This window comes from Brasilonema angustatum (assembly GCF_059505445.1).
Window position 1 is genome coordinate 1 of sequence record NZ_JCACKO010000137.1, and the last position, 115343, is coordinate 115343.

The following is a 115343-nucleotide window of genomic DNA, read 5'->3' on the forward strand; positions in this document are numbered from 1 at the left end:
TCTATCCATGATTCTTTTATTCAGAATACCCGGAAAGTGACAGAAGAGGGATAATAGTACCTTGAAGGAAGTTCTGGCAGTGTTGAAAAATGCGCCGTCAGCCTACACCTTATCTGTACTCAGATAGGTGTAGGTAGTTCACTAGATTTGTTGGGTAGAGTCCCTGAGAGGGGGACTTTGTAACCGAAAAATTTTTTAAAGATTTACTTTATAAATTGCCTCCAAGTAGTGTTTGAATTGGTAAACCAAACCCTAAATAATTCCGAATGACTAAAAACAAAGCAAGTAATCCGATAAAAAATACGGTGGTTTGAATATCTTGAGCAAAACAAGTAAGTTTTTCCCGCCAAAGTCCATAAAGATTGACTATGTACAAAGGCAAATCGCTGAGTGCAATGACGATAATTGCCCCCAGTTCGCCAAAACTGTAATATGCCAGAGGTACACCTAGAGTAATTATTCCAAATCGAGCAAAATTACTCTGAGCTGAATATAAGGGCTTGCTAATTGCCAATAGAGCAGGACTTATAGTATAAAACAGTAGAGAAAACCAGATGCCACTGCACAAGATTGGCATCATCCAAGTAGCTGCAGCATACCTTTTATCATATAGTACGGTAATAATTAAATCACCAACAGTAACCAAGCTTGCTAATCCAATCGCACACCCTATTAGTATCACCCACCGTTGACGGATAATTTTTGCTTGCAAACTTGACCTTGGTAAGTCAGCTTGTTGGGAAATTGCAGGAAAAATGACTTTATAGCTAAGTTGTTTAATAACTTCTCGGGGTATGCTTGCTAGGGTATAAGCTACTGTATAAACCCCTAGCATTTCAAGTGACAGGATTTTACCCAAAACCAGGCGATCAGATTGTTCAGCTGCAAACATTAGCCCTGATGCAATGAACATCCACTTGCCAAAGGATAGAATTTCTTTAACAGCTTCTGGTTCCCATGCAAAGCGATTGGAGTATTTTGGTATTAACCAATAGCTGCTAACTAGTTTGTATATTGCTCCTATCACCATCCCAACAGCTAAAGACCAAACAGTTGGATAGCGCCAAACCAAGATACATAAGGTAGACAAAAAACTTGCTTGCAATAATAGGTCATACACAGCAAGTTTTCCTAATTCCATCCGGCGATGAAGAGTATGTTGGCTAGTACAGCTAAATCCATCAAAAATTGAGAATGATAGGCTGATAGGAATGAGCCACAATAAGCGTGGCTCATTGTAGAAATTTGCCATTGGAAAGGTGACAAGTAAACAAACAATCCAAATGACAACACCACGAATAACTTGTATAGTCCAAGCAGTATTTAGAAAAGCCGGTTCATCACCTCGTTTACTATTAATTATATTTTGAGCAATACCAACGTCTGAGAATAACTCAAGACCAACTCTTAGGGTGGTGACTAAAGCCATCAAACCAAAAAATTCTGGTTTAAGCAAGCGAGTTAGAATCAAATTATTCCCAAACCGTAGGATTTGAATCCCTCCAAAACCAATAATTGTCCAGATTGCACCACGGATAGCAAGCTTTTTTAGAGATGTCATAATTTATGAAAAAATTTAGGTATTATTTGTAGTTCTTATAGAGCGAGTGATGCACTTTCTGATAATACAGTTACAGTAAGGCTATTTTAACTTCATACACGAATAACTCCCTTCTTCTTTACAAGCTTGACCTTTTGGCTCAAGTGGATGGATGGTTTTTCTACCAATTCCCACATAAGGGCGGCAAAGCCAACACTAGCAATAATTCCTAGTAATAAGCAAAATGCTTGGCTAAAAGCGCTATTGTGAAGCAGCTTAATACCAATAAAAAATGCTGCTCCGTAAATAGCACTATGGGTGAGATACAGACTGTAAGAAATATGACCTAGAAATTGTAGCCCTCGCCACTTTAACCAAACTTGCATGCGATTGGCTCGTGCGACTTCGAGTATCAGTACGGCGACAATCACACACCCGATGGTAAATTGTGTTGATTTTACCACTCCAGCAGTCAACAATAGTGCTGAATAAGAGTAAAAGAAGATAGGCTTCAACTTATCACGCCATGACCAGTAAGCAAACACCCCTAGCAAAAATCCGTACCATAACGGCAAAAAGAAAAAAGGTCTGTTATTATCTCCAAGCAGACCTATAGGAAAAAGAGCGGCAAGGACAGCAGCAGGAACAAATACAACTGCTCGACTGTAACGTAAATTCCACGAAGAATTAAGCCACTGTGCTAATCCTAAGAGCGCACAAAAGATTACATAGAACTGTACTTCTATACACAATGTCCAGTAAACTTCGTTGATATGTGGAAGTCGAAAAATATCTTGTAAATAGAATAGATGTGTCAGCAATCTCGGGAAAGATAAAGGCTCCTTTCCTGGCGCAAACGCCTCACCTTTGACATGGGAAGATAGGAATGCAAAACCTAGAGCAACGACAATTGAGACGTAATAGGGTGGAGTAAGTCGGGCAAAACGACGCAGATTGAAACGCCCAAAGTAGGCTAAGTCGATCTTTGCCTCACGTAGCGAGTGCGCAATCACAAAACCACTGAGGACAAAGAAGATGGCTACACCTAAGCCACCCCACTCAAAAACGACAACTACAAGCCAGTGGGGCAAGGAGCTGGTTAATAAGGCAATACGCTGATCTAAAGGAGCATGGAATAAAACTACCCATAAAGCTGCAATACCGCGTAGCGCATCAAGGAAATAGAAATGCTCTTTGGGCTTAGGTAGTGAAGTTGTTGAAGTTGTTGATGAGACTTTGGGGTTCATTGTCTACACAAGCATTGGGAAATATTTTTTGGATGATATTAGCGCTACGCTTTTTAAGGAGGGTTACTAGATTCGTAACCAGAGGTTGTGACGATCTGATATTCGTTCAGGAAAACTTGCTTTTGTTGATCATCAGGACGAATAGGTTCTAGTTTTCCTTCCAAGGCGCTAGTCATTAAGTGATGCAGGCGTGCGACTTCATGGTGTATATTAAAGTCTTTTTCTATTTTTGTTCGACCTGCTGTACCAAATGCTGCTCGAAGTTTTTCATCATTCAGTAACTTTTCGACACGCTGTGTCAAGGAAACAGTGTCTCCTGGTGGAACAAGATACCCATTCACACCATCTTCTACCAACTCACTGACGCCTGCAATCTGGGTGGCTACCACAGGTACACCAGCAGCCATTGCTTCCATTAGTACAACTGGTATCCCTTCAGCAAAGCTGGACATAACGAAAATATCGGTTTGCTGAAAGTAATTGCGTACTTCAGCTTGGGATTTATAGCCAACGAAATTGACATTCTGATTTAATCCCAACTGAGTTGTCAAAAGTTCTAAATTTTGACGGTCTGGACCATCACCTACGACTGTTAATATGATGTCTGGATGCGACCGCCTTAAGGTGACCAAGCTTTCTAGTAAAATAGGCAAACCTTTCGCTGCAGCCAGTCGTCCGACAAAAAGTAAGCGTTTTCCTGAGTCGTTGTGAGAAACAACATTGAATAAAGCTAGATCAACACCACAATGAATGATATGCATTCGATTCCACTTATCGATGGGTGCAAATATCATTGCTTGACTGCGAGCGTAGTGACTGATACAACAAACAAACAACGATCGCTTGATTTTCTCATCGAGTCGCCATTGATGTGGACGGAAGAAAATGTAGGGACCGTGTAAGGTGAAGCTATACGTAAAACCGCCCATTTCGGCGGCGATCATGGCAACAGTGCCGCTAGCTTCTGCAATGTGGTTGTGTAGATGTACGATTTGCCTTTCTTTGATTTGTTTGGCAAGGATGCCTGCTTCCAAAAAGTAGAAGAGTTGATAGAGCGCACCTCGCAATCCAGGTTGGCTGGTTGAGAATGCGAGCTTGATTGCTTGCAAGTATTTTTTTGGGGAAGCAAAAAGTAAACTGAGGTGCGCTAACACTAAGTTGATGAAATTGGGAGGAAGAATGTAGAAAGTGCGATCGCGCTCTAGCTTCTGTTCTTCTCCCACTATATGTTCATCCCCTGTTCGGCGAACAGAGAATGTCTGGACGTCCACCCCCATTTCTCGCAGGGTTGTGACTTCTCGCTGAATGAAAGTATCTGTTGCTCTGGGATACTCACCAGTTAGGTAAGCTATACGCATGGAATTCAGCTTCCTAAAGGTTGCAACGAGGGTGTCGGCTGCGATACCTGTAACAATTCGGTATTGCTCAAACTGCGGTCAAGTGCAGTGTCGAGTGAATACCTGGGGTTCCAGTTCAAAACTTTTTTGGCACGGGCATTACTGTAGCTAAATAACTTAAACCGAGCATCCAGTATGATTGGGTTGAATATACCAGGTAGTTTTGCTTGCCCATTCAGCACTTTTTTGTTGTAGAACCAGAAGATCCAGGCGATCGCCCGCATCAGTGTCCAATTGATCCGAATCATCCGGGGCAAAGAGTATTTGCGTTTCGCCAGTTGTTTGACATAAGCTCTTTGAGTGGGCAAGTCGTCATCAATGATATTCAAAGTTTGACCGATAGCCTCTTCACGTTCCACTGCGCTGACAATCGCTTCAGCACAATTCTCGACATATGTCAATGGCATCGTTGCATAAGCGCCGATTCGCAACCACAAATTGCCACTTAATTTTCCTCCAAGCAGGGTACTCCAGAGGTTATCTCGTCCATAAACCAATCCTGGACGAACAATTGTCACCTGTGCCTTGTGTTCTTGCTCAAATTCGCGGACAAGTTCTTCTTGAAGAAGCTTGGTTTGGGCGTATTCATCCCGCTCAAGAGGGTCGCACTCTACAAGTGTATCTTCAGTGATTGTTGTGCCAGAGGTTGTGCGAAGATAATCGTACACCGAGAAAGTGCTAATATCAACCAACCGCAGCACATTATCTGAAATCATCGCATTGAGCAAGTTTTCGGTGGCAATGACTGTGCCAGCAAATCGTGTATAAAAGTCGCCTTCTTTAGCGGCTGCCAAATGGATGACTGCGTCTACACCTTGGACTGCGTCAACAATACCATTGGGGGAGCGCAAATCGATACGTATCAGCTCCACATTTGGGTGATTGTGCCATGCTAGGCGCTTTTCATCACTAGATGGTCGCACAACTGCACGTACTTTATGTCCTTGTCGCAGTGCTTGGGCAACAACATATTGTCCGAGAAAACCGGACGCACCTGTTATCAATAATTTCATACGTGATTCACCTCCAATAGTAGGGCATTAATTAAGTGATGTGTACGCTCCATATCTTCAAAACTGATTGGTGGTTCTTTACCTTCGATGACTGCTTCATAGGTTTTGTCTAAAAGTCGATGGATACCCTCATACACTGTTTTTTGCATAATTTTGTTGCGAAAGTTCGTGAATGATGCTCCAATGAAATCATATCCATTCACAAAATGATTAATCAGCGGAGAGAGCAGTTCTCCAGAACGGGGTATGACACAACGCAAATGCGGCTGAAACAAATCAGTTTCTGCATAACCTTTTGAACCTCGCACTGTAACGGCAAAAGACTTGGGTAGTGTGTGACAACTGAATCGAATTCGAGCGTGTGCTGAGCCTCCGATGACGATCGCATCAAGGTCATCATAACGGAATAAGTCTCCACCACCATGATTACTCCATACAGCACTAACCCGCTCAAAATCTGGTATGAAGCGCACCACCATTGAGCACAAGTGTGTCAGAAAATCATGAATAACCCCTGCGGGCATTTTATGAATGGGATTAGGCAGGTTTTCGTCTGCAAATACTCCACCATCCCGAACTGGAAGTGCTATCCGAACTTCAACTTCCTGGACTTCACCAAGAGTCCCATCTGCAACTAATTTCTCAATCGCCAGGATTGGTTCGTTAAAGCAGTAGTTTTGGTTTTCAATCACCCAACGATTGTGAGACTGTGCAAAAGTCCAAAGTTCTTTAAATTCATCGTAAGTCGGTGTAATAGGCTTCTCACAGAACACGTATACACCAGCTTCTAAGCAGTCTTTGGCAATCCGTTTGTGTGTGTGAGGCGGAGTCAGAATATGTACAATGTCAGGCTTGATCTCATCAAGCATCTGGCGGTAATCGGTATAAGTTGAGTCTGCACCGAACCGTTGCGCTGCATATTTAGCAGAAACTTTTGAAAGGTCGCAAACACTGGCTAGATGTGCGCGTTCAGATTTGGAAAGAAAACTCAGATGTTCTTTGGAGATTGCCCCTGTGCCAATGACGGCTGCTTTAATTTTTGTGACCATTGATACTCTATTTACTCAAAAATCAAGTGTTTTATCAGCTATTATTTCCATGATTCAAGTGAAAAATTGCGCGTAACTATAGATACCAATATACGGCAAAAGAGAGATTGTTTTAACTGGGTGAAGGGGCGCTTTTGTATTCCACCAAAGTGCGCTGTCGTTTCAACAATCTATTGATGTGAAATTGGATTTGACCCAGTAATTTAGGGTATTTTTCTAACACACCACAAAACAGGGCGTAGAAAATAGCATCTTTTTTGTCAAAACCTTTAAACCGTGCCAGTCGATACACTCTGTAACCTAACAAAGTATAAGCTATTAACAGCAATAGTATGCTTAATCCCCGAGTTGGCAAGAAACTAGCAAGGGTCAACACAGGCAAAAGCAAACCCCACAACCAACTCCTTAAACTTTCTCTCACCCAATGGCGTTCGGGACTGCGACCGTGTAGCCAAGCCCCCTCCGCATAAGCATGACCATTGCGAATCTCTCGTTTCCACCACTGACGAAAACGGGTAATTTGGGCATCATGTGATGTCATTTCTGCATCGATACGTAAAATTTTGCCACCAGCCTGACGCAGTCGCACACACAGTTCTGGTTCTTCTCCTGCAATTAATGTTGGATTGAACCCTCCTACCTTTTTGAATGCGATTGCTCTCATCATGGAATCACCACCACAAGCTTTCGCTTCACCTATTGGGGTGTTCCACTCAATGTCGCACAGGCGGTTATAAATAGAGTTAGTAGGAAATTCTTCTCGACGTCGCCCACACACCACGACAACATCAGCTCTGGCAACTAATTCATCCACAGCACGTTCCAACCATCCCTCTACAACCCGACAGTCTCCATCCACAAACTGGACGAATTCTAACTCTGGTTGTATTTGTAATAAATATTCAAATCCTGTATTTCGGGCACGGGCTGCAGTGAATGGAATAGATAAATCGAGTTCGATAACATGGACACCAAGGGAGCGAGCCAGTGCTACACTTCCATCTGTGGAGCCAGAATCAACGTAGACTACTGTTGTTATTTTTCCTATCACTGATAGTAAACACGCTTGAAGACGATTTCCTTCGTTGCGTCCGATGACAACAACTCCAATAGATTGCAAAGCAATACCTCCTGTAATTATTATCTAGCTTGAAAATGGGTGTAGGGGAGCCACTGCCCTAGTGGGAACGGCCACGCCTTACGGTGAGTCCAGCGCTCTTGGTAGGGTCTCCCTCCGCAGGCGACTGGCGAACCCGGAGGGCTATCGGGGAGAACCTCCGGTTCCGCTGCGCTTTAGACCTCTGGGCGTGCGCTTTGCGCATACGCAGTCGCCGTGAGAGCGGGAGACCCTCCAAAGAGCGCTGTCTCACCGTGTGCGGGTTAAGCGCGTTGAGGAGCCACTGCGTTGCGGGGGTTCCCCCCGTTGTAGCAAGTGGCGTGCATGTGGCGTGAGCCAGTACTGTTTCATGGCAAGGTTTGTGAAATTTTCTCGTGATTGACTGACTTGAAAATAAGGAGTTAGGGAGTGAGGAAGTCAGACAGCACGGTGCAGGAGGATCTCCCGCTCTCGGGCGTGACTGTTTTCGGGTTGGGTGAGTGAGAAATACTTTTATGTCTTCTGGTGAGGCAGTGCTCAGCTAGGGTTTCAGTGACACTCACGCAACTGCCGCTCTATGGCTGACGCCATAGGGTGTACGCAGTTCATGATGGCTGTTTAGACGCGTTTAAGTAACATGCAAATAACTTTTCTTGTTTTGAATATTAATTGGTTGAATTATCTTTCGTTGGCTCATAGTAAAAGCAACTGTTATAAACAAAGTCCAATACACGTTTTCTCCACGTAACAAAATACTTTCTGTCACGTTATTAATGCTCAGGAAAGTGAGATAAGCTAATGGCCAAAGATATTCTAGATTTTTAGTTGCATAACCTTGTTTTAATGCCCGAACAAAGGCTGTAAAATAAATAATTAAAAAAAGTGAAAAACCAATCAACCCAAGGTCAAGTGCTATATCAAGAAAACCATTGTGGCCATGAGGTGCAACCCAACCAGTACCTAGTGCTTGACCTGCTTCGATGGCATATGGACTTTTCGGTGCCCAAAATGCACCACGCCCGTAACCCAACAATGGTCTTTCCATTAATCTACCTAGTGCATAAGTCCATATGGGTGTCCTTCCAGTAAAAGTTGCGTCTCTTCCTAAACCAGTTAAGAGTTCTACCCAATAAGTTAAAAGTGGTACGATAATACATCCTAAAAGAAGAATTCCAATGTTTGTGAAAATTACGCTTATTTTTCCATGCCAACGAAAGTTTTTATAAAACATTATTATAAAAATAAGTACAAAAGAGAGAACAAGAGAAGTTTTGGAAGTTGAAAGCAGCATCAATACCAGCGAAAGACCAAAGCCAAACCATTTGTAGAAAAAAGAATTTTCTTTCGGCAAAGTAAAAAATGTTATTGAGGATAAAACCATCATGCTTCCAAAGTTATTTTTGTGCCCATATACTCCTTTCCATGCTCCTGGATGAGCTTCCATTGCATCACTTGCTTGATGTATACCAACGGAAGGTAACACAAGGGCAGCTATTATACTTAAAAAACATCCTATCAATAAAGCATTGGCGATGACTTGTACCTGCTCTTTTTGATTAAATCGTGTAGCAAAGTATAAGCTAAACGAGGTCATCATCAAGATATCTCTACTGTTAAATAATGTGAAGTCTGGAAATTCTGACCAGAGAAATGATAGCAGAGCTATGACACTTAATATACAAAGTAATATGTTTTTTCTGCATAGAATTATTGTCTTTTTCCAGAAGACAGCAACGAGAAGGGTTGACATTCCCCAAACAAAGAATCTAATGAATGTGACAACTGCACTTGGCAGTACAAGACCTAGAGAATCTACACCAAATACGCTGGAGAAGAAAGATAAACCTAAAATAATAAAAGCTTTCTCAGCAATTCTTAGATATTTTTTCACAATTGTATATTGCTATACGTAGAATTGGCTTAATTTATTTAATACTAAATACACGTGATCATAAAATATGTCGGCTACTTAAACATTTAAAAAGTGAATCCTGAATATTTCTGAATTAGGTCACTTCGCTGCTGATAAACAGTTTCTTCATCAAAAAACTGACCAGATAGTGCAGCGGCTCGAATCAACTTACTTAATCTTGATCGGTCTGAATTCAGTTCAATAACTAAGTCAGCCAGTTTTTGCCAGTCGTTCATTGGCACAAATGCACCACCTCCATATCGAGACACGAGATCTTGGGAATAGGAGCTATCATAACCGACAATAGGACAACCGGAGACTATTGACTCAATCAGGCACCGAGGTGATTCTGGTGTTTTATGGCAGAAAAGAAAGATGTGATTTTCTCTCATCGTCTGCAAAATTTTGGTTTGGTCATTAACAAACCCAACTAAATTAACATGCTCACCAATCCCTAACTCTTGAGTTAACAACTTCATCTTCAAAAGAAGTGGCCCATCTCCAAACCAAGTGGCTTTGACATTAACACCAGCTTGACAAATCCGATGTATGATATGTAGCCAATCGAATGGTCCTTTCATGTCAGCTGCTCGTCCGACATAGCAAATCAGTAAAGGTTCATTAGACTTTAATGACTCGATTTTGAGGTTTATGCTTGATTCGTCAATTTGATCAGACTTTTTTGTATGAACATCGTAAATGCAATGGGGCTGTTTGCAAAAAGGTGAATATGCTTGATAGCAATCTTGCCCTTGAAAAAGTCCTAGGCTGCTTTGACGAATCAAGTATTGTTGATAGCGTTTCATCAATGGTAGGTGCAAAAATTCTTTAATCCGGCTTTTGAGAGGCAAACTTTGCAACGTTCGACTGATGACCTCATACTCAACGCGATCTAACCACGCAGTATAAGGTCGTCCTAGCTTTATAGCTTCCAAAGCAGCAATTCCTCCCCAATCTCCAATAGGTCGAGCTATTACGAAACAAAGATACTGGTTTTCATGTATTTTTTCTTGTAATAATCGACGTGTTTTTGCATATACCTTTGTAAAGTCTCGCAATTTATATGCGTAGGGCAGTGGTACAAATTCCAGTTGATCCGCGCATGGCAAATCTGTGAGTGGTTGCCATACTGTTCCAGCAGTGGAAGACTCTTTTGTTACAGCTATGTGTTCTGGTAAGGAAGGACCAGCGATCACAACTCGCTCAAAATTTTCTGCCCAGCGAACCAAACCTGCGCAGGTTTGGTCATCCAACCCCAATTGACCATCTATTTCCCGAAGCGGAACTGAGTTTACTAGCAAAAGACTATTTTGTTGAATTTTATTCATAACGTTCATAGCCTCAACGTTTTGTATAATAACCCAAGTTGCTAGCTATCAAAAAGCATTTTTATTTAAGTACAAATTTTGATGTTTGAGTATTTAGGAGTACTTAAAAATAGCTTTTTTGTAAATTCAGATGCCGTTTCTGGACACTAATTAGCAACTTAACGTTAATATCTCAACTAAGAATAACTTGCATTAACTTAGTCCCTTTCCGTACGAACCCACACGCTTTGAGGCTTGACTAAAAACTTGAAATAAACTGGAATTTTCCAGAGAATATAAAAAGGAACAGTTAAAAGTTCGCGCAGAGGAAGGTCTTGTCGAGCGAACTTAGTCCAAGCTGTCAAGATTGCAACTAGGAAACAAAGTCCAGCTGTGGCAACAATAACTGCTGGCATGAATGATGTTCCTAAAACCCCAAAAACCAAAGAAAGTGCCATGAGCACTAACCAAATAACAACAAGCAGGGATAAAGGCGGTACACATAAATCCAAAATACTCACCAACAAGTCGAACCTTTTTTGAAACACTGCTTGTTTAAGCAAGATGGGGACATAGGTTTGTATGATTTGTAAATGACCATGATCCCAACGAGTTCTCTGACTTTTAGCAGCCTGCGACTGCTGTGGTAAATATCCAGTGACTTTTGCTTCTGGGCAAAACACTGGTCTGTGTCCAGCTAAAGTCAAGTCCAAGCCTAGTTTTAAATCTTCAAGAAGGTGAGAGTTGGCTAAATTAACTGAACGAATCACTGTCCAAGGGAAAGCCATACCTGTGCCAAGCAACGGGCAGGACTGTCCCAAGCGTGCTAATCCACGGGGACGAACTAAATTCCTGACGATGTTAGAAAATTGTGAAACAAAGTCTTTTGATGACTGTGAGTTTTTCGGTCTACTCATCAAGTAGGTGGCTTGGACAGGTGCCCTCAAGGCGATCGCACGCTGACTCAACAGTGAAATTGCATCTGGTTCGACTGTACAGTCAGCATCAACAATCACAACCACATCAGGAGGAGCCGACTCCATAAACTGTAAGCCGTAATCTAAGGCGTATCCCTTGCCTTTTCGCTCAAGATCGTAACGCTCAATAACTGTAGCACCTTTGGCACGAGCAATCTCTGCTGTGGTGTCACTACAATTGTCAGCAACAACAACCAAACTATCTTGTCTGTTTAACGCTGGGAGCAGTTTTTCGATTGTTGAGCCGATAACAATTTCTTCATTGTGGGCAGGAACCAAGACAGTAACTTTCAGATCTTGGTCATTGTCTTTATTAATATAAAAAGTGATTGGCAATAGAGCCGCAGTACATTCAATCAGAAAAAATAGGCAGACAATAAACAGACCACTAGCGCTTACTAACAGAACAACATCAGTAAACGAAGCCATGAATTGGCTCATTGACATGGCATTGTTACCTCAAAGATGTGAATTGCCAACTTTTGAAGAATGGATGATTCTTGCAGGTATCCCAACTGCTGTTGCTCCTGCTGGAACATCGCTCAGAACCACAGCGTTAGCACCGATACTTGCGTTATCTCCAATACTGACGTTACCAAAGATTTTCGCACCAGCACCGACATTGACACGTTTACCCAATTTCGGTGCATCAAGCGGGCGATCTAGGTAACGATTGCCTAAAGTAACCCCTTGGCGAATAATAGACTCATCGCCAATCGAGCAGTCTCCGTGAATGACTATTGCTCCTTGATGTTCAACAATCACGCGACGACCAAGTTCCACAGAGTAGGGTAGTTCTATTCCGTAATGATTCCGAACCTTGCGAAATAGCATTCGATAGAGAATGCTCAAAGGCGCTCGCAAAAGTAGTGGTTTAATCTTCATCCGCCAAACTCCAAAACGGTGAACAGCCACTGCTCGAAATCCGGGCTTAGTCCAATCACGTCCGTGGGCAATCCAGTCTTCCTTAATCAGTTCCCAAAGACCTAAAGTAGATTCTGCTTGGTCTGTATTGACCATGAAGTTTATTTGTACACCCATTGTTCATTCCCCGTTCCAGTTTCTACAACATCCTTCCCTCCTCGAACGTTAGAATAGTAGTAGTTGCCAGGTTCGTGCTTCACGTTTACAGCATTGGCAATCATTCCCAAAATTCTGGCTTCAGAACGTCCCAGCAAAGATTTTGCTGCTGTGGCGCTTGCTGAATCCACAACACCTGGTCGAGCAACCAGCAAAACTCCATCGGCCATTTTTCCTAAAACTGCTGCATCAGCAGTGCCAACCAAAGGAGGAGTATCAAATACGATGACATCGTAGCGATCGCAGAACGTTTCAATCAAAGTTGCCATACGCTCAGAGTCAATCAACCCAAGGGGATTAGGAGGTTGCACTCCAGCTGTAAGGATTGATAACTCTTTTGTGACTGTTTGCACAGTTTGCGGAAGTTGATCTTGACCAACAATAACGTTGCTTAAACCAACTGAGTTTATGATCCCCCAGAGGTGATGTTGCGATGGCTTACGCATGTCTGCATCCACTAGGAGAACTCGCCGTCCCGCCTGAGCCAGTACTGCAGCTAAATTGGCAGAAACTTCTGATTTTCCTTCCCCAGGTACAGAACTTGTTACTACAATTGTGCGAACTTTTCTATGGCTAATGAACTTGAGATTTGCCTGTAGCATTTGATAAGCTTCATGAACCACTGAGCGAGGAGAGGTTGCCACAATAATTCGAGCAGAAGCTTTTTCTGACATCAAGTTAACAGGAGCGGATGTCTTATTCGATTCAAACTTAGGAATTAATCCCAGCAAAGTATAACCAAAAAATGTCTCTGCCTCCTTAACCGTTTTCAAGGTTCTATCTATCAAGTCTACAAAGAATGCAACTGCTACACCCAGTAATAACCCGACAAATACACTGCCTCCTGCTAAAAGGAATGTTATTTTAGAGACAGATGGTTTTTTGGGAACCTGAGCCGGTTGAATTTCTTTAGCATTGCCAACAGTTTGCTTTTCTGCTACTTCGATTTCCTGTAGTCTGCTGACAAGATTTTCGTAGTTCTTTTGGGCGATAGACAACCTTCGCTCTAAATCTCCTTGCTTTTTCTCTAAATTTGGTAGGGCAGAAAGTCTCTGCTTATAAGTTCCTCGAATATTAGACAATGCTTTTATTTTGCTTTCCAGACCCTGGCGTTGCGCTTGTATGAGTGCATATTGACTCGTCAGATTTTCCTTTATTTGCCCTATCTGCAACTTACCAGGAACAACTTTTTGTTGATTTCCTAAAACTTGCTTAACTCCAGATGGTCCTAAAACCTGTTCAACTCGCTGTTGTAATAAAGCATTTAAAGTTATTTCTTTATTTTTTAGCTCAGTGATCGCTGGATGATCACTGGTGTAGCGTGCTTCGTCATTTGCTAGCTTAGTTTGTACCTTTTGTAACTCACTTAAAACTTCTTGTACACCAGGTATCTGACTTATCGAAGTAATTTCTACAGCCTGAGAGCCTGCCAAATTCAGCTGAGTGCGGATTTTCTGTTCCTGAGCACTCGTATCTGCAAGCGCCGCTCGAGATTGGTTGATTTGCTCATCTATACTAGCCTCATTCTGAACAGCGGCGCTTGCCTCTTCTGAAAGCTCGATAATCTTATACCGAGTTTTAAACTCACGTAATGCCTCTGCTGCCTGGTTTAATTCTACTCGAGTCTGTGGCAGTTGCTTTTTGATAAATTCACCTGCAGCAACGACTTGAGTTCGATTAAACTGAATGTTCTTTGCTACGTATGATTTCATCACCTGATTGACCACTGATGCTGTCAATTCAGGATTTCCTGAGGTGTAGGAAACCTTCAGTATATCTGTACCTACAATTGGTTCAACCTTGACTTGAAGCGACTCCGGACCCAGGGCGTTTCCTTTTTTATCTTTTAAACCTAAAGTATCAATAACCTCTTTTAAAATTGGCTCTGATTTCAAAATTACAGCTTGTGTTTCTAGAGGATTACCCTCCCGCATTAGGGATTCAAGATCTCCTATCTTTTCTCCCACCTTTGTCAGCGACGAGGTTCGGTCTGATTTAAAAAGAAGCATCCCACTAGCCTGATATTCAGGTTTTTGTAGGAATATAAGAAATGATGAGAATCCTATCGAAGCTAAAAGGACTCCTACCACAATTGGCCAACGGCGTTTCAGAACCAGCCAGTATTTTTGAATCTCTACTTCTTCTTGATAGCCTCTAGTCTCCATAGAAGTTCCCTAATCACAGTTCAGTACGAAGTTGGAGCTAATAATGAAATTTGATTATATAAACACATTAGCTTCATAGTATAGGCTATCTTTGCAGCTGATCAAATATTATTTTTATGGCTTTCTCATACAAACACAAAATTTATCGTTTGTGTACTTCAATATTAGCCATCGTTCCATAAATTATTTGATGATTGCTATCTATTTTGACATGCTATTGTTAAGCTGGCATTATAATCACCCAAACTATAACTTTATTTTTCAGTGTTTTCAAGCATTTTTAGAGTTCTTTTTTTAAAGATACTGTAAAGTTTGCTGTTTAACTCATCAAGTGGGAAAAGTCAGAAAGGTATGTTTTGTGAGGCAATACTTTCACAAGCAACATTCAAATTAATTACTATAAATCTTTAAGTATTAACCACGATTGCGAATAGTATATTCTAGACAATTACTCAAACATTCAAATTTTGCGTAGAACCCTGATATCTATAGGTGTCAACACTCTTTAGGCATATCCTGCTAAATGTACCAACATTCCATGAGATTTGATCAGACTAAAAACCGCCACCAAGCTGATACTTTGGTGGCGGTAGTTTCAGAATATACTTAGTAAGCACCTGCCTTACTAAAAACAACCTTGACAGTTTTCAGCAAAATTTGCAAATCCAACAATACAGACCAATTCTCTATGTAAGAGAGATCTAATTTTACCCCATCTTCAAAATTATCGATATCGGAGCGACCAGATACCTGCCATAATCCTGTAATACCAGGTAAAACTTCTTGTCGGATAAAATGCTTTGTTTTGAATTTTTCTACATCTCTCATAGGCAGAGGACGCGGACCAACTAGACTCATCTCTCCAAGGAAAACATTAAACAGCTGGGGCAGTTCGTCTAAACTGTAACGGCGTAGAAATTTGCCTATCCGTGTGATCCGAGGATCGTCTTTCATTTTAAAAAGAACCCCATCCTTGATTTCATTCTTTGCTTCTAGCTTTGCTTGCAACTTTTCTGCATTGGCAACCATTGTGCGGAATTTCCAAATCTTGAAACTCTTACTATGCAAACCAACTCGATTTTGCTGAAAGAACACCGGTCCTGAAGAATCTAACTTAATCAGTGTAGCTATCACCACATAGACAGGAGATAGCAAAAGTAAAAGTATCGTTGAACAACAAAGATCAAAACTCCGCTTTACCCAAAAATCACTACCTGCAATGATAGGTGCAGGAATCGTCATGCAAGGAACTTCACCAATCATCCAAAATATGGATTTGGGGTGACGAACTTGACCCTCTGTTGGCAGTATTCGTAGGGTAATGCCGGCTGTTTGGAAACGCCAGCAAACATAGAGACGATTTTTAATGGCGTTCCAAGAAACAAAAGCCTCTTCTATGCCTTGTGTGCGTAGATATTCAAAGGTTGTTTCTCGGTTCATCAGATGCAAACAGCTCGAATCAGCAATTCTGTGTATGGTGTAGCAATTCTCTTTCTCTATTAGCCGAATATGGCTGTCTTTGTCTTCCGGGTCTGTAATCAGAAAAACGGTATGGCGAATTGCTCCTCTACTACGAAGTAATTTAGTAGCTACATCACAGATAAAGCGACCAGTACAGACGAAAACAACTGACAACAACCAAAAAAGTAGAAAAGTTGAGCGCGAGATGTAACTCTCTGGTTCGTAGAGAAAGGCAATCATCAACAGTAAAAGATCTGACAGTGTGACTGCTTTGATCAAACCAAGATAGTTACGACGATTCATACCTGATTTGTATAGTCCTCTAGTGGCAATCACCCCTATTTCAACTGCCAAAATCAGTAGTAGAAAAGAGACTTTTTGTGTCCAAGGCGAATCTAATGGAGTGCCATAAATGACTGCTAACTTCCATGCTAAAGTCAAAGAAATGACATCTAGAATACTAAGTGTTCCAACACGTAGAAACTTACTGGTTAATCCTTTCTGTATCCTGGTGCCATTTGCCGACCTTAAATCTGGCTTTAACTCTGTAACTGATAAAGATTTATATGCTGCCACGATAGTTACGACCCCTGTAGTTGCACTTTACAAAATAGATTTCCTGGCTAGGTGGAACCTTTTCAACTGTTAGATTGAGCACAGTAATTTTTGAGCTTATCAAGTAACCAGAATTCGGAGTACTATCAATTCTTGATACTTGAGAATCTTAAAAAAGTGTTATATGTACAAAGCATCAGTTTAATACTGCGATGAGGTTCGAGAGCGCTTTCTGAAGATTTTCATCAACTGTTGCTGTAGGACTCGATAAAAAAACAACGGATTGCCAAGTACATAACGTTTCCACAAACGTTTTGGTTGTGTAACTAATCTTGTTAACCACTCTAGACCACTACTAGTCATCCAAAGCGGACCTCTGGAGACAGTACCAGTATAAAAATCAAGACATGCCCCAAGAGGTAGAAAAACTTTTGTCTCTATTTTCTCTGAATTACTCAAAATCCAACGCTCTTGTAACGGCATTCCAAAGCCAATATACAAGATATCTGGCTTGAATTGATTGATTTGTTGGATAACAAATTCATTTTCCTCACCAGACTTGTCAAAATAACCGTGATGTCCGTTCACTCTTAAATTCGGTGCAATCACTTTAAGCTTAGCGATCGCTTGATCTACGGTTCCTGGCTCACCAGCAAGTAGGAACAAGGAAACATTTTCGCGCTCGCAAGCTCTGGCAAAATCTTCTATATAATCTGGACAGGTCATGCGATGAGATGAATCAACACAGCCACCACAGAGTTTTGCTCCTAAGAGAACACCAAATCCATCGCAGAAAACTAAATCGGATCTGTTGAGAAACTCTTTATACCAGGGCAATTCATAGGCAAAATTCATTGCCCTGGTATTAACATGACCTATGATTGTTTTCTTTTTAAGTTTTGCTGCTTGGACAGCATACTCGATGAGTTCATTAACTTTAATTTTATGAAACCTAGTTCCGAGTACGGAAATCTCATCAAATTTTTGCATTTTAGATAGTTCCTTTTATATTGTTAAAGTAATGTTCACCCACACTTATAGCTCGAATCCGTAAGTGCGCGTAAATTCAGATTGACATTCAAAGATCTCAAATGCCTGATCAAGTTGGGTCAGTTCAAAAATGAGTTTGATTGTGGGCGAAACACAGCAAAGACTCAAGCGCCGACCTAAGCTTTGAGCCTTCTTCAGAGCAGCCATCAAAGCCATCAATCCAGCACTGTCTAAAGATTTTACTTGCCCTAAATCTACTAACAAGGCGGAACAATGACCTTGTTCGATTACTGTTGTTAGCAGCTGCTCAAAATCCAATGCTTTTGTGGCATTTAGACAACCTAGAGGTCGAATCACTACAACTTGTGGATTAGCAAGCATCTGTTCCATAATTTGAGTTGAATAGGCAATAGGTTTGCAACACTTCAGCCTTACTCGGAAGACCTCCGCAGATCGCTGGGATACCTGAATGGGGTGGCGCAGGCATAGATCGGCAGTCGCCGTGAGAGCGGGAGATCCTGCTGCATAGCGCTGGTCTCACCATGCAACGCTTTCAGAAAAATTCCACAAGTCATCTTCAACCACATTTTTCCATCCACCATAAAAGTTGTTGGTCAACGTTTCGGGGCTTTATCAAACGCTCTTGCGATCGCATTCAATGCCAATTTGGATTTGAAGTTTAAGTCGAGTGGCAAAGGACGTACTGGTGCACGATCTGAACGGGAACCAAACATTGAAAGCCAAGAGTATCTATCGCTCAATCCCCAAGTTAAGACGGCAATCACTGCTCGCTCATCTAGCACTACCGAAAGATAGTCTTCGTATTTAGCAGCGACAATGCGATCGCGCACAACGGTATCCGAAGGTAATTTCTGGTCTGTTACGTCTAGTTCGCTAATGATAATCTTCAGACCAAGACTCGCCACGTTAGACAGAAAATGTCGTAGTTCTTTGGGATTCAAGGAAGCCTGACCTAACAAGTGAGATTGAATACCCAGAGCATGAATCGGTGTTCCTCTAGATTTCAGACGTTCTAGAAGTTTCAGAACAGCAGTTCTTTTGGCTTCATATTCAGAACCATTATGCTCCAGTCCATTCTCGTTGTAGACCAACATGGCTTTGGGATCAGCTCGCGCCGCAACTCGATAGGCAAGCTCTATGTAATCTGGACCTAGAAACTTGAGCCACGGAGTTTGTCGTAAGCCTGATTTTAGTCCATCATCTGGTTTAATAGCCTCATTCACCACATCCCAAGAGTGTATTTTACCAGCGTAGTGTTTTGTTACAGTTGTAATATGTTCCACCAAAAATTTTTCTGCATTTTGGCGGTTAACGACTTCTTTGAACCAGTCAGGTAGTTGCTCATGCCAGACTAAAGCATGTCCTCGAAAAAGCATATTATGAGCGCGGGCAAATCCAGCTATCCAATCTGCTTTACTAAAGTCAAACACGTCTGGACGAGGTCGCACAAATTGCCACTTGAGCTCGTTCTCTGGTGTCAGGACGCCACACTCCCGAACAATGCTAGCCTGTAAATTTTTGTCTGAGGCAAGAACATCTCGCCCACAGGCTACCCCATAAATTAATCCTTTGGCTACAGCACGCTTGTTTAAGGAAGCAAGTCCCGCTACTTTAAAATTTCTTTTTGGGTTGTCTAATGCATCACTCAAGTACATTGGATTACTATTTTTTACCGCAGCCAGACCAGTAGCCCCTGCTAAACTTGATAAACCAATGTACAAAAAACGACGCCTACTTTGTGACGAGTTTTTGAACATATAGATAAATGCAACCAAAACCAGAAATATCTCAATGTTGAACTCAAATTGCTAGTTAGTAACTAACAGACAACTATGTCCTATGTCACCATAACCTCTTCCAAAATCCGTTTCAAGGAGGATATGGTTAATAGGATATATCAGTCTTAGTAGACAATAACCTAGCAGATCTTGCGCTCTGAATGTCTGAATATTTTGCAATTTAATTCGCAATTTATTTTTTTAACTTTTCAGATGGCTTAACTGTCACTTTCAAAGTTGTTGTTCTACAAGAGCTAAAACTTATTTTTTGGACTATCTTCTTAGGAGATAATCATATCACTGGATAATGGTTTTGACGATATACTCCTAAAAAAAAATATAAAATTTTGTTGTGTTTATGCTTATCCTACAACATCTATCAGCATCTGTCCCTTTTTTGCAAAGTACTAATCTTAGTTATTCATCATACAGTACTGTATATTTATTACGCAATCAACTGGCTTGATTTTGAAGTTGAATAATATGATTTTTTTTTAGATTATTGCTATTTTACAGTACTGCTTTCAAAATCAAGATAGTGGGAAAAGTAAGATAAGTAGGTAACGTTTTGACTCAATCAAACTGTAAATTATTTTTTGACAAAAATAATCTTCTCTGATTTTTCGCTAAAGAATTTCGAGTCAGCAGTCATTAATACCAATAACCATCAAGGTACAAATGTTTTATATTATACTCATTTGTATTTTAGATAAGTAAAGATTCAGACCTAAGCACATGCGTAACTTTGTAGCAATGCACGATGAGTTGAAGCACAAGTCATACAAAGTTCCTAGTTTGATCTGATCGGCCTCCCTTTTATTTGTGAATGGGATTATATGATCTCTACTTTTTTAAGTTCAACGTCATTGAAACTTAGTATTATCGGCATGAAGAAGGGGTTTTTCCATCGTCGTTGATAAATAGTCCCAAGGGGTTTGAAAAGTATGTATAACTTTAACTAACAAGCTGACAAAAGTGCATATAAGCCAATAACAGCGTGGAGTATGGCTTTTTACTGATATTCATCTGTCAACTATATATACATCTTTTAGTCAGTTGATTCGCTAGTCTCTATTTATAGTTATAATACTGTTATCATACTTAAAATACTTCTAATTGTATTTCTCCTCATATTTATCTGCTAAATTTCCTGGTGTCAATTGTTTGGAGAATCGAAAAGATTCTATGGGCAAGTAATAATTAACTTGTAGAGAGTATCTGTAAGCACATATTTCCAGGAACAGAAATACAGCTGTAGCTTTTTGGGGTTACCTATTTTTACAACAATACTTGAGAAACTTATCAACGCCAATAAACAGATACGCTTCAATAAGTATAAACTTGACAAACAGAATACACAGAAGATACAACAGAAAATGTGAACTAAAATTTGATTCAAGTTTGACACCAATAATAATTTATTTTTCTTTGTTTATTATAATAATTGAATTAAGTCAAGCGTGCGCTTTAGTATAAATGACTGCTGAGATGTTCAGTCTACTACACCTTCATATTCTCAAATGAACCGTTACACATATCAAGTCGGTGGTAGTCTAACCATTAATGCTCCTAGCTATGTAGAACGACAGGCTGATAAGCAACTATATGAAGCCCTCAAAGAAGGTGAATTTTGCTATGTTCTCAACTCTCGGCAAATGGGCAAGTCCTCGCTTCTAGTCAGAACTCGGCATCGCCTACAACAAGATGGGTTTAGATGCACGACTGTGGATATGACCAACATTGGTTGTGAAAATATTACCCCAGAGCAGTGGTATAAGGGAGTCGTTGCTGAGTTATGGTTAGGTTTCAAGCTGTTAGGGAAATTTAACTTAAAAGCTTGGTGGCGAGAGCAAGAAGATCTCTCTGTACTCCAAAGACTTAGCTGGTTTATTTCTGAAGTCTTACTAGTTCAATTTCCGAAAGAAAAACTGTTTATCTTTATTGATGAAGTTGATAGTATCAAGAGCCTTGATTTTTCTGTTGATGACTTTTTTGCCTTTATTCGGTTTTGCTATAATCGCAGAGCAATCGACCCAGAATACAATCGCATCACATTTGTCATTTTTGGGGTTACAACACCATCAGATTTAATTCAAGATCCAAAGCGGACTCCGTTTAATATTGGTAGAGCCATAGAACTGAATGGCTTTACGATCGGTGAAGTGGAGCCACTGGTAAAAGGGTTAGCAGTTGAACAAGGTAATGCTCAGGCAATTCTCAGAGAAATCTTATCTTGGACAGGAGGGCAACCCTTTGTTACGCAAAAAATGTGTCAGATGCTACAAAGTTCGAGTCAAGATTCAGTGAGTGAGAAACTGATCATCCCCCCTGGGACAGAGGCATTTTGGGTAGAAAGTATTGTGAAATCACATGTCATCCACAAGTGGGAATCCCAGGATGAGCCAGAACATTTGCGGACAATAAGCAATCGCCTGCTTGCTAATGAGCAAATTGCAGGGCGTAACTTGGGAATATATCAACAAATTCTGGCTGGGGAAGACATACCAACCAATGATAGTCGAGAACAGATTGAACTTCTTTTGTCAGGTTTAGTGATCAATGATCAGGGATATCTGAGGGTGAAAAACCCAATCTATAAAATAGTCTTTAATTCAGAATGGGTTGCTCTACAAATGGAAAATTTGCGCCCTTACGCGCAACGCTTTAAAGCTTGGATGACTTCAAATCAAAAAGATGAGTCCCAGCTTCTGGTGGGGATAGAATTGCAACAAGCATTAGCTTGGTCAAAAAATAAAAGGCTCAGTGACTTAGATTATCGCTTTCTGGGTGCTAGTCAGGAACTGGCAAAGCGACAAGTTGAAACCGATTTAGCTGTAGAAAAACAGGCACGACAAATTGAACGAGAAAAAGCTCAATTTGCCGTACTTGCTGCCCAACAAGCGAATCGAATATTGGCAAACGCACGTAAAGCCGCAAAACAAAAAGCCCAAAAGCTACGTCTGAGTAGATACTGGCTCGGATGCATCGCTGGGGGAGTCGCCAGTTTTGTTATTCTTGTACGTTTTACTGGGCTACTACAGGGTATGGAGTGGTCAATGCTAGATTGGTTTTTTCAGGCGCGTCCTCCAGCAGCAGTTGACCCCCGTATTACTATAATTACAATTGATGAGCCAGATATTAAGCAAATAGGTCAATTTCCTGTGTCGGATCAGGTGATAGCTCAAGCAATCCGGACAATAAGAAGCTATAAACCTAGAGCGATCGGGCTGGATTTGTATCGAGATTTGCCGATAGAACCTGGTCATCAGGAATTAGTAGAAGTTTATAAAACAACTGAGAATCTCATTGGTATTGAAAAGGCAGTGGGTAGTCAGGTGGCTCCACCACCAACTTTAGCTCAATTAGGTCAGGTTGGTCTTGCTGATCAGGTTCTAGATGCAGATGGCAAGTTGCGTCGAGCCTTGCTTTCAGTTCAACTGGAAAACTCTTCATTACACCTTAATCTTGGTTTGCAGCTAGCACTTCGCTATCTAGAAGCTGAAGGTATCACCCCTCAACCTCAAACCAACCATCGCGATCAAATTCGGCTTGGCAAAACAGTGCTTGTTCCCTTTCAACCCAATGACGGTGGCTATGTCCAGGCTGATGCTGGAGGCTATCAAGTTTTGCTCAACTTTCATGGTACTGAGCAACAGTTTCAGACCTTCTCGCTCATAGATTTATTAGCAAATAAGATACCACAACACAAGATACGCGATCGCGTTATTCTCATTGGCTCCACTGCCCAGAGCGTCAAAGACATGTTTCAAACACCCTATAGCAGTCATAACTTTGGCTCTCCAAAACAAATGGCAGGAGTAACGATTCATGCCAATATTACTAGCATGATTTTAAGTGCTGCGCTCTCAGGGCGACCCCTGCTAAAAGTTAGGTCTAAACCAGTGGAGTGGCTTTGGATTTTGCTTTGGTGTGAGGTGGGAACTGTGTTAGCTTGGCAAATAAAGTCACCGAAATCTATAGTTACTGCCGTTGCTATTGCGGAGGGAGGACTCATAGGAATTGCCTACGTTGCCTTTTTACAAGGTTGCTGGATTCCTGTTGTTCCCCCGATGATTGGACTTGCCCTTGCTGCTGTGACTCTGCCGATTGTCACTCATAGACAATCAGAAAAAGCTCAACTTTATCAAACTGTAGAGTTGTTAGTTGCTATTTCGCGGGAGGAACCTGCGGTTGGGCAGATTGCCCTTGAATATCTTAAGCAAGCAGAAAGTTCCGATAATCAGGCGTTAATTGAGCAAATACTTCGCCAAGAGTTTTAGTAAAGTGTACCACTTTAACTATTTAAACGCAAGTCTAGTTGTACAATTTCTCCACAGATAACCATAGAAAAACACTGGTGATTTTTACCGACTGCTAGAGGTTGTTTTTGCTTTGACTGTGTAAATGTAACAAATATACTATCAGTGTTTCTGGGTATAAATTCTCTGCCAGAAAATTTACCTGTTCGATCTTGAAACATCAACACAAATTGATGTGCTGGTGTTTTAGCTATACTGACAAATCCCGTTGGATGCTCCTGGAATGTTGACCCATGATTTTGATTTAAGATTAAAGGTTGAATTGGATCGTTTTGTTTAGAACATATAAGTGTACTGCGGGAACCTGCACCAGAGGTATCTTTTGGCTTACCTTGTCTTGGTGGTATAAAATTCTGCTGGGATATCAGCCGTTTTGGTAAAGTGGGGCTTCTCGCTTCTAATTTTTGCTGAGCGTGAGCAGATAAGCTTAGGGTTAGCAAGAATTCTACAAATAACCAGATTGTTAATATTTGACCAAAATAAATGAGTTTCATTAAGTAAATACCGTTTGAGGGATATTTCGTAAGTAAATACACCAAATCGTATAGAATATTGCATTTTAAATCAATAATAACCACAGCCTGAGAGTTTGATCTAGCTGCGGATACATACCTAATGATGACTTTAACAAAAATAACTTTTTTAAAAAAAACCTTAACAGAAATTTTATTTAATTTATATATATATAATATTTGAATAAAGTATAAGAGATAAGTATTTTTAATTAGCTTCGATAATGGGACTTTGTAAAAACTAGGCTCAAAATAGCCTCAAACATAGATTGGGTAGGGGTTTTACATCGATTAGTCACTGTTTGTTGATTTAACTGAAGTTGAGACGTTTTTACCTGCTCGACATATTCTCCTTGCCCAGCAAGGGTTTCAAATACTTTTTCTGCCCAAAATTTCTAAAGTCCCAATAAGACATAGTTTTTGAGCATACAAACAAAGCCTGCCAAAGCAGGCAGGCTTTGTTTGTTGAATTGAGGGTAATATACTTAAACAGCGCTATGCACCGACGTTTACCGCAATGAATGCGATTGCGTATCTTTTTGGTGAGACACTACCCTATCGCCTAGCGTGTGCATAAGTACATAGCCCACACTTAGTGTTAGCGCAGCGTGTTCGCAGAGTTATTTAGCTGCTTTCCTGCTGCACCATTTCTGTTGTCAGCTTTTCCTTATCTTTACGGCGTTTTCTCGCGTAAAGCTGAATCGTCGCCGCCATCACAATAATCATGGCGACAATACCCCAAGCTGTGATATCTGTAGGTAGATTGTTTTTGAACACAGCTAGCAATACAATCACCACTAGCATAACTGTAGGTGCTTCATTTAACGCCCTCAACTGCTGACTATTCCATTTGCACGTGTCTTGGGCTAACTGCTTCATCAAACGCTTGCAGTAATGATGATAGCCAAGTAAAAGGACAACAAATCCCAGTTTTACGTGTAACCATCCTTCTTTGAGAACATCTGGTTCCGTAGTTAATAAACCAATCGCCATTGCGACTGTAACCAGCATCCCTGGAGTTGTGATGATATTGTACAGACGCTTTTCCATTATCTGATACTGATTTTTCAGTATTGTGCGCGCTGGTTCCGGTTCTTGGTTGGCTTCAACATGGTAGATGAAAAGACGCACGAGGTAGAACAAACCAGCAAACCAAACAACTATACCCACAATGTGAAAAGCCTTAAACCAGGAATAAGCCATAAATTTTTTTCTCCATCAATGGATTTTAGGCACACGTAAATAATGTAAAGGTGCTATAGAAATCCTATCTAATTTATGAAACGGAACTCTGGTTATTTAACGAATTGCAAAACAGATGAGTACAAAATACTTACTCTAAAATTTTTGAAATCTTAAGAAGAGATAAAAGTGATGTCACTTTTGAATTCTAATTGCTATCATTATTGATCCTTTACACGAACAAAAGGCAAAAGGTCTTCAAGAATTGTTTCGTGATAATGTTCTTGAGGATAATGACCAACATTATTAAGTTTAATCAAACTCCCTTTTTCCAGGGAATCCACAAAATCTTGAGCTATATTTATAGGTAGCCAAGGATCTATCATTCCCCAGAGGATTAAAATTTCTTGGTGCAATTCTTTAAAGCCCAATTCTATTTCTGTCATTGCTGAGCGTAACTCCAAATTACGGATAGTTGCTAAGAGACTTCTTCCAGGAGCAGAACTTTTCAAAAAGGGTTTACGATAAACATTTAAATGTTCTTCTGTAATGACGTAACGACAGCCACCTTCCAGAGTCCGGTCAACTAGCAGCGGATCTTGAGTAATCATGTCACCTACAAAAGGTAATCCCATTTGTTGAATTTTCCAGGGTAACTTCGCCTGACTGGAAATTGGTGTATTAAGTATGGTTATATTGGCAATTTGTTCTGGATGACGTAAGGCATATTGTAAACCAACAGAACCTAAAAAGCCTTGCACAACTAAAGAAAAACGTTCAAGTTCTATGGATTTTATGAATCCTTCTAAAGCTGTCACAAAAGCATCCGGTGTGTAAGCAAAATCTCTTTTGTCTGGTTTGGAAGAAAAACCAAAGCCAATCCAATCAGGCGCTATTGCTCTTGTTCCTTGCTTTGCCAAAGCTGGCATAATATTGCGCCAACTGTAACTTTGTGATGGTAAACCATGTAGCAGTAAGACAGGAAGTAACTCAGTTCTACCAGTAGATTCTGCTTCCCGATAAAACCATTCTAAGGAGCCGACTTGAATTTTTTTTTCTGTTATTGGCATTTTAATTCATGAATGAAAAGTTTAAAACAAAGGTGTTAAGAAGAAAAAGAAGTTTGTTATTGGTATTGAGAATTATTATGTAATAAGCTGTGATGCAAATCAACTGGCACTTTCGGAGCTTGAGGATTGTCCTTTATGATTACAAACGACTCATGACTGTCTTAACGAAAAGAAGTGTAATTATGATTAGTTAGGAATAATCATCTCACGAATTGCGTAAGCTGTCGCTGGTGCAAGTAAAACCCCATTGCGATAATGCCCAGTAGCAAGCAAGATGTTACTATATCCAGGCAATTTACCAATCACAGGTGCTGGACGTCCTTCAGGACGGGGACGTAACCCTGACCAAGTACGGATAGTTGTCGCGGTTGCTAAGTCTGGGCAAAAGGCGATCGCCTGTTGTCTAACCAACTCCAACAGTTCTTTATCAGCTATCATTTCATCTTTGTTGCTCGCAAATTCAACCGTTGCACCTATCCAGTAATCCCCACCACCTATGGGGACAATATGGACATCATGACCTGTAATCACCGGTTGAAACTCAGGGTTTCCAAGAGAACGTCCTAAGCGAAGACACAAAGCTTGCCCTAGCACAGGGCGAATATCAACCATTTGCTCTAATTGCGCACTCAACAAAGAAGAACCCAACCCAGCTGCCACAACAAACCAATCAGCAGTCATTTTTCCTTGTGTCGTCTGAAGTTGGTTGCAATATTTTTCGGAACCTGTTTCTTGAGAAGGAGACAACGGCTGCGGTTCGATAGCCAAAACCTGAACACCAAATTTGAAATCAACACCGTTATGCTTTGCAGCATCAACCAAAGCTAAGGTGAGGGAAGTGGGATCAACTTGGCGATCGCACCCAGAGTAAACAGCGCCCACCATTCCTTCGTGATTAACCTGAGGACAAACTTGCTTGAGTTTCTCAGTCTCCCAAATTTCTAGGGGAAAACCTTGAGATTGGCGAATTTCTTGCAACTTTTCCCATCGTGAGATCTCCGCATCTTCTTTTTCTAAAGAAGACATAGAAGGTTCAGGTAGCAGCATGAGGATTCCCTGACGGTTGAAGTGAATTTTACGATTTGTAAGCGCTTCTAGTTCAGGAATCAGAGTTTCATAACCCAGGATACTTGTTCGTCGCATCTGCCAAGCCTTCCCCTTGGTTTTTTGGCTGATGATACCCATCAAAACACCCAATGCTGCTCCTGTAGAAGCAAGTGCGGGTGGTTGTTGGTCAACAACTGTGATTTTTAGCCCGTTGACTTTACTCAGTTCGTAGGCAATTGCTGCCCCAACCACGCCGCAACCGATGATAACAACATGATTCATTGTTAATGCAACTGAACAGACAGAAGATGGGGGAGTGTGGGGGTACAACAGCAGCGAGGAAGGGAAGGAGGAAAAGAAGTAAGGAAGGCAAAAGTTAATGCTCAAGAACTATTTTCCCTCACTCCCACACTCCCAAATTCCTTTTTTCCTCACTCTGTAACTCCCTCACTCCCCATCTTCCTCTTCACCCTATCACGCTTAGCTTTCTTCTGACGGGCTGCTGTTTGTTGGAACCAGCTGCAGGAATTTGTCAATGTCTGCAAAAGCAGCGAAAGAGCTATTCAAGGCACCATTGATGTTACCAACTTCAGCGGCTTGGTCGATTTTTATCAGCTTATCTAATAAATCACGCACTAACTCGCGGCCTGCTGGTTGGTCTTTGGATAGCAGATTGGATGTGACGTAGTTCATCGACAGCCTTGCTTCTGCCATAGGACCGTGTGTGAAGTTTCCAACATTCACCCACTGTTTTGTTTGGATGAGCCTTTGCAGTTCTTCTGAGCGTTTTTGTACAGCCTGAATCTCAGGAACGTATTCCTGAATTTTCGCCAGTTTTTCTGGTGTGTATGTCGGAGGTGGTGTTGCGACACCAGGACCACCACAACTAATGAGAAAGGTTGCCACCAATACCAGAAATAATGACAAAATTGAGCGTTGACGCGCCATAAGCTAAACTTATTTTATTTATCAATGATCAGTGTCATTTTAGATCGCTGGCGTATCACATCGTCCTTGTTTACGAGGGATTTTGCTGAAAATCTTCTATCTTCATAGAATTTTTTCTGTCAAAGGTACATTTTGATGTTTTTTTTTTGGAAAATTTGAGTACAATTGCTTAACATAGCCATACTATGACAAAAACCGTCTCTCCCTGACACCTCTGGTGAAATAGCGACGTGAGGAGTGTTTTCGTGAACGCAGCTGAGATGGCAACAAACCTTGAATTCGCCAGCAAGATTGCTACCGTAGTTAATTTATTCAAATCTGAGTTTCCAGATGCCAGATCGGATCTCAAACCTTGGAAAAACGATCCGCAAACCAGAGAGTTAGTCGATCCAGACTCTATAGACATCGGTTTTCACTTTCCTGGCATCAGTAAATCATGGCAAAGTCGCAGTATATTAATACAAATCCGTTTTTATCAAGACCTTTTAAACGATTCACGTCGTGCAATTGGCGTAGAAGTTGCTGGTTTCAGCCATATTGGTGAACAGTGGCGACTTTCTACAGTAGAAAACTGGAGTTTTGTGGGAACATCTGTACCTTCTGCGCAGGTTGGGGAAAAACTGAAACAGTTTTGCAGGCAGATACTGGAAATTTTTAACTCTCCTCCTGTAGCTAATAACTAATGTTGACACTTCTACAGCCTGGATATTTTGATTTTGTCAGTCACAAAACAGTCTGACGATACATTCATCAAAGTATCGTCATATCTAGTCACAATCAAGTCGGTTTGCGCGATCGCTTGATTCATGTTTTGGTTCAGCAACGTCAAACATCTAGAAGCATCAGCCATGAACCGCAAAACTCTGCGTAATCTTGTATTCATCCTCCACTGCTATATTGGCTTAGCTGTAGGAGTGCTGTTAATCATCTGCAAATTTATCATCCAAAATTGATATAAGTGCGTACTTTATTATACTTATAAATCCAGGAGTTTCCTAGTTTTGATCATTCATCATTTTTAGCTACCTTGCAGCCACCATCAACGCAATAGGTCGATTTATAAATACTAGAACGCTTGCCAAAGAGGGTGTAACGGTTATCCCGGATTTGTTCGTAAAAGCGATCGCCCGCCCATTTTACTCCTGGTAAAGCGCGATATGCATCTACAAATACACTACCATTAGGCAACAATTGCCCAATCTCCTCAGCCGCTGCACTGCCTTGCCACCGTCTTTCTGGTGCATCTGCATCTATGAGAATCATACCCAACTCACAATCTTGGGGTGTAATTCCCCACTGTTGTACAGTTGACTCGTCTTGCATAGGAACATAGCGAAAAAGTTGTCCCTTATCAAGACTTTCCAGCATTTGCACTCCTGTGACACAAAGATTGCAATTTCCATCGTAGATAACTATATAACCCATACAAGTCGCAGATTCTGTTTGAGCGCTAGATGTTTTAGTTAGTGTGTTAACATTTATAGCATTAAACTTTTGCTTTTGAAGACAGCATCCAAGCTGTATAAGAAAGCAAGCATACAGGCGTACCTTTAAAGCAATTGTTTATGAGGTGAAAGCGATGCCAACAGAGGAAATCATAAGTATTGATTTTGCTCAGGAAGATGTATATACGCAAATTCTTCCGCGATCGCCCCTAATGAGCAGTTACCATGCTAAATGGGATCACATTCGCCTAGATTATCATCAACAGCCTGCTTACGAGACACCAGAACATAGTCCTCAACAGCACGTTATCAGCATAAGTCTGACAAAACAACCTATCAACGTACAACGGGTGTTGAACGGACAAGTTTACGATGAGTGTATTAAATATGGCGACATTGTCGTCATTCCAGCAAGCAGCTATCACAAATTAAGCTGGGAGATAGAAGCTGAATTTTTAGTTCTTAGTTTAGAAAAAGCTTTGTTTGATCGCGCTGGTTATGATTTGATAGACATGCAATTCATAGATATTATACCACATCTTGCTGATTCAGATCCGTTGATTCAACAAATTGGACTAGCACTACAATCAGAACTGGAATCAGATGGTATGGGTTGTCGTGTATATATAGAATCTTTAGCAACAACTCTATCCATTCATCTACTCAAAAACTATTCTGTTTCTTCTCCAAAGGTTACTAGACAACATCCAGAAGGACTTTCGCGTTTAAAGTTGCGGCAAGCTATTGAATATATCAATCAAAACTTAGAAAAAGATTTAGGCTTAGCTGAGATGGCGACAGCAGTGGGAATGAGTATGTATCATTTCTCACGTATGTTTAAACAATCCACTGGTTTTTCGCCCCACCAATACGTTATGAATTGCAGAATAGAGAGAGCGAAAAGGTTATTAAGTAAAACAGAACAAGCCATACATCAAATCTACCAGCAAGTCGGTTTTCAGAGTCAAAGCCACTTTACAAACGTCTTTCGCAAATTTCTAGGAACAACACCATTAGCGTATAGAAAACAAGTAAAAATTTAGCTTTATTATGATGTAAGAATTCAGGAGCCAGAATTGAGAATTCAGAATAGTTAAAGAATTAGGAGAACACTTTATCCAAGAAACATACAAAGAATAATAGACACCTTATCAATTGTGACTTCTGACTCAAGAAGTGCTGAATTCTTACATTATTATATACGCGCGTTCCTGTAGAAGAGCGATCGCTCTTCTTGTGATACTTTTTTCAAGAACGGAAAAGACAGCAACACACAACAGTTGCTAAACTCAACATTCGCGATCGCCTCTTTGGAGGAATATTCAGTGCTATAGATAACCATCGCGATTAATTATAGATGTAAGAGTAAATAATCAACAAAAATTATAAGCTTTTAGGTAAAAATTCCATCTGTCGGTAGAGGGTTTCCCAGAGCATAGTAGTATCTGTAGACTTGTTTTGTCGTACCAATGAGAGAGGCACAAACCATGAGCGACAAAAACCTATCAACACGTCTATATCCAACCCGCATTGACATTCCTGCTGAGGCGCGCAAGCAAATTGTTGGAATTCTCAACCAAACTTTAGCAGCGAGTTTGGATCTGAAAACCCAAGTTAAGCAAGCGCACTGGAACGTCAAAGGCACAGACTTTTATCAGTTGCATGAAATGTTTGATGAGATGGCAGGCGAGTTGGAAGAGTACATTGATATGTTAGCCGAACGCATCACCGCCTTAGGTGGTTATGCTTGTGGGACAGTTCGTATGTCTGCTGCGGCTTCAATACTGGCAGAATATCCTACTGATATTTTAATGGGCACGGAGCATGTCACAGCTTTGGCAGATCGCTTTGCACCCTATGCTAAGCACGTTAGGGAAGCAATTGACAAAACCGATAATCTAGGTGATCTCGATACTGCTGACTTGTACACCGAAGTTTCTCGCACAATTGACAAGCGACTGTGGTTCCTAGAAGCGCATCTGCAAGCCGCTGTCACCCAAAATGGAAATAGTACTGCAGGCACTGTTAAAACTGAAGAGCAAGCTGCTGCTGTTAACTAGAATTTTTATGACAATGGTTAATCGCTATTGATTAGTCCCTATTTTGTAAGCTGGGTTTAGTTGTTTAACCCAGCTTATCTGTTAGGATACGCTTCGCTCAATCCAACCTGTAAATATAGATCATGGTTAAGTGAAAAGAAAATTATTTAGCAGTATCTTTTTGGTAAGTACGGCACTTTTCAGTGCGTACTTTTCATTTTCTCTGTACATATTTTAAGATTGAGATAGTTAAAAAACAGGTGCAACAAGGCAAATCTAAAGAAATAAATTTTTTGTGATTTTGTAAACATCGCCGTTGTAACCTAGTATTCAACCATACTTAACTGGAATATTGATTCACGAAATCCTTAGTTTTTCGAGCAATAAAGAATAATCATTTCAGTAGTATTGCCACTAAAGAGAAAGTTTGTCCATGCTCCCGCTTTTGGAACCAGAATCGATGACTGGTAGCCAATAAAGGTGCTTAATGTTTTTGCTGCAATCAATCATCAAAATGGAGAAAAAACTTATGGCTTCCAATACCAAAACTCACCTCATTCATGATCGAAATTCACGCGGTCAAACCAAAATAGGTTGGCTCGACAGTTACCACACATTTTCCTTTGGTAATTTTTACGATCCAAATCGTATGGGATTTCGTTCTCTACGAGTAATCAACGATGACCGCGTTGTTCCCGGTGCTGGTTTTGGGACACATGGACACCGCGATATGGAAATCCTGACTTATGTTCTAGAAGGAGCAGTAGAACATAAAGACAGCTTAGGGAATGGTTCAGTCATACTTCCGGGTGAAGCGCAAATTATGAGCGCTGGTACTGGTATTATGCACAGCGAATATAATCCTTCTGAAACTGAGCCAGTCCACCTTCTGCAAATTTGGATTCTTCCCAACAAACAAGGATTGCAACCTAGGTATGAACAAAAAGCATTTTCAGTTGAAGAAAAACGTGGAAAACTGCGTTTAATTGGTGCTAAAGATGGACGTGATGGTGCTGTCAAAATTTATCAAGATGTTGACTTATACACATCTATTTTGGAACCTGGTGACGTTATCAACTATCACCTGAAACCGAATCGTTATGCCTGGTTGCAAATAGCTCAAGGTATCGCCACTTTGAATGGAGAAGAACTCAGAGCAGGTGATGGCGTGCAAATAAGTGGCGAAGAACAACTCGAAATTAGCACCAACATCAGTGCAGAAATCTTACTTTTCGATTTGGCGTGAGAGCTACCTGGCTGGAAAAATTAATTTTTTTTCAGTGCTAGATCATTCTCTATAATTTTCTAAGGACATAAAAGATTTTAATCTTGCTCCTAGGTGAAACCTAGGAGCAAGATTAATGTTTAGTAAAAGTTAAGTAAAGGAAAGAATTTATGGCACCTCTTTCAGAGAAAATAGCAATCGTTACAGGATCATCACGAGGAATTGGACGTGCGATCGCACTCAAATTAGCTGATAACGGTGCATCAGTTGTGGTGAACTATGCAGGTAATGCAAACAAAGCAGAGGAAGTTGTTGCAGAAATTGAAAACCTTGGAGTAAAAGCAATTGCAGTCCAAGCCGATGTGAGCAAAGTGACTGATATTCAGCGACTTTTTGAGCAGACAATTGAACGTTTTGGCAAAGTCGATATTTTAGTAAACAACGCTGGTATTCCCTTATATAAGCTACTTGTTGACGTCACAGAAGAAGACTTCGACAAGATTTTTGCCATTAATGTCAAAGGCACTTATTTTGCTTGTCAACAAGCTGCACAGCACATGGTAGACGGCGGACGCATTATCAATCTTTCTTCATCAACAACGGTTATGATGATGCCAACTTATAGTGCGTATGTGGCAACCAAAGGTGCGGTTGAACAAATCACAAGAATTGTGGCAAAAGAGTTAGGAGGACGAGGTATCACAGTTAATGTAATCTCTCCTGGTCCAACTGATACAGAACTGTTCACAGAAGGTAAAACAGAAGAACAAATAAATCGTATTTCTCAAATGGCAGCTTTGGGACGACTAGGACAAGTGCAAGACATCGCCGATGTCGTGGCGTTTGTTGCTAGCGATGAAGCGCGGTGGATAACTGGGCAAAATATTCGCGTTAACGGCGGTGCAGCTTAAGATAGCAGGCAAGAACAAGATTAACAATTGTCTTGAGTAGCGCTTGTGAATCTGCCTGTGAGGGGAAGGTATAAGTAGGTCGGTGTTGAAAATTGTCGTTATGACAAGGCAGGAGGCACAGGGCAGGAGGCAGAAGAGAAGAGCTTTTTGGGCAACTTTACTTTCCGTTATATACTTCGGTTTTTTTGCGCCGTTCTACTTAGCACTTTCAAAGCTGCTAGTATATGAGTGACTTGTGGGCGTTCGCAGAGCATGTCCCTTTGGGAGTGGTGGAATCCCAGTTGGCAGCGATTACAGCAGATTGCGCGAAACCTTGTGGTTGGCGTCTAGATTCCCCTCCTTTCGCTACGGACAAGCGATCTTATATTTATTTAGATAGACCCATCTAGCTTGAAAATAAGGAGTGTTAGCGCAGCGAGCCGTAGCCTGGGAGAAAGAATATTTTCATTCATTCTGGTGAGGCAGTGCGTTGGGGAGCCAGTACTTGATGAGGGTTTCCCGACATAGGTATATGGTGAGACAGCGCTGCAGGAGGGTCTCCCGCAGCGCTGGACTCACCGTAAGGCGTGGCGTTAGCCATAGGGCGTCCAGGTTTCCCGACTTGTAGACGCCGGAGGCGGTGAGGGGGTCGCAGTCTTGGACGCCACTTGCTTTATGCCGGGAGATCGGTCCACGGCAGTGGCTCCGTTTCCCGTCGATTGCGAACCCCCGTTCTTCGCAGCGTGACCGTTCGGTACGGGGCCGTGCCCGATAGGCGAAGCCGTGGCGTTAGCCATAGGGCTCAGGTCATCCCCGGAGGGCTTCCCGATAGTCCTCCGGGGAGAACCTTCGGTTCCGCTAGCCCCTAAGGGGGCGCTGCGCAAACGCTAACGCCAGAGCCGGCACGAGGGATACCCTCCCGCAGCGCTAGACTCACCGTAAGGCGTGGCGTCAGCCATAGGGTGTACGCAGTTCATGATGGCTACTTATTGTAATTGCAGAACTTTGGAATTTACGTATGTTATGTATATAAAGACGCAGTTTTCAAGGGTGGTGTCAGCCAAAGTCATGACTTGACCGTGCTTAGTTTCGAAGATGACACTCGGTGTCTTTTAAGGAGATATGGGGATAACAGAGGGCAGTTTGCATGCAACAGGGTGAACCTCTCGAACCCAGTGGCTCCTTGGGACTTAAAATTGTTTTCGTCAGTCATAGCAAGATTAAAACATTTTTCGCAAGAACTGAAAAGACAATATGGAAAACTTATGTGTAAGCTTATTTATAGCATTGTCCTTTGGATAGATTAAACAACTAGACGGAAGAAGTACATTTAAATAAATTACTAAGTGGTCTCTGTAAGAGCCTGATATTAGCTAAGCAATTTTTATATCAAGGCTTGAATTCTGATTGAGTTGTATGATTATTTATTGTTAGGTGCTCTGTAAGTCATGAAATCTCCTGAGCCTCAAACTCATTTTGAAGATAACCGTCAAGAAACAGAATTAGAAAAGCCACCCCGCAGACAGCGAAGGTGGCTTTGGTTATTGTTAGCCCTACTACTAGTAGGGGGAGGTTTTGCACTTTGGCGTTGGCTGGCTCCTCAAAACAAAGCACCCGCAACTGCTAACGCTCAACCGCCAGCAACAAGAGTCAAAATATCTACAGTACAAGCTGGGATGATTGAGGATAGTGAAAAGTACCTTGCTACCGTAGAATCGCGCCGCTCGGTGACTCTTCAGCCCAGAATTGAAGGTCAAGTGTCACAAGTATTTGTCAAATACGGAGATTCAGTGATTGCAGGAACTCCGATTATCCAAGTAGATGCTAGACAGCAACAAGCAGCTGTCGGTAGTGTGAACGCTGCTGCTGAGGTATCTCAGTCACAGGTGGAAAATGCTCGTGCTACGCTCAGATCCTTAGAAGCTGAACGGTTGTCTAAACTAGCTGATCTGAAGTTGAATCAGCAAGACTACGAAAGGTATACCGATTTGGCGTCTCAAGGAGCAGTGTCTCGACAAACGAGTGAGCAGTATACCAACAAACTGGCAACATCACAAGCTGCTGTCCGTCAAATTGAAGCCCAGATTAGAGCACAACAAGCTACCATTAGCCAATCTGAAAAATCTTTAAAGGAAGCACAAGCTAATATTAGACAACAACAAGTCCAACTTCAGTACTACAAAATTACTGCTCCCTTTGCTGGCACAGTTGGAAATATACCCGTAAAAGTTGGTGATTTTGTAAATACTTCTACACAATTAGTTACTATTACTCAAAACCAATCTTTAGAATTGAATATTTCTGTGCCTGTTGAGCGAGGAACTCAACTACGTAAAGGAACACCAGTAGAAGTGATGGATGCACAAGGCAAAAGTATAGGGATGAGCCGTGTATTTTTTGTCGCTCCAAAAGCTAGTGACAATAGTCAATCTTTACTTGTTAAAGTGCTATATGACAATTCTGAAAATCAATTACGTACGGATCAGATTGCTTACGCAAGAGTGATCTGGAGTCAGCGCCCAGGAGTATTGATTCCAGCAACAGCAGTGACTAACTTGGCGGGAGAAACTTTTGTTTTTGTAGCAGTTCCAGCACCATCAAAACCTCGTCAAGGAGAAAAACCTCAAGGAAATCAACAAGGAGAAAAACCTCAGGGAAATCAACAAGGAGCATTTCAACTAGTAGCTAAGCAAAAACGGGTGAAATTAGGCAACATTACAGGTAACAACTACCAAGTTATTCAAGGATTAGAGCCAGGAGACAGAATCATTGTCTCAGGGCTGCTCAATCTTAGAGATGGCGTTCCCGTTATTCCTGAGTCTTAGGAATAGAAACAAGGGGACAAATCAATTCAAAATTGCGTATGGAACAGCGGCACGCTTTGCGCTCAGGATCTATCACGAAGTCAAGGAGCTAATTCCAAATTCCAAATTCCAAATTCCAAATTTGGAATTTCTGCCCACTTCCCCTACTCCCTGTTGTGCAATTTACCATTCCCCCATGACTTATGTTCGTTGACTTTTTTATCAAGCGACCAGTCTTCACCAGTGTCTGCGCTATTCTTATTTTGCTAGTTGGCGCAGTTAGCATCCCGACACTACCCACGGCACAGTATCCAGAAATCAGCCCAGTTCAAGTTAACGTTACTGCAAACTACGTCGGAGCCAGTGCTGAAGTCGTAGAAAACACGGTTACGACTGTCTTAGAGCGGCAAATCAACGGGGTCGAGGGCTTGAAGTACATGACTTCGAGTAGCAGTAACAATGGCACCAGTACGATTACAGTCACATTTGACGCGTCCCGTAATAAAGATATTGCAGCAGTCGATGTGCAAAATCGGGTATCGCTGGCTCAACCGCAGTTGCCACAACCGGTACAGCAAACTGGGGTTACTGTTAGCAAGCAGTCCTCTAATATTTTGTTGGCAATAGGTTTGTACAGTGAAAAAAATGAGTTCAACAACGTATTTTTAAGCAACTACGCTGACCTTTACATAGTAGATGCTCTCAAAAGAATTAATGGTGTGAGTGAAGCGCGGATTTTTGGTGAACGCCGCTATGCTATGCGTCTGTGGCTCGATCCCAACCGCCTTGCCAGTCGCAACCTCACTGCCCAAGATGTGATTGATGCCCTCAATGAACAAAACATACAGGTAGGTGCTGGGCAAATTGGTCAACAGCCGGCTCCAAAAGACCAAACGTATCAAATAGACCTGCAAGCACTCAGCAGACTCAAGGAACCGTCCGAATTTGAGGACATGGTTCTCAAAACAGATCAAAATGGGACGCTGATCAAGCTCAAAGATGTCGGTCGAGCAGAACTGGGAGCAGAAAACTATAACTCATTCCTACGGTTTAGAGCTAAAGAGGGTGTAGGTATCGGTATATTTCCGACTCCAGGAAGTAATGCTTTGGATGTTGCGAAGGCAATCAAAACCGAAATCGCGCAACTTGCTCAAGACTTTCCCCCAGGGTTGGACTACCAGATCGCGTTTGATACCACCTTATTTGTGGAGGCATCTCTTTCCGAAGTATTCAAAACGCTGTTTGAGGCAATTGTCCTTGTAGTTATAGTCATTTTTATCTTCTTACAGAACTGGCGCACTACTCTGATTCCCGTCATTGTCATTCCCCTAACATTAATTGGCACCTTTGCCTTTGTTAAGGTTTTTGGGTTTTCAATCAACACCTTGACGATGTTTGGTTTGACTTTAGCCACTGGGCTGGTGGTTGATGACGCGATTATCGTAGTTGAGGACGTCACTCGCCTGATGGAAGATGAAAAAATGTCAGCGGAGCAAGCAGCCTCCGCAGCAATGGGTGAACTTTTTGGAGCGCTGATCGCCACTTCCTTGGTGCTAATGGCAGTTTTTGTTCCCGTTGCTTTCTTTCCAGGCTCTACAGGGCAAATTTATCGCCAATTCGCTTTAACAATCGCATTTTCGATTGCAATTTCTACTTTTCTTGCTCTTACTCTAACTCCTTCCCTTTCAGCTTTGTTACTGCGTCCAGGGCAAAAACCGGGCGGTGTGCTGGGGTGGGTATTTACAAAGTTTAATAACTTAATTAATTGGACGCGTAGAAAGTATGAGCGAACTCTCTACCGCTTAACTCGTATTACAGCAATTATAGTGTTGCTGTTTATCCTGTCTTTAGGCTTAACCGGGTGGCTCTACACCCGCGTACCTCAGGCTTTTCTTCCCGAGGAAGACCAAGGCTATTTCATCACCATTATTCAAGGTCCTGAGGGAGTTTCGCTCAATTACACCAGTAAAGTCATGAGTCAGGTAGAAGCAGAAATTCTCAAATTACCTGAAGTTATAGGGACTTTCGCGATTGGTGGGTTTGGCTTTAGTGGTAGCACTGCCAATAGTGGTGCAATTTTTACAACACTTAAACCTTGGGACGAGCGCCATGAGGCTAGCCAGTCTGCACAGGGAATTATCAAAAATTTGGCAGCCAAGTTCTCAACGATTACAGAAGCAAGAGTTTTGCCAGTTAATCCGCCAGCAATTCAAGGTTTAGGCAGTTTTGGTGGTTTCCAATTTGAGCTACAAGATAGAAAAGGCAATAGTGGCTTAAATACCATGCTGCAAGTTATGGGTCAGTTACTCCAACGGGGCAATCAAACACCAGGATTGCAAGCTGTATTTAGCACTTTTTCTGCAAGTACCCCTCAACTTTTGATTGAAGTAGACCGCAACAAAGCTAAGGCGCTGCAAGTCAACATCTCAGATATCTTTAATACCCTACAGAGTTACTTGGGTTCGCGCTACGTCAACGATTTTAATTATCTCCAAAGAACTTACCGAGTGTATGTTCAAGCTGATACTCAGTTTCGCTCAAATCCTGCAGATATTGGTTCATTGTATGTCCGTTCTTCTGCCAATAATCAAAGTTCTACCAATAGTCAAAGTTCCACCAATAGTCAAAGTTCCGCCAACAATCAAATGATTCCTTTGAGCAATTTGGTAAAAGTGACTGCAAATACCGGGGCGCAAACAATTAATCACTATAACTTGTTCCGCTCAATTGAAATCAATGGTGCAGCCGCTCCTGGTTTTAGCTCAGGGCAATCAATTCAAGCGATGCAGCAAGTGGCAAAGGAGGTTTTACCAGCAGGCTTTGGTTATGAATGGTCAGGAGTTGCTGCTGAAGAGCAACAGTCCGGTGGTCAAGCCCCTCTGATTTTCGCCTTAGGACTTGTGTTTGTATTCCTAGTGCTGGCGGCTCAGTATGAGAACTATGTTGATCCTTTGATTATTATGCTCGCAGTCCCTCTGGCTATCTTGGGAGCACTGTCAGCACAGTCGTTGCGGGGTCTAGCCAATGATGTCTATTGTCAGATCGGTTTAGTGATGCTGATTGGTTTGGCAAGTAAAAACGCAATTTTGATTGTAGAGTTCGCCAACCAACTACGCGACCAGGGGCTTTCGATTACCAAAGCAGCAATCCAGGCTTCACAAGAACGCTTACGACCAATTCTCATGACTTCCTTTGCTTTTATTCTGGGTATTGAGCCATTAGTTTTTCCAGAAGGAGCTGGGGCAGCTAGTCGAAAATCCCTTGGTACTGCTGTTGTTGGTGGGATGCTTGTCTCCACTTTCTTAAGTCTGTTTATTGTGCCAATTCTGTACATAGTGATTGGAAACATTCGCGCTCGCCTGACACGACGTCGTAATTCTCAACAGCCACAGCCCGTTGAAGATGGCAGAGTTCCTAGTGAAACCCATCGGTAAATTGACTCAGTAGGTGGGACGTACCCCACCTATTTTTTTTGTAAATCATAGGACTTACGCAAAAACTCTTCCACGCTCTAGCGAATGGTGATGTGCAGATTTGGTTTCTTTTGGTAAGTTGTTTCTCGCTAATCCCGACTTAGCAAAACGCTTTGAACTGGATCCTTCTTTAAACGAGCCAGATGTAAAAACGTTTTACGCATTTAGCAGTACAACAGGTCCTTCCAGCGATGGTTGAGCGAGGTCGCGGTACTATTCTGTTAACGGGAGCAACAGCTGCTGTGAAAGGTTTAGCCAAATTTGCAGCTTTGGCGGTGGGTAAATTTGGGCTACGAGCATTGGCGCAGTCGTTGGCACGGGAGTTTAGTCCTCAAGGAATTCACGTAGCTCACATCATTATTGATGGCATGATTAATACTCAAAGAGTACGATCAATGGTATCGGAGGCTGAAGAACATACATTACTGGCACCTGAGGCGATCGCCCAAACATATTGGCAATTGTATCAACAAGATGCAACAGCATGGACTTTGGAACTTGATTTGCGACCTGCTGTAGAAAAATCCTATGCCCTTTGGGCAGGCTGCGCTATCAGAAGTGGGTATAAAGCCCACCAAAAAAAAAGATTTGTATCGAGACGCGCAGCGCAAGATACAAGGCGTCCTTGTTTCAATCCCACGTTTTTAAGCGTCGGTTCCCTACACCCCTTTGAACTTAATCGTGTGATCAAACTGGCGATGACGATCGCCAAATTTTGACTGGAAAACTTTTTGACGTTCTTTCCAAGCAGGAGGAGGATACGTATGAATTCACAATTTCAAGGAAAATACGCCCTGGTTACTGGCGGGAATAAGGGCATTGGTTTTGCTATTTGCAAAGGACTGCTGCAATGTGGGTTTGAGGTGATTGTTGCAGCGCGATGGCTCGATAAAGCCAAAGCAGCCGCAGAGAAATTACAATCTATCAACTCGAAAGTGCGCGTCGTCGAACTTGATATTGCAGACGACCAAAGCATTGACCAAGCTGTCAAGCAGTTAAGTCAGGAAATCCCTCAACTGGACGTGCTGGTCAATAACGCAGGTATTTATCCTGACGAAGGCGTGAACATTCTCACTATTTCCCGTGAGTTGCTAAATCAGACAATGAACACCAATGCTTTTGGAACGATTCGCACCAGCCAAGCATTCTTACCCCTACTAGAAAAGGCATCTCAAGCCCGTATCATCAATCTTTCCAGTGGCTACGGACAGTTGAATGGACTTTCTTTTGATGTTCCCAGTTATTGCTTGTCTAAACTCACCCTCAATGGCGCAACAATTATGTTGGCGGATGCCTTGCAAGCAAAAGGCATAGCAGTTTACGCTATGAACCCTGGCTGGGTAAAAACAGATATGGGCGGTGCTTCCGCTCCCCGTTCCCCGGAACAAGGGGCTGACACTGCTATTTGGCTTGCAACCGAAGCTTCAGCAAATTTAAGTGGGAAGTTCTTCGGCGAACGCAAGGAGATTTCCTATTGATAACCATCATATTGCAATTGTCATCAATAATTAATAAAGGAATAGAACCGCAAAAATACAAAGGCCGAAAGAAAAGAGGTACAAAGTTTATGAAAGTTAGTAAATCATACACAAGATTGCTTGTAAAAGATTGGAAGGCTTGTTTCTTGTTCTACAAAGATGTCATCGAATTTGATGTTGCTGTAAAAGATGAAGAAGCCGGATATGCTGAGTTTAAAGCCGGAGATATGAGACTTGCCGTATCAAAGCGGCAAGAAATGGCACAAATGATTCACAATGCAGAAAAGCCTGCCCATGCAGAATGTCAAGATACCGTAGTATTAGTTTTTACTGTGCATGATTTAGAGGAGGAATATCAACGACTCAAACACAAAGGGGTGCAATTTAGTGTAACGCCGATGAATAATCCCTACTACGGAATGAAAACAGCTTATCTTCGAGATCCAGATGGAACCTTAATTGGTTTATACGAGTATCTTGTGTGATATATAAAAAAGCAACTATCTAAAAATGGAGGTCACCAAAGCGCTATGGCTAAACCTGTCATCATAACGGTAGACGATGATCCAGAAGTTTTGCAAGCCGTGGCGCGGGACCTACGGCAGGAATATGGCGATCGCTTCCGAATTATTCGCGCTGACTCTGGTGCCAGTGCCTTAGAAGCCTTGGAACAACTCAAACTCCGCAATCAGCCAGTGTCGTTGTTCCTTGTCGATCAACGGATGCCCCATATGTCAGGCGTGGAGTTTTTGGAACAAGCTATGTCAATCTTCCCCGATGCCAAACGTGCCTTACTCACCGCCTACGCAGATACTGATGCCGCAATACGTGCCATTAACAACACAAAAATCGATTACTATTTGATGAAGCCGTGGGATCCACCAGAAGAACGCTTGTATCCAGTGCTGGACGATTTACTTGATGACTGGCAAGCAGGCTTCCACCCACCTTTTGAAGGGATTCGCGTCATTGGTAACCGTTGGTCCCCCCATTCTCATCAAGTTAAAGATTTCCTCGCACGAAATCAAGTGCCTTATCAATGGTTGGATATCGAATTATCTGAAGAGGCACAAAAACTAGCAGATTACGCTGAATGTGATAAATTACACCTACCTATCGTCCTGTTTGGGGATGGTTCCCATGTCATGCAGCCAACCAATCTGCAAGTTGCGGAGAAAATTGGGCTACGAACTCAAGCAGAAAAACCGTTTTATGACTTGATTATCGTTGGTGGTGGTCCTGCTGGTTTAGCCGCTGCGGTGTATGGCGCATCAGAAGGACTACGCACGGTGATGATTGAACGTGAAGCCCCAGGAGGACAAGCGGGAACAAGCTCACGTATTGAAAATTACCTTGGGTTTCCTACAGGCTTGAGTGGAGGCGATTTAGCAAGACGTGGTGTCACACAAGCAAGACGCTTTGGCGTCGAAATTCTCACACCGCAAGAAGTTAAGGGTATCCGCGTAGAAAATCAGTATCGATTTGTGCAACTTGGAGACGGTAATGAAATCAGTTGCCACGCCCTGATGTTAGCGCTGGGTGTGTCGTGGCGGCGGCTGGATATCCCTGGACTTGACCGTTTGACAGGTGCAGGGGTGTATTATGGTGCGGCGCAGGCGGAAGCCATGAGTTGCCAAAATGAAGACGTTTACATTGTGGGTGGCGCAAACTCAGCAGGACAAGCAGCAATGTACTTTTCTCGCTACGCCAAGCATGTGACGATGTTAGTACGTGGCGACTCCTTAACTATAAGTATGTCCCAGTATCTGATTGAGCAAATTGCACAAACACCCAATATCACAGTCAAGACACATACTAGTGTGAGAGAGGCAAAAGGAGAAACAAGTTTAGAATCCATTACTATTCACAATTCTTTGACAGGTGAAACGCAAACCGTACCTGCAACATCACTGTTTATTTTTATTGGTGCAGTTCCCCGTACTGAATGGTTAGATGGTGTGATTGAACGAGACGAACGCGGTTACATCATAACAGGTCCAGACTTGCAAAAAGATGGGCAACGCATCAAAGGATGGACGCTAGAACGCGATCCCTTTTTACTAGAAACCAACATCCCTGGTGTTTTTGCTGTGGGTGACGTGCGTCATGGTTCAGTCAAGCGAGTTGCTTCTGGTGTTGGTGAGGGTTCAATCTGCGTTCAGTTTGTTCATCGATACCTCAGCAATGTGTTGTAATAGCAATCAGTTATCAGTAAACAGTCAACAGTTAACAGAAATGATGTCAACATTGAGTTAGGAACCAAGAGGTGACAGCGATGCAATAAATAACTCTGGTTGAGGGATCAAAAAATTTGCCTGAATTAATTGGGACAGTCATCAGTTGCGAAGAAATTATCATTAATACCTGATAACAACAGTACAATCATGAAATTGATTGCACCTGAAACAACACTTGAGACTTCACGGCTGTTGCTTGAGCCACTGGTAGAATCTCATGCAGTACATATCTACAGGCAATTGCAGGATGAAAGGCTTTATCAGTTTATCCCACAGGAGCCTCCCATATCATTGCAAGTTTTGCAGACTCGATATCGTGTGCTATCTTCAAGGCTTTCTCCTGACGGGCAAGAAGCATGGCTGAATTGGGCTTTTCGTCTTCGCCAATTTGAAACATACATTGGAACATTGGAAGCAACAGTATATGTCAATAAAATAGCTGCGATCGCCTACATGATTTTCCCAGCATTCTGGCAACAAGGTTATGCAAAGGAAGGATGTTTACGACTGCTCAATCATCTTTTCAACGATTATCAAGTCAATATTGTGGCAGCCGAGATAGACACTCGTAATATCGCATCAATTGAACTCATTAAATCACTTGGTTTTAAGCACGTGTCTACAAAAGAAAACGCGGACTTTTTTAAAGGATGTGTCAGCCATGAGTATCGATATGAGTGTATGTCGTCTTCTACTTAACTCACTCATCTACCAGTTCGAGGAACTAAACAGACTTTTAATTTCACAATATATCGTTGAAAAAATACCTATTTTGAGTATTGATTTAGCCTTTGAAGCCTATCCTATTGAACGGCTATGGTAGGCTGCAGTTATTAAAGATATTTAAGAAAAGATTTCATATAAGGAGCTACCATGCTGCACGACCCAAATCAAATGACACTGTTTCCTAAACTGCCAGATGATGCTTTGGAGGAAATGAAGCAGTTTGGTACTGAGATAGAACTTAAGATAGGCGATGTGCTGTTTAGTGAAGGCGACTCAAACTATCATTTTTGTGTTGTCTTAGAAGGTCAAATTGAAGTCACTAAGCAAGTGGGCGTTGAAACGCAAGTGCTAGTTATTCATCGTCGGGGCGACTTCATGGGTGAACTTTCCATGCTGACAGGTTCAGGTGCTATTGCTAATGCTCATGCGATCGCACCCAGTCGCATTTTACAAATAGACATTGAAACATTTAGACATATGCTTATTAAATGTTCGCCGATTGCTGACGTGATTCTCACCGCAATGGCAGGACGAACCAAAGAGGTGCAAGCGCAGCTACGACAGCAAGAAAAAATGGCAGCACTGGGTAAAATGTCTGCAGGATTGGCACACGAATTGAATAATCCAGGGGCAGCGGCGAAAAGGGCGGCGAGCCTTCTGTGCGAAAATTTTAAAAATTTACAAACTCTGGCTTTACAGCTGAATTTAGTCTCTAAAGAACAAGTAAAATTCATGACTGATATTCAAGCTCAAGCAATACAACACGCCATCCACTCTCCTAAACTTGACCCTCTCACCTGTAGTGATAAAGAAGACGAAGTAACAGAATGGCTCGAAGATCATGATATCAGTCAAAGTTGGAAATTTGCTCACACATTTGTCAACGCTGGATTAGATATAGAAAAGCTGGATACTCTTACAGACAACGTCCCCATTGACTGTCTTGAGCATGTTCTTAAATGGCTTGACGCCACACTTTCATCTTTTGGGTTGATTCATGAAATTGAGCAAAGTACCACTCGCATTTCTGAGTTGGTGAAAGCAATTAAGGGCTATTCCTATATGGATCAAGCCCCTCTACAAGAAATAGATATCCATGACGGAATTGAAAATACTTTACTCATTCTCCATCATTGCCTGAAAAAAGGAATCATTGTGAATCGAGAATTTGACCGTACTCTGCCAAAAATTTGTGCTTATGCCAGTGAACTAAACCAAGTGTGGACAAATTTAATTGACAATGCCATATATGCCATGAAAGGTAAAGGCGATTTGACAATTCGTACTTATAGAGAAAATAACTGTCTTGTTGTGGAAATAGTTGATACAGGGGCAGGTATTCCACCAGCAATTCAATCGCGGATTTTTGAACCATTTTTTACAACGAAAGAAGTTGGAAAAGGCACTGGGTTGGGTTTAGAAATTGCCTATCGTATTATTGTTAACAAACATCACGGTGACATCCACTTTGAATCTCAACCTGGTCATACATCCTTTCGAGTACGTTTACCTATTTCAGCAGTGAATCCTTCATGTAAAGCGGCGGACAATGAGATATAATTTCAATGCCTATGTCAAAAGGTTTAAAAAATGTCACATGAAAGCAATTAAGACAAAAATATCTGAGGGTGGCAGAGTTGTCATCCCATCTGAGTATCGCAAACAACTAGGATTAGAAGTAGGCGACGAAATTATGATTCAACTGGTGGATGGGGAAATGAGAATTTGTAGCTTGGAAGAAGCAGTCAAACGAGCCCAAGGAATAGTACGTCGATATATTCCCCAAGGGCGTTAAGCGTAGCTCTCCGCAGGAATCACTCAGTAATGAACTGCTAGAAGAACGGCGTCAGGAGAATTTGAGTGAGTAATTATGTTTTGGATGCCTCTGCTATTTTGGCACTGTTAAATAATGAAAGAGGTAGCGAAATAATAATAAATGTTCTTACCGAAGCTGTTATCAGTAGTGTCAATTTGAGCGAAGTCATAGCAAAACTTGCCGATTGTGGAATGTCAGAGGTAGAAGTAAGAGAAGTTATCAGCGCCCTGGGGTTAGAAATTATTAATTTTGAACCTGAAATGCCTTATTATGCAGGAATGTTACGACTGCTAACGAGACAGGCTGGACTATCATTTGGTGATCGGGCTTGCTTAACACTAGGAGTATTCTTGAGTTTGCCAGTAATAACTACTGACAGAGCTTGGACTGATTTAAAATTGGGGATAAATGTGCAGGTGATTCGTTAACTAATTTCTTGTTGTTAAAGATATTTAAAAAAAGTACGATAGATGACCTCATTTATAGAGGTTCGAGTCCAGATTTTCTAAAGATTCAATATCCAGCAACAATAATTGCAAACTCCAGATCCCCAAGTCTGACACTGGGCGATCACGATGTGAAGTGGGTTGGCACTTAAAAAAGCAGCTTGGCGCAAAGGTTATGCGACAGAAGCTGGACGAGATGCTTGTGTGTTGTTCTACTTACAAATTTAAGGTGTATCATGCTCGATATAGAAACTTTACGCCAAGTTCCTCTGTTCTCTAAATTACCAAGTGAACAGTTGCAATGGCTACTTGAGCAGAGTACAGAAGTATGGCGAGAACCGGGAGAAATTCATCGCCATGAAGGTGAGCCTGCTGAGCATGTTTTCATACTGCTAAAAGGTCAAATTCGGATTATGCAGAAGGTTGGCAATCAAGAGATTTTGTTGACGATTTATGAACCCAAAACGCTGTTTGGTGAATTACCCGTTTTAATGGGTCATACACATTTCTGGGCTAACAGTCGTGCTGTGAGTCGTAGCCATATTTTGGAAGTGCCAAACCAGGTATTTTGGGAAATGCTTTCGAGTTGTACTTGTGTGATGACTGAGATTCTCCGCACAATGGCAGAACGCTTACAAGCTGTGCAGACGATATCACAGCACAGAGAAAAACTAGTAGCATTAGGCACTTTAGCAGCCGGATTAGCACACGAGTTGAATAACCCTGCTTCAGCTTGTCGTAGAGCTGTGGGACAATTACGCCAAACTAGGCAGGTATTGCAGCCTTTGACAGTAAAGCTGAATCAAAAACAAATGACTTGTGACCAAAAAGCGTTTGTTGCTAAATTGCAGCAAGATGCCATCGCCCGTGCCAAAACAGCAGCCAGACTTGATCCGTTAACGCAAAGCGATCGCGAGGATGAGGTGATGCAATGGCTAGAAGCACACAACGTTGGTAATAGCTGGAAACTTGCTCCCACCCTGGTGACAGCAGGACTCGATATCGAATGGCTGGAAAATGTTAAGAAAAATATCGGTGAATTGTTGCTTGGTAATGTCCTAACTTGGACAGGGATAACGTTACAAGAATGGGGTTTGTTAGATGAACTTGACCATTGTACAACCCGAATCTCTACCTTAGTTGATGCTGTCAAAGATTACTCTTACATGGATCGGGCACCTTTACAGGAAATAAACGTACATGAGGGTATCGAAAGTACTCTCACAATTTTGAATCACAAGTTAAAGCATAGTCATGTGACGGTTACGCGAGAGTATGACTGCGAAGTGCCGTTAATCACTGCCTACGGTAGAGAACTCAATCAAGTCTGGACAAATTTAATTGATAACGCCATTGATGCTATTAATGGACAAGGTGGTCAAATCTGGATTCGTACGAGTTGCGAAAGCGACTTTTTGCTCGTAGAAATTGCTGATAATGGTGCAGGAATTCCTCCCGAGGTTCAGTCTCACATTTTTGAGCCATTTTTTACAACCAAAGGAGTCGGTGAGGGGACAGGGTTAGGTTTGCACATTATTTACCGGATTGTTGTAGAACAGCATCTGGGTGATATTCGGGTATTATCTCAACCGGGAAATACAAGGTTTCAGGTGCGCTTACCAATTAAATTGTCATAAATTATTGATTGTTGAGAAAATATTTTGCAAAAGTCACTCGCCGCATCCTACCAAAGTAATCAAATCAGCAGCCCAACAGATATCCTAGACGCTATCAAGTCTGGCAAGCAAACCACCTTTCTGGAGCGATCGCATCAAAATGCTGATGCGGTCAAGTCAAAGGAATATAAACCCAAATTAAATTAACGGTGCAGTTTTAAAAGTGTCACTTATTAGATTCGCCTTTTGATTGAAGCTTGGAGTGATTCGTTATGCTCTTGAGACATGATCGCCGCAGTGGTAAAGATTAGTGGTGTATTGAACTTACTGCCACAGATTTTTATCCCAATATTTTTACTTGAGCGCAGAGTTAATAACTTCATCATGAATAAAATTATGGATTAGGGATTAAGTGTTGGAAAAATTTCGATTCCAGTCCTCAATCCTCAGTCCTTATTTTAATGACGAGTATAGGAATGCTCAAAGTGAGTTTTGAGTGTATGAGCCATAACAGACATGACAATTGCTGCTATGGAAACCGATATTGCTGCTATTCTAATTCTAGAATCATCTGCAAGTATTGCTACAGCCGCTAGAGCGATCGCTACCCCGATACAACCTTGTTTGACCCTGTTGGTAACTTGATAAGCTCGATTGCAAGAACTACAAATAGGTGTGTGTCGTGAAAATCTGTCTAGCAAAATCGGCTTTGAATCCAACTCGTCATTCTCAACATTTTTCCATGTGGAATAGCCATGATAAAAAGGCAAAGACGATCCAAATTTATCTAGCCACTTGCGGTACTCAATCACTAATGTGTCAGATGTTTTCAGCGGCAAATATAATTCTTTGAAACTTTTCTCAATCCACTGTTGTTATAACGAGAACGCTATGTTCTACTGCTAGAAATGTATGAATAATTTAGTATATAAAAAAGAAAATAGAGACGCATAAATCAAGCGTCTCTAGAGAGGAAACCCATAAACTGTCAAAAATAAAAATTAAAAATAAAAATTGAAAGATAAAAAAAATATTATTTAGTTAAGCATTTTACTCTCATTGGTGAACTTTTATTGTTGTTGGAATTTTGGTTGGAATCTGGTAGTACCAGGCTTTTTTGCGTGATTTACCTTTAGATAAGAAGTGTTTGACGAGCGCATTCAGAACTGAATGATTGCTTACAACTTGAGATACACGACGGAAAATTACCATTCCGGAAAATTTCAAAAAATAACCGGCTACAAGCCGGTAAAAATTTTGGAACAACAAACGTGCTACGGCGTGTCTCTACACCAGAGAGTAGAAAACATTAGGCAAACGCTGAAAAATCTATATTGGGCGGAATATCCTGAATACGCCCTTGACCGACTGCACGCAATGCTTCTCTAAGAGAAACATCCCCTGTATACAGCGCACGACCAACAATCACACCAGTCACACCTTGTGATTCTAGCGCCAACAGACTCAGCAAATCGGTAACAGAACTCACACCACCAGAAGCAATAATCGGAATGGAAATTGTCGCCGCAAGCGATCGCAATGCTTCTATATTTGGTCCAGAAAGCGTCCCGTCACGATGGATATCAGTGTAGATAATGGCTGCGGCTCCCAATTCTTGCATCTGTACAGCCAGTTGAGTTGCTAAAACTTTAGAGGTTTCTTGCCACCCCCGAGTTGCGACCATTCCATTACGAGCATCAATACCAATAACAATCTGCTGTGGAAATTCTTGACAGAGTTGTTGTACAAGCTGGGGTTGTTCTACGGCGATGGTTCCCAAAATCACGCGTTGTACACCTATGTTGAGTAGCTGTTCTACGCGATCGCGATCGCGCACTCCTCCACCAACTTGAATAGATACCGACACAGCTTGAGCGATCGCTTCAATTGCTGGCAAGTTTACTAATGTACCTGTTTTCGCCCCATCCAAATCGACGATGTGTAATCTGGTGGCTCCCTGTTCTACCCACTGCTTTGCAACTTCAACTGGGTTGTCGCTGAAAACTTGCGATTGTTCATAATCTCCTTGATAAAGTCGCACACAGCGACCTTCTAGTAAATCTATCGCCGGAATTACGTCCATTTATAACTTTTCCTTTTTAAACGACTCCCATCCCAGTCTAAGATGACATACAGCAGAATAGAGGCGTCAGTCCTCATAATTCAGAATGATCCCACGAAGAAATCTAGAAAATTAACTCAAGTTAGTATAGAGAAATAGGAAATTCCCAAAACTTGTTGCTATGGCTTGTGCTTCTTTCCGCTTTTATGCAGAGTTGAATGACTTTTTACCATCGCATAGAAAGGGGATGAAAATAGCTCATATCTTTACTGAAAGAGCTTCCATTAAAGATATGATTGAATCTTTTGGTATTCCCCATCCAGAAGTAGATGGTATTGAAGTTAATGGAATATCGGTAGATTTTTCTTACATTGTCCAAGATGGAGATATCATCAATGTTTACCCAATTTCTAGCACAAATAGAGGAACTTCCACTATTTCTGTCAGACCTAAACCTCTAACTACTATCTGTTTTGTTTTAGATATTCATTTAGGCAAGTTAGTAACGTCTTTACGCTTGTTAGGATTTGATACCTTATACCAAAATGATTATGAAGATAAAGAATTAGCCCACATTTCCAGTACCCAAAACCGAATTCTATTAACTCGTGATCGCGGTTTATTGATGCGAAGTGTCGTGAGATATGGATATTACGTCAGAAATACTGACCCGCATAAACAAATTGTTGAAGTCATGCAACGCTTTGACTTATATAAAATAATATCACCTTTTCAACGCTGTTTGCGCTGCAATGGATTATTAGAATCTGTAACCAAAGAACTAATTGTTAACCTATTGCCAGAAACTGTCAAATTATATAATCATGAATTTCATCGTTGTCAAAACTGCAATCAGATTTACTGGAAAGGTTCACATTATGAAAGATTGCAACAGTTTCTTGACTTGGTAGTAGGTAATAAGTGATGGAGAAAAACTGTGACATTAATATTAGCGCTTGATTTTGGTGGAACAAAGTTAGCAGCAGCAACAGTCCATGCAGGTTCTAAGCAATGGCTGGGATATGAGCGTCGTCTTTCACCAGCAAATGCAAATGCTGACACTGATTTAGAAATTATGCGCTCTGTTATCAACTCTTTATTAAAGGGAGCGAAACCAGAAGCTATTGGTGTAAGTTTTGGGGGACCAGTAGACGCAACAACAGGGAAAGTTCGACTATCCCATCATGTTCTTGGATGGGAAAATGTTCCGTTGCGCGATTTGTTAGAGGAAGAGTTTGGCGTTCCTGCTTATGTAGATAACGACGCGAATGTTGCTGCTTTAGGTGAGTATCGCTTTGGTGCAGGGCAAGGTTACGACAGTCTGTTTTACATGACTGTCAGTACTGGCGTGGGGGGTGGTTGGATACTCAACGGTAAGCCTTGGCGAGGTGCTGAGGGGATGGCTGGTGAAATTGGACACATGGTTGTAGATCCTTCTGGACCTGTGTGTTTGTGTGGAAAGCGGGGATGTGTGGAGAGGTTGGCGTCAGGACCTTATATGGCGCAGGATGTGAGGGAAGTTTTGAGAAACGTTCGCGCAGCGTGTCCGGAGGACATACCGCCAAGTCGCCAAGGACGCCAAGGAAGAAGAGGAGAGGTGTTGAGGGAGTTGGTGGGAGATAATTTGGAGTTGATTACTGGGCAGATAGTGAGTGAGGCTGCGGCTGCTGGGGATGATTTAGCCAAAGAAATTTTGTACAGGGCTAGTTGGGCGCTGGGTGTTGGTATTGGGAATGTAGCAAATTTGATTAACCCGCAGCTATTTGTGTTGGGTGGTGGTGTGATGAAGGCGGGTGAGGATTTTTGGCAAGTGTTGCGAAAGGTGGCGCGGGAGACGGCTTTACCTGAGGTACCTAGTGAGATCGTTTCGGCGGCGCTGGGCGATGATGCTCCTTTGTGGGGTGCGGTGGCTTTGGCTGAGGATGTTTTAGGGTAATTGGAAGCTTATGTCACAGCTAAAAGCCAATGACATGAGTTTATTCATACCTTGTCACGAAAATTCTGATACATTTCACTCCGCCTGCTTAAGAACTGCTTGCCCATATGTATCAATCGTCAAATAAAATGGTAATATTAATGACTTTACTTAATATTGAAAACAAGTATCATATTTTCTCTGTAGAGAGAAACGCAATAGAGTTACCTTTAGTTGAAATTGGAGTTTAAAAACCAGCTATTATCTGCTTAATACTTGTATTGTACCAGTTACTTTAGGTCTTTACGTCATAGTAGATTTCTATCAACAACGCTAGCGGATTCACGAATACGATCTGTAAAGAATTTACTTATTTTTTTGTGAATTCATACCACAACATGTATATATTAATGGAGTCATTTTCAGTAATAATACATGTTTCATGAAGAAATATCTGCGAGAAATCGTCATAACAATTAGTGTTGCCATGATTGTTGTTATGACTATGTTAAGAACCCCAGCGACGGAGACTACTTTCGTCAGAAAGAACGTTGTTGATCTGACTCCACAGGAAAAATTAGACTTTGTTAATGCTCTCAAAACACTAAAAACACGACCTGGTACTAACAGCAAAAATGTCAGTTTCTATGATGAAGTTGTTGCCATTCATGCAGGAGCTATGACATTTGACAAAATGCAATTGGGTGGTCAAGTTATATTACCGCAGGACACGCCTTCTACAGGACCTGCAAGTGGGGCTGATGCGGCTCATGAGCATGGAGCATTTTTACCTTGGCACCGTGAATATTTAAGTCGATTTGAAAAAGCTTTGCGCTCAGTCAATCCTAAGATTACTATCCCTTACTGGGATTGGACAGATCCAAGAGCTGTTGAGGTGATTTTTGATCCCAATTTTTTGGGGACAAATGGCTCAGGATCAACACTGACTTTTGAATATTCAGATGGTACACCTACTATTAGACTTAATGGGGGTCCTGTAGTGTCCGGTAATTTTTCCGAAGCGGATGGTTGGGGAATAGTCCCGGATTTACATCGCAACATCGGTACAGCCGAAACTCTAGGCACGTCACTCGTTCGCTATCTACCAGGTTCAGATGCGCCTGCTGGCAGTGGATTCCCTTTAGATAAAGCAGAAACAGATAGAATACTTCAGTCACCAGACTATGCTACATTTCGTCCATTTTTGGAGGGAGAGATTACCATCAATGCAGACGGCACTGAAAATGAATGTCGAAACTCGCCATGTAATCATAACCTTGTTCATGCATTGGTTGGTGGAACTGTGCCTAATCCGAATCCAAACGAGACGAATCGGCGCTTGCTAACATTGGGTACTATAAGCAATACTCCAGCTTCTCCTAATGAACCAGCTTTCTTTCTGCTTCATGCCAATGTAGATCGTCTTTGGGCCGAATGGCAGAATAATGGTCGTCAAGGTGGCGAATTTTACGCTGTTCCGGGTACAGAACCTTACGGACACAATCTCAATGACAAGATGTGGCCTTGGGATGGAGGTGATTCTATACCAGGATCAATTGGTAGTACTGATGTACAGCCCTACTTGCCAGTTATTGCACCCAACGATATTGTCAGACCTATAGACACTCTGAATTGGCGAAAGTATGGCTATACCTATGACACGCTTTTGAAGAGGGGCAGAGGATGGAGGAGACAGTCTCGTGGGGAGTTTCCTGTTAAGAGAACTCGTGTGCCAGAACGGAGAAGGGGTAGCCGATAAATCAGTTTAGAAAATTCAACATGGAAAAAACTGGGGTTTATCGATTCCTAAGTCAAAACCAAATTATCCCGATGAACCACAGTTTCCGCACCAACATAACCTAAAATAGCAGCAATTTCACTGGAACGGCGTCCGCGAATCTTTTGTAGTTCACTGCTACTGTAGTTCACCAGTCCTCTGGCAATTTCATGACCGTTTTTGTCACACAGTTGCACTGGTTTTTGAGTGTTAAATTCTCCTTCTACTACGGTAATACCAGCAGCTAACAACGATTTGCCACCACCAGAAATTGCTAGCACTGCTCCCTCATCCAAATAAAGTTTCCCAGCAGGAACCAAACCATACGCTATCCAACGTTTACGAGCAGAAGTGGGTTCTGGTTGCGGTTCAAAGTGAGTACCAATGGCTTCGCCCTGTAAAATTTTTTCTATATTGCGTGGATATCGTCCTTGGGCAATGACGGTGCGAACACCAGCAGCGATCGCAATTCGTGCTGCAGAAATTTTGGTTACCATACCGCCAGTACCCCATTGGGAACCTTGCGTACCTGTTTGCACCTGTAATTCTGCTAATTCTTTGATGTTGCTAACTAAAGCTATAGGTTGGGCATCGGGTACAGAACGGGGATCAGCTGAGTAAAGCCTATCAACATCGGTAAGCAAAAATAGCCAATCTGCTTCTACTAAGCTCGCAACGAGGGCAGAAAGGGTGTCATTATCACCAAATTTCAGTTCCTCCACTGCGACTGTATCATTCTCATTCACCACTGGAATGACTCCAAGTTCGAGTAATTCCCTGAATGTGTTGTAGACATTAAGGTAACGACTGCGCTCAACCAAGTCATTACGGGTGAGCAAAACTTGAGCAATTGGCTGTTGCAGTGTCGTAAATAAATCGTCGTATACCCGTATTAATCTACCTTGCCCGACTGCTGCAACTGCTTGTTTCAGGGCGATCGCTTTAGGACGTTGTGTTAAGCCTAGCCGCCCACAACCTACCCCCACAGCGCCAGAGGATACCAAAATGATTTTGTAACCCTGTCGTCGGAGATCACAGAGGGTTTCTACTAAAGTCGCAATTGTGGAAAGTGCCAGTTGTCCGGTTTCTGGTTGAGTCAGGCTGGAAGTGCCAATTTTGACGACGATTGTTTTAGTCATTAGTCATGAGTCATGAGTCAATAGTCATTAGTCATTCGTTTTATGACATAGGACTAGAGACAGTTAACTAAATTATGAAGCGCCAGACCCTCTATAATTTTGAGGCTGACGCTTCACTTTTTTATATTGAGTTGTTATGAGTTAGAGTCTTTATTTTGGCTGACTCCTTTGTTATTTATACTTATTATGATCGCAGATTTTTGTTTGAAACAAAGTTTTTTTTATTTTTTCTTTAGGTTTACTTTCCTGATGATTTATTAATTTTTGTAACTCTTTTTGTCTTAGGAGTAATAGAAGCACCGAGAATTTCAGAAACCCAAACTTCAAAGTTGCGTATGGGATGGGAACGAAGAGCAAGATCTGGATGGATAATCGGCTCTACCAAAATAGTAAACATTCCCAAGCGATTACCTGCTAAGACATCAGTGAATAATCTATCTCCCACCATTCCTACCTGATGTACAGGTAAATCCATCGCTTTGAGTGCTTGCCGAATTTTACGTCCTGAGGGCTTGGCAGCACCTAAGAAATAAGGCAGGTTGAGCGATCGCGCAATTCCACCAATCCGAGTTTCACTCAGGTTATTACTAACTAAGCACAATTTTGTACAGGGGCGCATTTGTTCTACCCACTGTTGCAGTTCCACAGAAGCTGACGCGGCTCTAATTGGTACTAATGTTTCATCTACATCCAACACCAGCCCCTTCAGTCCATTTTTTTGGATCATGTCTGGTGTGAGGTTCAACACTGACCCCTCTAAAATTAAGCTAGGCTGTATGAGATTGTTCCAGTTCATAGTGATTAGTCATTAGTCATCGGCTTTAAACAAAGGATTACTGCTGGCGGTGAGAAATAACTAGACAGTGAAAAGTCAGCATTTTGCTGATTTGATATACATTCTAGCTTTCTGTCTTCAGCTACTGCTGCCTTCTTGCACTACTGACTGCTTCTTTGTTTTCGGATTTTGGCAACTGCGGCTTGGTGTTCTTGTAGAGTCCGACTGAATACGTGAGTACCATCGTAACGTGCCACAAAAAACAAGTAATCAGTTTTTTCTGGAGCAAGCGTTGCTTTGAGACTTGCTAACCCTGGAGAGGCAATTGGAGCAGGTGGTAAGCCAGGATTAAGATAGGTGTTATAAGGAGAGACGGTTTTGACTTGAGCGAAAGTCAGAGGTTTATCTGCTGTTTGACGTATGCCCAAAGCATACTCAACTGTTGGATCACTTTCCAAGCGCATACCCTTTTGTAGCCTAGAGAAAAACACTCCAGCTATCAGTGGGCGCTCACTTGCCACTACTGCCTCTTTCTCAACTATACTGGCAAGAGTCACCCATTGCTTTAGGTTCAGAGGGGTTTTATTTTGTTCTTTTTGATACAACGGCAGGGCGACTTGCTCGAAGCCACCGACCATTTGTTTAATAACACCTTGGGGACTGATGTGACCACGGGCAATTTTATATGTATCTGGGTACAAAAATCCTTCTAAGGAAGGTAGATCAGGGGGAAGCCACGAAAATTGGCTGCGATCTATTTGACTTGCGGCTGCGAGAAAATCTTTAGCTGAGAAAAATTTTCTTTCTTGAAAATATGCTGCCATTTGTCGCAATGACCAGCCTTCGGGAATGGTGTAACTATTTTGTACTGCAACTCCCTGCCTAATTTTTTGGGCGATCGCCGATAGGGGCTGGGTGGCAGAAAGTTCGTATGTTCCTGCTTGAAAACTACCTTGAGGATCTTTCCACTCCAAGTAACGTGCCCACACATTCCACGCCAATTGCGAGCGAATCAAACCGGCGTTTTCTAAATAACGACCGATTTGCTGTGAAGCCGTTCCTGGAGGGATTTGAATCTGCTGCCATTTTACCGAATTATTTGCCGTTGCACCTGCATTTACTGTTTGGATGGGTGCGCTTTTTGCCCAACTCCACCACATCCAACTTTGCCAAGTACCAAATAAAAGGGTTAAAGGCACTAGACCCAGAATAATTGACTGCTTCCAACTTTTTTGCCAAAGATGCATCTAAGTAAAAGATGATAATGAAAAATCCCTGATTAAAAATTAAATTTTTTTTTATTATTTTAATTTTTAATTTTGATTTTTTATCTTACTCTACTTCATTAAACAAATGTTCTTCCAATAGAGGTTGAACTTGACGAAACTCCTCTGGTGACAGCAATTCCGGTTTACCAGCGTTAGATATTCGTGCGAAAAACAGCAGTGGATCGAGGGGAGTGTAAATTGCGTACTCCTGTTCTTCGTGGTAGAAGCTCGATAGCAGTTGTAATTGCTCAGGCTCTAAATCTGCTTCTTCGTCTTCAATTTCTAGGGTAAAAAGTTCTGACTCTTCCACTGGTGGTAAATCACCTGCAACAGTCAGAGCATAAGCTGTATGCTTCAAAAGCAGATTTTGCTCAGAAAGAACAGCCTGGGCTATACCAAATATTTGCTCGATTATCGTTTCATCTTCCACTAAAATGGCCTCTTCTTCCTCTTCATCACCTTGCCAAGCAAAAATTTCGATTGGTGAGTCCACGGGAAGAAGCAAAACGTACTCTTGACCATCTACGGTGAGTGAATGCTCAATGTAGCATTCGAGGGTTCTCCCTTTGTCATCAGTCAAAGTGATGGAACCTGTACGAGTCTGATCATTTTCTTCAGGAAAGGGTGAGGGCAACATAGTGGAGATATTGACTTTTTTACTAAAAACTACCAGCAACTGTTATAATACCCGAATTCTTTCTTTCAACAGATTTTATTAATCAAACTAGGAGTAAAACTGATTAATAAATTTTAGAATATCATGTTAAAAGCTTGCATCAATCAGCAGAAACTAGTGTGCTTTTCAAACGAGATCGTCTCGTATCCAGCCATTGTTGTAAGATGATGGATGCTGCTTTACGGTCAATAAGTTGTTTGTGACGAGAAGGAGAGCGATTCTCTGCTATGAGCATTTGCTCTGCCTGAAATGAAGTTAATCGTTCATCAACATATTCCACAGGCAGTTTGAGAACCTTGGCAAGTCTGGTCGTAAACTTCTGCACTTGACGAGCCTGAAATCCTAAAGAACCATCCATAGAATAAGGTAACCCAACAATTAGGATTTGCACTTGCCGCTGATTGACGAGTTGTCTTATTTGCTCCACATCGCGATCAAACGACGTCCGCTCTATAGTAGTGATACCAGTGGCTATTAAACCAGTGCGATCGCACCCTGCCACACCAATACGTTTGCGCCCAAAATCTAATCCTAAAGCAGAAACGAATTGCTGTAAGCTTTTTTCTTCAGTAGGTGGAGTTGGCGATGACACGGGGACAGAGGTAGCAAGGGGATGGGGGAGAGATAGCCCTTGCGTCCCTTTGTCCGGTTGTCCCTTTACATCCTTGTGTGCGTGTCCTTGTTCAAAAGCCACTGCAAGTTACTCCTGCCGAGCATCTGCCGATTCTTGCTGGCTAGATGTTTCTACCTTACAGTTATTGGACGAAAACACAACAGTTTCTTTTGTCGTATTGGGTTGTGCAATTCTTTCTGGCGAAACTGGCTGTCCTTGCTGTGCCCATGACATACCACCAGGAATCGGTTTACGTGCAGGTTGTAAGCCTTGCAACATCTCTGGTAACTGAATTCCTTCTAGAGAGACAAATTTAGACTCCCGCAGTTTATGCCACACAGACCGAGACATCATCAAGGTGTGTTCTGTGCGACTTGCACCCATTCTCTCCAAATACTCTTCTCTTTCTGGGTGATAGTCTGCTGATGTGACTTGTAGGGCTTGTGGAGGAAAATCCTGTGCTATTCGAGCTAGTTGAGACAGTAACTCTGGATACAACCAGGTATAAGCTGGATTAACTGTCAAAGTTGCCACATGGGGCTGTTGACCTTTACGGTCCAATCGCAGTTGAAAATAGCCGATCGCAGCTTTGCGTTGGGGTTCAAAAACGTAACCACTCACAACTTCTACTTTCGTTACCCACTGCTTCACTGCTTCTGTTAATGCGCTAAACAGAGTTGTTTTAAAGTCATCAGCGTTACGGTCAAACACTTGCCGTACTAAAGGTGGCATTGATGCCGTATCTAGTTGATACAATAGCTGGGCATCAGCATTACTCACAGGCAGCAGATTGGGTAAGTCTGGTTCTGCTTTCGCCAATTCTTCAAGCAATTCTGGTTCTATTTCCCAGTACGTCATTTCTGCTAAGCGCTGAAATCCGTTTTTGCGATAAAGCGCCAATGCATCTTTGTCATTGACATTTACTTCTAAAAGCCAGGTACGAGCCTCCAAAATTGATTCAAAGCAATAGCGCAAAAGCTGTGAGCCAATTGCTTGTTTATCAATTGCACGCTCTACCATTACGCGCTCAACCCTCCAGGTGCTGTGCGTGCGATTAAACGGCGATATTTGAATCATTCCCAGAAGGGTACGTCCTTGTTCTGCTACGTATGCATAGAAACGATACCGTAATGGATTGGGAAACCAACTCAAACATTTGAGTAATCCATACCAGCCGCGCAGCCATTGCATTTGCCGCATTGCATCACAAGATCCCTTGGGGGTTTGGGCTGCGAATGACTCTTGAGTTAGGCGTTCAATTCCGTCCAAGTCCCGGTATTGGACTTGTCGGATAATAACGCTAAGATTTCGCTGAAGTAATGAAGTCATTTTCATTCGAGCCGCCATTCAGCTTAGAGTAACTAGGTCAAAGGAACTGCTGCAATAATCTTAACGGCTTTGTACTACTTTCTATTGAACCTAAAGGGTGATTTTCGTAACTTTAAGATATTAAAAAGCAGATTTTCACCAGAACAGCATTAGCCTCGTCTTAACAAAATCTGCCTTGATCTTACTTTAGCTTAACATTTAGTTCACACTTTTGAACTAGATTGCTCTACGAGAAACTAGCTTTTCAAAATGAGCTTGGGTTTGATGGAGTAATTGCTCCCGGCTGTCTTCCAAAGACTGCTTCAGGGGTGGAACCAGATTGCGAGCCTGCAGAGCCATGTGAAGCTGTAGATGGGCAACATATTCACTAAAATCATCACGCACTGCATTTGTGCTCGTTGATAAATTTGATTCCGTTGCCACTGTGTTCTCCTTCAATTTTTATAGCTGCTTTACATTACAAAATATTTATCATGTTATTTTACCTATCTTCTGAGTTCGCAATGAAGTTTAATGTATGGCAGTAAAATTTCAGCGCTTAGCACAACATAGCGGGTAAACTAAGTATCCAGCCGTCAAACCCAGATTTTCGTGTGTTCCAACTGTTAACTTAACACACGGCGGTTGTGTTATTTTTATGGTTCTCCGTAAAGTGCGGCGTCCGCTTTGTGCCTTTGGGATAAAAAAAGACAGGCGATACAGGCTGAACAAACTATTATCCACACTCAACTAGCTACAGCAGCTACTGTCTGATTCACTATTTCATATGGTTTTTCTACGCCTTGTGCCAAATATTCCGCAAGCTGAGATTCTATTTGCTCCCGTACAATTTGGCGATACTCTAAGAAATGTTCATTGTGGGCGCAAGTGGCGAGATAATGCTCTGCAACCCCAGGGTTACGCTTGAGGATACTAAACAGGTGGTGCCAGAACTTCCAGCGAGTTTCGCGTTTTATCCCTTGTCGCCAAATAATCAGCAGCAGCGCTTTCACAACTACCCACTCTGGCATTTTGAATGGTGCTTTCCAACTTGGCGCACCCATGATTAGGAAACAACGGTAGGTACGATCCAAGTAGCATACTGGGTCATATAAATGACAAAAAGCTTCAATATATTCTCTGGCAATATCTTCCAAAGAACGGGTGGGGAGAAAGTTCATCAAAGTTGTCTGGTTAATGTTGCCGTCTTTATTTTCCCGTAGTCGTCCTTCTTTATTGAGGCGATGCCAAAGGGCTGTATTTGGTAGCGCTTGCAACATAGCAAAAGTTGTGGAGGGTATTGCAGCTTGTTCGGCAAAGCGGACAATGCGATCGCCTGCACCCACTTTTTCCCCATCAAAACCAATAATAAACCCAGCCATTGGGCGTAAACCTGCTTTGATGATAGTTTGCACAGCATCAGTTAATGAACTACGCGTATTTTGAAACTTCTTAGTCAGTTGCAAACTGTCTTCATCCGGTGTTTCAATTCCCAAAAACACCGCAGCAAAACCGCACTCAACCATCAACTCCATCAATTCTAAGTCTTGTGCTAAGTCAATAGAAGCTTCGGTGTCAAACCTGAATGGATACTTGTGTTCTGCCATCCAAACCTTTAACTCTTTGAGCAACAACTTAACATTGCGCTTGTTGCCGATAAAGTTGTCGTCCACCATAAAAATACCGCGCCGCCAACCCAATTTATAGAGGTAATCTAACTCTGCCAAGAGTTGTGCAGGAGTTTTGGTGCGAGGTTTGCGTCCATAAAGAACAATAATGTCGCAAAATTCGCACTGGAAAGGACAACCCCGCGAAAACTGAACTGACATCATGTCGTAAGCATCAAAGTCCAGCAACTCAAAACGAGGTATTGGGGTGTTTGTGACATCGGGTTTTTCTGTAGCGCGGAAAGTTCCAGAGGTTTCACCCCGTTTAATTGCTTCGACAAACATCGGGAGGGTAATTTCCCCTTCATCTAAAATCAGGAAATCTGCACCAGCTTCTTGAACTCCCCCAGGAACTGAGGTGGGGTAAGGACCGCCTACAGCAACTAACTTACCACGTTGTTTTGCTTCGCGAATTTGCTCTAATAAATCTTGTTTTTGGACTATCATCGCAGAGAAAACCACGACATCCGCCCAAGCCCATTCCTCTTCTGTCGCTGGGCGGATATTGCGATCAACTAGCTTAAACTCCCATTCTTGAGGCAAAATTGCTGCAACTGTCACCAAACCCAATGGTGGTAACAGAACCTTGCGGTCAACTAATGCCAATATTTTTTCATAAGACCAAAATGTTTTGGGAAAAATGGGATAAACTAGTAAAATTCGCATGAACCGTCAATCCTCACAAACAAAAGTATTCTTTGGCTGTAACTATCATAAAAAGTTGATTGGTACACTGACGAAGTTTTCTTCTTTGAAGTTTCTGTCGGATAGGGCTAGTAATTCACAGAGGCAATAAATAGCGCCTAAGTGCATCGAGTTTCAAGCTAACTTAGAATAACTCGGCACTTAGACGCTATTTATTATTAAAAGCAAACTTTTTTAACTTTGCTCTGAGTTTGACTGGGTAGATTGATCTGCTGGCTGTGTCTTCTCCTCTTTTTTCTGACCCTCAGCGACTGCTTGCAATTGATTGAGGTGAATGTTATTCACTTGAATAACAAAGTTTTCTATTGCCTCCTTAGCCTTTTGTTGTTGTTCGCTTTCGTCAGCTAAGTTATAGCAACGATAAGATTGAGTTATTCCCAAGACAAATTTCTCTTGTTCAGCTTCTAACGATTCAACTGTCGTGTTAGCAGAAATCCAATTTTCCTGAAAAGGAAACGAGGTGACTACACTAGCAACTATAGAGGCAATAGCTGGAAAGATTACGGGCAGCCACTTCAGGAAAATTTGACCTGGTTCCAATTTGTCTACTAAGACTAAAATTGGTGTCACTCCGGAAAAAACAATGGTTCCGATTTGCAAACCATAGTAAAGATTTCTCGATAAATTTCGAGTTTTTTTATAATCGTCAATCAACTCTTGGGAATACTGTAAAGCCTTTTCTCTTGCTGGCGCTATCGGGTTCTTTGTCGAGTGATTGTTACTGTTCATCAGATAGAGTTCGGCTTTTCGCTGTAGCTCAAGTTTAGAAGCCGCGTTACTAGAAACCCGAAACACTTGTTGATTGATGAGAAACAGAAAAACAAAGATAGCCAAAGAGATAGATCCACTGAGTACGACTCTTGGATTGTCTGGCAGAACAAGAGTAATAACACCTGAACCAATAAAAGCAGCTAAAAATAAATACTCAATCACCTTTAGGGAAAACAACATTTTTTGACTTAATGAGGAGGATGATTGTTCCTGGGTATCAGATATTTCCGTCTGATTTTTCTGCTCAAGACTAGTCATAGCTCAGTAGCCAATTCGGTTTTCATATAAGTAAGTATAGTAAGTTCTGTTTGTGACTTGGCAAAGCCAAAGCTTTTGTATACTATCAATTTTTTTACACAAATGCAACGACAGATAAGACACTTAAGCTAGATAGGTAAAACATTATGGTACAAAAGCATGATTATTCAGTCTGTTTCACGCATGAGATTTCAAGCAGCCCTCTCTCTACTTTAAACACTGGTAGCAAGAACAAGCAGAGCTTTCCCGCATGCACTAACTGTATTAATTCCTAGAAAAGTGTAGCTGCTTTCTACGAAAAACCAAAGCAACGAGTGCGATACGGCTTTATGCGTCTCTTTATGCAGATCTGCACGCATTTACGTTCGCGCACCGTCGCTAATCCGCTAGGAGTATCCTTGAAAGGAGTGGGAGTCTTAACGGACGTTGGGAGTCTCCCATTTCGGCGTATTTAGCCCACAGACTTAAGTTTGTATAGCCTTTGAATTCTATTTCCGAGGTATATGTTCCAAAATGGGATTCTCCCATAGGGTTAGCATGGGATGTTTACGACTACATATGCTTAAAGTCTTAAATTATAGATTTTAAAAACTTTCCTGTCAATACGCGACTCCTAAAATTAGGAATCTCGACATATACTGTCTGGCAAATATAAAAAATATGTAAAAAAAACAAATCTTTCTTGACCATGTATTTCCACGCAATTAATCTATTGTACATATGCAATTTTATATTCAGATGTCCTCTAACTAACCAGAGAGATTTGGCAAAACTAATAAAGAAACTATTAGGAATTCATTCCAGAGTTTCTATTTAGTATCCATAAAGTCTAATATAAATTGATATCCTTTCAACCTAAGTAGGATTGCAGCCACCAATCTACATACTTAAGTATGACTGTAGCTGTATTCGTAAATTTTATTTTTATAAGGATCAACAAATGGTAAACATAGGTTATCATACAGCCAAATTTCAAGGGCAATTTATTCGTTCTATTTATAGAGATGTAGTTGTTAAGTTGGTCAAAGCTCCTATAAAACAAAATCGAAAAGTTCCAATTAAGATTTATTCTTTATCATGTGAGCGTGATTTACCAGAACAAGTGGTAAGTATTCGGTCATTCATCCGTTATGTAGGTATTCCAGATAAATTCATTGTTATTTCTGATGGTAGCTATACTGATGATAGTTGTCGTTTACTCCGTCGCATACATCCCTGTGTTGAGGTGGTGCCTTTAAAAGAACTGATTAGAAACGACTTGCCTGAATGTGTTTCTGAATATGCTCAACACCATACAATGGGCAGAAAGTTATCGGCATTAATGTCAATTCCTGTGAATGGTCCAACGATCTACACGGATTCTGATATTTTGTTTTTCCCAGGTGGAATTGACTTAGTTGAGTTAGCTACTTCAGATGATCAATACACTAGATATCTATCTGATTGTTCTAATTCATTAGATCAAAGAATCATTTACGATGAATCCGAGAAGTTAAATCCAATCAATGCTGGATTTATTTTATTCAAGCACGAGTTGGATTGGAGTTTTGCTATTGAACGTTTGGCGAAGATAGAAGGACTTCCCTCGTATTTCACTGAACAAACAGTGGTGCATTTGACAATCCACCACAATCATGGCAAGCCTTTGTGCTCGCAACGATATGTTCTCAATGTAGAAGACCAATTTATTTATCCAGATAAATTTGCTAGTAAAGAAATTGCTTTAAGACATTATGTTAGGGATGTCAGACACAAGTTTTGGTTTAATTTAGCCTTAACTTGATGGTCTCTCAAGACTTGTTGAATTAGCCGACAGGCTAAACAAACTAAGCCTACCTGCGTAGGCTAATCTCTATTGGCTGCCTCTGCAGCCTTTGTTAGTATGCCCGTAAACTCCGCACCATGCGCGGGTGACGGATACTGTTGGGCGACACTTACTGGATGATAAGTGTCGCAACTGGTGTTCCTTGGCTAATTTTTACTAAAAACGAATACATTAACACAACACAATGCAAATCTCTTCATTTGACGTTTTCGACACGGTTCTGACACGAGTGGTGGGAACACCAAAAGCGTTTTTTCTTTTGCTAGGTAAGCGATTAGCTAGTCTATCTCTGATTCACTGTACACCTGAAGCCTTTGTTCATGCTCGCACTACAGCTGAGTTCCGAGCATATAGCAATATCGGTGAAAAATATTCTTTGCATCAAATCTACACAGAAGTTGCGATCGCACTACGACTAACTGATGAACAACGCGAAAAAATCATACACATTGAATGTGCCTTGGAATCTGAACTGATTCGCCCGATCCCCATCGCAAGGGATCTCATACAAGCTGCCCGCAAGCAAAACAAGCGTGTGGTTTTTGTCTCCGATATGTATTTGCCTGCTGAGTTCATCAAAGATCAGTTAATGCGTCATTCGTTCTGGGTGGATGGTGATGAACTGTATGTATCTTATGAATACGGAAAATCCAAGGCAACAGGTGAACTTTTCGGAGAATTGCTCAGTCGTGAAGGTGTTTCGCCTGCGGAAGTATCTCACTATGGTAATGATTTTCGTATTGATGTTCAGGGTGCCAAAAAAGTTGGGTTGAAAGCTCAACATTTTTCCGAAGGCAACTTGAATAGATATGAACAAAAACTAGAGTCACATTCCTACGCGACAGAGGGTTTATCTTCTGCTATGGCTGGTGCCTCCAGATTGGTGCGCTTGCAAGTCCCGGTGTCGTCCTCAAAAGAAGAGGCTTTGCGTGATGCCGCTGCGGGCGTGGTTGGTCCGACATTAGTCGGCTATGTTCTCTGGATACTCCAACAGGCTCAGCGGATGGGCTTAAAACGGCTCTACTTTGTGTCGAGAGATGGTCAAGTTTTGCTGGAAATAGCGCGTAGATTAGTCCCCAAGCTCAACTTTTCTTGCGAACTTCGCTATATCTACGGCAGCAGATTATCGTGGAATCTCCCAGCAGTCGTCAGTCTTGATCAACAGCAGGCACTGGAGATGCTCAAAAGACCAAGCTGGATTTTGGATGGCACGAGTACCCTCTCTATTCAAGACTTTCTGGCGCGGGTTTCTATTGCTCCCGAAGAGATTCGTGATAGCTTAGCTGCTGTTGGATTCAAACAAGAAGATTGGTCGCGAATTCTTAGTCCGCAAGAGGTGCAGCTATTGCACCCAGTGCTTGACAAACCGGAAGTTAGTGAACTTATTCTTCACAAAGCACAACAGAAGCAACAAGTTCTGATGAAATATCTGGAACAAGAGGGAGTGCTTGACTCAATTCCAAAGGGATTAGTTGATGTCGGTTGGTTTGGCAGCTCGTATGATTCCCTAGCTGCACTTGTGAAAGCCAACGGTGCGACACTTGATGTGGGTCTATTTTATGGTCTTAAGAGTAATTCCCACAACAATCAATCTGACTCTAAGAAAGCCTATTTCTTTGATCAACGGACAAGAACTGGCTTCAAAGATGTTTTACCTGAATTGGGTATTGTTCCTTTGGAAATGTTTTGTAGTGCAGATCATGGTACCGTGCTTGGCTTCATGGAGGAAGGGGATCAAGTTCGACCAGTATTCAAGGAAGAACGTAACCAAAAAATTATCGATTGGGGACTACCACTTGTCAGGAAGGCAGTTTACTGTTTTACAGAGAATCTGTTACTTGATTCAAACTTAGTTAATCCGTGGGCAGATGTGCGCGAAGCTTCAGCAGATGTGCTTCAGTCGTTTTGGTTAAACCCTTCTTATACAGAGGCGAAGGCTTGGGGTGATTTTCCTTGGGAAGCAGGTCATAGTGAGAATACTAATTCTCTTGCCCAATCCTACGCTTGGATGAATGTTGCTAAATCTTTCTTGACTGCGAGATTCGCTTACAATCAAGGATTATGGTTTGAGGGATCAGTCGCCCAAAGTTCTCCACCAGTCCAAAAGGCAATACAAGGGTTTTTCCGTTATCGACGCTTGCTGTTGAGTGTCAAGTCTAAAGTTTTTACTCCTAGACTCAAGCTGGTTAAGCGTTCATTACAAACTCCTTAGGAACGAAATTCCTTAATTGTTCATAGGGTGGCAAATACTCAATTTCACACCCAACTGATTCAATTATTTTTTAGCGATCGCAGAACTTTTAGGTCTACTGAAATTAACTCAATAATTCTACGCGTAGCGTTGTTTTATGTCCGCCTGCTACGTAAACGCCTATAAGTCCTAGTCATATGCTAGCTTGCCGTAGTCTAGCTTCACAATCCGGTCTGCCAAGTGAAAGTATCGGTCATCATGGCTAATTACCAGTACAGTTTTGCCTCTGTGCTTTAGTTCCGTTAACAGATGCTGGTAAAAAATCTCCCGAAACAACGGGTCTTGATCGGATGCCCACTCATCAAATAGACAGTTGCGTAAGTCCTGACTTATTAAAACTTGAACGAGGATTTTTCAAAAAAATGTATCTAAAAATGAGGTATAGGTTTTTTCCACGGATTGGTAACGGTTCTGAGGTCATTAAACGAAACTGACCTTACTTGATAAATGGCTTAACACCACTGATTTTTAAAACATGGCTCATCGTCGCACAATAATTAGGCAAATCCAAGCTGGCTGGATTCACAACATTTTGGTAAGTAAAATGCCGATAGTTCATACTGAATCTATCCCAAGCAGCCATCTGAATACGGAACAAAACAATAATTAAATTGGCTAAAGATATAGATAAAGGGATGCGAAAGTAAATCTTTTTGCCTAAATAAGCGCAAACTTCTTCTATTGCTTGATTTACAGTTAATTTTTCTTGACCCAAAACAATGGAGCGTGTTTCCTCTTTTTTTGGAGGATTCTCAATCAAATGTCTGATCACTGTGGCAATATCTCGTCCGTGAATGAAGTGGAAACTGCCATCTGCTTTTAAATAGCGAATCAAATTTATATATTTGGTGACTTCTGGAATACCAGATGTAATGTGAGAGTAGGGTTTGTTGCGATCGCCCCCCAGCACTAAAGTAGGAAAAACACTCGTCACTTTAGGGGCTATAGCTAACTGCGATATCTTATGCAAGCAATCGTACTTGGAACGGATATAGTCTGTACCCAGTTCCCCTGCTTCCTTCAAAGGTTGGTTGTTGCGATCCAAAACGCTAGCAGTGGAAAAATAAATCACTTGTTCGCATTTGTCTGGATCTAGCAAATTGAGCAACTCATGGGTTTTATGGACATTAATATCAAAAGTCTGTTCACCGCCCCAAGCCGTCGCTGTTAACACAGCAATATCTATCGTTTTCAACAACTCGGCAAATTTACTTATTTCTTGCATATCACCCTGCAAGACGGTAACACCAGGACGTGCTTGAGTATCGACTTGCAGTTTCTTTGGATTCCTAACCAGCAGATACAGTTCGTGTTCTGTTTCTTGAATTAAGGCTTCACTTATGTAGTGACCGATACAACCACTTGCACCCGTGACTAAAATTCGTTTCTGGGTCATAGAGAGTTTCAAATAAGATTCAGGAGTTATCAATTATGAATTCTGAATCATAAATAAAGTTTCACAATTGATCCATAATCTATAACTCCTGTACGAGCACAAACGATTGCGCCCCTAACCTCGCCTGATCATACAACTGCACTACTGAGTTGCTTAGCGGTTTCAAAGAAGAAAGCAACATTTTCCTCTGGAGTTTCCGGTAAAACACCGTGACCCAAATTTAAAATGTGCCCTTTATTACCAGCTTTGCGAACAGTATCGTAAATGCGATCGCGAATAAATTCCTTAGAACCAAACAACACACCAGGATCAAGATTTCCCTGTACTTTCAGGTGCTTGCCTAATCTTTGCCGTGCGTCTGCCATATCTACTGTCCAGTCTACAGTAATCACATCCGCGCCTGAGAGTGCCATCTTCTCAAGCAAACCTGCACTACCACTCACCAGTAGAATCAGGGGTGTATCAGGATGAGTTTGTCTCACTTGTTGGAAAACCCGCTGCTGATAGGGTAGTGCGAAGGTTTCATAATCTTGGGGACTCAATTGTCCTGCCCAAGAATCAAACATTTGCACAACTTGTGCGCCACAATCAATTTGATAGCGGACATAAATGGCGATCGCATCTGCGAATTTTGTCAGCAACTTATCCAGCAGCGTCGGATTTGAGAACGCCATATTTTTGATGACGGAATAGGTTTTTGAACCTTTTCCCTCTACCGCATAAGCGGCTAATGTCCAAGGTGCACCGACAAAACCCAACACAGTTGATTCGTTGCCTACTTCCTGCCGCAATGCTTGTAGGATTGTTTTAATGAAAGGCAGTGATTCTTCCGGTTCTAAGGGATGCAGGTTATCGATTTGCTCTGAGGTGCGAATCGGCGAGTGAATGATTGGTCCTTTACCTTCAGCGATATCCATATCAATACCTAAACCAGGTAGCGGGGTGACGATATCAGAAAACAAAATCACTCCGTCTGGTTGAAAGGCTTTCCAAGGTTGCAAGGATATTTCAATCGCCACTTCCGGTATTTCCGAGCGTTCGCGAAAAGAAGGATACTTCTCCCTTAAGTCTCGGTAAGCTTTCATATATCGTCCCGCTTGTCGCATCATCCATACGGGCGGACGGTCTAACGCTTCACCACGAGCTGCCCTGAGAAGATAAGGAGCGTTGGAGGAAATACCCATTTAACAATTCATCCTAAACTCTTTTTTATGTCATTGTTTAGCTTATCATCCTAGGATTGCCCTTTTTTGAGAAGACTCGTCTTTGAAGCGTTGCTCGTAAAAATTCTATTCAAATTGGACTCAAAACTTCATAAATATTAAAAGGGAATAGGGAACAGGGAACAGGGAATAGGGAACAGGGAATAGGGAACAGGGAACAGGGAACAGAGAAGAAGCAATAAAGATGTACCTAGCTTCGTAAAAATAAAATAGGAGTCCTACATTAAGAAATAAAAATTAACACCGCTTCTTGGTCATAGTATGCTCAAAATACCTTTGTCTGCATCTAATTCAACTGGGACTCCCACAGGTAAAGCTGCATTGGGAGCGTCATGACCAAAAGGCAGGTTTGAGACAATGGGAATGTTTAAATCTCCTAGGCGATCGCGCAACACTTCCTCAACACTAAAGCTAGGAACATTTGCAGGCGGTTCACAACGGCTAAAGCTACCCAGTGCTATTCCACTAACTTTTGATAAAACACCACTCATCCGCCACTGTGTTAGCATGCGGTCAATGCGGTACGGAGCTTCTGTCACATCCTCCAATGCCAAAACCACACCATCCAAATCTGGTAGCATTGGCGTACCAAGCAGATGAGTAGCCACCGTAAGATTACCTGGTAACAGGATACCATTGACCACACCTCCACCCCAACCACAACCCTTTAAAGGTGCAAGAGGGCGACCTTCCACACAATCAAATAACCTTTGAATTGACCAATCTGGTTCGCAAGCCAGAGTTGTCAGCACGGAAGCATGAACACCAGAAATTCCGGCTGTGTAAAGACTCCACAAAAGCGCGGTGATGTCAGAAAAGCCAATGAGCCATTTGGGAGTGAGGGAGTGAGGGAGTGAGGGAATGTTAGCGAAGCGAGCCGTAGGCTGGGAGTGAGGGAGTGAGGGAGTGAGGAATTCCTTTTCTATAGCCCATGTCCAATTTTCCAAAATACGGGTGCTACCGAAACCACCTCTAGTACAGAGAACACCGCGACACTCTGGATCTTGCCATGCCGTGGCGAGTTGTTCACGCCTCGATTCATCTTTTCCAGCTAGATATCCCCATTTGTCATCTATCTCTGGAAATATTTCGACTCGATAGCCGTGCGATCGCCAAATTTCTACTCCTTTTTGGAAAGCCTCAAATTCTCGCAAAGCACCGCTAGGAGAAATCACTCGTAATAAGTCACCTGGTTTGAGAGGTGGAGGAACAATTTGAGATTTGAGATTTTGAGTTTTGGATTGCATTAATAATCTTTTTAAGAACAACTGATACAAAATATTGGTTGGATAATTAAGTCAATTCGCTATTTATATCTTTTTCTCCATACAAAATCCAATATCAGAGCCAAAAATATGGCTCATTGACTCAAAAATCTAAAATTTTCAGAAGGCATTGTTAAAAGCGATCGCAAGGGAGCGCAGCAGCGAAGCGATCGCCCGTATCACATACGAAGTACTCATTTACTCAAAAAACTTGAGAAAATATCTCAAGTTTTTTCTTTGTTTAAATCCCAAGACTGCATAAGTTAAGTGTGCCTACACCTATTACATAGTGAGGCTAGAGTCAACAAAAAAAGGCGCTGGGAATCAAAACCCAGTGCCGCCGTTACACATATTGGGAGAGTATGGATTAATAAAGTCACATTTTGCAGTGATCCAAGTACTTTCCGTTTAACGTTGTTTGTGTAATCCCTACAACAACTTCAATCATTCCTGAAAACTTGAGAAAATATCTCAAGTTTTTTATTTTGCTTGCAGTGGGCGTGCTGATTGGTACCACAAGGAAACATGTTGAGTATTGTAAAACATGCAATCAAGAGGTATGAAATGGAATTAGAGTAAATATCTCATCAAAAATTTCCAAACTTTATGGTGGAGTTGGGAGAATGAATAAAACATCGTTGCTTTCAAAAATTACTTTGGCAACAGCAGTTCTGGGTTTGGGTATGGCAAGTCCTAGTATTGCTGCTTCTTCCCTTGCTAAATCGGTCGAGATCCCTACTGGACAGGTGTCCGGACACTCTGAACTATTGCAAACACCCAACAATATACTAATTGCTCGACGAACTTGTGTCGTACGGCGGGTGTACCATAAAGGTTACTATACTCGCAAATTTGGTGTTGTAGGCAGAAGACAGTATCACCCAGGTTACTACACCACAAAACGAGTGTGTCGTTAGTTTTCTTTAGTTGACAACTTAAGACAAAGTGCGCGGTGCCAGTCTAAAAGGATAAATTTTACACTCGTGCTGTCCACTTTGAAATCCAATGAATTTCTCCTCGGCAGCGAATGCGTCAATTGTCAACCCCGTGCTCTTGTCTGATTGTCAGTCAAGGAGATTTATTGCTATAATTTGGTAAATTAGTTGAATCTTTGATCTTTTATATCAAATCTGTTTATATCGAAATTTTTCCTCCTTCCTCTGTCTGTGTGTCCTCTGCGCCTCTGCGGTTTTTTTATCACTCAGATGCTACCGGATTTGATATTACCAATAGTAAATTCTGTTGTACTGGTATGATGCACAAGGAGTCAGGTATCAGACACCAGAACAAGTGGCTCCATAAGCCCAACCGCAAGCAAACGTCAACGCTTTGAAGAATTACCACCAAGCTTAAAAATTTTCCTCGTCGTCGTCTTCTTCCTCTCGCTGTGTATCTTTGTCCTCCTCACTTGCATCACCAGGCAAAGCACGGATACGATTCATCTGTGAAAGAGCATACTTTGCTGTTGATCGCACGTCTGCATCCGGATCTCGCACAGCATGAGATAAGATTTGACTCATTTGAGCCATCATGTCATATACGCGAGTTAAATCGCGGATGGCATTTTGTCGCACTTGTGGACTTTCATCTTGCAATGAAATTGCCAAAGCACGGTTCATTGGCTTGAGTGCGCGGGTGCTAATTTCTGCTAAAGCAGCTAAAATCAAGCTGCGTTGCTGGGAATCTGCATCCACCATCAAGTCTACTAAAGGTTGAATTGATCGTGAGTCTCCTTTTTGACCTAAATCCCAGATAGCTTTACGTCGCTGTGTTGGATCAGGGCTACGTAAATCTAAGATCAACTGGTCAATGATGTCAACTTTGGCAAGGCGAGAAGTTGTTTCCATTGGTAAAAATTCAGTAGACGGTGGTATCGTTGTTTCTGTTTCTTGTATATTGATGACACTAGTGTTATGAAACTCATCGTCGTTCTTGACGTCGAACTTTTGTATCGTTTGCGGAACTAAACTGGTGTTTAGCTGACTATAATTTTCTGGGTATGTTACAAGTTTTGTACCCTTGTCAATCTTTCTTACTATATAAAGTAGTGCCCCAATACTTCCCAAAACACCAGTACCCACGAGTGACCACCAAAGTATGTCTGTTCCTGGGTCTTTGTTGGTCTTGGGTTGAATCGTAGAACTAATTGCAATGGTAGAAGGCGGTAATTTCTTGTTTATTGTTGTCTGAAGACTCTGCCTAGTTGTGTCACCAAAAATACCGTCTACACTTAAACCTTTTACTTGTTGAAATTTCGTCACAGCACGGCTTGTACTTATGCCATACCGTCCATCTATCTGGCCATCATAGTATCCTAACTTCTTAAGTAAGGTTTGCAGTGACTTCACTTGTGCACCTGTGCTACCAAGTCCAAGAATGGACTGCTTGGTAGGATCTTTGGAACTGACTTGAGCAAGTTCTAAATTTATAAAAACAATTTCAGGTTTAACTGCACTTGCTGAACGTTGGTCAAATCCCAAGTAAGCAAGGCAAGCAATAAAAACAATAGAAGAATAGCGTCGCCTCATATAGCAAGTTTCAGCCAGAACGTGCATTGGAAGCCATTGATACCACAATAACTATAAGCTACATAAATATCAAATGTCTTCTTGGCTTCGGTATTTTAAATAAACCCTGGCTAATACTAAAATTCAAGCACATAACTGGTAGTTGTACTTGAGTCAGTTATTTATTTTTGAGATATTTTTTAATTACCTTAATTTAAGGCAACATCTCTGATTCAGATTTTCTCACAGGTAAGGTAACTTTGTTTATCGTCTTTGGAGACGCTTCTAAAACTTGTTGTTGCTGTGTGATAGCTTTTTCTGTAGCCACTTTGTTGCTTAGCCCTGAGAGAGTTTCGCGCTGGTTAATGAGATAGATGCTAACCAAAGTCAGACTGACTCCTACCCACTGCAACGGACTGAGAACTTCTTTAAGTAACAAATTGCCAAATAACAATGCGAATACGGGTGTGAGAAAGGTGAGGGAACTGAGACTGGTGAGATTACCGCTAGAGGCAAAGTAGAAAAATAATCCGTAGGCGATCGCACTACCAAACACTGTCGCGTAACCCAACGCCAACCAGTCAGACGGAACAATGTTCTGCAACTGCCCTGATTCTACAGCTGATGAAATTCCCCACAAAGGCAAGCCACCTATAATCATGTGCCATCCTGTAGCCATCACAGGATCAGCATGGCGACTGACGAACCGGATTAATACTGTTCCTACTGCCATACTCAACGCTGCTAACAGCATCAACCACTCGCCACTGTCAAACAGTTGTTGTATTGATGCTGCAGACAATATCTCTACAATCGTGTCTGAGTTAAAAAAATGGAGAATCCACTCATCCGGCAAGCCAATTAAACTAATACCTGTGACTCCTATCCCTAGTCCTAACCATCCCCAAAAACCAATATGTTCTTGGAATAACCACAAACACAGCAATGCCACAGCCAAGGGTTGAGAGTCAATCATCACAGATCCTAACCCAGCATTTGTTCTGAGTAAGCCCTCCGCCAAAAACCCTTGAAACAGCGTTCCATCCACCAAGGCAAATAAAGCAATCCACAGCCATGCATCCCAGCCTTTGGGCTGAGGTCTACCCATCCATGCTGCTACTATCAAAATAAGTACGCCAGCCGGTATCAAACGCACTCCCGCCATAAATAACGGTGTCGTGTGGGGTATCACTCCTTTCATCGCCACCATTGCTGTACCCCATAAGAAAAAGGGGGATATCAATAACAGTAGCCGTGGGATGGGTAGTTGAGATGCATTGCTTTTCAGTTGCATGAGATTGCTGATGCCTTTGTTTTACAAATGCAAAATATCGCTTTAACTAATTTTACCGAATTATTTCGATTTGTGAAGGCATAAATACTTAGTTGTAGCTAAAGTATGGTTTTCTGGTTTTAAGTTGAAATACAATACGCTTGCTGTTAGTGGTGTTTAATTTTGTTACAATCCCCCAACGCTCGTTAAAAAGGGGGCTTAGTTCCCTCCTTTTTAAGGAGGGCTAGGGAGGATCAATCCTTAATTGAACTGTATTGAGTTGAAATAGATTACTAGCCAATAGTGGGAAATATTAAGCAAATAACAGGGATGGGCGGTGGGCGATACTTCAGGAGAAAGCCGCGCAAGGCGGGATAAAACATGAAAAACACAGCCACTCAACAGGTCAGCGGTGACTTATGATTCAAAACGTGATAATTATCTAATCTTTAGCAGTTACTGTAACCGGTTCCAAAGTCGCCACCAATTTCACTTCAAACTCTGCTTCAAATACAGCCTTTTTATAATCCAAACTCCATAGTTCTAAAGCACACTCATCATCGGCGTGGGATGGAAAAATTTTCAGAATCAATTCTTGTTTTTCAGTTAGATATTCACACTCCACTCGCATAATCGCTCCAATTTGCCGCCTATCCAAGGCAACTGCCAATCTCAAAATAGCACTCAATTGACTGACAATTTGTCGATGATTTTTGCCCTCTAAATTCTGGTAATTTTCGTGCTTTTTCTTAGGTGGAGATTTGCGATGATAACGTGCTATATTAGCAATTATCTCTATCTGTGTTTCGTTATACCCTAGTAATTCAGCATTACGAATGAGATAATAAGAGTGCTTGTGGTGAGATGAATGGCCGATATAATGACCGCAATTATGCAATATTGCCGCAGCCCAAAGGAGTTGCCGTTCATCTGCTCCCCAGTCGTGAAGTGTTCCTTTTGTTTGGTCAAATATGCTTAAGGCAAAGACTGCGACTCTATCACAGTGCTCTAAATTGACGTCGTACTTATTCGCAATTCTCAGGACACTCCGCTGGCTTACTGAACCTTGGTAACGTAGACGATCTTCAATAAAACCGTGAGTGAGCATCCAGTCTACAATCATACCCTCTCTTAGGGAACGTTCGCATACTACGAGTGACTCTAGCCCTAAAACTAGCATCGCTTCTTGTAAAATCACTGCCCCTGCAAGTATAACTTCAGACCGTTTTTCTGGCATACCAGGAATATCAGCTCGTTCTGAGTTACTCATTTTCCGTAAGCGATTGACCCATTCCTGCAAATCTTTTAAGCTGATTTCGTAACCATTGAGCGTAGAAGGAACAGAGTCTACCTTTTCCCGTGCATGAATCATCACTAGAGTTTCAATTGTGCCGGAAGTACCTACTAAACGGGGGGATTCTCCATCCTTAAGATTTGCTTGGATCTCTTCAACAGCACGTTCTAACATCCCCCGTGCATACGCTTGTAGGTACTGAAACTCAGTGTTACTAATTGGGTCAGTGGTAATTAACTCACTAGTGAGTCTGACTGCACCAACTTTGGTACTGGTAAAGGTTCGCCCTTCGTGACTATCGGCCAAAATTAATTCTGTGGAACCGCCACCGATATCTATAATAATATGGGGCTTGTTATCAAATTCCATCCCCGATAGTACGCCCAAGTAGATTCGCCGCGCTTCTTCTTGACCAGAAATCAACTTAACGCTTAAACCGACTTCATCTTCAACTTTTTGCAAAAAATCTCTACCATTGGGGGCTTCTCGTACGGCGCTGGTTGCGACAGCAATAATTGTATCGACGTTGAGAGTTTTTGCGATCTCTTGGAAGTGTCCCAACGTGGCGATCGCCTTTTCCATGATTTCTGGTTTCAAATTCCCCGTCTTGATCTCGCGATCGCCGAGTCTGACGGTTTCTTTTTCTCTGCCGATAATGTTAAAAGATGGCAGTGTAGGTTCAATTTGCACTACTACCATGTGTAGCGAATTGGTTCCTAAGTCAATAGCAGCAATAATTTGATGTTGCTTTGCTGTTTGAGTCGGAACACTCTCCCAGTTAGCTGAAACTAAATTCACCATCTATCATTTCTCTCTGTTAAGGATGGTAAAAGCTGGCAATCCCGACGTATCGACGAGACAATGTATTTTGTACAACAAAATTGTTTTTAAGTAGAAGCCCTGATCCATAACCAAAATGACTTCCTGGTTCTATTCCAAGTTGTGATTTGTGGTTGTGACTTTATAAATATCAGATAAAGATATTCTATAGATGTAAATATGTGTGAATAAATCTATCTTTAGTCATCTTTTACTACCTATGCTAACTACAAAACAACACAACACCCAACCCATGTGGCTTGTGATTATCCGGCTTTTGCGATGGCACAAACCAGAAGGACGGTTAATTTTAATGATTCCCGCTTTATGGGCTGTGTTTTTGGCAGCTGCTGGAAAACCACCCTTACCACTTGTTGGAGTGATCATTTTGGGTACTCTCGCCACAAGTGCTGCTGGATGTGTCGTCAATGATTTGTGGGATAGAGATATAGATCCACAAGTGGAAAGAACTCGCGATCGCCCTCTTGCTTCCCGTACGCTGACTGTGAAAGTTGGCATCATAGTTGCCATAGTGGCGATGGCATGTGCTGCAGTTCTTGCTTTTTATCTTAACGTACTCTCATTTTGGTTGTGTGTGGCAGCAGTTCCAGTTATTTTGCTTTATCCTGGCGCAAAGCGCGTGTTTCCTGTTCCGCAACTGGTTCTTTCTATCGCTTGGGGTTTCGGGGTTTTGATTAGCTGGAGTGCAGTGACGCATAACCTTTCACTCCCAACTTGGCTGCTTTGGGGTGCTACTGTGACGTGGACATTAGGATTTGATACAGTTTACGCCATGAGTGACAAGGAGGATGATCGACGAATTGGTGTCAATTCTAGCGCTTTGTTTTTTGGTCGTTTCGCGCCTGTTGCAATTGGCATTTTCTTTGCTAGCACTGTCTTTTTACTGAGTTGGCTAGGTTTAGTTCTGCAACTGGGTCCTAGTTTTTGGATTAGTCTTGCCATTGCTACTGTAAATTGGATTTGGCAATTCACACGCTTAACACAGAAAGATTTATCGAACTCTGCTTATGCTGAAATGTTCCGACAAAATGTGTGGATTGGTTTTATTGTCCTTGCTGGGATGATTGCTGGAAGTTTATTTTAATACCAATTTCAAAAATGTTTGCGACAGATGGAACACTAAAACCGATTACCAGTAACTCTTTCACAATCTAAAATCCGTCTTGAAAAGCTTTGATCGGAGGAAACCTCCGATCAAACTTTTCGCAAAATCTAAAATCCAAAATGGTATAAGTTCTGTATGCTGTGTTCTTCTTAATAAACTGCAATGAGAAAAATCATAATTGGAGTGATGGGACCAGGAGAAAAAGCTACAGCAGTTGATGTACAAAATGCTTATGAACTTGGGAAACTGATTGCAACAGAAGGATGGGTTTTGCTGACTGGTGGTCGAAATGTTGGCGTTATGGATGCGGCAAGTAGGGGAGCAAAATCTGTTAATGGTTTAACTATTGGTATTCTTCCTTGCGATCATAGCCAAGGTATTTCTGAAGCAGTTGATATTACCATTTTTACTGATATGGGAAATGCTCGCAACAATATCAATGTTCTCTCTTCTCATGTAGTCATTGCTTGTGGTATGGGTGCGGGTACTGCTTCAGAAATTTGCCTAGCTTTGAAAGGCAACAAGAAAGTGATTTTGTTGAGTGTAGATCAAGAAAGTCAAAATTTCTTCCAAAAACTCGCGCCCAAAAATGTTTATGTCGTGAATGAGGTGGAGAATGTAATGGCATTAACTAAGGAAATTTTAAGTCATACTAACACCTGAATCCAATCACTTTTTGGTGTTACATATTTTTGGGATGATTTTATTTTCTTTGCTTACTAGAAGACTTTTTTCTTGGCGCTTTTTGTGTCTTGGCTGTTCGTACTTTATCCCTTCTTTGTGCAACGCCGATTTTATTTTGTTGTAATAGTATATAACTTGTTCCAAGTTATGAGATTTATCCCCACGTAAGTAAGTCGGCACAATAAAACCAAACTGTGTTACGAAAAGTAAACAAGGCTCAAACCTTTTCTCTCCCTGCTCCCTGCTCCCTGCTCCCTGCCTTATTTCAACGATAATTATTTACGCCGACCTACTTAAACGGTCAGACAAAGGAAGCGCAAGATTACTTTGCGTTGTTGCCCATTCATAAGGAAAGCGATCGCGTGTAAAAACTGTAGCGGCTACTTGGTAACCTACAATCGCAATTTCCATACGACCTGCTGGGTTACCTTGCTCAAACATCTGCACCAGCTTACTAAACTCAACAATAAACCCCGCAGTGTATTGTGCTAAGATTTCCTTCAATTGTGGCAAGATATTCATTGCCCAAACTTGCAACACATAAGCCAAAGTATCATTCAGCTTGTCCTGATTTGCTGCCAAATAGGGGAACATTACTTGGGGATCACAATCTTTTTCAATTGCTTCCAATACATCAACTAAAAAAGTTTCATAAGCTTGCCAGGTGTGAGAACTTGCTTCTACTCCCAAAGAAGCACCCAACTAATTTTTGAGATTCAACAACCAATCTGCAGTTAATTGGCGACTTTGGTTTGCCATATTTCCTGCAACTTGTTCCAAGGCTATTAGGAACCCTTCATCTATCCATTCTTTATCCTCTGCTAAAATATCCATCGCTTCCGCATGAGTCGCGCATCTTAACAGATCTGCAATTGTATTTAAATAAGTTTGGATTCTTGTTTCGTCCATATGACTTGCCAGTTGTGACTTGAGCACGTTCACTGATTTATAATTTTATTGTGCAAAATTCAACTAGGCATTGTTATGTCACTCAAGAAATAACTTTTAACGCGAAAACCTGGTCAGCGGGACCAGGTTTATCTAAAAGATTTCGTAGTGATCAAATTGGTTTTATCGTGAGGAAATACAAAGGTTTTACAATTAGGGTGGACAATAACACTAACAAACTCAGCATAAAAAACGTTTTTCCGCTTTGGGATTTGGCTTCGCCTTTGCAACCTTGGCGCTGTGCCACTTATCATGATACTTATGCTGATATTTGCTCGGGCTGATGACGGAAGGACACCGGGTCATTTACCCTTTTCAGTTCGGTTGTGCCTTGTTTGGTGTCCTATTTATTAAGTTACCACCCTATTATGGAATTGCCTGCAGTTGTTTACTGAACTTAACAACTGGAGTTTAGCTTCTTCGCCTAAGGCTATAGCCAACCCAAAAATGTGCTTGTCAGGGTTACTAGATCGTGAAAAACAAGATCCCCGACTCCTTTAAAAGTTGTCGGGGATCTGTGTCTCTCTATTTATGCGCTACGTGCAGGCACTTTCACACAAATCAAATAGGATTACTATAGAACTCCTCAATAACAGGACAGAGGCGCGATACTTTGCGCCTCTACATCGCAATTACCAATTCCACATACGTTGGTTATCGTCTAAATGGTCAGTCACAATCCGCCCAATAACATCTATTTGGTACAAGTCTTCAGTCGAAAGTTGAACAGAAGCAGCTTGAGCGTTTGCGGTTGCTTGTTCGGGATAACGCACACCAGCGATCGCATAACTCTGCGGTTGAGCTATTAACCATGCTAGTGCTAACTGGGCAAGGGTACAGTTGTGACGTTCCGCAATTGGGCGCAGTTTTTCCAAAGCTTGTTGAGCTCGTTCAAAATTTTCTCCCTGAAATAGCTTATTCTTGGCGCGGTTATCTTGTGGGTCAAATTTGTGACCAGCTTCAAACTTTCCTGTCAACAATCCTTGAGCTAGAGGTGAATAAGCAATGATCGCAATCTTATGTTCGATGCAATAAGGCATTGCATCTTTTTCTACATACCGCCAAAATAAAGAATAAGGAGGCTGCAAGCTATCAACACGTCCGTATTGAGATGCTTCTTCTAACTGAGTTTTGGAAAAATTGGAAACACCAATAGCCCGAATTTTCCCTTGCTTTTTCAGGTGGTTAAGAGCGTTCATTGTCTCCTCAATTGGAACAAGTTCAGAATTGAACGAACCAGCCGGCCAATGAATTTGATATAAGTCTATGTAGTCAGTTCTGAGGTTTTTCAAGGAATGCTCACAACACTCAATCACCTGGTTGTATTTGAGATGGTTAGCAAAAACTTTCGTGGCATACTCAACTTGATCGCGAACATCAGATAAAGCTTGAGCAACAATTCTTTCTGAATGCCCGTCACCATAAACCTCAGCAGTATCAACTGTTGTCATACCAGCTTCAAACCCTGCTCGTATTGCTTTAATCGAGTCAGCATCCTCAACTCCCACCCACATTTTTTTACCAGCTTGCCAAGTCCCCATGAGAATAGGCGTAATTTTGACATCCGATGTACCCAGCGTTCGCTTTTCCATAATTACTCCTTAATGGTTTAATTCATTTGTTGCAGACAGTGACATAGTGTATCGGTCTTGGCGTCAAAATAAATCAGAGTAACAGTAGATGCTTACGGAAGAATTAATTATGACGAATCATGCACTCAAAGAATGGGCAGTTGCTATCAATGCCTTAGAAACAGGCAAAACAATTATGCTCCTCCGCAAAGGTGGTATCCATGAACGTCATGGACGCTTTGAGGTTAACCACAAGCAGATTTTGCTTTACCCAACTTTTGAACATCAACAGCCTTTCTTGCTCAAACCCGACTATACTAATTTGGTGATTCCAGTCACACCTGGTTGGCATCCAGAAACAGTTGGTATCAGCAGTTGGGCTGAAATTACAGATATTTTTCCAGTGAGTGAGGAGTCAGTCGTTAATGCTTTACTTCCATTCCACATTTGGAACGAGTACTTTATTAGCGATCGCCTCAAATGGAAACCGCGTCAGCCATTATATATTCTCCTCTTGCGGACTTACAAACTCCCCCAGGAGCAAGAAATTCCCTATAGTAGCAAGTATGGTGGCTGTAAGTCATGGATTGACTTGCACGGGTTTATTTCGTTACAAGGATCACAACCAATCTTGTCTGATTCGATATACACCCAATTAGTTGCCCAAATTCGCGATATTGTCAGTGATAAATTATATGCTCCATCCATATAACGTAGGACTTACGCACTTTACAAATCAACTATTGTGTGCATGACGTTCAGCAGGTCTAGTTCCGTGCGCTTTTACTATAGTCAGATGAGCACAAAAATTTCCCATTTCGATCTCAAAAGTGCATAAGTTGATTTTGCTTGCATCTAATTAAAGAAGAAGGGAAAGCAAATAGTATGACGCATATAATCAGATTTTTGTCAATTCGTAAGTCCTATAACTGATAACTATCAAAAAAAGTACTCAAAAATACATCAATTTTTGTGAACCATAGGATAGCATTGGCTAAACGCAAAAGATGACTGCGTTTCTTTTCATAGCCTTTCGTCTGTAAAGCGTCTACGTCTTACATTCGCTTTGAATTGTGTGACTTGTCTTGAGGTTAACCGCAGTGAAAAATACAGAAAGTACCCCAAAAGGGCGATGTAGATATTGACAGATGTCTGTAAGTATGCTTCTAAGCTAACTAAAATAAATCAGGAGTTTGCCATGCATGGAAGAATGTGCTGGTTGTCAAAATTTGGCGACAGTGAGGAAAAAATTTTGCATTTGCAGACAGGACCAAATGAACCTTGGCGTCCTTACACAGCCTTTGGGCAACTTGCAGTTCCAGATTACAAAATACCAGGCGGTTCTAGGGGTTGGGCGACTTTCCAAAAATTGTTAAAAGCAGGTTGGACTTTGATACCAACTGCAAGAGCAAACGAATTCTCGTCCTCAAGGACTTCAGTTGAGTCATGAGTCAAGACAGAAGGTAGGAAAGTTTTTCACTTTTTACAAACCCCTAGGCGAACCTTCACCACGGGGATCAGCTGCGCCTTCTAAAGTTCCGTCTGGTGTTACGACAATCGAATTAACATTACCCCAAGGCTTAGTTTGTTTAATTCTGTGTCCCCGACGCTGCAACTCGGCAAGAGTAAGAGCTTCCAAACCGAAAGGTTCGACTCTTAGTTCATCAGGTAACCACTGATGATGTATGCGAGGTGCAGATACAGCCATGCCAGCATCCATCTTGTATTCTAGTACATTCAAGAGGATTTGCAAGACTTGTGTGATAATGTTACCTCCGCTAGGCGCACCCACTGCTACACGGAGGTGACCATTTTCAGTCACAATAGTGGGAGTCATGCTAGATAGAGGCGTTTTACGCGGTGCGATTGCGCAAAGCGCAGACGCCAAGGGTATCGCATTCGCCTCAGTTTCCACAAGCCCAAACACATTCGGGACTCCAGGCGCAGCAGCAAAATCATCCATCTCGTCATTCATCAGAATACCAGTTCCTGGTACCACAACTCCAGAACCAAAACCGTAGTTGAGTGTGAAAGTTAAGCTAACAGCATTGCGCTGTTCATCTACAACAGTTAGGTGGCTGGTTTGAGGTGATTCATATCGAGTCGCGTAGAACCCCACTCCTAACTTTTTCTTGCGTGCAGCCAGAGGAAGGCTATTTCTGACTCTGCGCTTGCCCAGACTTTGTTGGCGGAAAAGATACTGCAATAATTGGGGATCAGCGGAATTTGATGTAAATTGCTGTAGCGTTTTATAATCTGCTGGCTTGACTTCACTTGAAGGTGTAGCCCTTTCCATGTTGATTTATTGACGCCGTTTTTTGGCGTAAGCGAGGCTGATAAGTTGTGCTACAGGAACTTTGACAAAATCTAGATCGCCCAAATATTGTGAACGATCAGCGTAGGCGATTTTCATCGCTTCCACTATCAAGTGTAAGGCGTCGGGGTGGTGCCATCCTAAAGATTTTAAATCTGTGTCACCAATAATATTTAGAATTTCTAATAGGTGAACTCCTCCAGATGAAGGAGGTGGCATTGAGCAAATTTTAGCTTGGCGGAAGTTACCACAGATTGGAGTGCGCCAGACGGGCTTGTAAGATTTAAGATCCTCACGAGTTATCAAACCACCGTTTTTTGACATGTCGGAGCCGATACGCCGAAGGCGTCAATTTTTACTAACAAATACAAATCCTCGGCTCTTACCAGAAGCTGAGTCAGTCGTTGCCATAGCCTTCCATAAATCTGCTGTTTTCACCCAAACTGGTGGATATTTGTAACGAGAAACGTCCATAATTAAAAATCTATCTGTTTTTTCGTTATATGCTGCTAGAGGTGATATATGTCCACCTTTTTCTTGTCCAATGTCTTTACGTAAATAATTAACTAAAACGAAATTCCCTGGCTGTTTCAAATTTTCTGATACCAGTTTATTAAAATCTTGTAGGTTAGTATCACTTGCGTGGTAAACCTTAACTTTTACACCATAACTCCCTAATAATTGTCCCATTTTATCTAGCGTCATACCCATACGAGAAACAATCTCAGGTGCTAACACTTTTCGGGTAGCTTCGTTTGTAAAAAAGTTTTCTTGAGTGAACACATGGTAAGGAGAATACTGCGGCGCTTCTGGTGCTGGAATTTGCAAACCATTCAGCACCATAACAATACTAGCGACTCCACAATATGCCTGATTGTTTTGGGTAACAAACTGCATACTGAGTGGGAAGAAATCTTCTCTTGATTGACTTTCTAATAATAATTTTTCTCCTTCAGGCGAATTGAAGGCAATTAAAGTTTTAGGCAGAGTGAGTGTTTGAGCAAAGACACTTCCAGCAGCAATAACAGTACCTATGATCAAAGCATTGAAAGGTACTTTGCTTGTTTGGAGTAAAATATTCTTCATAGTAATCTCTTCTGAAAGAATTTATAATAAATAAACTCTACCAGAACGAGTGACGCATGAGATGATGATTAGGCTAAACCGTTGGCTTTGCGAAACTCGCTGACAACTTCCTTAACATCACGTAACTCGCCCTCAACTAAGTTGTTTAAGTGGCGCATTTGGGAAGCCGAAATTTTTCCACTAAGTTGGGCGATCGCCTTCCTTAATTCTGGATGCTTTTGCAATGTTTCTTTACGTACTATTGGCGTTGCTTCATAAGGTGGGAAATACTGCTTATCATCCTTTAGTACAACTAAACCTAAGCGAGATATTTGCCCATCAGTAGAATTTGCACTTATGATATTGACTTGCTTTTGTAAAAGCGCACGGTATAGCAATCCCAAATCCATAATCCGAGGAGACTGAGCAAAGTGTAAACCGTAAGTTTTAGACAATCCAGGGAAACCATCTTCCCTGTCCATAAATTCGTAACCAAATGCAGCGCGCCACTGAGGTGCATATTGAGCAGCTTCAGAGAGAGTTTGAATATTATAACGTCTTGCATCTTCACCGCTTATGATCATCGCAAATGTATTTTCAAAACCCAAAGATTTCATCACTTCCAAATTAAATTGCTGGGCATAAGCTTGTTTTAACCGTTGATAAACCTCTTTTGGATCGTTAATTACTCTTTGTTTTAAAATAGCAGTGAAAGCCGTACCTGTATACTCAACATAAGCATCAATTTTGCCAGTAGTTATAGCTTGATGACAAACAAAAGTACCCATCAAGTCGCGCAGTTCAACTTTTAAATTTGTTGTTGCTTCGATTTGCTGTGCTAAAAGTTCGCTTAAAATAGCCTGCTCACCAAGACCTTTAGAAGCAACAACAATATCACCACCACTTTTATTAAACTGACAGCTGACAATCCCCATTACCAAAGTAAAAGTTACAAGGAAAAAGGTGATTTTCTTTTTCATCTATAGGAATCCGGTTTGATTTGGTGAATTACAAAGTAGAGACGCTTAACAGGGAACAGGGAAGAAGTAATAAAAGTGTACCTAGCTTCGTCAAAAATCAAATACGAGTCCTATATCTATCTTCTTCACTATTGCTGAACTATAATTCGTTCTATTTTTTCTTCACTTGAAATTTTCCCTCCAACCAACCAATAGTAAAATCAGCAAGCAAAGCAATAGCGGCAGCCGGAATTGCACCAGCTAAAATTAACTGATTATTAACTGTTACAATACCACGAAAAATCAACTCTCCTAAACCACCAGCACCAATCGCTGCTGCTATAGTTGCAATTCCAATCGCAATAACCGTTGCCACCCGCACCCCTGCTAGGATAACACCCAGAGCCAAGGGAATCTCCACTTGAAGCAACAGTTGTTTATCAGTCATTCCCATGCCTCGCCCAGCTTCTATTATGGCTGGATCGACACCAGTAATACCCGTATAAGTATTCCGAATCAGTGGTAACAAAGAGTATAGTATTAGGGCAACAGCTGCGGGAACTGTTCCAATTCCGCCGATCACAGGTATGGGGATAAGCAAGCCAAAGAGTGCTAAACTGGGGACGGTTTGCATAATATTTGCAATACCAAGAACCGGTGCCCGGAGATTCTGTTGGCGAGTAATTAGTATACCAAGTGGGATACCTATCAGAGTCGCAATTCCAATAGAAATTGCTACCAACAGCAAATGTTCCAAACTATGTTCCAAGATTTGCGGAGCATATTTTATCAGGAAGAAGTTATTGATGTTCATAGGGCTGGTTTAAGACATTGCAGAAATGCGAGTGCTTCTGGGTGTTGAGAACCCTGAAATTCCTCTGGTGTACCCAACACTACTAATTTTCCTCCATCCATTAACCCAATTCTTGAGGCCAACAGAAATGCTTCTTGGATATCGTGAGTGACAAACACAACTGTCTTACCCAGTTCCTGCTGTAACCGTTTAAATTCTTGTTGTAGTTCTAAACGCGTGATTGGATCGAGTGCGCCAAAAGGTTCATCCATCAATAACACTGGTGGATCTGCGGCTAGCGCCCTTGCGACACCAACTCGTTGTCTTTGCCCTCCTGAAAGTTCATGTGGATATCTTTGAGCAAATTTTTCTGGTTCTAAACCAACTAAATCCAACAGTTCACGAACTCGTATTTCAATCTGTCTGGGTTTCCAACCTTGTAAAGATGGAACTAAGCCCACATTACGTTCCACTGTAAAATGTGGAAATAAACCTGTTTCTTGAATCACATAACCAATCTTGCGCCTAAGTCTAATTTCATCCCATTGAGTTGTGGGAATGCCATCAAATACTACCTTGCCTTGTGTAGGTATAAATAGGCGATTGATTAATTTCATTGTCGTAGTTTTGCCACTACCACTACGTCCTAGTAGTATCAGTGCCTCTCCCTGATGGATAGTAAAATTGAGGTTTGATACCAAAGGTCGATTATTCCGGCTAAAGGTGACATTGTCAAATTCGACAGCAATTTGGTTGTCCTGCGACATGGGTAACTTACAAGCTGGTTTTCTGTCATTATCTTCTGATTTTAGTCATATGGGGGATTCGATACTGCTGTAGTAACTGAACTGCCCAGACAGCCATACTTCCAATCTGAATTGTTAGGTAACAAACTATTTGTCTTGTTATCAAACAAGTGTCGTAAAGGTGTTGAGTAGATGTCGTTTTCACCTAAAGTGTGTTTTACATAATGGTTTTTTAGATACTTAACAGCCAAGAAAACCAGAAAACAATGTTATCTATTTGGCGAATCCCTGATAGAGCGTGACTATATAAGCATTATCTTAAGCGACACTAAAAACGTTAATAACGACAAATAATTTGTTACTCCACATCAGCAAGGGCAATCAAATCTGATCGTTTGATTGCTCTTGTCCAGAATCATGAGTTACGATTCCACAGGCTAAGCGTCCACCACCAGCTTCTGCTGCTGTTCCGCCCGCTTTTTGCTGATCCGGTAATAAGTGAATAATAATTGCACTACCATTTTCATCAAACAAAGTCACCGGACCTTCACTGAGGGTGACTCGACTAGTTAGCACATTGTATGTTGCATGTCCCTGTTCATCCACAACTAGGTTTGGCAAGTCACCTAAATGATATGGGTGGTTTGCTTCTACTGGAAGTTCCGAACCAAAAGGACCAGGATCAAAGTGTCCACCTGTGGTCGTAAAAGCAGGTTGGGCACTGGGTTCGCACACGCCCGCAGCATGAATGTGGAGTCCGTGCAAACCGGGAGTTAAGGTTGCTGGATTGCCTTGAATATTACCTTGAATTCGTACCAATCCATTATTTCGCTGCTTCAAGATTAAGGTGCCACTAATATCTGTACCTGTAAGCTCAACTCGTGCTCCTATAGGACTCTGCGCTATGGTGGGTTGCCCTGATGTAAGTGTGTAAATCAGCATCAAACAAACAGAGACTGCGAAAATAAACAGAGATTTTTTTGGTGAAAACTTAATCACTATGACCTCCTACGTTCATAGTAGATAACTTGATTTAGATTCTACACTGGGCAGGTATCCGAGTTGAATAGATAGTCTTTTATAAATTCTCAATGAACAAAAAATACAAGATATATACTGTAAAACAAGTATTGAGTCAAATGAGCTTCATGTAAAATTTAATATAGCTTTATTTTTAACTAACTATCCCAAATTATACTGGTTGCAAACAAGCACATCTTGGCAAAAAAATTAGCATAAGCTAATACAAAGATTTGCCAACAAAACCAGAAGAATTGAAAAAAAATGAGCCATGAATAATGGTATAAATAGTCGTTTGCCTGAGTTAGAAAAACTTACAAACACAACTCAAGCACGCATAGAAACCGAAAAGAGTTCTGCTCCTGCCTTGATGCATCTGCTATCAAGGCTCTTTTTCCTAACAAAAACTATTGTCAGCTTTGTCGCAGGGATGCTAAGTGGACTGATCCAACTGGGATCCAAATCTTTTAGGAGTATAAAAATAAAAAGGGGCACGACAATTGGTGCACTGGTGATGGCTGCAATCCTAGCCGGACATACTGTATCGGCACAGGTAACTGCACCGCCTCCGTTGAGTCAGGTAAAGGTTCCGCAACCAGATAATTTGGGGGATTTTATCAAGGATAAGGTAGCGGCGATCGCCCTAGGAAAATCTCTTTTTTGGGATATGCAGCTTGGCAGCGATGGCATCCAGTCCTGTGCCAGTTGTCACTTTAAGGCCGGAGCTGACAGCAGATCCAAAAACCAGATCAACCCAGGTCGGATTAACCCAGATCAAATAGATATAACTTTCAATACGGGAGGCAGTCCAAACTACCAGTTAACGTCAGGAGATTACCCATTCCATAAGCTGTCGGATCCAAATAACATCTCATCGACCGTTGTGTCCGACAGTAATGACGTCACTGGCTCTCAAGGGGTTTTTCGGTCAGAATTCGTTGACATTGTTCCAGGCAGTGACAAGGACAAAGTAACTCCTAAAAAGGATGATGTCTTCAATGTCAATGGCACGAACGTACGTCGGGTAACGCCGCGCAATACACCGTCGGTGATTAACGCTGTGTTCAACTTTCGTAACTTCTGGGATGGACTGGCTCAGAACACCTTCAACGGGGTGAATCCCTTGGGTTTGAGAGACCCTAATGCTTTTGTTTTGAAAGCAACCAGTCCGAGGCAGCTCGAAGATGTACGAGTCAGTCTCAATAATTCGTCTCTAGCTTCACAGGCGGTGGGACCGCCGCTTAATGCCTTCGAGACGGCATTTGAAAACACCACTATCATCGCGCCGTTTCGGGTTGCGCAGTCCGAAACAAACGAGGACACAGTTACGGTGACTGACGCACAAGGTCGGACTGTTGAGAATAAACCTGATTCGCAGGCGTCCCAAAACAGCCAAAGCACTACCAACACACCTGATTCCTCAAGGCAACAACCTTCGACATCAAGTCCGACGCCTTTAAAAAGGTTTGGTAGAAAACTCGGTAAGAAGCTACTTGCCCTAGACCCGCTTGCGAAGCAGATTGTGGCTTATGATGACAGCGTTTTAGGTTCTTTAAGCAGATCGTCGCGTTATTCGTCCAAACCAGGTCTGAGAAAGTCCTACGAGGCGTTGATCCGGGACGCCTTCAAACCGGAGTGGTGGCAATCAAATGTGGTCATCCGAGTTGATCCAAAAACTGGTGAGCGAACTTTCCTCCGTAAGCCGAAGAACCGCTTAAGCACAATCGAATACACACAGATGGAATATAACTTCTCGCTGTTCTTTGGGCTAGCAGTTCAGGCGTACGAATCAACTTTAGTGTCTGCTGATACACCGTTTGACCAGTTCTTAGCTGGGAATACTAGCGCCCTGACTTCCCAGCAACAGCAGGGGTGGACTATTTTCCAGAGCAATGGCTGTATTGGCTGCCACGCAGGATCGGAATTGACCGCCGCTTCAGTGAGTACCGTCGCTCAAAGGAAACGAATCGGACGTGCGCCGATACCTGGGAACCCTGCTGAAGACACTGGCTTCTTCAGGATTGGTGTCAGACCCAACAACGAAGACCCCGGTTTGGGTGCTCTTGATAGGAGTGATAAAGACGACTCAGGAAATCCCCTGGGCAATCCGCTCTCCGAGGCACGGCTAGCTCAGCAGGGTAAATTTAAGCAGCTCCTCGGCGAAGATCCCCCTACCCTCAATCCACCGCTAAGTTCTAGTGAAACGGTGATTGCAGACGGAGCGTTTAAAGCACCTGGACTCCGCAATGTGGAACTCACTGCCCCCTACTTCCACAATGGAGGTCAAGCGACCTTGGAGCAAGTAGTTGATTTTTACAGCCGGGGCGGCGACTTTGGCGGTTTGCCCGTGCTGAACCTGAAACCAGAGGATAAACAGGCGCTAGTTGGCTTTTTGAAAGGGCTGACTGATGAGCGAGTCCGCAATCAAAAAGCGCCCTTCGACCACCCGCAACTGTTTGTTCCTAACGGACATCCAGGAAATCAATACTCCGTCACCATCGACCCCAACGTAAAAACCAATGACGGTACCACGCAAGCTACGGATTCTCTGTTGGAAATCCCCGCTGTCGGTCGTAACGGTGGCAATCCTCTGCCAAACTTCTTGGCAACCTCTTGAGGAACTGACGTAGTTCATAACTGAAAAAAGCCTGGTTTTCCAGGCTTTTTTATGGGGCAATCATTGTTTATAGCAGTTGCCAGGTAGATTAAGACATTAACGAATGAGAAAATACGGAAACCACGGGACAATCACACGCTGCTCCCTGCTATATAATGTCAACGCTCTAGGACAACGTTTGAAGTTTGTTCATCACAAATGCTGTCAGTGGAGTTATGCTCCGTAGGCTGTACACTAAATCCCCCAATACGCCAGTTGTCTGCCATGCCTTTGATAAAACTGGCGATGGGTATCGCAACCAACAAACCTAGCACTCCTCCCAGTTTTGTTCCCAATAACAAAGAAATGACCACCCACACAGGATTTAAGCCAGTCAAATTCCCCAAAAGACGCGGAGCAACAAAATTACTATTGACTTGGTCAATCATCACTGTAATAGCTAAGACTTCAACCCCTAGCCAAAAGTTTTGCAATCCCAGCAACAAACTAACTATAGCGATACCTATGCCTGTACCAAAGGGAAATAAAGAAAAAAATCCAATCACCAGACCAAACAATAAAGCCAAAGGTATTCGTAGCGCTATAAATACAAGTATCAGAATAACCGCTAGCAAAGCAGCGACTGTTGCTTGACCGATAAAGTAATTTTGAAAGTCTTCACGCAACAATTGTCGTACTTGCGAACCAGTATGAGGCGGAAACCACTGAAAAATTCCATCCCAAAGACGTTCTCCATTTAAGACTAGGTAGATTGTCAACACAACCGTCAGTAGCACGTTAAGCAGACTACCAATGGTATCCACCGCAATACCAAGAATTTGACCTGTAAAGGACTGAAGTTGATTGGAGAATCTGTCTAACAGTTGAGTTAAAATGCCACTTAAATTAACCGGAAGCTGTTGGGTTGCAGCCCAGTTTTGGAAAGCTTGAAGTTGTTGCGCTCCAGAATCAATCCAACTTGGTAAAAAATTAGCTAGTTCGTTAAGCTGTTGCAGAATCAAGGGAAATAAGGTGAAAGTCAAAGCCACGACAAGTACTACAGTTAACAACAACACGCCTCCCACGGCTAAGTTGCGTTTAACCCTTTGTTTTTGGAGAAACCGAATTGGATAGTCCAGAACAAAAGCTAGCAAACTGGCGGCGACAAAGATATTGACCAAAGGTTGAAAATACTGCACAACCTGAAGCAATACCCAACCGTTGAGTGCAATAAGGGGAAACGCTAAGCCCAAACTTAACCATTGCGGTAGTTTGTAGTTACTCATTAGTCATTAGTCAGAAAAACACTTGAGCTATGAGAGGATTTATTCTGTCTCTCCATAAAATCTAACAGAATTCTTTGATGCACAGGCCCAAAGGGTCGTACGTCTTTTGACACAGAAGAATAACTCGTACCTAGACAAATGTCTTCTGGTGTCATTAAACCCATATCCCAACCTTCGTTGAGAACCAATTGGTTTAATTCTACTGTGAGTGGTGCACAGAACACATGACGAAAAACTCTTTCATCAGGATAACAGCCAAACTTGGAAAACGTTGATGGTAGAGTGTAGCCAATTTCTTCTAAAATTTCCCTTTGTACTGCAACCTCAGGGGTTTCACCCAGTTCAATGTGTCCACCAAATAGCGCCCAATGACCGGGATAGAGAATATTGGGGTTATTATCCCGCAACTGCACGAGAAACTTGTCTTCTTGGTAAAGAATGGCGATCGCCACTTCGGTTGTCATATTCACTCCTTATAATAAAGCCCTCGCACAGCAAGGGCTTCATCTGTTATTTAGCTATACTACTTAGGAGCGCTAAAGCCAGCCTTTCCAGCTGTGGCTACATCCGCAAAGCAGATATCTGGCTTGACCTTTGCGTAATCAGGTGACTTGGGAGCATGATATATATTGCCACGCTTTTTCGTCACTTTGCCTTTAACAGGAGCACTGCTGGGACAGGTAGTTTCTCCTTGTGGCTTAACGCCTAACTTTTGAGCTTCCGCTGAAAGTGTTCCCTCTGTTGAGGTACTAGCTCCACCAGACGGAGCTGTTGTAGATGTGGATCCGCCAGATTCGCTAGATGGAGAAGAAGTGTTACTTGACTCTTCAGCCTTATTCCCGCAACCTGAAAGGACTAAGATAGTCAACAATGCGATGGACATTATCCATCGATGTTGCAACGGATGTTTCATAGCTTGTTCTTTTTGCCGAAATGTAGAAGTGAAACCCTATTTAACCAACACTAACTTGATCACTTTGTACGTCTGTTGCACCAGTTACACCCTGAGCAACTTGTACCAATTGGTCGAGAATATCTTGACTGGGAACTGACCCTTTGAGAACAACTGTACCGCCTGTTTGTGCTACGTACAAGGAGTCAATATCATCAAAAGAGCCGTCTTCATCAAAAGCTAGAGCAACCCGCTTTGCCAGACCACTCTGGTCGTACTCTCCATTTAACCCCAATCGCTCTGGAGCAATGCTTTCTTCCCCGCCTGTTTCCTCTGGCGCTGCTGCTGGCTCAGGATTCACTTGAGCATCTTCAGGTTTTTCCAAGCCAAAAAGTCGTTGTAACCAACCCATAAGTTTTTTCTCCAAATTTAAAACACTTTCATTCACTTGGTCTATTTGAAATCAGGGTTATTTTTTTCTCAACAACCCGCACAGTTTTGTATTCTCTACCATTTGTTAATCAATTGCCTAGTGATTTGGAACACAAAAAACAACCCTGCTTTTAAACCAGAGTTGTTGCTTTATGAAAAGGCAGCAAATCATTATAGTCAACAACTCGAAAAGTTGTTTCTTTCTTTATACTGAAATCTGTCTCAGTTGTCTCTAAAGCAACGTTAATCAATGATGACTTAACAAGATATAGCAGATACGTACAAAAAATCCTAAAGAAAAAATAAACTTTTAAATGTGTCAGAATTCTCGTTCAGATGCTTTTCTTTTCTTACGGGGTATGTGTCCTTTATTTTACGAAGATTAGTCCGGCGGTACAGTTTTAAACGCAGCGCCTGCTGTTTGGATCTGTGGAGACTTGCATTTGGAGAACTTTGGTAGCTACAAGGGGGAGAATCGACTGGTATTGCAGTTGCCAGGTAGATTAGGACATGAACTAATTAAGAGTTAAGCGTTAATAGTTAAGCGTTCCCTAAAATTCAGCGATCGCAGATGAACTCATAGATTTTGCCGCCTCTACTCAGTGGCGCAAACCTTTACTCGATTATGCTCGTGCTTATTCTGCTCAGATACACAAAGATTGTAGTGCTATTTGTGCCGCTTTTGATACTGCCTCTAGCGCTTAAGTTTGTTAGCTAAATCTGCCCCAATTACAACAGTCACATCAGAGAGAATATCTCCCACAGAAGCAACCATAACCTGACCTGTACCAAGAGTACTGCTAACTGCGTTTGCAGCTTCCGGATTACCATGTTGGGCAATAATTTGAGTTCGTCCACCCGAGTCTACCCCTGTATCAATCTCATGATGAGTGACGTAAACGTTTCTAAAACCATGTTTTTTGAGAATGGAGACTACGGTTTTTTCAACTTCCGGTTGTTTTGTTGCATTTTCTACAGCAATTCTCAATGTCTGGGGCGCAACTGAGTTGACTTCACTGTCTAGAGCACTGGGAGTTTGGACATCAAAATAACGTGATATAATACTAGCTGTGGCATCGGGGTCGGAAATCCAGTAACTACGTTTGTATTCTTTGTTGCTACTAAACCGCCCAGGAAGCATAATTAAGTGCATCTGGTGGCGATTGTTTGTTGCTACAGTTTGAGCGATCGCCAGTATCTCCTCCACCGACAAGTCAGTCTCCACATTCTCTTTGACTACCTGCATAATTTGAGGCACTTTTGCAATAGTTCCAGGCTGAAGCGCTGTACGTAAAATTTCTCTAAGCACTTCTTGCTGACGCTGCACGCGACCAATGTCGCCTAAGGCATCATGGCGGAAGCGGACGTACTCCTGTAAATGTTGCCCATTCAGTTTCTGCCTTCCGGGGGAAAAGTGGATGTTTAGATGTTGCGTGTGGTCTATGTAGTCCATTTTTTTGGGAACATTCATTTCGACTCCCCCCAGTGCATCGACCAAATGAATAAACCCTTCAGTATCAACTCGGATATAGCGGTCAACCGTAACACCATTCAACAACTGACTGACAGTTTCTGCCGCCATTTTTGGTCCACCGCGCACGTTGGCATCATTGATTTTATCGATACCGATATCTGGTAAGTGCACGAGCGTATCCCGTGGAATTGATAGAATATTGATTTGATGGCTATCTGGCAGTAGTCGCACCAGCAGCAATGTATCACTGTTACCAGCTAGTGCTTCAGCAGGAGTAAACTTTCCTTGGTGCGGATGTCCTGAGTTATCGATACCGAGAATCAGAATGTTAACGGGATGTTCCAGGGTTGCAGGGATAAAACCTGTCAAGCTTGCAGGACTGTGAGGTAAGTGAGAGGCAGCATAATTTTTCAAGGGAGTTAAATTCAACAGAAGAGAAAAAAATGCTCCTGAAGCTATAGATATCAGTGTGATCATTCCCAAATAAAATGGCAATCGCTCCATATTCCATTTCCGAGGGTTATCTTTTTGTGTCACTTCTCACCTGCAAGCTATCTAGAAAATTTAATGTAATATTTTTAACAAATTAACATAAGCGTCAGTCGCCAGGAGGAACCAGCACGTGATCAGGCAAACCCTACAGTAGGCGTCTGGTGAGACCAGCGCTGCAGGAGGGGAGCCACTGCGTTGGACGGGTTTCACAGGCTTAGACGCCCGGAGGGCGGCTTCCCGAAGGGTAGCATGTGGCGTTTTCCCGACCTAGGCGACTGGCGTATGCGCAAAGCGCACGCCCAGAGGTCTAAAGCGCAGCGAGACCGTTCGGCACGGGGCCGTGCCCGTTAGGCGCAGCCGTGGCGTTAGCCATAGGGCTCAGGTCTTTCCCGATAGCCGTAAGGCATGGCGTTAGCCATAGGGCGTTCAGAATGAACATAGTAGCGATTCTTAGTCTCGTCTTGGGTTTAAATCTCCAGTTTCAATGGGGGATGCCTACAATTGGTTGGAATCCAAATCCCGCTAGCGTAAATGATTCTGACGGATGATTTTGACTCCTGGATTCTTTCTTTTAACTTTTTATCAATCAGATCACAACAGTATCAGCTTTATTTATGTCAACTTAGGTAAATTATGTCATTCTCATGCGATCAACCTCCTAAAAAGTGCTAGTTTGCCACACGTCATACTGTCGCCATTCATTAGTCACAGCAACAACACAAGCACAGGTTAATTTGTCTGTAATTTATTTGCAAACAAATTCATTAAACCAGTTAAATTATGCTTTCTCTTATAGTGGCGACTACAGGCTGTGCCAACGGTAGCGAGGTTAATCTGGACTTTACTAGCTTAGGCTGGATTGATGTGATTATTTTGGGTATTGTCCAAGGAATTACAGAACTCTTACCGATAAGTAGTACTGCTCATATGCGGATAGTACCTACTTTATTAGGACTGCAAGATCCTGGCTCTGCTTTTTCAGCAGCAATGCAACTAGCCAGTTTAACAGCTGTTTTGAGTTATTTCTGGAAAGACTTAAAAAAATTGACGGGAGAAACGGTAAGAGCAATAACTGGGCAAGACTATCAATCGAGTTCTTTTCGGCTCATGCTGGGTTTGTTGCTAGGAACTTTACCCATTAGTGTTGCAGGTTTACTACTTAAACCAATTCTCAACGCCTGTGACTCCCCAATGCGAGGTTTGGTTGTCATTGGTGCAGCATCTATTGTGATGTCTTTGCTGCTGGCGATCGCGGAAAAACGAGGAGAACGCGATCGCACTTTTGAAAAAATTACCCTCTGGGATGGAATTTGGGTAGGGGTTGCTCAAGCCTTTGCCCTGATACCAGGCGTTTCTCGTTCTGGTTCCACTCTCACAGCTGCACTATTTTTAGGGATGGAACGGGAGACAGCCGCAAAATTTTCTTTTTTGTTGGGCTTACCAGCAGTGATTTTAGCTGGGGCTTTGGAATTGCATACTCTTTTCAAAGCAGGATTGAGTGGGGCTGGTTGGTTGACACTTCTTATCGGCTTAATCTCTGCCAGTATTTCTGCTTTTGTAGCAATTTGGGGACTTCTACGCTACTTGGAAAAACACAGCACTTTGATTTTTATCTTTTATCGCTTTGGGATGGGGATATTTTTGATAGTGGCTGTCATTTCAGGTTGGTTGCCCAATTGATGAGTCATTTCATATCCGGTAAATTAAGCATAACAGGACTTACCCAAGGGAAACGTAGTTGTGTCATTGCGACGAGGAGTGCGCAATCTCACAGTCAAGTTCATTAGTAACTCGTGCGTAATTACATAATATAAGTCAGGAGTGCATTAAATGTAGGATTGTCCAAAGGGGCCAAGCCAAGAGTTGCTGACATCAAATGTTAAGTTGTAAAAAATGCTGATTATGTCAAAATTTTTGAATTGTGCCTCCCACTGCTTTGTACACAATGCCAGAAACTTTGAAAAATTTTTTGGCATCTCAGGACTGATTGATTGTACAATAATCGATTCAAATGGAATAACCATCCGCACGGCATCATGAATAGAGAATGGAGACAGCGGTATTATGAATGACTGGAATTTGCCCTGGGAAGGCGGATGCCGTTGCGGACAACTGCGGTTTAAGGTGAGTGCTGCGCCTTTGCTTACTATGGCTTGCCACTGCACGGGTTGCCAGCAAATGACAGCTAGCGCTTTTTCTTTAAGCGTCGCGATCCCAAGCGTTGGCTTCTCGCTACTGAAAGGTCAGCCGGTTATCGGCGGCTTGCACGGTGCGGCTCGCCACTACTTCTGCCCGCACTGCATGAGTTGGATGTTTACTCGTCCGGAAGGAATAGACGAATTCGTTAACCTTCGGGCGACGATGCTGGACGATGCGTCATGGTTCATGCCATTCATCGAAACTTGGACGAAGGAAAGGCTGTCATGGGCGACGACCCCCGCGGTTCATAGCTTCCAGACCTGGCCCGCTTACGAAGAATATCCAGGACTGATAGAAGAATACGCCCAGCTAGCGTCGAAACCTGTACGATGACTGCAACTTGTATGAGATGCCAAACCTTTGTGCAAATTTCCGAATTTGTTATATGAGTCGGAACTTCGCCATTTTTCTTATAGGATGATATCGTTCTCCTCGTTTTGCTGGGAGCTTCTTTGAGCTAGATGCTCTCAGAGTGTTTAAAAATAAATATTTTATATTATCACTCTTCATCTATATACACTTCCCCATATTCTTTGTCTCCTAGAGGAATACTCTGATAACGAACTTTACCCTTAATCACCACTTGTACTCCCTGGCGTAGACCAGTTTGATTGGTGATCACCCAAATTTTTCCTGTCGAATCATTAATTTGATATGCATATCGATTGAGAAGAGGAACTCTCTTTTCTACCTTACCTTGTACGTAAAGTGTTTTACCATCCTCTTGTTGTGCTTTTAAGTCCTGAATTTGGGTGATGTTGGCTCCTATGGCATTTATGCCCAAGTACCCTAAACTACCACAACTGAGTAGTCCGACTAAAAGCAAAAGACTTAATCCCAAGCGTGTGAGTACGGCAAAGCTCTGGCTATCTAATACTGAGAAGTTTAACTTTTTCACTTTTTGGATAATCTATATCATCTATTGAGCCAATTTTGGCATCAGTGCTTGACTTGTGACAATTTTCATTTAGAAAGTAACTATCAATACTTTGTCTTTCGGTATCAAAAACACTTAACAAACAGCTCAAAAGCGGAGCCAAAGACTGTCAAGCTCCGGTCATGCCAGCGCAGTATTTAAAATAAATTCTGTGTACGATTAAGTTTAAGATTGTAAGCTCGCCATTTTTAACAGAAGAACTCAGGGGTTAAGCAAAAAAGTGAATGTTGCTGAATTAGTCACTGTTTCAATTATTCTGCTACTTGTTGCTACCTGTGTAGCTTTGCTGACACGCTGGCTGCGAGTCCCTTATGTTGCGGGTTTAGTTTTAGCAGGCTTAGCAATTACAGAACTTCTACCACGGCGCATCGGTTTAAACGATTCCCTGATTTTGAATCTGTTTTTGCCGATTCTGCTGTTCGAGGCAGCTATCAATACTGATCTCAGCCGCCTCCGCAGCACCATCAAACCAATAGCCTTGCTAGCCGGACCTGGGATTGTGATTTCCTCTGGTATAACAGCAGCGCTGTTGAAATGGGAACTAGGACTGAATTGGACAGCAGTATTACTGGCAGGGGTGATTTTGGCAATCACTGATACCGTTTCCGTGATTGCTGTATTCAAGGAAGTGCCTGTCCCTCCCCGTCTTTCCACCATAGTTGAGGGAGAGAGCTTATTTAACGATGGAGTGGCGCTAGTTTTATTTAGCTTAATTGTAAAAATTCATGACGTTGGCTCACTGACAATCCTCAATGGATTACAAGAATTGTTTGTGGTCATTGTTGGTGGAACCGTGGTGGGGCTTGCTGTGGGTTATTTGAGTACGAGTTTATTTGTTCGCTCAGATGAGCCGCTCAGTAGTATTTTACTGACAGTGGCTGTGGCATTAGGAGCATTTCAAATTGGGCAATCTTTCAGCGTTTCTGGTGTGGTAGCTGTGGTTGTTGCGGGATTAATTGTTGGAAGTATTGGACTTTCAAGTCAAATATCAGCTTCTACTCGATTGCCGTTGCTCAGCTTTTGGCAGTCTATCTCTTTTGGTGTCAATAGCTTTATTTTCCTACTCGTGGGTATAGAAGTTGATTTACTCACTCTCTGGAGAACTCTGCCCGCAGTGTTGCTGGCGATCGTTGCTTATCAAGTGGGGCGCATACTTTGCGTCTATCCGCTGTTAGCTATATTACGTTGGTTTGACCGGCCAATTCCGTGGCGCTGGCAGCACGTCTTGTTTCTTGGCAATATCAAAGGTTCTCTTTCTATGGGGTTAGCACTCAGCATCCCAACAACAGTAACAGGACGAGAACAAATCATTGCCATAGTATTTGGGACAGTGTTGCTGTCCTTACTCGGGCAGGGAGTGAGTTTGCCGTGGATAGTGAAACGTTTGCACTTGTCCCAATTTTCAGAATCTCGTCAGCACGTTGAAGAATTACAAGCCCAATTAATCACAGGTAAGGCAGCGCAAGATGAATTAGATAGTTTGTTAAAGTCAGGAATATTACCAAAAGCCATTTACGAAGAGATGCGCTCAGCTTATCAGGTGCGAGTCGCAGGAGCAGAAAAAGCTTTGCGGGAATTGTACAATCGTCGCCCAGATGAATTTGATCTTAAAAGTGATGGACACAGGAAACTCGAAGCCATTCGCCGCCGTTTACTATTGGCAGAGAAAGGAGCACTCAACGACGCAATACGTAAACAAATTCTTTCAGAAGAAGTTGTACAACAGCGACTTAAAAATATTGATGAGCAATTGCTCGCGTTAGAAGATGATTAGTCGCTGTGAAGAAACACAGGGGTGTAGGGGTGTAGGGGAAAAAGGTGTTTCTTTGATTCGTAGCGGGTGGCGTGCCTGAGAGTGGGGACTACTCTAAAGGAGCAAAGCGCTTTAACAACAGGGCTAAAACAATCATAGGTAAGCCTGCTGCAAGGCAAATTAAACCTTGAGCTAAACTCAGTGGTGCTGTATCAAATACTTGATTCATAATGTTCCACTGGCTAAAAAGGACTTGCAGAATAACAACAGTGACAATACCAATTGCGGGCGCATAACCAATGGATTTTGTTTTTCCCCTAAGCTTAGCAACAACTGAGGGTAAGAATTGGCTGATTCCTAGCAGATAGAAGATTTCCGCTGCAACTAAAGCGTTAATCGCCATTGTGCGGGCTAAATTTGTATTGCCCGTAGTTTGTAGTATCCATTCATATACGCCAAAGATAACAATCCAGTTCAAAATAGAAACTGTCAGGACGCGCTTGAGCAAACTGCCTGAAAGTAAAGGTTCATTGGGGTTGCGTGGGGATAAGCGTTTGACGTTGGGAGATTTCGGCTCAAAGGCTAACGGTAAGCACAGGGCAACGCCACTTACCATGTTTAGCCATAGTATTTGCACGGGTATAATTGGCAGGGTTGCTGCAAAGAACATACCAATCAAAATCGTCATGGCTTCCCCGCCGTTAATTGGTAAGATGAAGGCGATCGCTTTGAGCAGATTTTGATAAATTGTCCGACCTTCTTCAATCGCAGCTTCTATTGAGGCAAAATTATCATCTGTCAAAATCATGTCAGATGCTTCCTTGGCAACTTCGGTTCCAGTTATCCCCATAGCGATACCGATATCTGCTTGGCGTAAAGCCGGAGCATCATTGACACCATCTCCGGTCATTGCTACAATTTCACCTTTGGATTGCAGAGCTTCGACTAGCTGCAGTTTCTGTTCCGGTGCTACACGCGCAAAAACCATACTATCCTCTACTACTTGAGCGAGTTGCTGCTGGTTCATCCGAGCAAGTTCCTGTCCTGTGAAAACACGTAAAATTTGAGTTTTTTTTATACCAATTTTTTGAGCGATCGCATCAGCAGTTAAGGCATGATCCCCCGTAATCATCTTCACTTGAATGCCTCTTGATTTGCAGGCTTTGACGGCAGTAATTGCTTCAGGTCGGGGAGGGTCAATCATGCCTTGTAGACCGAGAAAAATTAATTGCTCGTTGATATCAGAATGATCTACAGAGTGCTGGTTCTTTCTTACAAGTTTTTTAGCAAAAGCTAGCACTCGTAAACCTTTTTGTGCCATTGCATTAACTTGTTGCTCCACTTGTTTGGAGTCTAGGTGAGTAACTTTCCCGTGTGTGTCAAGCATCCGCTCGCAGCGATGGAGAATTGCTTCCACTGAACCCTTAACATAGATAACCTTGTCTGAGTTGATTTCATGCAAAGTTGCCATGTATTGAAATTGAGATTCAAATGGGATCGCGTCCACTCTAGGCATTTCCCGCTCAAATGCTGATTGGCTCAAACCTGCTTTACGAGCAACGACAATCAACGCTCCTTCTGTTGGATCTCCAGCCACTACCTGCTGTCCGTCTTGTTGTTGTATGTGAGCGTCATTGCACAACAGTCCTGCTAACAAGCATTCATATAAAGCCGAATTATCGGTCACATCAACAGGTTGTTCATTTAGTAAGATTTCACCCTCTGAGGCATAGCCCACACCACTCACTACATAATGCTTGCCACTGATAAAAATATCTTGAACTGTCATTTGGTTTTGAGTGAGTGTGCCCGTTTTATCAGAGCAGATAACAGTGGTACTGCCTAAAGCTTCTACCGCTGGCAATTTCCGAATAATCGCATGGCGACGAGCCATACGAGAAACACCAATCGCCAAAGTAATTGTGATAATTGTAGGTAACCCTTCTGGAATCGCACTGACTACTAAGGCTACAGCTGCTTTAAAGCCATCAACCACAGATTCTCCCCGCCCTAAACCAACAGCAAATGTCAGTGCGGCTAGTACCAGAATAACGTAAAGCAATTTTTTGCTAAATCTATCGATCTTGCGTGTTAGTGGTGTTTCCAAGTCTGTAGTTTGATCGATCAACTGTGAGATCTTGCCTGCCTCAGTTGTTGCGCCGATCGCCACAACCAAACCACTTCCCCGTCCAGAAGTCACCAAACTGCCAGCATATGCCATATTCGTTCGCTCTGCCAGTGGGATATCGCTTTCAAGTGGATCGACTGCTTTCTCAACCGCAATAGATTCCCCAGTCAAAGCCGACTCGTCAACTTGTAAATCCCGGACTGTGATCAGCCGCAAATCAGCTGGTATTCGATCACCAGAGGACAGGACGACTAAATCACCTGGGACTAAGTCGTTGGAGGGAATAAGTGATTTTTGACCACTGCGGATAACAGACGCCTCTGTTGTGGTCATTTCTGCCAACGCTGCGATCGCACTTTCAGCTTTAAATTCTTGGATAAAACCAATAATCGCGTTAAGCAGTGTCACAGCAAAAATGACCCCAGCATCTACCCAATCTTGGAGTAAAGCCGTGACGACTCCAGCTACCAACAAAATATACAACAGGGGTTGGTTAAATTGCAGAAGAAAACGCCACAAAGGATTTTTCTTTTTCTGGCTAGATAGTTGATTAAGACCAAAACGTTCCTGTCGTTGAGCCACTTCATTTGAAGTCAGACCATCTTTTTGATGGCTATCTATATGCCGCGCTACCTCAGCAGGAGAGATATTATGCCATACAATTTCCAACGAATCCTTAATAGCTGTTGTCATAGTGCTCCCTGTTTTTAGTTTAAGATTGACAATACAAATTTCCGGCTAAAACTCGATTGAGATACCGCTAATGTTCGCCGACGAAGAGCGTTTGTTCGTTATTTATTGGAAATATCAAAAACACACCAATTCTCAATACCGCACTGTTTTAAAATGGGTTCGGCACGATTAATCTCTTTATCTGTGCCTTTGACTGTCAACAAATAATCTTTTTGGTGTTTTTGGTCATCATAAAGTTGAGCGGCTTTTTCAGGATCAAACCAACCCCGTAATGCGCCAATTAAACTGCCAGCAGTTGCACTCCCCAAAAGAGCAAGTAAAACAGATTCTACTGTCAGCACTGCACCAAGCCCTGGAATTAGCAATACAGCAAAACCTCCGGTTAAGGCAAGTAAACCTCCCGTAGTAGCCCCCGCGATCCCGCCTGCAGCCGCCCCTTGGGTTGGAGTAATCCTACGTTCAGTCGTGTCGGTGCCATTAGGTTCAGGTTTTTTAGTGACTACAGAAACTTTATGCATTGGGAAGTCAATACTTCTCAATTTGTCAAGTGCCTGTACCGTACTGTTACGGTTGGCAAATGTACCAATCGCGTGATGAAGTTGATTAAAAGTCATTTGCTGCTAAAAAAGTTCTGATCAACCAAGATTTTTCGTGTTGTCTGGGTTCTCTTTAAATATGGACAACAAATGTGATCAGAAAGTGATCGTACTCAATTTGTACGATGAGAAAATTCAAATTATAAAGAATAGAAACACCACTAGTAGTCGGCCACAGCAATTTTGCGGGGTGAAATAAAAAACCGCGAAGGCGCAAAGAGCGCAAAGGAAGAGGGAAAGAAGACTAGGAGCGAAAATTGCTTCAGCCATTAAAGTTTTTGTGGTGAAGTACTAGTGGAAGACGTGGAGAGTTTTGGACTTTTGTATCATGAGTAAAGCGATTCGATCGCAAAGACGTATCATCATCACAACGCCTTATGCGCATCTTAGTAGTAGAGGACGATTCAGAACAGTTAGAGCCATTACACGCTGTACTGTCGGAAGCCGGATATATAGTGGATGGCGTTGAAGACGGAGAAACTGCACAATGGCTGTTGTCCCACAAAGAGTATGATCTGTTGATTTTGGACTGGATGTTGCCGACAATCAGCGGGTTGAGTCTTTGTCATCAGTATCGTCAAGCAGGTAAAACTGCACCCGTGCTGATGCTTACAGCCAAAGACACTACGCTAGATAAAGTGACAGGTTTAGATGCTGGGGCAGATGATTTTTTGGTTAAACCTGCGGATCTGGTAGAACTTTTGGCACGGGTACGGGCTTTGGGGCGGCGATCCCCTCAATGGCAGGGAGATACCCTCCGCATGGCAGATTTACAACTGCACCTCAATCGCTTAACAGTGGAACGAAATCACGCTACTGTGGAGGTATCGCCCCGTGAAGCTCAACTGCTAGAGTACTTGATGCGTCACCCTAATCAGATTTTAACCCGCAGTCAGATAGAAGACGCGTTGTGGGAATGGGGTATGGAACCTGAAAGCAATGCTTTAACTGTACTGATACGCAAGTTGCGGCATCGGTTGCACTTAGTTGGTGCAGAAGATTGGATTAAAACAGTCTACGGTATGGGGTATACCCTCAAACCCCCCAACAGAGTAGAGTAGAGAGCCCAGAGCGAGTATTTTAATGATTGCTAGTTTTTTACTCGATAGCTGACTACCATTGTGGCATTTTCAGGAGACAGTCCTAGCTCTTGAACAATCATAGCTTTTACAGAGCTTAATTCCGTGACTGGAAACTCGAATTCTAACTGTTTGAGTACCGAGTCTGCGGTTTTGACCTCAACTTTGGTTAACCCCTGATCCTTATTGATGTCAGCTAAAATTCCTAGCGCTTTGACTGCAAGCCGCACCTGCATTTGTGTATTAGGTTGCAGAGTTTGTACTTTGGCAGACACTCCCAGTTCTTGAGCAATCATGGTTTTTACATTGCCTAATTCTGTGACTGGAAACTCGAATTTTAACTTTTTAAGTACAGAATTAGCTGTATTGAGTTCAACTAAGGTATGTTCCTGCTCCTTTTCAATTTCAGCTTTGATGACTCGTACATTGACCTGAAGCTGCATTGTTAGCGTGTGTGTTTCAGCTTGAAGCTTGTCTGCTGTACGGTAGTAACGACTTAATAGCAGGTTTGTCAACGGTTCACCAGCAAATCCAAAAGCAATTAAGAATAACGGCACAGGCATCACAAATGCTAGCTTTAAAGATCGCAATTTTAGCAACCAGGGAGACAAGGACATAGGATAACAAGCTGAATTTGGCGTTATCATGCAATTGAACAAGCAAGTGCGCGAAGGCACACACCGCACCTTCGCCTTATCAAAAGCTTCGCGTTGATAGCAGGTTAACTACTTGCTTTGTCCTACGGCAGCAATAACTTGAGACTGCCCTTGGTTATACTTATTAAGAATTGAATTTTCATCCGAGTCCATGTGCCAGTCAAGCCCAAATTCTTGGAGTGCCATAAGTAGACCAATTGCACTAGCTCGATTGGTGGCATAAGGAATTTGATGAACATCGCATAAACGTGTCAGTGCTTCAATATCTGCTGCATGGGCATGGGAGCTTAGCGGGTCTTTGAAAAAGAAAATTGCACTAATTCTATTCTCTGAAATCATACCTCCAATAGCCTGATCCCCTCCCAATGGACCACTAGCAACGAGTCTTTCTACCGGTATCCCTAAACGCTGTTGTAAAGATTTTCCTGTACTTCCTGTTGTGACCAAGGGAACTTGCGAAAAGAAGTCACGTTGTTCTTCTACAAATTTGAGCAAAACACTCTTCATCTCATTGTGGGCAACCAGTGAAACAAAGCGTGTACTTTCGTCCACAGGTATTGGATCTACTTTTTGATACGTGACCTTTTTTTTGGCAACCTGACTGATTTGAAGCATCTTATCCTCAAATTCTTTCAAGTCAATTTCACCGTCACCAGATTCATCAAAATGGTTGAAAATATCTCTACTATCTTGTTCAGACCATGCTGATACGCCCAATGTTGACAAAAAAAGCGTGAATTCATCGGATGTAATATGTCCGTCTCCATTTTCGTCGGCAGCACTAAAAACTTTTTCAGGAGATAACCAACGACTTTCTAATAAATCATGAAGGCGTAAAAGAGACAGATCTAGCTCTTTATTCAGGTTTGACATTGTTATATTATACCTCATCACTAAATCAAGGATAATACTTGAGACGGTGAGTTTAAGTCAAACACTAAGTAATTGTTTAATTAGGGATGGAAAGGCGAACCAAATTAAAAATACGCCAATCGAAGCAGATACAGCTAGTTTCTCACCAACCTGATTACCTGTCAAAATTTGTGTGGTAAACTACTAGCCTCTGCCCTGTTGTTATGTTTAATCGTAGTCGTAGCAATCTAGCTGTATGGTTTACCCTAACGATGGGGAGTATTTTGGTCGTTTTTGCCGGAGTACTTTACTACCGGGCAGTTTTAAACGAGCTAGAGGATTTAGATCGCTTACTCTACCAAAAATCCAGAGTGATGGCAGTCAACGCGAAGTACGATTTGCGTCAGGGACAGTTAGATCTGGAAAATGTGCCGCTGTTAGGAAGTAATTTGCCACCTCTGGGTAGTGAACTCGTATATGCGCGTTGGTACGATACTAAAGGGCAACTGGTGCAATTTTTCGGTACGACTCCAAAAGCGCAGTTGACAATGACCCCTGGATTTCATACTATCAAGACCGCACCTCACTCCTCGAATAAAACGCCCACTGCTATCTGGCTGCGTGAGTTAACGCTGCCCGTATACCAAGATAATTTGTTAATTGGTTATCTTGAAGTTGCAATGCCACTAACATCCACTCAAAATAATCTGGCTCAGTTACGGCTGGTTTTGCTCGTGACAGTACCAGTAACCTTAGGGATAATAGGTCTGGCTGGTTGGTTGTTGGGTGGATTAGCAATGCAACCAATTCGTCAAACTTACGACCAACTACAACGCTTCACATCTGATGCTTCCCATGAATTGCGATCGCCTTTAGCAGCACTTATCAGCAATGCCCAATTCGCCTTACTGTCTACATCTAGCAATCCTGCTCAACAGCGTCAGCGTTTTGAGAAAATTGTTGATATCACCAAATCAATGAGTACTCTGGTGAGTAATCTGCTGTTTCTGGCTCGTCATGAAGGACGATTACCTCCTGAATCTTTGCAAGCAGTTGATTTGAAGAACTTGCTACAGCAGCTAGCAGACAACTATGCTACAGCAGATGCACAACATCTTAGTTTGACTTGCGAACTACCCCCTGATAATGTGAAACTGCAAGCCGAACCAGACTTGCTGCGTCAAGCAGTGGTTAATCTGATTAGCAACGCCTGCAAATATACGAACCCTGACGGGAAAGTACTGTTACGACTTTTTACCCAGTCACGTCAGGCTGTGATTCAAGTTGTAGACAATGGCATTGGCATTGCTGAAACTGATTTGCCGCATATTTTTGAGAGATTTTATCGAGTCGATAAGAAGCGTTCCCGCAAAACTGGTGGGTTTGGTTTGGGGTTGGCGATCGCCCAACAAATTGTCCAAGCTCACGGCGGTAAAATTAATGTTAAAAGTGTAGTCGGGGAGGGGTCTACTTTTCAAATTGTTCTGCCCCTTAAGTAGTCTTTGCAAAGTTGTTACTGTCAACAACGCGCGGGCCTTTCTTCCTCAAGAACCCTGTACAGAAGATGATTGCTTAGAATTACTTTGACTTTTAATAACCTTGCCAGGACTAATCCAAGAAATACCTTGCTGAAAATCAGTACCAATCATAACTGCTTCAACCACGGGCTGAAAAACTTTTGTTTGGGCTACCCACTCGACAATAAAGTTAGCCCCAACACCTCCACTAGTGTCAGTTCTATCTACAACAAAATCCGTAGAAGCTAGGGCATCAAGTTGAATTGGGCGCTCTAAATACTGTTTAAGTTGTTTGCCATTCGAGTCATAGTAGCGCACAGAAGTAATGATGATCGGGTTGGTCAAATCAGTATTACGAATACTCAGAGTGGCTGCTAAATCGAAAACTCTTTTATTATCCCCATGATAGATGTGGGAGTAGATAGGGACATAAATAGTTTCACCCATCACTGCCTTGAAATTTTTATCTAAAGTTACCACCTTTTGAGATTGATTTGCCTGACTCATATCAGGTTGTGACTGCGATGGATTCTGTGGTGATGTACAGGATGTCAGTAAAATAAGAGCGATCGCTAAATAAAAAACTGGGTATAGCTTCATTAGAAAAAATCATTTACAACCTTCAATAAAATCAATGACTTGATGTAATGACCCTGGTTTAGTCACAATCAGCACCGTTGAATCAGGTTCGAGTACTGTACTGCCGTTCGGAATCATCAAATCTTCATGGGGATGGGGTTGATAGCCAATAATTAGGGAACCATTTGGAAACCGGGAATCTTGAGCAATTTCGGCAACTGTACGACCAACAACATAACAATTATTTGGAATCAAAAGTTTCAGCACCTCAATCTGTCCCTGCTCAAAATGCATGATTGATTCGACTTGCGGATACTCAATGGCATTTACCATTGTTGAAACCGCTAGCTCAATGGTACTGATGATATGATTAGCTCCTGCCAATCGAAAAGGTTGAGCAAAATCGGAATGGCGCATCCGAGTTAAAATGTGGGGGACTCCGTAATGCTTGGCGAGAGTTACCATCGCCAGATTCAAGGCATCATTTCGTAGGACAGCTGCCAAAGTGTCGGCTTTACGAATTCCAGCTTCTAACAACACTTCTGTACTGACAGCACTGCCTTCAAAAGCCATTGCCCCTACTTGTTCGCGCGCATAGCGACAAGCATTAGGGTCAAAGTCAATCACAGCTACGGTATGCCCTAGTTCTACCAATTTATGTGCCAAAGTCAACCCTACCAAACCTGCTCCACCAATTAGCACGTACATAACTGCTTTTTGATACTTTTGCCTTCTACTTTACTTTACAAGCTACTCGGCAGGTGAAAGAGTTTGATATGGTTAACACTGGAAACAACCAAATTTCGTGATGCATATGACAGTTAATTTGTACAGGGCCTAATTTCTACAAGCAACATTTGCTAATTCTGGTTTCTAAAGTCTTCTTAGACAACCAATCTGAGAAGATAATGAATGTGGTTTTGCTGCTTGCTAAGGAAAGCATGAAACAACAACGCGCCTTGGCGCTTTGCGTACTTCTCTTGAATTATCATGGAAACAAAAACCGCCAAACTCATTGATGGTAAAGCTTTAGCTAACAAAATTCAGCTAGAACTTTGTGCTGCGATTAGACAATTGCAACCCAAAATAGGACGCCCGCCAGGTTTAGCAGTGCTGATGGTGGGTGATAACCCAGCGTCAGCAGCTTACGTACGCGGCAAAGAACGAGCTTGCCAGAAAGTGGGTATTGACTCTTTTGGCAAGCACTTTCCCACACAAACGACTCAAGCAGAACTCGAACAAGTGATTGCCGCACTCAATCATGATCAAAGGGTGGATGGTATTCTCGTGCAATTACCCTTACCCGATCACTTGGATGCTGTGACGCTTTTGCATCAAATCGCGCCAGACAAAGACGCCGACGGACTGCACCCAATTAATTTAGGGCGACTGGTGCGAGGAGAACCTGGTTTACGTAGCTGCACTCCAGCTGGAGTTATGCGGCTGTTGCAAGAATATGCTATTCCTTTGAGCGGAAAGCATGCGGTAGTGGTGGGACGTAGTATTTTGGTAGGCAAACCACTGGCTTTGATGCTGCTAGAGGCTGATGCGACTGTAACTGTGGCTCATTCGCGATCGCACTCTTTGCAGTCCATCACCACAAATGCTGATATTCTAATTGCAGCAGCAGGTCGTCCAGGACTCATTACTGCTGAGATGGTGAAACCGGGCGCTGTTGTGGTAGATGTGGGAATAAATCGTGTGACAGAATTAAGCGGTGAAAGTCGTCTGGTTGGTGATGTCCACTTTGAGTCAATTGCTGGTGTTGCGGAATTTCTCACGCCAGTTCCTGGTGGTGTTGGTCCGATGACTGTAGCTATGTTGCTACAAAATACGGTTAATAGCTATAGCCAACGCTCCCATAGTTAGAAATTGTCTTTTGTCATTTGTCTTTTGGTAAAAACGTCACAAATGGCGAAGAACGAATGATGGATGACTCTTTCCCGTAAAATTGTTACGTATATAACAGAACACTAAGGAATTTAAGAATGGTAGCAGCCGATAACATTCAAAAAACTCCAGAGGAAGTCAAATTTGACTTACGAGCTTATCTCAAACAGCGACAAAAGCTTTGTGACGCTGCTTTGGATAAATCTATTTCCATCCGTTATCCAGAAAAGATCTACGAAGCAATGCGCTATTCGCTCATGGCTGGGGGTAAGCGTTTGCGCCCTATTCTTTGCCTTGCGACCTGTGAGATGATGGGTGGTACTATTGATATGGCAATGGCAACCGCTTGTGCTGTGGAGATGATCCACACAATGTCGCTCATTCACGACGACTTGCCAGCAATGGATAATGATGATTACCGTCGCGGTAAGTTGACAAATCACAAAGTTTATGGTGACGACATTGCTATTTTGGCTGGGGATGGTTTATTAGCTTACGCATTTGAGTATGTCATCAGTCATACTCACAATGTACCACTAGAGCAAGTCACACAGGTCATTGCTCGTTTGGCTCATGCAACGGGAGCAACAGGCTTGGTTGGTGGTCAAGTGCTTGATTTAGAATCAGAAGGAAAGACAGATATCTCTTTAGAAACGTTGAATTTCATTCATCGCCATAAAACAGGTGCTCTTTTAGAAGCTTGTGTGGTCTGTGGTGGCATAATAGGAGGAGCATCATCAACAGAAGTGCAGCGACTGTCTCGCTATTCCCAAAACATTGGGCTTGCTTTCCAAATTATTGATGACATTCTAGATATCACTCAAACCGACGAGCAATTGGGCAAAACTGCTGGTAAAGACCTACAGGCTCAAAAAGTGACGTATCCGAGTCTTTGGGGACTCGAAGAATCAAAACAAAAAGCTCAAGAACTCATTGAGGATGCTTGTGCAGAATTAGAACCTTTTGGAGATAAAGCGTTGCCCTTAAAGGAATTAGCACACTTTATCATCAGTCGTAAAAATTAAACTAACAATGAATGATGAATGATACAAGCAGGGCAAACTTACATTATATAATCTATCATTCATAAATCATATCTCTGTTGAGAATTCATCATTCACAACTCATAACTTTCCATCTGATCAAAATAGCATGCAGGATATAGGCGACATATTAGAAAACCGAGTGTTGTGGGTTGCTGTAGGAGCTTGTTTGATGGCTCAAGCATTAAAGCTTGTCATCGAACTACTCAAGAATCGTAAGCTAAATATTAGAGTTTTAGTCACAACTGGAGGGATGCCTAGTGCACATTCTGCACTAGTAACAGCTCTTGCAACTGGAGTCGGGCAAACTCTTGGTTGGGGTTCTGCGGAATTTGCACTGGCAACGGTTTTTGCCATTATCGTCATGTATGACGCCGCAGGAGTTCGTCAAGCTGCTGGAAAGCAAGCCCGTATCCTTAATCAAATGATTGATGAATTGTTTCACGAACACCCAGAGTTTGATGGCGATCGCCTCAAAGAATTACTCGGACACACTCCTGTCCAAGTTATTGTGGGTTCGGCGTTAGGTATAACTATCTCATGGTTGGCAAAGTCAACCGGCGTGTTGGTTGTCAGTCCATGATCAACCAAAAAACCTGACTGTATTTTGCTGAAGGCTACTGCAAACGCACAGATGAGCGCAGTAGCATCACTTTGCGACTATCTACAACTACAGCAAAAAAACCTTGATCGCTCAATTTTTGCAGTGTACTGTATGCTTCTTTTTGATTTTTCGTGTAAACAGCCAGCAAATAAGGACGTTCTCCGTAGGAAACAAAACCTACGTCTCCCTTAACCACTTCTCGTACTTTGTTCACCATTTCTGGGCGGTTATAGTAATCTACTAATACAGCTAAACCCTGTCCCAAACGTTCGGGTTTATAGCTGTTTACTGTCTGAGTAGCAGGTTTCTGTGTAACTGTAGGCGGTTTCTGTGTAACCGTAGGTGGTTTCTGTGTAACCGTAGGTGGTTTCTGTGCCACTTGTGACGATGGTCGAGTGGTGACAATAGCAGATAACCCAACTATATTCTTGATATACCTAGCCCAACTATTAGCATCATCTGCCTTGTTAAACCCACCAATTCGTGTCACCGTATTTTTGAGATATCTACAAGTGCTTGTGTTAGTACTGGACGGTAAAGCTTGACGTAATTGCTTCTGATTCTCTGCTGTGGGACTACTGACCAACAAAAGATACTCACCGGAATTGGGAGGTTGACAGACAGGAATGTTTTGTTGTTGAGCAGAAGCAGAATTTATGCCAGCATTTAACCCGATAATACCTAGCAATAAACTACTGACTAAAGTATTTGGTATCTGAAATTTCTGAACAACACTCTTATACATAAAATTTTCTTAATTTGTATCAAAATATTAATGTATTTAGCTATTAGTCAGTAGTCTATAGTCCAATAACTAATAACTAATGGCTAATGACTAATGACTAATGATCATACATTAAGATACGGCTGCTAGAGATGCCAAAGCATCAGGGATTTCTGGTGAAGGAGCTTGAAACTCACCTGTGAGAATATATTCTAAGCGAAGTTTCAACCAGGTAATAAATTGAGGATTAGTAGAAATAATCGCGACTGCTGGTTGAGGACATTTTGCCTTCACTTGTGACATTTGGGGTGCTTCCAGAAAAGCTGGTTGCTTAACCACCCAAAAATCAATTTCTTTTTCTTGTTCGTGGTAGTGACGAGTGCGTTCCTTCAGAACTTCCTCCATCGGTTCTTCTTCAAGGAGAAACCGTTGACTTGCCAAAACGTAATAGTATGTTTGCATTTTCATCCTTGGTTAATCTAGTTATTGTGTAGGGCACAGAGGATTGCGCTATGTCCTACACAATAACTAAAATATAAAGTACCTGATTTAGGAATGGAAGGGACAACCACCTTCCTGCTGTTGGACTGTTGTTTGTTTTTGACCGTTTGTTAGCTTTTTGAGGAAGAGACTGTTGTCGAAGTAGTGTTCAATAGAAAGAACTTTTAAATCATCAGTAACACGCGCCAAGCTCATACCGATGACCTCTACTGTCTCGCCTGTTGGTGTATAGTCTTTGTATGAACCGTTAAAAGTTCCCCAATGTCGCCATTTAAATGTAACATTTGGTGGACCAGAGAAAACCTCAAGCACTTCCCACAAAAATCCTTGAGGAAACGCTGTCTGGAAAAGATTGGCTGATGATTCAAAAGTTTCTTCTGAAGCTTTGTACTCTTCTGTATCGCTAATAAACAAATTATAAGTACCACCCTCTACCACATCTGACGCTGTATAAACAGGACCACCATTACTACTCATACGAAACTGTTCGTTCACAACCGATAACCACTGCTGTGGATTGGTTTTAAACGATGCTTCCATTTCAAAGGTTCTGACTAAGTTTTGGACAATCGCTTCTAGTGAACCTTCAACGTGGTTGTATGTACTTTGTTTTGCAAGATTTTCTTTTGAGCGAGAGTAATCTGGGGGGGTTTGATAGCGCCACTGGGCGTCACGACTATGTGCAATCACTGTGTCTCTATCTTGTATCCAAACGGGAGTATTGTTCGACTGTGTTGCGCTCATAAAAAAGTACCGTCAAAGAATAATCTCTGTCTTGAACATATCAAAGACTTTTAGATTTACGCAGTCGAACCCCAAATATTGTTACATTATGCTGTTAGTTGCTTGTTGATTGTTGTTATAGTTGACCCCGCATTGCTAATTTCATCTCACGGACTGCTCTTTCCATACCAACGAGTGCGGCGCGGCTAACAATCGTGTGACCAATATTTAGTTCTTCCATCCCCGGCAAATTAGCCACAGAATAGACGTTCCAGTAGGTGAGTCCATGTCCAGCATTCACTCGTAGCCCTGCATTTATTGCTTGCTCACACCCTTTGGATAGCAAGGCTAATTCTTGCTCGCGACTGGTTTCATCCTTAGCCTCAGCATATCGCCCAGTGTGCAGTTCAATAAACTTTGCTTGGATCTTGACAGAAGCTTCAATTTGTGAGTTTTCAGCATCAATAAACAGACTGACAGGAATATCAGCGCTTTGCAATTTATCAACTACCTGTCCTATTCTATCAATCTGACCAGCAATATCTAGTCCGCCTTCTGTAGTAACTTCTTCTCGCTTTTCGGGTACTAAAGTAACGTAATCGGGTTTGATATCCAGGGCAATACCAACCATTTCATCTGTCGCCGCCATCTCCAAATTCAGATGCGTTCTCACTGTTTGTCGTAAGAGGCGGACATCTCGTTCTTGAATATGTCGCCTATCTTCCCGTAAATGTGCCGTAATACCATCTGCACCAGCTAATTCTGCTAGTACTGCCGCCGCCACGGGATCTGGTTCCACCGTCCGCCGCGCTTGGCGAATCGT

102 protein-coding genes and 3 pseudogenes (1 of these 105 running past the window's edge) are annotated in these 115343 nt (G+C 42.2%); 38 read left to right on the forward strand and 67 right to left on the reverse strand.

Going from position 1 to position 115343, the window contains the following annotated elements:
• Positions 1 to 208: 208 nt before the first annotated feature.
• The 15 genes from AC5JM2_RS25495 to AC5JM2_RS25565 form a co-directional block, all read right to left on the reverse strand.
• Positions 209 to 1561 carry an oligosaccharide flippase family protein gene (locus AC5JM2_RS25495; protein WP_495837615.1) on the reverse strand — a complete coding sequence of 451 codons (1353 nt, stop codon included), beginning with the start codon at positions 1559 to 1561 and terminating at the stop codon, positions 209 to 211.
• Between the two features lie 92 nt (positions 1562 to 1653).
• Positions 1654 to 2787 carry an acyltransferase family protein gene (locus tag AC5JM2_RS25500; RefSeq protein WP_495837616.1) on the reverse strand — a complete coding sequence of 378 codons (1134 nt, stop codon included), beginning with the start codon at positions 2785 to 2787 and terminating at the stop codon, positions 1654 to 1656.
• Positions 2788 to 2840: 53 nt separating this feature from the next.
• Positions 2841 to 4145 (reverse strand): glycosyltransferase family 4 protein, encoded by a 1305-nt coding sequence (locus AC5JM2_RS25505; protein ID WP_495837617.1) that lies wholly within the window; start codon positions 4143 to 4145, stop codon positions 2841 to 2843.
• Between the two features lie 5 nt (positions 4146 to 4150).
• On the reverse strand, positions 4151 to 5197 hold the full coding sequence (locus tag AC5JM2_RS25510; protein WP_495837618.1) for an NAD-dependent epimerase/dehydratase family protein: 1047 nt from the start codon (positions 5195 to 5197) through the stop codon (positions 4151 to 4153).
• Positions 5194 to 6246, reverse strand: coding sequence for a Gfo/Idh/MocA family protein (locus AC5JM2_RS25515; RefSeq protein ID WP_495837619.1), 1053 nt, complete (start codon positions 6244 to 6246; stop codon positions 5194 to 5196). The genes AC5JM2_RS25510 and AC5JM2_RS25515 overlap by 4 nt, the downstream gene beginning before the upstream one ends.
• 112 nt (positions 6247 to 6358) lie before the next feature.
• On the reverse strand, positions 6359 to 7366 hold the full coding sequence (locus tag AC5JM2_RS25520) for a glycosyltransferase family 2 protein (protein ID WP_495837620.1): 1008 nt from the start codon (positions 7364 to 7366) through the stop codon (positions 6359 to 6361).
• A gap of 604 nt (positions 7367 to 7970) precedes the next feature.
• Positions 7971 to 9233 carry an O-antigen ligase family protein gene (locus AC5JM2_RS25525; RefSeq protein WP_495837621.1) on the reverse strand — a complete coding sequence of 421 codons (1263 nt, stop codon included), beginning with the start codon at positions 9231 to 9233 and terminating at the stop codon, positions 7971 to 7973.
• 86 nt (positions 9234 to 9319) lie between these two features.
• Positions 9320 to 10582: a glycosyltransferase gene (locus tag AC5JM2_RS25530; RefSeq protein ID WP_495837622.1), complete on the reverse strand. Its 1263-nt coding sequence runs from the start codon at positions 10580 to 10582 to the stop codon at positions 9320 to 9322.
• Between the two features lie 197 nt (positions 10583 to 10779).
• Entirely contained in the window at positions 10780 to 11985 is a 1206-nt protein-coding gene (locus tag AC5JM2_RS25535) for a glycosyltransferase family 2 protein (protein WP_495837623.1), read from the reverse strand.
• A 12-nt stretch (positions 11986 to 11997) separates the two neighbouring features.
• Positions 11998 to 12579, reverse strand: a complete 582-nt coding sequence (locus AC5JM2_RS25540) for a serine O-acetyltransferase (RefSeq protein ID WP_495837624.1) — start codon at positions 12577 to 12579, stop codon at positions 11998 to 12000.
• The gene (locus tag AC5JM2_RS25545) at positions 12564 to 14783 is read right to left on the reverse strand and encodes a GumC family protein (RefSeq protein WP_495837625.1); all 2220 of its coding nucleotides are present in this window, start codon (positions 14781 to 14783) and stop codon (positions 12564 to 12566) included. Before AC5JM2_RS25545 ends, AC5JM2_RS25540 begins: the two co-directional genes overlap by 16 nt.
• A 606-nt stretch (positions 14784 to 15389) precedes the next feature.
• A complete protein-coding gene (locus tag AC5JM2_RS25550; protein WP_495837626.1) occupies positions 15390 to 16820 on the reverse strand; it encodes a sugar transferase in 1431 nt (476 codons plus the stop codon).
• Between the two features lie 180 nt (positions 16821 to 17000).
• Entirely contained in the window at positions 17001 to 17789 is a 789-nt protein-coding gene (locus AC5JM2_RS25555) for a WecB/TagA/CpsF family glycosyltransferase (protein WP_495837627.1), read from the reverse strand.
• A gap of 45 nt (positions 17790 to 17834) precedes the next feature.
• Positions 17835 to 18179 (reverse strand): STAS domain-containing protein, encoded by a 345-nt coding sequence (locus AC5JM2_RS25560; RefSeq protein WP_495837628.1) that lies wholly within the window; start codon positions 18177 to 18179, stop codon positions 17835 to 17837.
• A 224-nt stretch (positions 18180 to 18403) separates the two neighbouring features.
• Positions 18404 to 19567, reverse strand: a complete 1164-nt coding sequence (locus AC5JM2_RS25565) for an endo-1,4-beta-xylanase (protein ID WP_495837629.1) — start codon at positions 19565 to 19567, stop codon at positions 18404 to 18406.
• A gap of 1541 nt (positions 19568 to 21108) precedes the next feature.
• Between AC5JM2_RS25565 and AC5JM2_RS25570 the strand changes: the two genes are divergently transcribed.
• On the forward strand, positions 21109 to 23868 hold the full coding sequence (locus AC5JM2_RS25570; RefSeq protein WP_495837630.1) for a CHASE2 domain-containing protein: 2760 nt from the start codon (positions 21109 to 21111) through the stop codon (positions 23866 to 23868).
• A 14-nt stretch (positions 23869 to 23882) separates the two neighbouring features.
• On the opposite strand, the gene AC5JM2_RS25575 is transcribed toward AC5JM2_RS25570, so the two are convergent.
• The 5 genes from AC5JM2_RS25575 to psbQ form a co-directional block, all read right to left on the reverse strand.
• A complete protein-coding gene (locus tag AC5JM2_RS25575; protein WP_495837631.1) occupies positions 23883 to 24485 on the reverse strand; it encodes a DUF928 domain-containing protein in 603 nt (200 codons plus the stop codon).
• 558 nt (positions 24486 to 25043) lie between these two features.
• Entirely contained in the window at positions 25044 to 25622 is a 579-nt protein-coding gene (gene hemJ, locus AC5JM2_RS25580) for a protoporphyrinogen oxidase HemJ (RefSeq protein WP_495837632.1), read from the reverse strand.
• Positions 25623 to 25822: 200 nt separating this feature from the next.
• Entirely contained in the window at positions 25823 to 26671 is an 849-nt protein-coding gene (locus AC5JM2_RS25585; protein ID WP_495837633.1) for an alpha/beta fold hydrolase, read from the reverse strand.
• Positions 26672 to 26857: 186 nt separating this feature from the next.
• Entirely contained in the window at positions 26858 to 28000 is a 1143-nt protein-coding gene (locus tag AC5JM2_RS25590) for an NAD(P)/FAD-dependent oxidoreductase (RefSeq protein ID WP_495837634.1), read from the reverse strand.
• A 198-nt stretch (positions 28001 to 28198) separates the two neighbouring features.
• The gene (gene psbQ, locus AC5JM2_RS25595) at positions 28199 to 28666 is read right to left on the reverse strand and encodes a photosystem II protein PsbQ (protein ID WP_495837635.1); all 468 of its coding nucleotides are present in this window, start codon (positions 28664 to 28666) and stop codon (positions 28199 to 28201) included.
• 245 nt (positions 28667 to 28911) lie between these two features.
• Between psbQ and AC5JM2_RS25600 the strand changes: the two genes are divergently transcribed.
• Complete coding sequence (locus AC5JM2_RS25600; protein WP_495837636.1) at positions 28912 to 29349, forward strand: Tery_1686 family protein; 438 nt, start codon at positions 28912 to 28914, stop codon at positions 29347 to 29349.
• 11 nt (positions 29350 to 29360) lie between these two features.
• Here the strand turns inward: AC5JM2_RS25600 and AC5JM2_RS25605 are convergent, their stop codons facing one another.
• Together AC5JM2_RS25605 and AC5JM2_RS25610 are read right to left on the reverse strand one after the other, a co-directional pair.
• Positions 29361 to 29549, reverse strand: coding sequence for a hypothetical protein (locus tag AC5JM2_RS25605; protein ID WP_495837637.1), 189 nt, complete (start codon positions 29547 to 29549; stop codon positions 29361 to 29363).
• Between the two features lie 122 nt (positions 29550 to 29671).
• Positions 29672 to 30091: a thiol-disulfide oxidoreductase DCC family protein gene (locus tag AC5JM2_RS25610; protein WP_495837638.1), complete on the reverse strand. Its 420-nt coding sequence runs from the start codon at positions 30089 to 30091 to the stop codon at positions 29672 to 29674.
• 154 nt (positions 30092 to 30245) lie between these two features.
• On the opposite strand from AC5JM2_RS25610, the gene AC5JM2_RS25615 reads away from it, so the two are divergent.
• A complete protein-coding gene (locus tag AC5JM2_RS25615; protein WP_495837639.1) occupies positions 30246 to 31154 on the forward strand; it encodes a helix-turn-helix domain-containing protein in 909 nt (302 codons plus the stop codon).
• 152 nt (positions 31155 to 31306) lie between these two features.
• Here the strand turns inward: AC5JM2_RS25615 and AC5JM2_RS25620 are convergent, their stop codons facing one another.
• Complete coding sequence (locus tag AC5JM2_RS25620) at positions 31307 to 31453, reverse strand: hypothetical protein (protein WP_495837640.1); 147 nt, start codon at positions 31451 to 31453, stop codon at positions 31307 to 31309.
• Positions 31454 to 31598: 145 nt separating this feature from the next.
• Here AC5JM2_RS25620 and dps point away from each other — a divergent pair, with 145 nt between their 5' ends.
• The 3 genes from dps (at position 31599) to AC5JM2_RS25635 (ending at position 34286) form a co-directional block, all read left to right on the forward strand.
• Positions 31599 to 32171: a DNA starvation/stationary phase protection protein Dps gene (gene dps, locus AC5JM2_RS25625; protein ID WP_495837641.1), complete on the forward strand. Its 573-nt coding sequence runs from the start codon at positions 31599 to 31601 to the stop codon at positions 32169 to 32171.
• A gap of 508 nt (positions 32172 to 32679) precedes the next feature.
• Positions 32680 to 33396 (forward strand): pirin family protein, encoded by a 717-nt coding sequence (locus AC5JM2_RS25630; RefSeq protein ID WP_495837642.1) that lies wholly within the window; start codon positions 32680 to 32682, stop codon positions 33394 to 33396.
• Between the two features lie 149 nt (positions 33397 to 33545).
• On the forward strand, positions 33546 to 34286 hold the full coding sequence (locus tag AC5JM2_RS25635) for an SDR family oxidoreductase (RefSeq protein ID WP_495837643.1): 741 nt from the start codon (positions 33546 to 33548) through the stop codon (positions 34284 to 34286).
• Positions 34287 to 34734: 448 nt separating this feature from the next.
• On the opposite strand, the gene AC5JM2_RS25640 is transcribed toward AC5JM2_RS25635, so the two are convergent.
• On the reverse strand, positions 34735 to 34866 hold the full coding sequence (locus AC5JM2_RS25640; protein ID WP_495837644.1) for a hypothetical protein: 132 nt from the start codon (positions 34864 to 34866) through the stop codon (positions 34735 to 34737).
• Positions 34867 to 35713: 847 nt separating this feature from the next.
• On the opposite strand from AC5JM2_RS25640, the gene AC5JM2_RS25645 reads away from it, so the two are divergent.
• The 12 genes from AC5JM2_RS25645 to AC5JM2_RS25700 all read left to right on the forward strand — a co-directional run bounded on the left by AC5JM2_RS25645 (position 35714) and on the right by AC5JM2_RS25700 (position 49068).
• Positions 35714 to 37090 (forward strand): efflux RND transporter periplasmic adaptor subunit, encoded by a 1377-nt coding sequence (locus AC5JM2_RS25645; protein ID WP_495837645.1) that lies wholly within the window; start codon positions 35714 to 35716, stop codon positions 37088 to 37090.
• A 182-nt stretch (positions 37091 to 37272) separates the two neighbouring features.
• Complete coding sequence (locus AC5JM2_RS25650) at positions 37273 to 40503, forward strand: efflux RND transporter permease subunit (RefSeq protein WP_495837646.1); 3231 nt, start codon at positions 37273 to 37275, stop codon at positions 40501 to 40503.
• Positions 40504 to 40733: 230 nt separating this feature from the next.
• The gene (locus AC5JM2_RS25655) at positions 40734 to 41261 is read left to right on the forward strand and encodes an SDR family NAD(P)-dependent oxidoreductase (protein WP_495837647.1); all 528 of its coding nucleotides are present in this window, start codon (positions 40734 to 40736) and stop codon (positions 41259 to 41261) included.
• A 45-nt stretch (positions 41262 to 41306) separates the two neighbouring features.
• Positions 41307 to 42020, forward strand: coding sequence for an SDR family oxidoreductase (locus AC5JM2_RS25660; RefSeq protein ID WP_495837648.1), 714 nt, complete (start codon positions 41307 to 41309; stop codon positions 42018 to 42020).
• A gap of 89 nt (positions 42021 to 42109) precedes the next feature.
• Positions 42110 to 42505 (forward strand): VOC family protein, encoded by a 396-nt coding sequence (locus AC5JM2_RS25665; protein WP_495837649.1) that lies wholly within the window; start codon positions 42110 to 42112, stop codon positions 42503 to 42505.
• 45 nt (positions 42506 to 42550) lie between these two features.
• Positions 42551 to 44215 carry an FAD-dependent oxidoreductase gene (locus AC5JM2_RS25670; protein WP_495837650.1) on the forward strand — a complete coding sequence of 555 codons (1665 nt, stop codon included), beginning with the start codon at positions 42551 to 42553 and terminating at the stop codon, positions 44213 to 44215.
• Positions 44216 to 44404: 189 nt separating this feature from the next.
• A complete protein-coding gene (locus AC5JM2_RS25675; RefSeq protein WP_495837651.1) occupies positions 44405 to 44956 on the forward strand; it encodes a GNAT family N-acetyltransferase in 552 nt (183 codons plus the stop codon).
• Between the two features lie 174 nt (positions 44957 to 45130).
• Positions 45131 to 46543 (forward strand): ATP-binding protein, encoded by a 1413-nt coding sequence (locus AC5JM2_RS25680; RefSeq protein ID WP_495837652.1) that lies wholly within the window; start codon positions 45131 to 45133, stop codon positions 46541 to 46543.
• A 37-nt stretch (positions 46544 to 46580) separates the two neighbouring features.
• The gene (locus AC5JM2_RS25685) at positions 46581 to 46778 is read left to right on the forward strand and encodes an AbrB/MazE/SpoVT family DNA-binding domain-containing protein (protein WP_495837653.1); all 198 of its coding nucleotides are present in this window, start codon (positions 46581 to 46583) and stop codon (positions 46776 to 46778) included.
• 65 nt (positions 46779 to 46843) lie between these two features.
• Complete coding sequence (locus tag AC5JM2_RS25690; protein WP_495837654.1) at positions 46844 to 47227, forward strand: type II toxin-antitoxin system VapC family toxin; 384 nt, start codon at positions 46844 to 46846, stop codon at positions 47225 to 47227.
• Between the two features lie 254 nt (positions 47228 to 47481).
• A complete protein-coding gene (locus tag AC5JM2_RS25695) occupies positions 47482 to 48882 on the forward strand; it encodes a sensor histidine kinase (protein WP_495837655.1) in 1401 nt (466 codons plus the stop codon).
• A gap of 24 nt (positions 48883 to 48906) precedes the next feature.
• On the forward strand, positions 48907 to 49068 hold the full coding sequence (locus AC5JM2_RS25700; protein ID WP_495837656.1) for a hypothetical protein: 162 nt from the start codon (positions 48907 to 48909) through the stop codon (positions 49066 to 49068).
• 251 nt (positions 49069 to 49319) lie between these two features.
• Here AC5JM2_RS25700 and AC5JM2_RS25705 read toward each other — a convergent pair whose 3' ends face one another.
• Together AC5JM2_RS25705 and hisA are read right to left on the reverse strand one after the other, a co-directional pair.
• Positions 49320 to 49700: a hypothetical protein gene (locus AC5JM2_RS25705; protein ID WP_495837657.1), complete on the reverse strand. Its 381-nt coding sequence runs from the start codon at positions 49698 to 49700 to the stop codon at positions 49320 to 49322.
• A 470-nt stretch (positions 49701 to 50170) separates the two neighbouring features.
• Positions 50171 to 50944 carry a 1-(5-phosphoribosyl)-5-[(5-phosphoribosylamino)methylideneamino]imidazole-4-carboxamide isomerase gene (hisA, locus tag AC5JM2_RS25710; RefSeq protein ID WP_495837658.1) on the reverse strand — a complete coding sequence of 258 codons (774 nt, stop codon included), beginning with the start codon at positions 50942 to 50944 and terminating at the stop codon, positions 50171 to 50173.
• Positions 50945 to 51104: 160 nt separating this feature from the next.
• Between hisA and AC5JM2_RS25715 the strand changes: the two genes are divergently transcribed.
• The 3 genes from AC5JM2_RS25715 to AC5JM2_RS25725 all read left to right on the forward strand — a co-directional run bounded on the left by AC5JM2_RS25715 (position 51105) and on the right by AC5JM2_RS25725 (position 54597).
• On the forward strand, positions 51105 to 51848 hold the full coding sequence (locus AC5JM2_RS25715; protein ID WP_495837659.1) for a Mut7-C RNAse domain-containing protein: 744 nt from the start codon (positions 51105 to 51107) through the stop codon (positions 51846 to 51848).
• A gap of 12 nt (positions 51849 to 51860) precedes the next feature.
• Positions 51861 to 52859, forward strand: coding sequence for an ROK family protein (locus tag AC5JM2_RS25720; protein ID WP_495837660.1), 999 nt, complete (start codon positions 51861 to 51863; stop codon positions 52857 to 52859).
• 421 nt (positions 52860 to 53280) lie between these two features.
• Positions 53281 to 54597, forward strand: coding sequence for a tyrosinase family protein (locus AC5JM2_RS25725; protein WP_495837661.1), 1317 nt, complete (start codon positions 53281 to 53283; stop codon positions 54595 to 54597).
• A 47-nt stretch (positions 54598 to 54644) separates the two neighbouring features.
• Here the strand turns inward: AC5JM2_RS25725 and proB are convergent, their stop codons facing one another.
• The 9 genes from proB to AC5JM2_RS25770 form a co-directional block, all read right to left on the reverse strand.
• Positions 54645 to 55754 carry a glutamate 5-kinase gene (gene proB, locus AC5JM2_RS25730; protein ID WP_495837662.1) on the reverse strand — a complete coding sequence of 370 codons (1110 nt, stop codon included), beginning with the start codon at positions 55752 to 55754 and terminating at the stop codon, positions 54645 to 54647.
• Positions 55755 to 55992: 238 nt separating this feature from the next.
• Positions 55993 to 56550, reverse strand: a complete 558-nt coding sequence (locus AC5JM2_RS25735; RefSeq protein WP_495837663.1) for a YqeG family HAD IIIA-type phosphatase — start codon at positions 56548 to 56550, stop codon at positions 55993 to 55995.
• Positions 56551 to 56690: 140 nt separating this feature from the next.
• Positions 56691 to 57776 (reverse strand): endolytic transglycosylase MltG, encoded by a 1086-nt coding sequence (gene mltG, locus AC5JM2_RS25740; RefSeq protein WP_495837664.1) that lies wholly within the window; start codon positions 57774 to 57776, stop codon positions 56691 to 56693.
• Positions 57777 to 57861: 85 nt separating this feature from the next.
• Complete coding sequence (locus tag AC5JM2_RS25745) at positions 57862 to 58434, reverse strand: DUF3727 domain-containing protein (RefSeq protein ID WP_495837665.1); 573 nt, start codon at positions 58432 to 58434, stop codon at positions 57862 to 57864.
• A gap of 139 nt (positions 58435 to 58573) precedes the next feature.
• Positions 58574 to 59065 (reverse strand): Holliday junction resolvase RuvX, encoded by a 492-nt coding sequence (ruvX, locus tag AC5JM2_RS25750; protein ID WP_495837749.1) that lies wholly within the window; start codon positions 59063 to 59065, stop codon positions 58574 to 58576.
• A 108-nt stretch (positions 59066 to 59173) separates the two neighbouring features.
• Positions 59174 to 60433, reverse strand: a complete 1260-nt coding sequence (locus tag AC5JM2_RS25755; RefSeq protein ID WP_495837666.1) for a GNAT family N-acetyltransferase — start codon at positions 60431 to 60433, stop codon at positions 59174 to 59176.
• Positions 60434 to 60631: 198 nt separating this feature from the next.
• Entirely contained in the window at positions 60632 to 60838 is a 207-nt protein-coding gene (locus tag AC5JM2_RS25760) for a hypothetical protein (protein ID WP_495837667.1), read from the reverse strand.
• A 302-nt stretch (positions 60839 to 61140) separates the two neighbouring features.
• The gene (locus AC5JM2_RS25765; RefSeq protein WP_495837668.1) at positions 61141 to 62727 is read right to left on the reverse strand and encodes a B12-binding domain-containing radical SAM protein; all 1587 of its coding nucleotides are present in this window, start codon (positions 62725 to 62727) and stop codon (positions 61141 to 61143) included.
• A gap of 213 nt (positions 62728 to 62940) precedes the next feature.
• The gene (locus AC5JM2_RS25770) at positions 62941 to 63795 is read right to left on the reverse strand and encodes a DUF4231 domain-containing protein (protein ID WP_495837669.1); all 855 of its coding nucleotides are present in this window, start codon (positions 63793 to 63795) and stop codon (positions 62941 to 62943) included.
• 940 nt (positions 63796 to 64735) lie between these two features.
• Here AC5JM2_RS25770 and AC5JM2_RS25775 point away from each other — a divergent pair.
• A complete protein-coding gene (locus AC5JM2_RS25775) occupies positions 64736 to 65578 on the forward strand; it encodes a hypothetical protein (RefSeq protein WP_495837670.1) in 843 nt (280 codons plus the stop codon).
• 226 nt (positions 65579 to 65804) lie between these two features.
• Positions 65805 to 67832 carry an HAD family hydrolase gene (locus tag AC5JM2_RS25780; RefSeq protein ID WP_495837671.1) on the forward strand — a complete coding sequence of 676 codons (2028 nt, stop codon included), beginning with the start codon at positions 65805 to 65807 and terminating at the stop codon, positions 67830 to 67832.
• A 168-nt stretch (positions 67833 to 68000) separates the two neighbouring features.
• Here the strand turns inward: AC5JM2_RS25780 and AC5JM2_RS25785 are convergent.
• The 4 genes and pseudogenes from AC5JM2_RS25785 to AC5JM2_RS25800 all read right to left on the reverse strand — a co-directional run.
• A pseudogene (locus AC5JM2_RS25785) lies at positions 68001 to 68180 on the reverse strand (cyclic peptide export ABC transporter); the annotation flags it as partial.
• Between the two features lie 127 nt (positions 68181 to 68307).
• Positions 68308 to 69267, reverse strand: coding sequence for an NAD-dependent epimerase/dehydratase family protein (locus tag AC5JM2_RS25790; protein ID WP_495837672.1), 960 nt, complete (start codon positions 69265 to 69267; stop codon positions 68308 to 68310).
• Between the two features lie 128 nt (positions 69268 to 69395).
• A complete protein-coding gene (gene hemE / locus AC5JM2_RS25795) occupies positions 69396 to 70451 on the reverse strand; it encodes a uroporphyrinogen decarboxylase (protein ID WP_495837673.1) in 1056 nt (351 codons plus the stop codon).
• Between the two features lie 293 nt (positions 70452 to 70744).
• A complete protein-coding gene (locus tag AC5JM2_RS25800) occupies positions 70745 to 71737 on the reverse strand; it encodes a S66 peptidase family protein (RefSeq protein ID WP_495837674.1) in 993 nt (330 codons plus the stop codon).
• Between the two features lie 641 nt (positions 71738 to 72378).
• Here AC5JM2_RS25800 and AC5JM2_RS25805 point away from each other — a divergent pair.
• Positions 72379 to 72672 carry a hypothetical protein gene (locus AC5JM2_RS25805; RefSeq protein WP_495837675.1) on the forward strand — a complete coding sequence of 98 codons (294 nt, stop codon included), beginning with the start codon at positions 72379 to 72381 and terminating at the stop codon, positions 72670 to 72672.
• Positions 72673 to 73104: 432 nt separating this feature from the next.
• On the opposite strand, the gene AC5JM2_RS25810 is transcribed toward AC5JM2_RS25805, so the two are convergent.
• The 3 genes from AC5JM2_RS25810 to AC5JM2_RS25820 all read right to left on the reverse strand — a co-directional run bounded on the left by AC5JM2_RS25810 (position 73105) and on the right by AC5JM2_RS25820 (position 77630).
• Positions 73105 to 74283: a peptidoglycan-binding protein gene (locus tag AC5JM2_RS25810; RefSeq protein ID WP_495837676.1), complete on the reverse strand. Its 1179-nt coding sequence runs from the start codon at positions 74281 to 74283 to the stop codon at positions 73105 to 73107.
• 193 nt (positions 74284 to 74476) lie between these two features.
• A complete protein-coding gene (locus tag AC5JM2_RS25815) occupies positions 74477 to 75556 on the reverse strand; it encodes a DMT family transporter (RefSeq protein WP_495837677.1) in 1080 nt (359 codons plus the stop codon).
• A gap of 421 nt (positions 75557 to 75977) precedes the next feature.
• A complete protein-coding gene (locus AC5JM2_RS25820; protein ID WP_495837678.1) occupies positions 75978 to 77630 on the reverse strand; it encodes a Ppx/GppA phosphatase family protein in 1653 nt (550 codons plus the stop codon).
• 238 nt (positions 77631 to 77868) lie between these two features.
• Here AC5JM2_RS25820 and AC5JM2_RS25825 point away from each other — a divergent pair, with 238 nt between their 5' ends.
• Together AC5JM2_RS25825 and AC5JM2_RS25830 are read left to right on the forward strand one after the other, a co-directional pair.
• Positions 77869 to 78753 (forward strand): 4-hydroxybenzoate solanesyltransferase, encoded by an 885-nt coding sequence (locus AC5JM2_RS25825; protein ID WP_495837679.1) that lies wholly within the window; start codon positions 77869 to 77871, stop codon positions 78751 to 78753.
• 183 nt (positions 78754 to 78936) lie between these two features.
• A complete protein-coding gene (locus AC5JM2_RS25830) occupies positions 78937 to 79437 on the forward strand; it encodes an SLOG cluster 4 domain-containing protein (RefSeq protein WP_495837680.1) in 501 nt (166 codons plus the stop codon).
• Between the two features lie 300 nt (positions 79438 to 79737).
• Here AC5JM2_RS25830 and AC5JM2_RS25835 read toward each other — a convergent pair whose 3' ends face one another.
• From AC5JM2_RS25835 to AC5JM2_RS25845, 3 genes are all read right to left on the reverse strand, one after another.
• A complete protein-coding gene (locus AC5JM2_RS25835; RefSeq protein ID WP_495837681.1) occupies positions 79738 to 80148 on the reverse strand; it encodes a hypothetical protein in 411 nt (136 codons plus the stop codon).
• 12 nt (positions 80149 to 80160) lie between these two features.
• Positions 80161 to 80367, reverse strand: a complete 207-nt coding sequence (locus AC5JM2_RS25840) for a hypothetical protein (protein WP_495837682.1) — start codon at positions 80365 to 80367, stop codon at positions 80161 to 80163.
• A gap of 671 nt (positions 80368 to 81038) precedes the next feature.
• The gene (locus tag AC5JM2_RS25845; RefSeq protein ID WP_495837683.1) at positions 81039 to 81998 is read right to left on the reverse strand and encodes an aldo/keto reductase; all 960 of its coding nucleotides are present in this window, start codon (positions 81996 to 81998) and stop codon (positions 81039 to 81041) included.
• A 109-nt stretch (positions 81999 to 82107) separates the two neighbouring features.
• On the opposite strand from AC5JM2_RS25845, the gene AC5JM2_RS25850 reads away from it, so the two are divergent.
• Together AC5JM2_RS25850 and AC5JM2_RS25855 are read left to right on the forward strand one after the other, a co-directional pair.
• Positions 82108 to 82689, forward strand: coding sequence for a DUF1802 family protein (locus AC5JM2_RS25850; RefSeq protein ID WP_495837684.1), 582 nt, complete (start codon positions 82108 to 82110; stop codon positions 82687 to 82689).
• A gap of 486 nt (positions 82690 to 83175) precedes the next feature.
• Entirely contained in the window at positions 83176 to 83427 is a 252-nt protein-coding gene (locus tag AC5JM2_RS25855; RefSeq protein ID WP_495837685.1) for a hypothetical protein, read from the forward strand.
• Between the two features lie 33 nt (positions 83428 to 83460).
• On the opposite strand, the pseudogene AC5JM2_RS25860 reads toward AC5JM2_RS25855, so the two are convergent.
• The 6 genes and pseudogenes from AC5JM2_RS25860 to AC5JM2_RS25885 all read right to left on the reverse strand — a co-directional run.
• Positions 83461 to 84633: pseudogene (locus AC5JM2_RS25860) on the reverse strand (gamma-glutamyltransferase family protein); the annotation flags it as partial.
• A gap of 6 nt (positions 84634 to 84639) precedes the next feature.
• A complete protein-coding gene (locus tag AC5JM2_RS25865) occupies positions 84640 to 85377 on the reverse strand; it encodes a phytochelatin synthase family protein (protein WP_495837686.1) in 738 nt (245 codons plus the stop codon).
• A gap of 68 nt (positions 85378 to 85445) precedes the next feature.
• Positions 85446 to 86336, reverse strand: coding sequence for a glycine betaine ABC transporter substrate-binding protein (locus AC5JM2_RS25870; protein ID WP_495837687.1), 891 nt, complete (start codon positions 86334 to 86336; stop codon positions 85446 to 85448).
• Between the two features lie 151 nt (positions 86337 to 86487).
• Positions 86488 to 87129, reverse strand: coding sequence for an ABC transporter permease (locus AC5JM2_RS25875; RefSeq protein WP_495837688.1), 642 nt, complete (start codon positions 87127 to 87129; stop codon positions 86488 to 86490).
• Complete coding sequence (locus AC5JM2_RS25880) at positions 87126 to 87875, reverse strand: ATP-binding cassette domain-containing protein (protein ID WP_495837689.1); 750 nt, start codon at positions 87873 to 87875, stop codon at positions 87126 to 87128. The genes AC5JM2_RS25875 and AC5JM2_RS25880 overlap by 4 nt, the downstream gene beginning before the upstream one ends.
• 360 nt (positions 87876 to 88235) lie before the next feature.
• On the reverse strand, positions 88236 to 88856 hold the full coding sequence (locus AC5JM2_RS25885) for a superoxide dismutase family protein (RefSeq protein WP_495837750.1): 621 nt from the start codon (positions 88854 to 88856) through the stop codon (positions 88236 to 88238).
• Between the two features lie 289 nt (positions 88857 to 89145).
• Here AC5JM2_RS25885 and AC5JM2_RS25890 point away from each other — a divergent pair, with 289 nt between their 5' ends.
• Positions 89146 to 91491, forward strand: a complete 2346-nt coding sequence (locus tag AC5JM2_RS25890) for a cytochrome-c peroxidase (RefSeq protein WP_495837690.1) — start codon at positions 89146 to 89148, stop codon at positions 91489 to 91491.
• Positions 91492 to 91649: 158 nt separating this feature from the next.
• Here AC5JM2_RS25890 and AC5JM2_RS25895 read toward each other — a convergent pair whose 3' ends face one another.
• From AC5JM2_RS25895 to AC5JM2_RS25910, 4 genes are read right to left on the reverse strand one after another with little or no spacing between them, the layout of a single operon-like run.
• On the reverse strand, positions 91650 to 92756 hold the full coding sequence (locus AC5JM2_RS25895) for an AI-2E family transporter (protein ID WP_495837691.1): 1107 nt from the start codon (positions 92754 to 92756) through the stop codon (positions 91650 to 91652).
• The gene (locus AC5JM2_RS25900; protein ID WP_495837692.1) at positions 92756 to 93220 is read right to left on the reverse strand and encodes an NUDIX hydrolase; all 465 of its coding nucleotides are present in this window, start codon (positions 93218 to 93220) and stop codon (positions 92756 to 92758) included. The genes AC5JM2_RS25895 and AC5JM2_RS25900 overlap by 1 nt, the downstream gene beginning before the upstream one ends.
• Before the next feature lie 59 nt (positions 93221 to 93279).
• Positions 93280 to 93669, reverse strand: coding sequence for a sunset domain-containing protein (locus AC5JM2_RS25905; protein WP_495837693.1), 390 nt, complete (start codon positions 93667 to 93669; stop codon positions 93280 to 93282).
• A gap of 40 nt (positions 93670 to 93709) precedes the next feature.
• Positions 93710 to 94060: a BON domain-containing protein gene (locus AC5JM2_RS25910; RefSeq protein WP_495837694.1), complete on the reverse strand. Its 351-nt coding sequence runs from the start codon at positions 94058 to 94060 to the stop codon at positions 93710 to 93712.
• A 433-nt stretch (positions 94061 to 94493) separates the two neighbouring features.
• Between AC5JM2_RS25910 and AC5JM2_RS25915 the strand changes: the two are divergent.
• Positions 94494 to 94610 (forward strand): annotated as a pseudogene (locus tag AC5JM2_RS25915) (DUF2252 family protein); the annotation flags it as partial.
• 164 nt (positions 94611 to 94774) lie between these two features.
• Here the strand turns inward: AC5JM2_RS25915 and AC5JM2_RS25920 are convergent.
• On the reverse strand, positions 94775 to 96091 hold the full coding sequence (locus AC5JM2_RS25920) for an LCP family protein (RefSeq protein WP_495837695.1): 1317 nt from the start codon (positions 96089 to 96091) through the stop codon (positions 94775 to 94777).
• Between the two features lie 735 nt (positions 96092 to 96826).
• Between AC5JM2_RS25920 and AC5JM2_RS25925 the strand changes: the two genes are divergently transcribed.
• Together AC5JM2_RS25925 and AC5JM2_RS25930 are read left to right on the forward strand one after the other, a co-directional pair.
• A complete protein-coding gene (locus AC5JM2_RS25925; RefSeq protein WP_495837696.1) occupies positions 96827 to 97726 on the forward strand; it encodes an undecaprenyl-diphosphate phosphatase in 900 nt (299 codons plus the stop codon).
• 384 nt (positions 97727 to 98110) lie between these two features.
• Positions 98111 to 98578 (forward strand): GFA family protein, encoded by a 468-nt coding sequence (locus AC5JM2_RS25930; protein WP_495837697.1) that lies wholly within the window; start codon positions 98111 to 98113, stop codon positions 98576 to 98578.
• A 166-nt stretch (positions 98579 to 98744) separates the two neighbouring features.
• On the opposite strand, the gene AC5JM2_RS25935 is transcribed toward AC5JM2_RS25930, so the two are convergent.
• Positions 98745 to 99143: a hypothetical protein gene (locus AC5JM2_RS25935; protein ID WP_495837698.1), complete on the reverse strand. Its 399-nt coding sequence runs from the start codon at positions 99141 to 99143 to the stop codon at positions 98745 to 98747.
• A 259-nt stretch (positions 99144 to 99402) separates the two neighbouring features.
• Here AC5JM2_RS25935 and AC5JM2_RS25940 point away from each other — a divergent pair, with 259 nt between their 5' ends.
• Positions 99403 to 100956 carry a cation:proton antiporter gene (locus tag AC5JM2_RS25940; RefSeq protein ID WP_495837699.1) on the forward strand — a complete coding sequence of 518 codons (1554 nt, stop codon included), beginning with the start codon at positions 99403 to 99405 and terminating at the stop codon, positions 100954 to 100956.
• A gap of 88 nt (positions 100957 to 101044) precedes the next feature.
• Here AC5JM2_RS25940 and AC5JM2_RS25945 read toward each other — a convergent pair whose 3' ends face one another.
• The gene (locus AC5JM2_RS25945) at positions 101045 to 103756 is read right to left on the reverse strand and encodes a cation-translocating P-type ATPase (protein WP_495837700.1); all 2712 of its coding nucleotides are present in this window, start codon (positions 103754 to 103756) and stop codon (positions 101045 to 101047) included.
• A gap of 98 nt (positions 103757 to 103854) precedes the next feature.
• Positions 103855 to 104370, reverse strand: coding sequence for a hypothetical protein (locus AC5JM2_RS25950; protein WP_495837701.1), 516 nt, complete (start codon positions 104368 to 104370; stop codon positions 103855 to 103857).
• 359 nt (positions 104371 to 104729) lie between these two features.
• Between AC5JM2_RS25950 and rppA the strand changes: the two genes are divergently transcribed.
• Positions 104730 to 105413, forward strand: coding sequence for a two-component system response regulator RppA (gene rppA / locus AC5JM2_RS25955; protein ID WP_495837702.1), 684 nt, complete (start codon positions 104730 to 104732; stop codon positions 105411 to 105413).
• Positions 105414 to 105442: 29 nt separating this feature from the next.
• On the opposite strand, the gene AC5JM2_RS25960 is transcribed toward rppA, so the two are convergent.
• The gene (locus AC5JM2_RS25960) at positions 105443 to 106048 is read right to left on the reverse strand and encodes a hypothetical protein (protein ID WP_495837703.1); all 606 of its coding nucleotides are present in this window, start codon (positions 106046 to 106048) and stop codon (positions 105443 to 105445) included.
• Between the two features lie 108 nt (positions 106049 to 106156).
• On the reverse strand, positions 106157 to 106960 hold the full coding sequence (locus tag AC5JM2_RS25965) for a methylglyoxal synthase (protein WP_495837704.1): 804 nt from the start codon (positions 106958 to 106960) through the stop codon (positions 106157 to 106159).
• Between the two features lie 203 nt (positions 106961 to 107163).
• On the opposite strand from AC5JM2_RS25965, the gene AC5JM2_RS25970 reads away from it, so the two are divergent.
• Positions 107164 to 108438, forward strand: coding sequence for a sensor histidine kinase (locus tag AC5JM2_RS25970; protein WP_495837705.1), 1275 nt, complete (start codon positions 107164 to 107166; stop codon positions 108436 to 108438).
• Positions 108439 to 108483: 45 nt separating this feature from the next.
• Here AC5JM2_RS25970 and AC5JM2_RS25975 read toward each other — a convergent pair whose 3' ends face one another.
• The gene (locus tag AC5JM2_RS25975; RefSeq protein WP_495837706.1) at positions 108484 to 109056 is read right to left on the reverse strand and encodes a DUF3124 domain-containing protein; all 573 of its coding nucleotides are present in this window, start codon (positions 109054 to 109056) and stop codon (positions 108484 to 108486) included.
• Between the two features lie 9 nt (positions 109057 to 109065).
• The gene (locus tag AC5JM2_RS25980) at positions 109066 to 109743 is read right to left on the reverse strand and encodes a potassium channel family protein (RefSeq protein ID WP_495837707.1); all 678 of its coding nucleotides are present in this window, start codon (positions 109741 to 109743) and stop codon (positions 109066 to 109068) included.
• A gap of 282 nt (positions 109744 to 110025) precedes the next feature.
• On the opposite strand from AC5JM2_RS25980, the gene folD reads away from it, so the two are divergent.
• The 3 genes from folD (at position 110026) to AC5JM2_RS25995 (ending at position 112551) form a co-directional block, all read left to right on the forward strand.
• Entirely contained in the window at positions 110026 to 110904 is an 879-nt protein-coding gene (gene folD, locus AC5JM2_RS25985) for a bifunctional methylenetetrahydrofolate dehydrogenase/methenyltetrahydrofolate cyclohydrolase FolD (RefSeq protein ID WP_495837708.1), read from the forward strand.
• Positions 110905 to 111023: 119 nt separating this feature from the next.
• The gene (gene crtE, locus AC5JM2_RS25990; protein ID WP_495837709.1) at positions 111024 to 111950 is read left to right on the forward strand and encodes a geranylgeranyl diphosphate synthase CrtE; all 927 of its coding nucleotides are present in this window, start codon (positions 111024 to 111026) and stop codon (positions 111948 to 111950) included.
• A gap of 127 nt (positions 111951 to 112077) precedes the next feature.
• Complete coding sequence (locus AC5JM2_RS25995; protein ID WP_495837710.1) at positions 112078 to 112551, forward strand: divergent PAP2 family protein; 474 nt, start codon at positions 112078 to 112080, stop codon at positions 112549 to 112551.
• A gap of 34 nt (positions 112552 to 112585) precedes the next feature.
• On the opposite strand, the gene AC5JM2_RS26000 is transcribed toward AC5JM2_RS25995, so the two are convergent.
• From AC5JM2_RS26000 to AC5JM2_RS26015, 4 genes are all read right to left on the reverse strand, one after another.
• Positions 112586 to 113317 carry a hypothetical protein gene (locus AC5JM2_RS26000; protein WP_495837711.1) on the reverse strand — a complete coding sequence of 244 codons (732 nt, stop codon included), beginning with the start codon at positions 113315 to 113317 and terminating at the stop codon, positions 112586 to 112588.
• Between the two features lie 111 nt (positions 113318 to 113428).
• A complete protein-coding gene (locus AC5JM2_RS26005; protein ID WP_495837712.1) occupies positions 113429 to 113758 on the reverse strand; it encodes an MgPME-cyclase complex family protein in 330 nt (109 codons plus the stop codon).
• A gap of 87 nt (positions 113759 to 113845) precedes the next feature.
• Complete coding sequence (locus AC5JM2_RS26010; protein ID WP_495837713.1) at positions 113846 to 114541, reverse strand: SnoaL-like polyketide cyclase; 696 nt, start codon at positions 114539 to 114541, stop codon at positions 113846 to 113848.
• A gap of 115 nt (positions 114542 to 114656) precedes the next feature.
• On the reverse strand, positions 114657 to 115343 hold the 3' portion of the coding sequence (locus AC5JM2_RS26015; RefSeq protein ID WP_495837714.1) for a pyridoxine 5'-phosphate synthase. 36 nt of this gene lie beyond the right edge of the window; only the last 687 of its 723 coding nucleotides appear in the window; its start codon lies beyond the right edge, outside the window; its stop codon occupies positions 114657 to 114659.

Bases quoted from the DNA above. Each gene is read 5' to 3' on its own strand.
- hisA (WP_495837658.1), bottom strand. From the start codon at position 50,944: ATGGACGTAATTCCGGCGATAGATTTACTAGAAGGTCGCTGTGTGCGA.
- AC5JM2_RS25555 (WP_495837627.1), bottom strand. From the start codon at position 17,789: ATGCAAAAATTTGATGAGATTTCCGTACTCGGAACTAGGTTTCATAAA.
- AC5JM2_RS25995 (WP_495837710.1), top strand. From the start codon at position 112,078: ATGCAGGATATAGGCGACATATTAGAAAACCGAGTGTTGTGGGTTGCT.
- rppA (WP_495837702.1), top strand. From the start codon at position 104,730: ATGCGCATCTTAGTAGTAGAGGACGATTCAGAACAGTTAGAGCCATTA.
- AC5JM2_RS25565 (WP_495837629.1), bottom strand. From the start codon at position 19,567: ATGTTCAAAAACTCGTCACAAAGTAGGCGTCGTTTTTTGTACATTGGT.
- AC5JM2_RS25515 (WP_495837619.1), bottom strand. From the start codon at position 6,246: ATGGTCACAAAAATTAAAGCAGCCGTCATTGGCACAGGGGCAATCTCC.
- AC5JM2_RS25635 (WP_495837643.1), top strand. From the start codon at position 33,546: ATGGCACCTCTTTCAGAGAAAATAGCAATCGTTACAGGATCATCACGA.
- AC5JM2_RS25530 (WP_495837622.1), bottom strand. From the start codon at position 10,582: ATGAATAAAATTCAACAAAATAGTCTTTTGCTAGTAAACTCAGTTCCG.
- AC5JM2_RS25715 (WP_495837659.1), top strand. From the start codon at position 51,105: ATGGCTTGTGCTTCTTTCCGCTTTTATGCAGAGTTGAATGACTTTTTA.
- AC5JM2_RS25790 (WP_495837672.1), bottom strand. From the start codon at position 69,267: ATGACCCAGAAACGAATTTTAGTCACGGGTGCAAGTGGTTGTATCGGT.
- AC5JM2_RS25980 (WP_495837707.1), bottom strand. From the start codon at position 109,743: ATGTACGTGCTAATTGGTGGAGCAGGTTTGGTAGGGTTGACTTTGGCA.
- AC5JM2_RS25725 (WP_495837661.1), top strand. From the start codon at position 53,281: ATGAAGAAATATCTGCGAGAAATCGTCATAACAATTAGTGTTGCCATG.
- AC5JM2_RS25870 (WP_495837687.1), bottom strand. From the start codon at position 86,336: ATGAAAAAGAAAATCACCTTTTTCCTTGTAACTTTTACTTTGGTAATG.
- AC5JM2_RS25545 (WP_495837625.1), bottom strand. From the start codon at position 14,783: ATGGAGACTAGAGGCTATCAAGAAGAAGTAGAGATTCAAAAATACTGG.
- AC5JM2_RS25620 (WP_495837640.1), bottom strand. From the start codon at position 31,453: ATGGTTATCTATAGCACTGAATATTCCTCCAAAGAGGCGATCGCGAAT.
- AC5JM2_RS25840 (WP_495837682.1), bottom strand. From the start codon at position 80,367: ATGGACGAAACAAGAATCCAAACTTATTTAAATACAATTGCAGATCTG.
- AC5JM2_RS25905 (WP_495837693.1), bottom strand. From the start codon at position 93,669: ATGAAACATCCGTTGCAACATCGATGGATAATGTCCATCGCATTGTTG.
- crtE (WP_495837709.1), top strand. From the start codon at position 111,024: ATGGTAGCAGCCGATAACATTCAAAAAACTCCAGAGGAAGTCAAATTT.
- AC5JM2_RS25585 (WP_495837633.1), bottom strand. From the start codon at position 26,671: ATGCCAATAACAGAAAAAAAAATTCAAGTCGGCTCCTTAGAATGGTTT.
- hemJ (WP_495837632.1), bottom strand. From the start codon at position 25,622: ATGGCTTATTCCTGGTTTAAGGCTTTTCACATTGTGGGTATAGTTGTT.
- AC5JM2_RS26005 (WP_495837712.1), bottom strand. From the start codon at position 113,758: ATGCAAACATACTATTACGTTTTGGCAAGTCAACGGTTTCTCCTTGAA.
- AC5JM2_RS25670 (WP_495837650.1), top strand. From the start codon at position 42,551: ATGGCTAAACCTGTCATCATAACGGTAGACGATGATCCAGAAGTTTTG.
- AC5JM2_RS25910 (WP_495837694.1), bottom strand. From the start codon at position 94,060: ATGGGTTGGTTACAACGACTTTTTGGCTTGGAAAAACCTGAAGATGCT.
- AC5JM2_RS25510 (WP_495837618.1), bottom strand. From the start codon at position 5,197: ATGAAATTATTGATAACAGGTGCGTCCGGTTTTCTCGGACAATATGTT.
- AC5JM2_RS25865 (WP_495837686.1), bottom strand. From the start codon at position 85,377: ATGAAGAATATTTTACTCCAAACAAGCAAAGTACCTTTCAATGCTTTG.
- AC5JM2_RS25780 (WP_495837671.1), top strand. From the start codon at position 65,805: ATGCAAATCTCTTCATTTGACGTTTTCGACACGGTTCTGACACGAGTG.
- AC5JM2_RS25765 (WP_495837668.1), bottom strand. From the start codon at position 62,727: ATGCGAATTTTACTAGTTTATCCCATTTTTCCCAAAACATTTTGGTCT.
- AC5JM2_RS25665 (WP_495837649.1), top strand. From the start codon at position 42,110: ATGAAAGTTAGTAAATCATACACAAGATTGCTTGTAAAAGATTGGAAG.
- AC5JM2_RS25895 (WP_495837691.1), bottom strand. From the start codon at position 92,756: ATGAGTAACTACAAACTACCGCAATGGTTAAGTTTGGGCTTAGCGTTT.
- AC5JM2_RS25640 (WP_495837644.1), bottom strand. From the start codon at position 34,866: ATGGCTAACGCCACGCCTTACGGTGAGTCCAGCGCTGCGGGAGACCCT.
- AC5JM2_RS25975 (WP_495837706.1), bottom strand. From the start codon at position 109,056: ATGAAGCTATACCCAGTTTTTTATTTAGCGATCGCTCTTATTTTACTG.
- AC5JM2_RS25890 (WP_495837690.1), top strand. From the start codon at position 89,146: ATGAATAATGGTATAAATAGTCGTTTGCCTGAGTTAGAAAAACTTACA.
- AC5JM2_RS25930 (WP_495837697.1), top strand. From the start codon at position 98,111: ATGAATGACTGGAATTTGCCCTGGGAAGGCGGATGCCGTTGCGGACAA.
- folD (WP_495837708.1), top strand. From the start codon at position 110,026: ATGGAAACAAAAACCGCCAAACTCATTGATGGTAAAGCTTTAGCTAAC.
- AC5JM2_RS25645 (WP_495837645.1), top strand. From the start codon at position 35,714: ATGAAATCTCCTGAGCCTCAAACTCATTTTGAAGATAACCGTCAAGAA.
- AC5JM2_RS25830 (WP_495837680.1), top strand. From the start codon at position 78,937: ATGAGAAAAATCATAATTGGAGTGATGGGACCAGGAGAAAAAGCTACA.
- AC5JM2_RS25845 (WP_495837683.1), bottom strand. From the start codon at position 81,998: ATGGAAAAGCGAACGCTGGGTACATCGGATGTCAAAATTACGCCTATT.
- AC5JM2_RS25615 (WP_495837639.1), top strand. From the start codon at position 30,246: ATGCCAACAGAGGAAATCATAAGTATTGATTTTGCTCAGGAAGATGTA.
- AC5JM2_RS25825 (WP_495837679.1), top strand. From the start codon at position 77,869: ATGCTAACTACAAAACAACACAACACCCAACCCATGTGGCTTGTGATT.
- AC5JM2_RS26000 (WP_495837711.1), bottom strand. From the start codon at position 113,317: ATGTATAAGAGTGTTGTTCAGAAATTTCAGATACCAAATACTTTAGTC.
- AC5JM2_RS25850 (WP_495837684.1), top strand. From the start codon at position 82,108: ATGACGAATCATGCACTCAAAGAATGGGCAGTTGCTATCAATGCCTTA.
- AC5JM2_RS25495 (WP_495837615.1), bottom strand. From the start codon at position 1,561: ATGACATCTCTAAAAAAGCTTGCTATCCGTGGTGCAATCTGGACAATT.
- AC5JM2_RS25855 (WP_495837685.1), top strand. From the start codon at position 83,176: ATGCATGGAAGAATGTGCTGGTTGTCAAAATTTGGCGACAGTGAGGAA.
- AC5JM2_RS25590 (WP_495837634.1), bottom strand. From the start codon at position 28,000: ATGAATCATGTTGTTATCATCGGTTGCGGCGTGGTTGGGGCAGCAATT.
- AC5JM2_RS25630 (WP_495837642.1), top strand. From the start codon at position 32,680: ATGGCTTCCAATACCAAAACTCACCTCATTCATGATCGAAATTCACGC.
- AC5JM2_RS25675 (WP_495837651.1), top strand. From the start codon at position 44,405: ATGAAATTGATTGCACCTGAAACAACACTTGAGACTTCACGGCTGTTG.
- AC5JM2_RS25775 (WP_495837670.1), top strand. From the start codon at position 64,736: ATGGTAAACATAGGTTATCATACAGCCAAATTTCAAGGGCAATTTATT.
- AC5JM2_RS25610 (WP_495837638.1), bottom strand. From the start codon at position 30,091: ATGGGTTATATAGTTATCTACGATGGAAATTGCAATCTTTGTGTCACA.
- AC5JM2_RS25660 (WP_495837648.1), top strand. From the start codon at position 41,307: ATGAATTCACAATTTCAAGGAAAATACGCCCTGGTTACTGGCGGGAAT.
- AC5JM2_RS25875 (WP_495837688.1), bottom strand. From the start codon at position 87,129: ATGAACATCAATAACTTCTTCCTGATAAAATATGCTCCGCAAATCTTG.
- AC5JM2_RS25950 (WP_495837701.1), bottom strand. From the start codon at position 104,370: ATGACTTTTAATCAACTTCATCACGCGATTGGTACATTTGCCAACCGT.
- mltG (WP_495837664.1), bottom strand. From the start codon at position 57,776: ATGCATCTTTGGCAAAAAAGTTGGAAGCAGTCAATTATTCTGGGTCTA.
- AC5JM2_RS25800 (WP_495837674.1), bottom strand. From the start codon at position 71,737: ATGCAATCCAAAACTCAAAATCTCAAATCTCAAATTGTTCCTCCACCT.
- AC5JM2_RS25605 (WP_495837637.1), bottom strand. From the start codon at position 29,549: ATGAATACAAGATTACGCAGAGTTTTGCGGTTCATGGCTGATGCTTCT.
- psbQ (WP_495837635.1), bottom strand. From the start codon at position 28,666: ATGGCGCGTCAACGCTCAATTTTGTCATTATTTCTGGTATTGGTGGCA.
- AC5JM2_RS25535 (WP_495837623.1), bottom strand. From the start codon at position 11,985: ATGTCAATGAGCCAATTCATGGCTTCGTTTACTGATGTTGTTCTGTTA.
- AC5JM2_RS25655 (WP_495837647.1), top strand. From the start codon at position 40,734: ATGGTTGAGCGAGGTCGCGGTACTATTCTGTTAACGGGAGCAACAGCT.
- AC5JM2_RS26010 (WP_495837713.1), bottom strand. From the start codon at position 114,541: ATGAGCGCAACACAGTCGAACAATACTCCCGTTTGGATACAAGATAGA.
- AC5JM2_RS25770 (WP_495837669.1), bottom strand. From the start codon at position 63,795: ATGACTAGTCTTGAGCAGAAAAATCAGACGGAAATATCTGATACCCAG.
- hemE (WP_495837673.1), bottom strand. From the start codon at position 70,451: ATGGGTATTTCCTCCAACGCTCCTTATCTTCTCAGGGCAGCTCGTGGT.
- AC5JM2_RS25735 (WP_495837663.1), bottom strand. From the start codon at position 56,550: ATGAACTGGAACAATCTCATACAGCCTAGCTTAATTTTAGAGGGGTCA.
- AC5JM2_RS25815 (WP_495837677.1), bottom strand. From the start codon at position 75,556: ATGCAACTGAAAAGCAATGCATCTCAACTACCCATCCCACGGCTACTG.
- dps (WP_495837641.1), top strand. From the start codon at position 31,599: ATGAGCGACAAAAACCTATCAACACGTCTATATCCAACCCGCATTGAC.
- AC5JM2_RS25810 (WP_495837676.1), bottom strand. From the start codon at position 74,283: ATGAGGCGACGCTATTCTTCTATTGTTTTTATTGCTTGCCTTGCTTAC.
- AC5JM2_RS25970 (WP_495837705.1), top strand. From the start codon at position 107,164: ATGTTTAATCGTAGTCGTAGCAATCTAGCTGTATGGTTTACCCTAACG.
- AC5JM2_RS25745 (WP_495837665.1), bottom strand. From the start codon at position 58,434: ATGTTGCCCTCACCCTTTCCTGAAGAAAATGATCAGACTCGTACAGGT.
- AC5JM2_RS25685 (WP_495837653.1), top strand. From the start codon at position 46,581: ATGAAAGCAATTAAGACAAAAATATCTGAGGGTGGCAGAGTTGTCATC.
- AC5JM2_RS25965 (WP_495837704.1), bottom strand. From the start codon at position 106,960: ATGTCAAACCTGAATAAAGAGCTAGATCTGTCTCTTTTACGCCTTCAT.
- AC5JM2_RS25695 (WP_495837655.1), top strand. From the start codon at position 47,482: ATGCTCGATATAGAAACTTTACGCCAAGTTCCTCTGTTCTCTAAATTA.
- AC5JM2_RS25960 (WP_495837703.1), bottom strand. From the start codon at position 106,048: ATGTCCTTGTCTCCCTGGTTGCTAAAATTGCGATCTTTAAAGCTAGCA.
- AC5JM2_RS25755 (WP_495837666.1), bottom strand. From the start codon at position 60,433: ATGGCGGCTCGAATGAAAATGACTTCATTACTTCAGCGAAATCTTAGC.
- AC5JM2_RS25880 (WP_495837689.1), bottom strand. From the start codon at position 87,875: ATGTCGCAGGACAACCAAATTGCTGTCGAATTTGACAATGTCACCTTT.
- AC5JM2_RS25680 (WP_495837652.1), top strand. From the start codon at position 45,131: ATGCTGCACGACCCAAATCAAATGACACTGTTTCCTAAACTGCCAGAT.
- AC5JM2_RS25805 (WP_495837675.1), top strand. From the start codon at position 72,379: ATGAATAAAACATCGTTGCTTTCAAAAATTACTTTGGCAACAGCAGTT.
- AC5JM2_RS25650 (WP_495837646.1), top strand. From the start codon at position 37,273: ATGTTCGTTGACTTTTTTATCAAGCGACCAGTCTTCACCAGTGTCTGC.
- AC5JM2_RS25900 (WP_495837692.1), bottom strand. From the start codon at position 93,220: ATGACAACCGAAGTGGCGATCGCCATTCTTTACCAAGAAGACAAGTTT.
- AC5JM2_RS25540 (WP_495837624.1), bottom strand. From the start codon at position 12,579: ATGGGTGTACAAATAAACTTCATGGTCAATACAGACCAAGCAGAATCT.
- AC5JM2_RS25820 (WP_495837678.1), bottom strand. From the start codon at position 77,630: ATGGTGAATTTAGTTTCAGCTAACTGGGAGAGTGTTCCGACTCAAACA.
- proB (WP_495837662.1), bottom strand. From the start codon at position 55,754: ATGACTAAAACAATCGTCGTCAAAATTGGCACTTCCAGCCTGACTCAA.
- AC5JM2_RS25945 (WP_495837700.1), bottom strand. From the start codon at position 103,756: ATGACAACAGCTATTAAGGATTCGTTGGAAATTGTATGGCATAATATC.
- AC5JM2_RS25925 (WP_495837696.1), top strand. From the start codon at position 96,827: ATGCTTTCTCTTATAGTGGCGACTACAGGCTGTGCCAACGGTAGCGAG.
- AC5JM2_RS25560 (WP_495837628.1), bottom strand. From the start codon at position 18,179: ATGGAACAGATGCTTGCTAATCCACAAGTTGTAGTGATTCGACCTCTA.
- AC5JM2_RS25500 (WP_495837616.1), bottom strand. From the start codon at position 2,787: ATGAACCCCAAAGTCTCATCAACAACTTCAACAACTTCACTACCTAAG.
- AC5JM2_RS25505 (WP_495837617.1), bottom strand. From the start codon at position 4,145: ATGCGTATAGCTTACCTAACTGGTGAGTATCCCAGAGCAACAGATACT.
- AC5JM2_RS25570 (WP_495837630.1), top strand. From the start codon at position 21,109: ATGAACCGTTACACATATCAAGTCGGTGGTAGTCTAACCATTAATGCT.